General features: G+C 46.2%; 78 protein-coding genes, 15 tRNA genes and 3 rRNA genes (2 of these 96 only partly in view). 26 read left to right on the top strand and 70 right to left on the bottom strand.

What is annotated here, in order from left to right; genetic code table 11:
* Positions 1-419, top strand: the 3' end of a protein-coding gene (locus tag NYE35_RS04635) for a helix-turn-helix transcriptional regulator (RefSeq protein ID WP_036680759.1). Its footprint begins 469 nt before the window's first position; the window shows 419 of its 888 coding nt (coding positions 470-888); the start codon falls outside the window, past its left edge; its stop codon occupies positions 417-419.
* A gap of 233 nt (positions 420-652) precedes the next feature.
* Positions 653-1462, top strand: a complete 810-nt coding sequence (locus NYE35_RS04630; RefSeq protein ID WP_036680756.1) for a hypothetical protein — start codon at positions 653-655, stop codon at positions 1460-1462.
* A 98-nt stretch (positions 1463-1560) separates the two neighbouring features.
* Here the strand turns inward: NYE35_RS04630 and NYE35_RS04625 are convergent, their stop codons facing one another.
* The 6 genes from NYE35_RS04625 to NYE35_RS04600 all read right to left on the bottom strand — a co-directional run bounded on the left by NYE35_RS04625 (position 1561) and on the right by NYE35_RS04600 (position 9529).
* Positions 1561-3630, bottom strand: a complete 2070-nt coding sequence (locus NYE35_RS04625) for a class I SAM-dependent methyltransferase (RefSeq protein WP_036680755.1) — start codon at positions 3628-3630, stop codon at positions 1561-1563.
* Between the two features lie 129 nt (positions 3631-3759).
* The gene (locus NYE35_RS04620; RefSeq protein WP_036680750.1) at positions 3760-4635 is read right to left on the bottom strand and encodes a radical SAM/SPASM domain-containing protein; all 876 of its coding nucleotides are present in this window, start codon (positions 4633-4635) and stop codon (positions 3760-3762) included.
* Between the two features lie 22 nt (positions 4636-4657).
* Positions 4658-5644 carry a Gfo/Idh/MocA family protein gene (locus NYE35_RS04615; protein WP_036680747.1) on the bottom strand — a complete coding sequence of 329 codons (987 nt, stop codon included), beginning with the start codon at positions 5642-5644 and terminating at the stop codon, positions 4658-4660.
* A gap of 251 nt (positions 5645-5895) precedes the next feature.
* Positions 5896-6669 (bottom strand): SDR family NAD(P)-dependent oxidoreductase, encoded by a 774-nt coding sequence (locus NYE35_RS04610; RefSeq protein ID WP_036680744.1) that lies wholly within the window; start codon positions 6667-6669, stop codon positions 5896-5898.
* A gap of 77 nt (positions 6670-6746) precedes the next feature.
* Complete coding sequence (locus tag NYE35_RS04605; RefSeq protein WP_051491139.1) at positions 6747-7559, bottom strand: acetoacetate decarboxylase family protein; 813 nt, start codon at positions 7557-7559, stop codon at positions 6747-6749.
* Positions 7560-7588: 29 nt separating this feature from the next.
* The gene (locus NYE35_RS04600) at positions 7589-9529 is read right to left on the bottom strand and encodes an NAD(P)/FAD-dependent oxidoreductase (RefSeq protein ID WP_036680741.1); all 1941 of its coding nucleotides are present in this window, start codon (positions 9527-9529) and stop codon (positions 7589-7591) included.
* Positions 9530-9650: 121 nt separating this feature from the next.
* Between NYE35_RS04600 and NYE35_RS04595 the strand changes: the two genes are divergently transcribed.
* Entirely contained in the window at positions 9651-10925 is a 1275-nt protein-coding gene (locus NYE35_RS04595) for a PucR family transcriptional regulator (RefSeq protein WP_038568822.1), read from the top strand.
* An 87-nt stretch (positions 10926-11012) separates the two neighbouring features.
* Here the strand turns inward: NYE35_RS04595 and thrC are convergent, their stop codons facing one another.
* The 6 genes from thrC to NYE35_RS04565 all read right to left on the bottom strand — a co-directional run bounded on the left by thrC (position 11013) and on the right by NYE35_RS04565 (position 20606).
* Positions 11013-12404 carry a threonine synthase gene (gene thrC, locus NYE35_RS04590; protein ID WP_036680736.1) on the bottom strand — a complete coding sequence of 464 codons (1392 nt, stop codon included), beginning with the start codon at positions 12402-12404 and terminating at the stop codon, positions 11013-11015.
* Between the two features lie 248 nt (positions 12405-12652).
* Positions 12653-13156 carry a CYTH domain-containing protein gene (locus NYE35_RS04585; protein WP_036680734.1) on the bottom strand — a complete coding sequence of 168 codons (504 nt, stop codon included), beginning with the start codon at positions 13154-13156 and terminating at the stop codon, positions 12653-12655.
* Positions 13157-14342: 1186 nt separating this feature from the next.
* Entirely contained in the window at positions 14343-15302 is a 960-nt protein-coding gene (locus NYE35_RS04580; RefSeq protein ID WP_370511246.1) for an alpha/beta fold hydrolase, read from the bottom strand.
* Between the two features lie 221 nt (positions 15303-15523).
* A complete protein-coding gene (locus tag NYE35_RS04575) occupies positions 15524-15682 on the bottom strand; it encodes a hypothetical protein (RefSeq protein WP_178944348.1) in 159 nt (52 codons plus the stop codon).
* 192 nt (positions 15683-15874) lie between these two features.
* Entirely contained in the window at positions 15875-18028 is a 2154-nt protein-coding gene (locus NYE35_RS04570) for an alpha-galactosidase (protein ID WP_076274015.1), read from the bottom strand.
* A gap of 25 nt (positions 18029-18053) precedes the next feature.
* Positions 18054-20606 carry a beta-mannosidase gene (locus NYE35_RS04565; RefSeq protein ID WP_076274014.1) on the bottom strand — a complete coding sequence of 851 codons (2553 nt, stop codon included), beginning with the start codon at positions 20604-20606 and terminating at the stop codon, positions 18054-18056.
* A 311-nt stretch (positions 20607-20917) separates the two neighbouring features.
* Between NYE35_RS04565 and NYE35_RS04560 the strand changes: the two genes are divergently transcribed.
* From NYE35_RS04560 to NYE35_RS04535, 6 genes are all read left to right on the top strand, one after another.
* Positions 20918-22264: an ABC transporter substrate-binding protein gene (locus tag NYE35_RS04560; protein ID WP_038568815.1), complete on the top strand. Its 1347-nt coding sequence runs from the start codon at positions 20918-20920 to the stop codon at positions 22262-22264.
* Between the two features lie 107 nt (positions 22265-22371).
* Positions 22372-23265 (top strand): carbohydrate ABC transporter permease, encoded by an 894-nt coding sequence (locus tag NYE35_RS04555; RefSeq protein WP_036686923.1) that lies wholly within the window; start codon positions 22372-22374, stop codon positions 23263-23265.
* Positions 23266-23267: 2 nt separating this feature from the next.
* Positions 23268-24101, top strand: a complete 834-nt coding sequence (locus NYE35_RS04550) for a carbohydrate ABC transporter permease (RefSeq protein WP_051491485.1) — start codon at positions 23268-23270, stop codon at positions 24099-24101.
* Between the two features lie 31 nt (positions 24102-24132).
* Complete coding sequence (locus NYE35_RS04545; RefSeq protein ID WP_076214905.1) at positions 24133-25965, top strand: cache domain-containing sensor histidine kinase; 1833 nt, start codon at positions 24133-24135, stop codon at positions 25963-25965.
* A gap of 17 nt (positions 25966-25982) precedes the next feature.
* Positions 25983-27482, top strand: a complete 1500-nt coding sequence (locus tag NYE35_RS04540) for a response regulator transcription factor (RefSeq protein WP_341120260.1) — start codon at positions 25983-25985, stop codon at positions 27480-27482.
* A complete protein-coding gene (locus tag NYE35_RS04535; protein ID WP_076296121.1) occupies positions 27454-28233 on the top strand; it encodes a spermidine synthase in 780 nt (259 codons plus the stop codon). Before NYE35_RS04540 ends, NYE35_RS04535 begins: the two co-directional genes overlap by 29 nt.
* Positions 28234-28320: 87 nt before the next feature.
* Here NYE35_RS04535 and NYE35_RS04530 read toward each other — a convergent pair whose 3' ends face one another.
* The 5 genes from NYE35_RS04530 to NYE35_RS04510 form a co-directional block, all read right to left on the bottom strand.
* Positions 28321-29208, bottom strand: a complete 888-nt coding sequence (locus tag NYE35_RS04530; protein WP_076194375.1) for a sugar phosphate isomerase/epimerase family protein — start codon at positions 29206-29208, stop codon at positions 28321-28323.
* Between the two features lie 36 nt (positions 29209-29244).
* Positions 29245-30267 (bottom strand): LacI family DNA-binding transcriptional regulator, encoded by a 1023-nt coding sequence (locus tag NYE35_RS04525; protein ID WP_036686912.1) that lies wholly within the window; start codon positions 30265-30267, stop codon positions 29245-29247.
* A gap of 68 nt (positions 30268-30335) precedes the next feature.
* Positions 30336-31913, bottom strand: coding sequence for a DUF3502 domain-containing protein (locus NYE35_RS04520; RefSeq protein ID WP_076105428.1), 1578 nt, complete (start codon positions 31911-31913; stop codon positions 30336-30338).
* Positions 31914-31993: 80 nt separating this feature from the next.
* On the bottom strand, positions 31994-32890 hold the full coding sequence (locus NYE35_RS04515) for a carbohydrate ABC transporter permease (protein ID WP_036686906.1): 897 nt from the start codon (positions 32888-32890) through the stop codon (positions 31994-31996).
* 28 nt (positions 32891-32918) lie between these two features.
* A complete protein-coding gene (locus NYE35_RS04510; RefSeq protein ID WP_305953532.1) occupies positions 32919-33863 on the bottom strand; it encodes an ABC transporter permease in 945 nt (314 codons plus the stop codon).
* Positions 33864-34507: 644 nt separating this feature from the next.
* Here NYE35_RS04510 and bglX point away from each other — a divergent pair.
* From bglX to NYE35_RS04490, 4 genes are all read left to right on the top strand, one after another.
* Positions 34508-36667: a beta-glucosidase BglX gene (gene bglX / locus NYE35_RS04505; protein ID WP_341120255.1), complete on the top strand. Its 2160-nt coding sequence runs from the start codon at positions 34508-34510 to the stop codon at positions 36665-36667.
* Positions 36668-36783: 116 nt separating this feature from the next.
* A complete protein-coding gene (locus NYE35_RS04500; RefSeq protein ID WP_076296119.1) occupies positions 36784-37752 on the top strand; it encodes a metallophosphoesterase family protein in 969 nt (322 codons plus the stop codon).
* A 186-nt stretch (positions 37753-37938) separates the two neighbouring features.
* The gene (locus NYE35_RS04495) at positions 37939-38691 is read left to right on the top strand and encodes a 3'-5' exonuclease (protein WP_036686897.1); all 753 of its coding nucleotides are present in this window, start codon (positions 37939-37941) and stop codon (positions 38689-38691) included.
* Positions 38692-38867: 176 nt separating this feature from the next.
* Positions 38868-39620 carry a MerR family transcriptional regulator gene (locus tag NYE35_RS04490; protein ID WP_235219544.1) on the top strand — a complete coding sequence of 251 codons (753 nt, stop codon included), beginning with the start codon at positions 38868-38870 and terminating at the stop codon, positions 39618-39620.
* An 83-nt stretch (positions 39621-39703) separates the two neighbouring features.
* Here the strand turns inward: NYE35_RS04490 and aroD are convergent, their stop codons facing one another.
* On the bottom strand, positions 39704-40468 hold the full coding sequence (aroD, locus tag NYE35_RS04485; protein ID WP_076105432.1) for a type I 3-dehydroquinate dehydratase: 765 nt from the start codon (positions 40466-40468) through the stop codon (positions 39704-39706).
* Positions 40469-40529: 61 nt separating this feature from the next.
* Positions 40530-41459, bottom strand: coding sequence for a ribokinase (gene rbsK, locus NYE35_RS04480; RefSeq protein WP_218641970.1), 930 nt, complete (start codon positions 41457-41459; stop codon positions 40530-40532).
* Between the two features lie 255 nt (positions 41460-41714).
* Here rbsK and glgP point away from each other — a divergent pair, with 255 nt between their 5' ends.
* Together glgP and katA are read left to right on the top strand one after the other, a co-directional pair.
* Positions 41715-43331 carry an alpha-glucan family phosphorylase gene (gene glgP / locus NYE35_RS04475; protein WP_341120253.1) on the top strand — a complete coding sequence of 539 codons (1617 nt, stop codon included), beginning with the start codon at positions 41715-41717 and terminating at the stop codon, positions 43329-43331.
* Positions 43332-43593: 262 nt separating this feature from the next.
* Complete coding sequence (gene katA, locus NYE35_RS04470) at positions 43594-45051, top strand: catalase KatA (RefSeq protein ID WP_036686886.1); 1458 nt, start codon at positions 43594-43596, stop codon at positions 45049-45051.
* A 151-nt stretch (positions 45052-45202) separates the two neighbouring features.
* On the opposite strand, the gene NYE35_RS04465 is transcribed toward katA, so the two are convergent.
* Positions 45203-45397 (bottom strand): sporulation protein Cse60, encoded by a 195-nt coding sequence (locus NYE35_RS04465; protein WP_036686883.1) that lies wholly within the window; start codon positions 45395-45397, stop codon positions 45203-45205.
* A 396-nt stretch (positions 45398-45793) separates the two neighbouring features.
* Here NYE35_RS04465 and NYE35_RS04460 point away from each other — a divergent pair, with 396 nt between their 5' ends.
* Entirely contained in the window at positions 45794-46249 is a 456-nt protein-coding gene (locus NYE35_RS04460) for a GreA/GreB family elongation factor (RefSeq protein WP_036686880.1), read from the top strand.
* Between the two features lie 139 nt (positions 46250-46388).
* Here NYE35_RS04460 and NYE35_RS04455 read toward each other — a convergent pair.
* From NYE35_RS04455 to NYE35_RS04370, 18 genes are all read right to left on the bottom strand, one after another.
* A tRNA-Gly gene (locus NYE35_RS04455) sits at positions 46389-46459 on the bottom strand.
* Between the two features lie 12 nt (positions 46460-46471).
* Positions 46472-46545: transfer RNA gene (locus NYE35_RS04450), tRNA-Pro, on the bottom strand.
* A gap of 31 nt (positions 46546-46576) precedes the next feature.
* Positions 46577-46653 (bottom strand) — tRNA-Arg (locus NYE35_RS04445).
* 10 nt (positions 46654-46663) lie between these two features.
* Positions 46664-46738: transfer RNA gene (locus tag NYE35_RS04440), tRNA-Gly, on the bottom strand.
* 7 nt (positions 46739-46745) lie between these two features.
* Positions 46746-46830: transfer RNA gene (locus tag NYE35_RS04435), tRNA-Leu, on the bottom strand.
* Positions 46831-46845: 15 nt separating this feature from the next.
* Positions 46846-46921 (bottom strand) — tRNA-Lys (locus tag NYE35_RS04430).
* Positions 46922-46928: 7 nt separating this feature from the next.
* Positions 46929-47003, bottom strand: a tRNA-Gln gene (locus NYE35_RS04425).
* Between the two features lie 16 nt (positions 47004-47019).
* Positions 47020-47097, bottom strand: a tRNA-Asp gene (locus NYE35_RS04420).
* A gap of 25 nt (positions 47098-47122) precedes the next feature.
* Positions 47123-47199, bottom strand: a tRNA-Met gene (locus NYE35_RS04415).
* Positions 47200-47270: 71 nt separating this feature from the next.
* Positions 47271-47347, bottom strand: a tRNA-Met gene (locus tag NYE35_RS04410).
* Positions 47348-47362: 15 nt separating this feature from the next.
* Positions 47363-47438 (bottom strand) — tRNA-Val (locus tag NYE35_RS04405).
* A 6-nt stretch (positions 47439-47444) separates the two neighbouring features.
* Positions 47445-47516 (bottom strand) — tRNA-Glu (locus tag NYE35_RS04400).
* A 16-nt stretch (positions 47517-47532) separates the two neighbouring features.
* A tRNA-Ser gene (locus NYE35_RS04395) sits at positions 47533-47625 on the bottom strand.
* Positions 47626-47630: 5 nt separating this feature from the next.
* Positions 47631-47706 (bottom strand) — tRNA-Asn (locus NYE35_RS04390).
* Between the two features lie 3 nt (positions 47707-47709).
* A tRNA-Ile gene (locus NYE35_RS04385) sits at positions 47710-47786 on the bottom strand.
* Between the two features lie 57 nt (positions 47787-47843).
* Positions 47844-47960 (bottom strand): 5S ribosomal RNA (gene rrf / locus NYE35_RS04380).
* 74 nt (positions 47961-48034) lie between these two features.
* Positions 48035-50961 (bottom strand): 23S ribosomal RNA (locus tag NYE35_RS04375).
* A 258-nt stretch (positions 50962-51219) separates the two neighbouring features.
* Positions 51220-52777: ribosomal RNA gene (locus NYE35_RS04370) — 16S ribosomal RNA — on the bottom strand.
* The 16S, 23S and 5S rRNA genes sit together here with 15 tRNA genes alongside, the layout of an rRNA operon.
* A 472-nt stretch (positions 52778-53249) precedes the next feature.
* On the opposite strand from NYE35_RS04370, the gene NYE35_RS04365 reads away from it, so the two are divergent.
* Positions 53250-53537 (top strand): hypothetical protein, encoded by a 288-nt coding sequence (locus NYE35_RS04365; protein WP_036684938.1) that lies wholly within the window; start codon positions 53250-53252, stop codon positions 53535-53537.
* A gap of 44 nt (positions 53538-53581) precedes the next feature.
* Here the strand turns inward: NYE35_RS04365 and NYE35_RS04360 are convergent, their stop codons facing one another.
* The 12 genes from NYE35_RS04360 to NYE35_RS04305 all read right to left on the bottom strand — a co-directional run bounded on the left by NYE35_RS04360 (position 53582) and on the right by NYE35_RS04305 (position 83452).
* On the bottom strand, positions 53582-56329 hold the full coding sequence (locus NYE35_RS04360; protein ID WP_076105363.1) for an alpha-mannosidase: 2748 nt from the start codon (positions 56327-56329) through the stop codon (positions 53582-53584).
* A gap of 21 nt (positions 56330-56350) precedes the next feature.
* Entirely contained in the window at positions 56351-59512 is a 3162-nt protein-coding gene (locus NYE35_RS04355; protein ID WP_341120250.1) for an alpha-amylase family protein, read from the bottom strand.
* Positions 59509-60828 carry a glycoside hydrolase family 125 protein gene (locus tag NYE35_RS04350; RefSeq protein ID WP_076105361.1) on the bottom strand — a complete coding sequence of 440 codons (1320 nt, stop codon included), beginning with the start codon at positions 60826-60828 and terminating at the stop codon, positions 59509-59511. The genes NYE35_RS04355 and NYE35_RS04350 overlap by 4 nt, the downstream gene beginning before the upstream one ends.
* A gap of 36 nt (positions 60829-60864) precedes the next feature.
* Positions 60865-64023 (bottom strand): alpha-mannosidase, encoded by a 3159-nt coding sequence (locus tag NYE35_RS04345; protein ID WP_341120248.1) that lies wholly within the window; start codon positions 64021-64023, stop codon positions 60865-60867.
* A 4-nt stretch (positions 64024-64027) separates the two neighbouring features.
* Positions 64028-66322, bottom strand: coding sequence for a glycoside hydrolase family 3 N-terminal domain-containing protein (locus NYE35_RS04340; RefSeq protein WP_341120246.1), 2295 nt, complete (start codon positions 66320-66322; stop codon positions 64028-64030).
* The gene (locus NYE35_RS04335; RefSeq protein WP_036684927.1) at positions 66319-67242 is read right to left on the bottom strand and encodes a carbohydrate ABC transporter permease; all 924 of its coding nucleotides are present in this window, start codon (positions 67240-67242) and stop codon (positions 66319-66321) included. Before NYE35_RS04335 ends, NYE35_RS04340 begins: the two co-directional genes overlap by 4 nt.
* Positions 67243-67266: 24 nt before the next feature.
* Positions 67267-68172 carry an ABC transporter permease gene (locus NYE35_RS04330; protein ID WP_282579979.1) on the bottom strand — a complete coding sequence of 302 codons (906 nt, stop codon included), beginning with the start codon at positions 68170-68172 and terminating at the stop codon, positions 67267-67269.
* A gap of 124 nt (positions 68173-68296) precedes the next feature.
* Positions 68297-69799: an ABC transporter substrate-binding protein gene (locus NYE35_RS04325; RefSeq protein WP_036684926.1), complete on the bottom strand. Its 1503-nt coding sequence runs from the start codon at positions 69797-69799 to the stop codon at positions 68297-68299.
* 174 nt (positions 69800-69973) lie between these two features.
* The gene (locus NYE35_RS04320; protein ID WP_036684924.1) at positions 69974-71494 is read right to left on the bottom strand and encodes a response regulator transcription factor; all 1521 of its coding nucleotides are present in this window, start codon (positions 71492-71494) and stop codon (positions 69974-69976) included.
* Entirely contained in the window at positions 71487-73310 is a 1824-nt protein-coding gene (locus NYE35_RS04315; protein ID WP_076098670.1) for a cache domain-containing sensor histidine kinase, read from the bottom strand. The genes NYE35_RS04320 and NYE35_RS04315 overlap by 8 nt, the downstream gene beginning before the upstream one ends.
* Positions 73311-73490: 180 nt before the next feature.
* The gene (locus NYE35_RS04310) at positions 73491-78545 is read right to left on the bottom strand and encodes an endo-beta-N-acetylglucosaminidase (RefSeq protein ID WP_341120244.1); all 5055 of its coding nucleotides are present in this window, start codon (positions 78543-78545) and stop codon (positions 73491-73493) included.
* A gap of 560 nt (positions 78546-79105) precedes the next feature.
* Positions 79106-83452, bottom strand: coding sequence for an S-layer homology domain-containing protein (locus NYE35_RS04305; RefSeq protein WP_341120242.1), 4347 nt, complete (start codon positions 83450-83452; stop codon positions 79106-79108).
* A gap of 168 nt (positions 83453-83620) precedes the next feature.
* Here NYE35_RS04305 and NYE35_RS04300 point away from each other — a divergent pair, with 168 nt between their 5' ends.
* A complete protein-coding gene (locus NYE35_RS04300) occupies positions 83621-83746 on the top strand; it encodes a DUF4023 domain-containing protein (protein WP_051491363.1) in 126 nt (41 codons plus the stop codon).
* Between the two features lie 98 nt (positions 83747-83844).
* On the opposite strand, the gene NYE35_RS04295 is transcribed toward NYE35_RS04300, so the two are convergent.
* Positions 83845-84549, bottom strand: coding sequence for a hypothetical protein (locus tag NYE35_RS04295; protein ID WP_038568796.1), 705 nt, complete (start codon positions 84547-84549; stop codon positions 83845-83847).
* 186 nt (positions 84550-84735) lie between these two features.
* Positions 84736-85257, bottom strand: coding sequence for a GNAT family N-acetyltransferase (locus NYE35_RS04290; RefSeq protein WP_036684918.1), 522 nt, complete (start codon positions 85255-85257; stop codon positions 84736-84738).
* Positions 85258-85426: 169 nt separating this feature from the next.
* Between NYE35_RS04290 and mbcS the strand changes: the two genes are divergently transcribed.
* The gene (gene mbcS / locus NYE35_RS04285; protein ID WP_036684916.1) at positions 85427-87022 is read left to right on the top strand and encodes an acyl-CoA synthetase MbcS; all 1596 of its coding nucleotides are present in this window, start codon (positions 85427-85429) and stop codon (positions 87020-87022) included.
* 88 nt (positions 87023-87110) lie between these two features.
* Here the strand turns inward: mbcS and NYE35_RS04280 are convergent, their stop codons facing one another.
* Together NYE35_RS04280 and NYE35_RS04275 are read right to left on the bottom strand one after the other, a co-directional pair.
* Complete coding sequence (locus tag NYE35_RS04280) at positions 87111-87689, bottom strand: SMI1/KNR4 family protein (protein WP_076098672.1); 579 nt, start codon at positions 87687-87689, stop codon at positions 87111-87113.
* A gap of 11 nt (positions 87690-87700) precedes the next feature.
* Entirely contained in the window at positions 87701-88138 is a 438-nt protein-coding gene (locus NYE35_RS04275; protein WP_036684913.1) for a HEAT repeat domain-containing protein, read from the bottom strand.
* A 227-nt stretch (positions 88139-88365) separates the two neighbouring features.
* On the opposite strand from NYE35_RS04275, the gene NYE35_RS04270 reads away from it, so the two are divergent.
* From NYE35_RS04270 to NYE35_RS04260, 3 genes are read left to right on the top strand one after another with little or no spacing between them, the layout of a single operon-like run.
* The gene (locus NYE35_RS04270) at positions 88366-88866 is read left to right on the top strand and encodes a DUF4358 domain-containing protein (RefSeq protein ID WP_341120240.1); all 501 of its coding nucleotides are present in this window, start codon (positions 88366-88368) and stop codon (positions 88864-88866) included.
* A 6-nt stretch (positions 88867-88872) separates the two neighbouring features.
* Positions 88873-90258: an MBOAT family O-acyltransferase gene (locus NYE35_RS04265; protein ID WP_341120238.1), complete on the top strand. Its 1386-nt coding sequence runs from the start codon at positions 88873-88875 to the stop codon at positions 90256-90258.
* Between the two features lie 20 nt (positions 90259-90278).
* A complete protein-coding gene (locus NYE35_RS04260) occupies positions 90279-91418 on the top strand; it encodes a DHHW family protein (RefSeq protein ID WP_341120236.1) in 1140 nt (379 codons plus the stop codon).
* A 193-nt stretch (positions 91419-91611) separates the two neighbouring features.
* Here NYE35_RS04260 and NYE35_RS04255 read toward each other — a convergent pair whose 3' ends face one another.
* The 7 genes from NYE35_RS04255 to NYE35_RS04225 form a co-directional block, all read right to left on the bottom strand.
* Positions 91612-93021 (bottom strand): sensor histidine kinase, encoded by a 1410-nt coding sequence (locus NYE35_RS04255; protein ID WP_341120233.1) that lies wholly within the window; start codon positions 93019-93021, stop codon positions 91612-91614.
* Entirely contained in the window at positions 93005-93652 is a 648-nt protein-coding gene (locus NYE35_RS04250) for a response regulator transcription factor (RefSeq protein ID WP_036684906.1), read from the bottom strand. Before NYE35_RS04250 ends, NYE35_RS04255 begins: the two co-directional genes overlap by 17 nt.
* A gap of 84 nt (positions 93653-93736) precedes the next feature.
* Complete coding sequence (locus NYE35_RS04245; RefSeq protein ID WP_341120231.1) at positions 93737-95008, bottom strand: glycoside hydrolase family 5 protein; 1272 nt, start codon at positions 95006-95008, stop codon at positions 93737-93739.
* 136 nt (positions 95009-95144) lie between these two features.
* Positions 95145-96080 carry a catalase family peroxidase gene (locus tag NYE35_RS04240; RefSeq protein ID WP_341120229.1) on the bottom strand — a complete coding sequence of 312 codons (936 nt, stop codon included), beginning with the start codon at positions 96078-96080 and terminating at the stop codon, positions 95145-95147.
* Between the two features lie 64 nt (positions 96081-96144).
* Positions 96145-96639, bottom strand: a complete 495-nt coding sequence (locus tag NYE35_RS04235; protein WP_341120226.1) for a hypothetical protein — start codon at positions 96637-96639, stop codon at positions 96145-96147.
* On the bottom strand, positions 96633-98006 hold the full coding sequence (locus NYE35_RS04230; RefSeq protein ID WP_081386542.1) for a Dyp-type peroxidase: 1374 nt from the start codon (positions 98004-98006) through the stop codon (positions 96633-96635). Before NYE35_RS04230 ends, NYE35_RS04235 begins: the two co-directional genes overlap by 7 nt.
* A 240-nt stretch (positions 98007-98246) precedes the next feature.
* Positions 98247-98801: a hypothetical protein gene (locus NYE35_RS04225; RefSeq protein WP_038568787.1), complete on the bottom strand. Its 555-nt coding sequence runs from the start codon at positions 98799-98801 to the stop codon at positions 98247-98249.
* 184 nt (positions 98802-98985) lie between these two features.
* On the opposite strand from NYE35_RS04225, the gene NYE35_RS04220 reads away from it, so the two are divergent.
* Positions 98986-99429: a hypothetical protein gene (locus NYE35_RS04220; RefSeq protein WP_036684901.1), complete on the top strand. Its 444-nt coding sequence runs from the start codon at positions 98986-98988 to the stop codon at positions 99427-99429.
* 80 nt (positions 99430-99509) lie between these two features.
* Here NYE35_RS04220 and gshAB read toward each other — a convergent pair whose 3' ends face one another.
* From gshAB to NYE35_RS04205, 3 genes are all read right to left on the bottom strand, one after another.
* Positions 99510-101840 carry a bifunctional glutamate--cysteine ligase GshA/glutathione synthetase GshB gene (gene gshAB / locus NYE35_RS04215; RefSeq protein WP_341120225.1) on the bottom strand — a complete coding sequence of 777 codons (2331 nt, stop codon included), beginning with the start codon at positions 101838-101840 and terminating at the stop codon, positions 99510-99512.
* Between the two features lie 19 nt (positions 101841-101859).
* The gene (locus NYE35_RS04210; protein WP_254924635.1) at positions 101860-103212 is read right to left on the bottom strand and encodes an MATE family efflux transporter; all 1353 of its coding nucleotides are present in this window, start codon (positions 103210-103212) and stop codon (positions 101860-101862) included.
* Between the two features lie 69 nt (positions 103213-103281).
* Positions 103282-103635 (bottom strand): MerR family transcriptional regulator, encoded by a 354-nt coding sequence (locus tag NYE35_RS04205; protein ID WP_076272164.1) that lies wholly within the window; start codon positions 103633-103635, stop codon positions 103282-103284.
* Positions 103636-103717: 82 nt separating this feature from the next.
* Here NYE35_RS04205 and NYE35_RS04200 point away from each other — a divergent pair, with 82 nt between their 5' ends.
* From NYE35_RS04200 to NYE35_RS04190, 3 genes are all read left to right on the top strand, one after another.
* A complete protein-coding gene (locus NYE35_RS04200; protein WP_076272163.1) occupies positions 103718-104026 on the top strand; it encodes a hypothetical protein in 309 nt (102 codons plus the stop codon).
* Positions 104027-104286: 260 nt separating this feature from the next.
* Positions 104287-105198, top strand: coding sequence for an ArsR/SmtB family transcription factor (locus tag NYE35_RS04195; protein WP_076272162.1), 912 nt, complete (start codon positions 104287-104289; stop codon positions 105196-105198).
* 69 nt (positions 105199-105267) lie between these two features.
* Positions 105268-106542, top strand: a complete 1275-nt coding sequence (locus NYE35_RS04190; RefSeq protein ID WP_076272161.1) for an MFS transporter — start codon at positions 105268-105270, stop codon at positions 106540-106542.
* A gap of 183 nt (positions 106543-106725) precedes the next feature.
* On the opposite strand, the gene NYE35_RS04185 is transcribed toward NYE35_RS04190, so the two are convergent.
* The 6 genes from NYE35_RS04185 to NYE35_RS04160 form a co-directional block, all read right to left on the bottom strand.
* Positions 106726-107736: an Abi family protein gene (locus tag NYE35_RS04185; protein WP_076272160.1), complete on the bottom strand. Its 1011-nt coding sequence runs from the start codon at positions 107734-107736 to the stop codon at positions 106726-106728.
* 667 nt (positions 107737-108403) lie between these two features.
* Complete coding sequence (locus NYE35_RS04180) at positions 108404-109132, bottom strand: ECF transporter S component (RefSeq protein ID WP_076105347.1); 729 nt, start codon at positions 109130-109132, stop codon at positions 108404-108406.
* Positions 109114-110784 (bottom strand): ABC transporter ATP-binding protein, encoded by a 1671-nt coding sequence (locus tag NYE35_RS04175; protein WP_076272159.1) that lies wholly within the window; start codon positions 110782-110784, stop codon positions 109114-109116. The genes NYE35_RS04180 and NYE35_RS04175 overlap by 19 nt, the downstream gene beginning before the upstream one ends.
* Entirely contained in the window at positions 110757-111647 is an 891-nt protein-coding gene (locus NYE35_RS04170; RefSeq protein ID WP_076272158.1) for an energy-coupling factor transporter transmembrane component T, read from the bottom strand. Before NYE35_RS04170 ends, NYE35_RS04175 begins: the two co-directional genes overlap by 28 nt.
* Positions 111647-112636, bottom strand: coding sequence for a DUF4430 domain-containing protein (locus tag NYE35_RS04165; RefSeq protein ID WP_036684886.1), 990 nt, complete (start codon positions 112634-112636; stop codon positions 111647-111649). Before NYE35_RS04165 ends, NYE35_RS04170 begins: the two co-directional genes overlap by 1 nt.
* Before the next feature lie 71 nt (positions 112637-112707).
* Positions 112708-115343, bottom strand: partial view of an S-layer homology domain-containing protein gene (locus tag NYE35_RS04160; protein ID WP_341120222.1) — the final stretch only. It continues 2974 nt past the right edge of the window; 2636 of the gene's 5610 nt are visible here — the last part of the coding sequence; the start codon falls outside the window, past its right edge — the gene reads right to left on this strand; its stop codon occupies positions 112708-112710.

The raw sequence follows: 115343 nt of genomic DNA, 5'->3' as shown, positions 1-115343 counted from the left end.
CCCAATCGATGCGCAACTGGAAGCGCCAAGCCTCCTTTCAACAGTTTCTGCAATTCTTGGACCGCGATCTCGCCGAGGCATCAGATGCAACCGCCATTCATCTCGCCGAGAAGATTGAATTGTTCATTCGGCAAAATTATACTCGTGATATAACTAACTCCTTACTTCAAAAAGAACTTAACTATCATCCCAACTATCTCGCCAAAAACATGCTGAAAATATATGGTGTGACCCCTATGGCCTATCTCCTGTCCTATCGTCTAGAACAATCCAAACGGCTGTTAATTCAGACTTCCTGGTCCATCGCCCGCATTGCTGAAGAGGTTGGCTTCCATCATATTACTTACTACTCTTCCTGCTTCTCCAAAAAAGAAGGCATCTCTCCCTCTCATTTCCGACAAAAATTCACTGGAAAATAGACATGAAAAAGCCTGGAATCGAAAACAGCTTCCTCTTCCGGGCTTTGTTCAGATAGGCTAATCAAATCTTTAGACACGCTGCAAACGAATAACATTCCAGGATAATTAGGACAAAGAAGCCGTTAAGTATCCATCAACCAGCGCTGCGGCTAACAGCTCACCTTATTAAGTATTACTGCTGATTTGCCGATATATTATAGATAGATCTTATCGTCGTAGGAGGATAAAGAACCATGCACATAACGAATATGACCTCATCTATGGGAACGAGGTTTAATGTATCTGTTAGTCACCAAACTAACGATAAAACCATGAAATCAAACAGCAATACTAATGGTAATGGAGACAAATTATCAATAAGTAAATCTGCAAAGGCCGCTTTTCAAAATCAATCCAAAATGGACGGAATGGTTAACTCCCTGCTTAAACAAAAACAAAGTATCATCGACAGTAAGAACAGTCTGATTGAAAGAACTACCAAAAGTTCGCATAATCTCGAATCTATTCAAGATCAACTTAAGGAGTTCGACAAGCAGCTCCAAACGATTGACCAACAAATTGCAAAATACAGCTTCGAAGAGCAACAAAAGAACTTAGAAAATGCTCAAAAAGAAAATCAATCGGATGAACCTAAAACCGAGCAAGAGATACAAAACGAAAGATTAAATACGCTTGTTTCTGTAAGCCAAGATGTTAGCCAAATGGAGGTAGTTTCTTCTACCCACACTAAGATGCGTGGCGAGGCTAAAGTTCTGACCAAGGAAATAGAGCTGGATGAGGCTCGTTCTACTCATTCTGCAACAGCCAAACGGGAGCAGTTATCCAAAATCGAAACTAAACTATCGGAAATGAACGAAACGTTAGGCGATGCCATGAAAGACACGGGAGATAAAATTAAAGATCAGATCGATAAAGCAGGTTCAACAGAAATTAAACCTTCTGAAGAGAATACCAATGAGCGGACAGAACAATTAGCTACCTATCAAGAAATTCAACGTTTAGCCGAAGAATCTGATAAGTCGCAGCTAGAAATACTAATCTAACAAGGGCAAGATTCTCTATATAAAAAAGCAATCGGATCTCCTTCGCATCAGAGGGTCTGCCGATTGCTTTTTTAGATGCAGCTAATGTTATTCTTCGGCTATTCCTTCCGAATCACAATAAAGCAGGTGCTGTCCGGCAGCGCCACTTCCTGTCCGCTCTCATCCATGAACCTTACTCTATCACGCAAAGCTTCGGTATAACCTTCTTGCAGGTAATGCCGGAAGATCTCAAGCTTCGCCTGCTTTCCTAAAATCTGTTCAATAAATGAGGCAAACTCCGTAGGGGTGAAATAACCAAATTGTTCTTGGACTTCATGAATATAAGCCTCTTCCCCCCAGGTATACGTATATAAAAATTCCATGGCATCATTAACGGGCATGAGCACTTCTTGTTCCCCTAATCTTTGAAACTGAATCTGACGTCCAGCAAAATCCTTCGCATAACGCTCCAGCCACACCAGACCGTCCTCTTCAAGAAAGCGAACTCTCCGCAGCAATGATGCGGGTTCGGTCATGATCCCATCGCGGATAATGATAACCCCGCCAGCTGACAATACATCAAAGGCACTTCGCAGAGCTGCGGAGACAGTGTCATGATTGAACTTATTACCATTTAGCGGCACATAAGAATATAGCTCATGCAAAATCGAAGAGAAAATTACCGTGTCCACCGTTCCAGCCTCCACGAAATCTTTAAGGTTCAACGCATCTCCCTGCAGCACCTCCCACTGGCGACCTTCCCGCTGCTTGCGTTGCCGCAAGGCTTCTACTACATTGCTTGAGATATCAATGCCGATAGGGGTAACCTCGGGCATACGCTCTTCCAGCAAATCCAGCAGCACACCGCCGCCCGGGCCGATATCCAGCACTTTTTGACCAGTGACATGTTCCAGAATTACGGCTTTATAATCTGCTGTATTATTCATTTGGCTTAAGTAGGTATCTTCATTATGAAAACGGTCGAAAGCGTCCCTGCGCAGCTCGAATAGGTCGAACAACAGCAATACAGCACGTTCATACAAGGGTGATTTTTCAGCCTCCATACAGAATTCGATCAGCTTCTCAGCCGCTGCCGAGAATTGGAATTGAAAAAACACCGTGTCTGGCAGATGTTCCTTAGAATATTGCCGTAAGATTAGGTGAGGGTTCTCAGCAGGTAAAGTCCCTTGCTCGATATCCTTCCATGTAAGCTCCGCTAAATATTTTTCGATAATCCGCTTCTTATAGACATTGGTCTTCTTAACACCCTTGTAATCATAGTAAATGCTGTTCATGACATGCTCGAAGCTGATATGGCTTAAGGATTCATTCTGCGCCTTCTGGGCAGCAAGCACCATCACCTTCAGAAATTGCTCCAGCGAAAAGGTCTGTAGTGCAGATTCCACATACCAGAAGGTAATCTTACTTAATGACTCCAACCGTTCAGCATGGAAACCTTCCTGCGTCAGCTTAGCCCATTCCGTAGTGAAATCCTCTCCTCTAGAGATCGGACCCATCCGCATTCTGCGCAGTCGTTCCTTCATCGGCATAGGACTAGCAAGATTGCCTGAAGAAATCAGCTCAATAAGCTGCTTCACTTCATGCTGCACATTCTGCCATAACTCGGGAGACACAGCTCCGATGATGCAATGATTGAGCACGGTCAGCAGGCGTTCCAGTTCCTCCGTGGTCAGCAACTGATCTTCCACTATATCATGGAGTGGCTTATTGACTTCCGGCGGCACTTCTCCGCGAATTTGCTGTCCTATGAGTCCATGAGTCTCAATTAGCCGCTGAATCATCGTACCTTTCTCGGAGACAGCCCTCCCTAAATATCTCTCATATAACTGTGCGGAACCTAAATTATGTACAAAACAATTGATCCCTTCCTCCTGCCAAACCAGCCGCTCCTTTGCTGTACCTCCCTTAGCCGTTTCTGACCAAATTAACGTTTCTTCCACCAGCTCTTTTATCCAAATAGAACGGGGGAGTTGGTCCAGAATCTGCAAGCTACGTTCCACATAATCCAGTACGGGATTCCTGCGATCCAGCTCCTCCAGAGATTCCACGCGTTCCAAATTTACTATCTGCTCCTCCGCTTGGACAATAAGCTTCAGCCAAAGGTGATCCTCCAAATGATCTTGCACACCTTCACGGTATAAGGCGATGGCTTCCAGTGATTTCAGCATATGCTCCTCCTTCGCTCCAAAGTGGAGACTATAAAGACCTATTATTATATATATACAATCCCGTTAATTAAAAAACAGAACCAGGATTCATGAAATAGCCATGTCCCGGTTCTGTTTGCATTCCAATCATTAGGTTCCGAACCGCTGCCGATACCCACATTTGCGGCATAGCTCCTCCACAGCTTCTCTACGTGAGAAGCCATAGAATAAATTGTTCGCCCGCTCCCCCTCCACAATCTCTGAGAACGGAGTCTCATGGATGTTGCCTAGGTTAATTACTCCTTCACCATCCAGACAGCATGGCACAACAGTGCCATCCACAAGAATCGCCGCTTGGCTCCGCAGGGCATGACAGAACCCTTTTCCGTCATCTTCCGGCTCATTTAGCGCTGGCCAACGGAACTCATGATCCTGATTAAGGTAGACGCGCGGGGCAATCTTGACACCACTGCCAGGCACAACCTTTTCTTCGATCTTGAAATCCAAGTTGAAGGCTTCCTCCAGCAGGGCAAGGGTTTCACGGTTACGGTTTCTTTCCAGATTCGTCAGATTATCCTCCGTCAAATTCCACAAGCGGAAAGAAATAATGACCCCTTGCGCAGAGGCTTCCCGTACAAAAGAAATTATCTCTGAAAGATAACCTTCACGGTTCTCTGACCCTTCATGCCCATCAAAGCTGTGCAGAGAAAAGTTCATCTGACGCAGTGCGGGCTTACCAAGAATTTTAGGTCCGGCTTTATGAATTAACGTGCCATTAGTTGTAATATTAACCTTGAACCCTTTGGCATGAGCAGCATCCAGCAGTTCACCTATCTTGGGATGCAGCAACGGCTCCCCTTTGACGTGAAGATAAATATGATTGCTGTGTGGTTTAATTTCATCCAATATCGTATTAAACGTATCCAACTTCATGAAATTTTTCGTCCGGGCGGTTTGTGGACAAAAGCTGCAGGCGAGGTTGCAGACGCTTGTTATCTCAATATAAACCTTTTTAAAAGTCTTCAAGTCCTGCTCCCCATTCTATTTATTATAAATCTGAGGCATAGCGGAGACCGATCTGTGCTCTGGCTTCCTCCATAATCTCTGCTGCGGCCATGGAGTTCTCATGAGTATTAATTCTGCTCTCCCGTTCACCATTCTTAATCAAGTTGATGAATTCCTCAACCTCATAATACATAGGTTCAAACACTTGAGGCAACGTAAGCTCCTCAACTGTACCATCACGATAGTAAATCTTCACCTGATAAGGCTCATTGATCTTGTCGATCACCATCGTACCGTTCTCTCCATGAATCTCAGCTGGCAGATAGGAATCGGAAATTTTGGAGTGCATAACTACCGCATCCATATCGTCATATTTCATAATGAGGCTTCCTTCACCATCCACACCTGAGGAGAGCATGACACCCACTGCCTGTACTGATTGTGGCTTGCCAAAGAGCACTACCATTGGATACAAACAGTACACACCAAGATCCATTAACGAGCCATTGGAAAAAGCGGGATTAAACGCATTTAGCACAGTCCCCTGCCGATAAGCATCATATCTGGAGGAGTACTTACAGTAACTTGCAAAATAACGGCGAACTTGGCCGAGTTTATACAAATTATCCCGAATCACTCCAAAGTTCGGCATAAAGGTCGATTTCATCGCCTCTACCAGCAGCACATCATTTGTGCGCGCAGCTTCAATCATAGCTTTAAGCTCTATACTGTTGGATGCAGCCGGTTTCTCGCAGAGCACATGCTTGCCGTGATTTAAGCACATAATCGCTTGCTCTGCATGCATAGAATTTGGGCTGGCAATATATATAGCATCTACATCTTTGCTTTTCACCATATCTTCCAGATTCGTATAAATTGTAGCTCCCGCATATTTAGCAGCAAAGGCCTGACCTTTCTCCATTGTGCGAGAGTACACGGCTGTCAGGATAAACTCCTCATTCTCCAAGCCGGCTTGCACGAAGCGGTCTGTAATAAAGTTTGTTCCAATGACCCCGAAACGAATTGTCATGATGTTATCCCGTCCTTTTTAGTTATTACTAACTCTACATGCTATTTTCTCACTCATAGGTAGTCATGTCTACTTTTTAAGGCAAATTAACGACAATTTCTGATAAATTCAGCAATTCCCTTGTTACTGGCGGAGCATCTTTCATCGTACAATGCAAAAAAAGGCGTATCCCAGCCACCCTTTCATGGCTTTTGAGATACCCTTTTTTTGGAGTTACAACTATTGCCTGAACTTACGGACCCAGATGAACTCTATATAATCGTCCAGCCGCCATCTACAAACAAAGTCTGACCTGTAGTGTAGCTGGAAGCATCTGAAGCAAAGTAGAGTACAGCACCGTTTAATTCTCCCGGATTACCAGGGCGCCCCATCGGACACACTGCGTTGTACATTTTTAGCGCTTTTTCTGCAAATAACGTATTCTCAGTCATTTCAGTTTTGAACAAGCTTGGTCCAATCGCATTAACAGTAATCCCATGCTTAGCATAAGTTGCCGCCACCCCTCTTGTCAGATGGATCACTCCACCTTTAGCAGCATTGTAAGAATGCGTAGGAACCGAAGCAGAAGCTGTAAGGCCTAACATTGAGGCTGTATTGACGATTTTACCGTAATTCCGTTCCTTCATATGCCGGATCACATGTTTCGACATCAGGAAAACGCCCTTTAAATCAGTATCCAGTACCCGATCCCAAGCTTCTTCTTCCAGCGCTTCAATCGGAACCGCATCCACCACACCAGCATTGTTCAGCAGAATATCAATTTTTCCAAAGGCTTCCATAACCTTTTGAACAGCCACAATAATCTGGTCCTCTTTTCTTACATCACACTCAATAGGAATTATTCTGCGTTCAGGGTATTTAGCCCGGATATCCTCGGCAACTGCTACAAGCTTGTCATATCTTCTAGCCAAAATAGCAATGTCTGCTCCTTGCTCAGCAAGCATCTCTGCGAATTGTACCCCGATCCCACTGGATGCTCCTGCGATAATAGCTGTCTTACCCGTCAAATCAAAAAGGTTAGTCATTCTAATTCCTCCTAATGTTTGGTTAGCCAATCCTTCTTCGGTTTCATTTCGCACAAACTCACTTCAAACACATAGGCTTATACTGAGGAAGCAGGTTGCAAATTGTTTTCCCACCAGTCCCAGCGGAGATAGCAGTATGGAAGATACTCCATTGGATTCAGAGGCTCCAGAATTTTACCTTTTTCAAGCACATTTGTACTGACGGTGTAAACCGCGCCCAGCATATTCACAACTTCAAGCTCACTCCAAGGATCATGCGGGGAGTCTTGGAAGGTGATAGAGGCTTCTGCCGCTTTATAGACTTTAACCTCACTTACTAAACGCTGTGTGACCAAGGTTGGCATCAGATCGAAGCCGTTTCCGTCAATTGCATTGGCATATTTGATGTTATACAAAGGGATATCTTTGCCGTAATATTCCTCCAGAATCTTCTCGGCTCCATTGTCATTGAAGTGTCCATCCATAGTGGCTTTTACGTTGAAAAAGTCAATGCCATGCCGGCCAATTGCCCCATCAATGCCAGCTTCTGAGGTGTTCATACGCACATCGGCCATTTTCTTAGGCAGCCCACATACTTCCCGGCCCATAGCCATCCCGATATCGCTTGTAATAGGCATCGACAGGCAATAGTTGCCTAATTGTCCGTTATAGTCTGCTAGAACGAACAATCCAGCTTCACGATAAGGTGGACAAAAGTTCGTAGCTGGGTAATTGGCGATAAAAGCATTTACCAGCGGCCGGCTTGTTGGCTTCAGTGGCTTCGGCAACAAACGCTCGATAATCTCTGGTTTGGTCTCCCAATACACCGTCAGCATCTCAGCATCATAAAAGGTGGTTGGCTTGCCTCCGTATTTCTGCATATCTGCGAAACTTTTCACAAAACTCACCATGAATGAACCCTCCTTAGATTAGTAACCCTTTAGTTCAGCACAAATGCCGTTTCGAATCCAGATTGAATGGCCTGTCCGATTCGTCCTGGCTTGCCTGCATCGCCGATTACCTTCACATTGGGCAGTACCTGCTTCAGCTCATCAACGAATGAGCGATCGGGTGTAACACCAATGGATAATACAACAGCATCCGTCTTTTTCAGCGAAGTTTCCCCAGTGGACGTATTCTCAAGCACAATCGCGCCGTCCTGCACTTCTACCAGCTTGGTTGATGCTAAGAGCTCCACGCCGTTCTTTTTCAGCCTAGTCACAATGTCGATCAGATTTGGCAGATAGGCGTCTGGGCCAACCCGCGGCTGCATTTCCACCACCGTGACCTGATTTCCCATATCGGCTAAATATTCAGCCGTTTCCAGCCCTGTCATGCCGGAGCCGATGACCACAGCCTGCTTGTTCTTAATCACAACTGACCCACTAAGTACGTCAACAACCGTGCAGACCGCTGCCTTTTTCACTCCCGGAATAACAGGCACTATAGGCTGTGCCCCAGCGGCAACAAATACCGCATAAGGGTTCAGTTGCTTCAGTTGTTCCAGCGTAGGTTTCGTAGAGAGATGGACATCAACATCCAGGTCCTCTAACTGATGCTGCATATTATCAATAAACCAGTTCAGCTTCTCCTTCAATGGTGGCCGGCTTCCCAGCTCCACACTGCCGCCTAGCACATCTCTGGCTTCGAACAATACAGGTTTAAAATCTCTGAGCGCCAAAATCCGTGCTGCTTCCATACCTGCTGGACCCCCGCCGATCACAGCTACTACTTTGCCATCGCCATCTTTTGCTGGTTCTGCAAATTCAAGCTCCCGGCCCACTCTGGCATTGACAGCACACTTGATTACCTTGCACTCCATCACTTCCTGAATACAGTACAGGCAAGAGATACAGGTTCTGATCTCTGCTTCTTTGCCTGCTGCCGCTTTGTTACCCCACTCCGGATCGGCCAGTTGGGCTCTTCCAAGGGCTACAAAGTCCGTGTTTCCTTCCTGTAGCAGACTCTCAGCAAATTCAGGCTTACGGATCACATCACAAGCAATCACTGGAATTTGCACCGCTTGCTTAATGGCTGCGGAGAGATGTTTTTTCCAGCCTTGCGGGTAGGATATCGGCTCAATGATCGTATTGGATGATTCATAAGTGCCGGAGCTTACATTTATGCAATCCACTCCGATGCTTTCCAGATGTTTCGCAGTCTGGATAGCCTCATCCAGTGTAATCCCACCTGAGACAAATTCATCGCCGTCGATTCGCACCGATACTGGGAATCCTGCGCCACAGATCTTTTTGATGCCAAGCACAATTTCGTTCAGGAATGACATTCTACCTTCCAGTGAACCGCCATATTTATCAGTTCTCAGATTGGTAAGCGGGCTCAGAAACTGTCCTACGAGATAGCCGTGGGCACCATGGATCTCCACGCCATCAATACCTGCTGTTTTAGCTATATAAGCTCCGAACACAAATTTACGAACTAACTCTTCTACCTCTTCAGTAGACAGCTCCCGGGGCATTTCCCCAATCGCTGAGGACATCACTGCGCTAGGAGCAACAATTTGTTTGCCTCCAATAAGCCGTCCGTGATTTTGCCGGCCCGGATGCTGGAGCTGAAGGAATATTTTGCTGTCATGACGGTGCACAGCTCTTGCCAGTTTCTCCAGACGCGGCACAAACAGCAAGTCACTTGCATTCAGCTGGTTCGGTGTACCTACTCCGGTCTCATTATCCACACGCGTAATTTCCGTAATGATTAGACCACAGCCACCCGCGGCACGTTCCTCATAAAAAGCAATCATTTCGTCCGATGCTTCACCACTGGCCGCGGCCAGTGACGTTCCCATAGCCGGCAATACAATTCTATTCTTAAGTTCAAGGCGTCCAATTTTACCTGCTGCAAACAGTTTTTCATATTTCATCTGCTTAGCACCTCCACCTTTAGTTTAAGGCGTCCAATACTTTGTGAATATATTTACAAGCACCAAAAATCACTTCTTTATAGTGCATATTGCACTATTATTGAACTAGGGGGCGATATGAATGGATGTTTCCTTAAATGAGCAAATATCAGGTAAAATCGAAATGGAGCATTATACCGCATCTTTGTTTACTGCATACATTTCAGGTGCAGGCCTTTCAGCTATCGTACAGACAGCTGCCGAGCTACTGCAGAATCCCGTCATTGTATTTGATTGCAGCTTCAAAATTGTAGCTCACTCTGACCTTTCCGATATCGACGATTACATATGGAGTGATAATATCCGCAAAGGTTATTGCTCTTACGACTTCATTGCGGCTGTGAGTAAAATGAACAGTGTCCAGCGTGGGAAACAAAGCGATGAATCTTATGAAGTAACCTGCGAGGAAACGTCAAACTCTAAACTGATCTCCAAAATAAAAGTAGCCGGCAAACAAATCGGTAATGTATTGCTTCTTGGATGCAAAAATCCTTTTCGCGCCAGAGATAACGAGCTGCTGTCCATCACCGCTACCATACTTGCCGAAGAGATGGGCAAAAACAGCTACTATCGCAACGCCAAAAATATAAAAGTTGAAGATTTTATCTGCGCACTGCTAGAGGAACAGCTTCAGGACAACCGGATCATTCAGGACAGAATGCGGAGTGCAGGATTAAAGTTCGGAAATCAGCTGCTTGTGCTGCTGTTCGATCTTACCTGGTATGAGGGTTCAGGCCGTTATGATGATTATTTAAGAGAACGTTTGCAACAGCTTTTTCCGGGCAGTCCTTCCACCTATTATGATGGGCAGATTGTAATGATCCATGACGGAAATCTCTCCAAAGAGCTTGTAAATAAGCAACTGCAGGAATTTCTAACTCAAACCGGCATCTCGCTTGGCATCAGCAATATATTCACTAATCTTACGCAGTGTAGGAGACACTATCTTCACTCCCGAAACGCTATTCGGATCGGTTCCATTCTCAGCCCGCAGCAGCAGCTGACTTACTACTCAGATATCCAGCTCTATGAGATGCTCTCTGCTGATGTTGTGTTTAACGAGGATAATAACTACTACCATCCAGAGCTGCTCAAGCTTCAAGAATACGATGCTGTGCACCAGTCCAATCTGTATCATACCTTTTACGTTTATCTCAAAAATAACCGGAACATGCAGATTACATCAGACGAGCTGTACATTCACCGGAATACACTCAGATATAAGCTCGATCTTATTAGCAGACTGCTGGACACCGACTTTACCGATTCTGAAAAAATGCTGGCGTACTATGTCTCTTACAAGGTCGCTGCTTTTTGTGAAAAAGCTAGGGAGCAGACCCGTACGCCGCAACGTTAATGTTAGAAGCTACTATAAACGCACAAACAGCCCCCGTTCTTATCCCAAGAACGGGGGCTGTGCTGTGAAGTAGAACTGTATATGATATTACAATCCGTAAAAAGCTTGCAGCTGACGCACGATTTCATCCTTGTCATGATCCACTACGGTTTGATGTTGTGGCATCTCGAACAATGCTTTAATCTGTGCCGGGAATTCCTGCTTAATATCGATCAAAGTAATTGCCTCATCGAACTTAGCTGGATGTGCAGTCGCAAAGGTAACGCCAATCTCATCCGGGCCATTAAAGGCTTCGTAAGCCGCGATTCCACATGCTGTATGTGGATCAAGCAGGTAGCCATATTCTTTTTGATACTTAGCGATCGTATTCAAGCATTGATCATTCTTCACACCCAGCGCTGCAAAATCCTTCTGCACCTGCTGAAGCGCCTCGCCTTCAACCGTAATCTTGCCTTCGGTTTGTAGCTTGGACATATACGCGGATAACTTCTCAGAATCCTCGCCTACCAGATAATACAGATACCGTTCGAAATTACTTGCCACTTGGATATCCATCGAAGGGCTGTAAGTGCTTGTGAAATTACCTGGTTTGTATTCGCCAGTATTCACGAAACGCTCCAAAATATTATTTTCATTCGTAGCAATGATTAGCTTGTTAATAGGAAGCCCCATTTGCTTAGCCAAATAGCCCGAGAAAATATTACCGAAGTTACCGGAAGGCACGCTGATATTAATCTTTTTCTCGTTGCTGCCATCAACATGCAGATATGCATAGAAATAATAAACAGTCTGCGCCAGAATCCGTACAAAGTTAATGGAATTGATTGCACGCAGATGATACCGACCTTTAAAGTCCAGATCTGCGAACAGATCCTTAATCACCTTCTGGCAATCATCAAAGTTACCATGAACAGACAGATTCAGTACATTGCTGTCGTCCACCGTAGTCATCTGCAGCTCCTGCACTTTACTTACCTTGCCGTGTGGATGGAGAATACAGATCTTGATGCCTTCTTTGCCGCGTACACCTTGAATAGCCGCCGCTCCAGTGTCCCCAGAGGTTGCACCGAGGATGTGGATGATTTTGTTTTGTTTTTTGGAAATATATGAATACAGCTCACCCATAAACTGCAGCGCTACATCCTTGAAAGCAAAAGTAGGCCCATGGAACAATTCAAGTACATATAAAGAATCATTTACTTGGTGTATAGGCGTTACTTCAGGTGTGCGGAAATTGGCATAACTGGTGTTGACCATTTCCTGCAGATCCTCGTAAGGAATCTCATCATTGGTGTAATAGGCAACAATCTTCAGGAACAACTCCTGATAGCTAAGACTTCTCCACTCTTCCAACGTTGCTGCTGAAACCACTGGAATCTCGGATGGAACCATCAACCCACCGTCGTCCGCAAGTCCCATCAACACCGTATCAATAAAACCTTTAGGTTCCACATTACCTCTTGTGCTTATAAACTTCATGCTCATCCTCCTGAACCCCTCGTTAATATATGACAAGAATATATGATAAGAAGAAACAACGTTGTCGTCCTATAGAGATGACAACTGTTTCTCGCAGAAATATAAGGCTATTATAGTTGCACCACTTATAAGTTCTTATAATTAACTATAAGTTTCACCCTAAACGTTATCCTTAAGCTAGTTAGGGATGATAAAGCTATTTCTGCTTGTTTTCCCTATATACTACCACGTTTACGCGCTAAAGTCCGTTAATTCTTTGTCTTATTTTGCAGCTCTCTCCAGACTGTTTTGTTGCTGTATTGCCGTTCTGTACTAACATCCTTACCGAACCATTCCGGCTCTTTAAAGCTTTCCGCTTCCTCCAGAGATTCAAATTCAACCTCGAGTACGGACAATTTCAGCTGGGAATATACGTCGATCTCAACCGTTGTGCCATTCCACACCGCTGTAATTCGCTCTTTGACCAAAGCTACCGCATTTACCGCTTCGATCATCTGATTATATAAACCCTCTGAGATAAAATATTCGATCTCTTCGCGTTTGATCCCTTTGCCATCCTTAAACGTATGCGTGTAGGTTACCTCACCTGAGTCCAGATCCGTAATTTTACGCACACGAAGCTCTTGACCACCATCTATCGCCAGATATGTCTGATCGATATTATGACGGGTAACAATCTTCAATTCTCCCTTTTGAATCAGCTGCTCCGGAAATTCCGGCAGCAGAAACTTGCGTTCGATCTCCAAAGCCATGATGTTTCGCTCCTCTTCGTGTCATATATTTTATATTAATAATCATCATAGGGGTGTGACAAACCCAAGTCAATGTGGATTATAGAGAAATAGGACATGCTCTAGCTTAAAAAGGCTACCGTGGTGCTCATTGTGGGATTTATGGAGGTTGTGGAAGCTGGGGCTCACCATAGATTACTGGAAACTACGGATAATTAGCGAGTCAGCCGGCGATCATTGGGAAGCATCATTTGATTAGTTGGTCAGTGTGCCACTGGTCGTACTCACCTATTCGATTAGTTGGTCAGCGCGCACTGGTTGTACTCACCCATTCGATTAGTTGGTCACGCGCCACTGGTCGTACTCACCCATTCGATTAGTTGATCACGCGCTACTGGTCATACTCACCTATTTACTTACGGACCGTATAGCCACTATTTGCGAAAAAAACGCTTTTTGGGGAAGCTATCGGACTCAGGTGCAGCTATTTACTCCAAAACACCCCATGCGGTTGCGATAATTAGTCAATAGCGTCGCTGGAGTCCGAAAGTAACCTCAATTGCCTCTTTTTCAGCAAATAAGGACTCCTCAGTCCGATCCGAAGCAGGGTACCTAGGAACCTAGCAGCAACCAAGGGAACTCTCCATTAAATGTAATCGGCGCCTTCTCGTTCTTAACCCAGACCAAACCATAATGATTGGAGCATCGTTAACTGTTGGTGCCTCCTCATACTCCCTCATACTTTCTCATACTTGCTCATACTTGCTCATACTTTTTCATACTTTCTCATACTCTCTCATACCACCCCTACCCCCTATTTACTTACGGACCGCACAGACGCTATTTGCGAAAAAAACGCACATTTGAGATGGTATCGGACTCAGGTGCAGCTATTTACTCCAAAACACCCCATGCGGTTGCGATAATTAGCCAATAGCATCGCTGGGGTCCGAAAGTAGCCTCAATTACCTCTTTTCTAGCAAATAAGGACTCCTGAGTCCGATTCGAAGCAGGGTACCTAGGAACCTAGCAGCAACCAAGGAAATTCTCCATTATATGCAGTCAGCACCTTCTCATTCTTATCCCAGACCAAACCCTATTGATGGAGCATCGTTAACTGGTGGCACTCCCCCATATCTTACGGACTAATAAAAAACCGAACGAAAATCAGAGGAAATCCTGAAATCCGCTCGGCTCGACGGCAAACTTATTTTATTTCTTTCATAAATGCCTGAAAGTCTTCTACGATTTCTTTTGCTTTAGTGCGATATAAATAATGTCCCTCTTCAAACTTCACTATTTTTCCATGTACAGAGTCCTTGATTTGCTTTTCATGCTCTGGTATCCATCTATCCGTTGCTGGTTGATTCGCTTGTATAAAGAAAATAAGAGGAAGATTTTTAGGAAATGTTAAACTTTCAGCTGATTTAAAATTAGAATACATCATTCCAGCTTCATTTAATTGGGTGGGATTAAATATGTTTTTGCGATTGATCAATCTCATTTGTTCTTTTGTTTTATCATCAAATGGTAGTTCAGCAATTGGGTCAGCACTGAATTTCATTTGCAATCTGATTAGACCTGATTTTTTGAGCAGATTTATAGTTTTTAATTCCGAAGCTTCGATTTTCCTCTCGCTTATCGATGGAACACTACTATCAAGCCCGACAAATGCACTCACTTCATTTTCATACTCGTTAACATAATCTAGTCCATAAATGCCTGAAATGGAGTGGCCCATTAGAATATAACGGTCAATATTAAGAGCCTGTAAAGCCTCATGAATTTCACTTACAATATTCTCTGTGCTGCGCTCCTTTTTGGTCAGATCACTTAATCCATACCCAAAAGGCTCAATCATGACGACTTTGTAAAACGGTGACAGCTCATCTATTAATGATTTAAAATCAAGAGCTGGCGCTGTTGTGCCATAACCCGGAAGTAGAACGACTGTTTCTTCACCTTTTCCTTGAATATAAACATTCATATTTTTCCCATCAACAGGTACTAACTGACCATAGGGCTCTATTTTACTCTGTTCCGATTTGTTGCTGATCAGATTAACTGTATAAACAATGGCGAGAAAAAGCAGGATTGCGATAATTATTGCTCCTATTACTTTAAGTAGTATGTTTAGTATTTTACTTGTTCTCGTGCCCGCCTTCATTTTCATTACTTCTTTTATTTTCAATCGTATCTTCTCCTGTCATCACCTGTGTATTGGACTGCCATAACTAACTGCTAATCTAAGATTAACCAATAAAGATGTACTCTCTATGACCTTAATATGAACGGAATATGAACAGGTAAAAAAGCTACAGCGTCTTACGCAAGGTAGTTGCACAGGATGTCATAACATAAGGAATATATGTGTATAGGCGGAGACGGTCAAGGCTGCCTTGCCATCCGCAGCTTCAGCTGGTTCAAATTCGTCATTGCCAACAAAAAAAGCAAACCACGAGCTAGGCTCATGGCTTGCTGGTGGCTTGCTCGTGTTTGCTCATGGCTTGCTCGCAGCTTACTCATGGCTTGCTCGTGTTTGCTCATGGCTTGCTCGTAGCTTGCTCATGTCTTACTCGTAGCTTGCTCATGTCTTACTCGTAGCTTGCTCATGGCTTGCTGGTGGCTTGCTCGTAGCTTGCTCATGGCTTGCTCGTAGTTTGCTCATGGCTTGCTCGTAGCTTACTCATGGCTTGCTCGTGTTTGCTCGGGGTTTGCTTTCTGTTTATCTAATGAATTCTAATCCTGCACCTTCAATTTATAACATCCGCTAACAAAATCCTGCTGGATATCCGGCAGAGCCAGTCCAGCCTGCATTAGCCGATCACCACCGTAAACCTCACCACTCACCTCCAGAATATAATCCAGCTCCGGATTCAAACCATTCAGCTTCAGGCTACGGCGGGGCGGGTGTGGCACAGCCATTACCCGGAAGTAATAAACTAATGCCTCACGCTGATCATCGGACACGAACATCCAGGCTGTCTCATTGCCCTCAAACGGGCTTTGCAGACGGTACAGATTCCCCTGCTGCACAAGACTGCGGATTTGCTTATAGTTCGCAACCTGTTCCTTCACAAGTTCCTTCTCTTCGTCTGTAAACTTCGTAAGATCCAGCTCATAACCGAAATTACCGGACATAGCTACATCTCCACGGAAGGACAGCGGGGTGATCCGTCCTACCTGATGATTCGGCACGGCAGACACATGCGCGCCTATCGAACTAACCGGATACACCAGACTTGTTCCATACTGAATCTTCAGTCGTTCCACAGCATCGGTATCATCACTGGTCCAGGTCTGCGGCATGTAATGCAGCATGCCTGGGTCGAAGCGGCCACCACCACTACAGCAGCTCTCGAACAGGATATGTGGAAATTCTGAAGTTATTTGCTCCAATAGCTCATACAGACCAAGCACATAACGATGTGCGGTTTCCCCTTGGCGTTCAGAAGGTAACTCTGCAGAGCCAATCTCCGTTAAACAACGGTTCATATCCCATTTCACATAACTAATGGGCACGGTCGAGAAAATCCGGGACAGTGACTCATAAATGTACTGGCGCACATCCTCCCGAGTATAGTCCAGCACCAATTGCCAGCGAGCTTCGCTGCGGCGGCGTCCCGGCACATGCAGACACCAGTCGGGATGCTTACGATAGAGCTCGCTGTCCGGCGAGATCATCTCCGGCTCGAACCAAAGGCCGAACTGCAAGCCTAGATTGTTCACGCGCTGCGCCACATCAGACAGTCCGCCCGGAAGCTTGCGCAGATCCTCCACCCAGTCTCCGAGAGAGGAGTTGTCAGCGTCTCTTTTGCCAAACCAGCCATCGTCCAGCACGAATAGCTCTATCCCGAGCTTGGCTCCTTCCGCCGCAATCGACTCCAATTTATCCGCATCGAAGTTGAAATAGGTAGCTTCCCAATTGTTGACCAGAATGGGCCGTTCCTTATCTCTATATAATCCTCTGCATAAACGGGTCCGGTACAAACGATGATAGGTTCTCGACATTTCCCCGATCCCCTCAGAAGAATACACCATCACTACCTCAGGGGTCTGGAATTGTTCGCCCGGCTCCAGCAGCCAGGAGAAATCAAAAGAGTTCAGTCCCATCGTAAACCGGGTCATCCCGAAGGAATCGACCTCTGCCTCAGCTTCAAAGCCTCCACTATATACAAGACTGAAGCCGTAGGCCTCTCCATGATTTTCATCCGTTTCAGGTTTCACCAGCGCAGCAAATGGATTTAACTGGTGGCTGCTCATCCCTCTGCGGCTCCCAATGGTCGTACCACCTTGCACCAGACGTCTACGAGTCAGATTACTTTCCCTTGACCAAGCTCCTGCCAAATAGATCATATCCATATCGCCAGACGAGAAATCGACACTAGCACTCAGTGCACGCTGCAATTTCAGCTGCGTTTTCCCCGCATTGGTGAACTCCACAGAGCGGGTGATTACGTTAGTATGTTCAAAAACTGTATAGCGCAAAATAACATTCAGCTTGGTGTAATCATCTTTAAGTGTAAGCTCCAACGTCTGTGCTTCTTGCTCAGACTCAACATATACGGATGGTAGACCCGGCAGTGAAGGTTTACCCTCAACTACCCGATACCCGCTGTATTTCAGCTCTGTAATACGAGTGCCGTCTTCGAGCCGAACTTGATAAGCAGGTGTTCTGAAATCTCCCGTCCCGTATTGTGGGTATTCCTGCGGGAGCCGGTCGAGACCCGTATTTCCTCCCAGATTCAACAGCCCTTCCAAATTGCTGTCACTACGCAGCTTCTTGCCCCAATACGCATGTGCCGGATAATCATTTACAAGCTGAAGAATGTAACTCATCCCTGCACTCTGTAAATGGAATAATCCCTTATCTTCCTGAACTAAAATCCCCATGTGCCAGTCCTTCTCTCCTTAGGATTTACAGCAAATCTTCGCTCACAAAATCAACCATCGATTGAACCTTTAGCCCTTTAGGTGCGGCAGGAATCCAGTCTTTTCCATCGTTCCCGCGTTGTGAGAACTCTATCGTCTTGGTCTGACCTGGGAGAAGGTCAAAATAATTGTCAGAGAATATTCCTTCGTCTTCTGAAGTCAGGTATACGCCTCTAGCTAATACATCACTGGTCACGGTGAAGCTTAATCCGCCACTCTCTGGAGTTTCCAGCACGGTAATTACTGAGCGCTGTAACGCAATTTCTTTTTCCGGAATAAAATAATGCAGCTTGTGATCTATCACCCGGCCATCCGCCTGCAAGCAAATTCCAAGCAATACATCACCCACCCCTTGACCTTCTAGCAGGTCTGCCACAGGAGAAGAGAATACGATAGCAGCAGAATCAGCTCCCAGCTCAAAGGGATGTGTCCACTCTCGCAGCACCGAACCGTTAAACTGATACAAAGTAAGCACCAACTCAGCGCTCACTGCTGTTCTTAAATCAGATACGACATGAACGTCTACCTTCTCACGGTCTGTACCGTCGATAGACAACAAAACATCTTGGAAGCTTGAACGCACGGTATATTGCAGAGCTTTCCAGCGCCCGTTATAATCCATCCCCGCCCAAGAAGCCACCGGCCAGCAATCATTCATCTGCCAGTATAAAGTGCCCATACAATAAGGTTTATTTCTTCTGTGGCTTTCAATCGCGATTCGGATCGCTTCGGCCTGCAGGATTTGACTCATATATAAAAAGGCTTTGAAGTCCTTCGGCTGCGGCAGATACATATCCATATATTCTTTAATCAGCAGATTACCGCGACCATTCTTCTGATGTGCCAGCATCACCTCTGAGGTAAGCTCCATATCCTGCTCTTCTGCATAGCTCATTACGGTTTTCAGTTCCGGGAACGACTGGAAGCCGTATTCACTCATAAAGCGGCCAACCTTTGTATTATAGTTCTCAAATGGCTCGATCCCGTGCCACACACCCCAGTAATGCACATCCCCTTCGCCCACAATCCGCGTCGCATGCTGATTTATATCGCCAGTCAGCTCCCGCAGCGGCGAAGACGGCCAATAGTCCACACCTGGATGGAATGCGGCTACAGCCTCCGGCAGAATACGGTGGAAGATTTTAATATAATCGGCCCACATTGTCGCTCTTTGCTCAGCGCCGAGTTTTTCTTTCCAGCCCCAGCCCATATTTTCCTCGAACTGTGACCAGGCCGAATCAATCTCGTTATTGCCACACCATAAGGCGATGCAGGGATGATTGCGCAATCTTTTGACGTTGTATTCGGCTTCTTTTTTCACATTCTCAAGGAACGCCTGGTCCCCGGGATACATACTGCAAGCGAACATAAAGTCCTGCCAGACCAGCAGTCCGTATTCATCACAGAGCTGATAAAAAATATCTTCTTCATATATACCGCCGCCCCAAACGCGCAGCATGTTCATGTTCGATTCTACTGCTGTGGCAATTTCATGCCGATACCGTTCCTCGGTTACTTCTGTGGTGAAGCTGTCATTTGGAATATGATTGGCACCTTTGGCGAAGACGGAAACTCCATTCAGCGCAAAAGAAAACGAAGCTCCTTTGGCATCACGCTCCCGAATCAATTCAATACTGCGGAGTCCGTTTTTTACACTTTTGCTAACCTCTACTTCCGTTCCCTGCAGCAATTCCGCTTGGAAAGTATATAAATGAGGCTCTCCAAGGCCCCTGCACCACCAGAGCTTTGGCTCAGGTATAACAATATTCATCTCTAATTGCTGCTTGCCTTCCTCTAAAGTAACCGCTTGCATCCACTCCAAACCATCGGCACTTATTCGCAGCATTCCCCGCCAAGCAGCAGGAGCATCCACTTCTACCATTGCGGTCAGGCGAGCTTCTTCCTTAGCAATCACATTTTGACGGATATAGAGGTCAGTAATTTGAACGGTGTCACGTCCCACCAGAGATGCTGCACGCCAGATTCCACTGGTCAAAAAACGCGGGCCCCAATCCCAGCCGTAATGATAAGGTGCTTTGCGCGCAAAAATACTAATCCGTTGTTCATCTAATCCCCCAAGCTCGGATTGATCATTCGAGGCAGGCAGCGCATAACCCAGCTTCGCTAATTTCGGTAAATCTTCCTTAACCACAGAGCGGAACTTCACCCGTATATTATTTTCTCCAGTCTTCAGCTGCTCTTTGACATCCACTTTCCATGCCAGAAACATATTATCAGCAGCGAGCACATGTACATTATTCACGTACACATCTGCATAAGTATCCAGTCCCTCAAAAACTAACTCCGTACAAGCAAGCTCCTGCCACTCTTCCCCCAACTGCAGCGAGGTTTGATATTCCCAGTCCTTCTTATCGATCCACTGTAGATCATGTTCATTTGTTCCATAAAAGGGGTCTGAAATTTTTCCGTTCTTTAGTAAATCCGTATGAACTGTACCTGGCACAGTCGCCGGAAGCCATTCCTCATCACCACAGCCTCTAAAATCCCACTTCGCAAGATTCATATGCAAATGTTTCATAATACCTCCTAAAAGTTTTGTAAGCATAGACTTCTCTGAATGACTTCGCGCAAAACTCGCTTCGGAAGCATATGCCTAAGTTTGGTAAGCATAGACTTCTCAAAAATAGCATAAGACTCAAATTAATTCATTGAACCCTTTTGATATTCTTTGTATTTTGTTATCTTATTGTTAGGTACATGCTAATTATAAACGCAGAAACAAAACAAATAAAGACAATAAATAATAATACAATACATTTATTAACGGCTTCGATAAAGCTATAATGTTCATGTAAACGCTAACAATAAAAACGAAAAGGGGATTAAGCTATGAGAAATAAGTTATTTTCGTTATCCTTTGTTATGATTATGGTCTTATCTTCAACGCTTGCTGGCTGTGGTTCGAATAATGACAACACCACGAATAACGGTGCTGCCGCAACTGATAAGCCCGCAGCAACTAACACAGAGAATACCGGCGGTGACACGAATGCAACTGCAGAACCTGCAGCAGGAGCTGATATCAGCGGCAAAATCACCTTCCTAACTAACAGAACAGACATGATCGGTAAAGAATATGACGAATATGTAAAGCGCTTTAATGAAAAATACCCGAACATTAAAGTCGAGTTCGAAGCTTCCCAAACCGACTATAACCAACAGGCTAAAGTCAGAATGGCCAGCGGCGAGCTTCCAGATGTTATGTTTATTCCTTCCATCCCTAACTCTGACTTGCCGAAATACTTTGCTTCACTGGATGATCTCGGTTTGAATGACCAAATCACCTTTAAAGACTTCAAATCCTTTGATGGTAAGCTGTACGGAATTACTACAGGGAACTCTACTTCCGGAATTGTTTATAACAAAAAAGCATTCACCGATGCCGGCATCACCGAAACGCCTAAGACTTGGGATGAATTCCTGGCTGCCTGCGAGAAGCTGAAAGCAAAAGGTGTCATTCCACTGTCCTCCAACTTCAAAGACAAATGGCCACTTGGTACTTGGGCTTATGATACACCACGCCTAATTGAAGGCAATCCCGACTTTCCTAATGCTAAGCTGAACTCTGAAACACCATTCACTATGGACAACGGTTACGGTAAAGCCTTTAGCCTGCTTAGTGAGCTCAACGAAAAAGGTTATCTGGAAAAAGACATCAACTCCACCAACTGGGAACAATCGAAAAAGGACATCGCTTCCGGCAAGTTCGCCATGTATTATCTTGGCAACTGGGTTATTAACCAAGTCATCGGAGCAGGCGCTGCTTCAGACAATGTCGGCTTCTTCCCATTCCCTTATGACAATTCGGGTAAACCATCTGCTACCCTAAGCCCCGACTTCTTCTATGCCGTTGCCAAAAACAGCAAAAATTTAGAGGCAGCTAAAGCCTTCGTAAAATGGATGATTGAGGATTCGGGCTATGAGGATTTCGCTGGCTTTATCTCTCCATTAAAAGGCAAGGAATCCAATCTGACTCAGCTGAAAGAATTCCAAGCTACCGGAGTAGAACTGGTAGAAGGAACTGTTGACGATGCGAAGGTTACAGAGATCGGTAACAAGGCACAACTGGATCTTCCTGCTGTAGTACAGGAATTCGTGCTTGCCAAGGATCCACAAACTGTATTAGACAAGTGGAATAAAGCTTGGGCTAAAGCCAAGAAGGACCTCGGCTATTAATTTGAGCTTGTGATTAGAAGTACAGAACGGCGCAAAATGGATTATTGCCTTTACGGATAATCCATTTTGCCTTTCCATACCACGCTTTTATGAAAGAAGGGCTAGCGATGTTCGGAACACTTTCCTATAACAAACAGAAGACTATAATCATTGTATCCTTCCTCACGATTCCATTGTTGCTGCTTGCAACATTCACGTATTATCCGGCACTTAAACTGATCTATTACAGCTTTACAAATTGGGATGGCTATAGTCCCGAAAAACCTTGGGTTGGCCTAGATAACTACCGCGAGGTCTTCTCCAATCCTGATATCTTCAAGGTTTTCACACATAACTTTGCTTATTTTGCAATGGGAATTCTCCAGAATATCGTTGCTATTTATTTTGCGGTTGTGCTGAATAGTAGACTAAAAGGGAAAAATGCATTCCGCATCTTACTTTTCCTTCCCTATATCATGAACGGAGTCGCTGTAGCCTTTATGTTCGGTTATGTCTTTGACACTACTAACGGTTCATTGAATATGCTCCTAAATAGCATTGGCCTGACCGGCCTCGGACAGACCAGTTGGCTTGGAACAGAAGGACTAGTCAACTACTCCCTTGCATCCACAGGATTTTGGCGTTTCATGGGCTACAACATGGTCATTTATATCGCATCCTTGCAGGCCATTCCACGTGACATTTATGAAGCTTCTAAGATCGATGGTGCCGGCTCCTTTCAAACGCTGTGGAGAATCACTTTGCCCAATATGAAGGCTGTTATTCAGCTTAATTTATTTCTTACCGTTACAGGGGCACTGGAAGTATTCGATCTCCCCTTCGTGTTGACCAAAGGTGGTCCTGCAGGGGCCAGCCAAACTTATGTACAACGGGTTGTCGATACCGCATTTGCATTTAACAACTACGGCCTTGCATCTGCAATGAGTATAATCCTACTCTTCTTTGTCGTCATCGTACTGCTCATACAACAACTTGTTCTTAGCCGGGGAGGAGATAAGTAGCTATGACACACTCTAAGTTTCGTTTTACAGATATCATTAAATACTTTTCGCTAATTATCGGCGTATTCGTCGTGCTCTTCCCTCCATATGTGGTCATCGTTAACGCCTTCAAATCGACCGAAGAATTCAACAGCAGTAGCTCCACCGCGTTGCCAAAAAGCTTTTTAAACTTCGATAACTTCATTGCCGTGTTTCAGCGTGGAGGTCTACTCAATGGCTTTGGCAACGTATTAATTATTATAGCTATCACTTTAATTCTGAACATTTTGTTCGGGACTATGGTAGCATTTGTATTAGGACGCTTTTCTTTCAAATTGAAACCCATTGTTTTCGGTGCTTATTTAGTAGCCACTATCATTCCTAGTATCACGACACAAGTAGCGACTTTTGGTATCATCAAAAATATGGGTCTTTACAATACGCTTGGCGCCCCGATCGTGCTCTATATTGGAGCAGATGTAATTCAAATCATTTTATATCTGCAATTTATCCGTAATATTCCTGTGGATCTCGATGAAAGTGCGATGGTAGAAGGTGCCTCTCTGTTCAGAATCTATCGGTCGATTATTTTCCCTTTACTTACGCCAGCAACGGCTACTTTGATTATTTTAAAAACCATTAGTATCTATAATGACATGTACATCCCTTATCTCTATATGCCTAAACAAAGCCTTGGTGTAGTTACGACGATCCTGATGCGTTTTCAAGGGGTCAATTCGGGGGAATGGAATTTAATCTGTGCAGCTATTCTGCTTATTCTGCTGCCAACAGTAATTTTATATTTCTTCCTGCAGCGTTACATCTTTGAAGGCGTAACCAGCGGAGCGGTCAAATAAGGTAGCTTATTACAGGAAAGGAACAACGCAAATGCTATCATACATCCGGTTAACTTTACGCAAAATGTGGTTGTTCCTTGCCAATCTACCGATGGAGCGCAAGCTGATCGTTATCTTTGTCTTTCTGATCTCTCTGCCGATCACTTATGTAAGTTATCTATCATCCCGCTCCATGTTCAACTCGGTTCTTGTGAATGCGACTGACGGTGCGGGTCAAATGACATCGAATGCTTCAGATACCATTGACCGGTATATTGCCGACCTCAAGAGATATACAGCCCTGCCGCTGTATAATACCGATGTGCAAGTCTACCTGACACAGCAAAATACCGACTGGGAAAAAAATACGGGCATGGCGATGTTCCTTAGCTATTTGAATCACACTAAGGAAGAGATCATTGCCGTGTATTTGGTGGACCAGTACGGTTCGGTCTTTTATGATAAGGACGCCGGAATTAATGAGCTGTATCCAGAGGAACGATTAGCCAAATGGAGAGCCATGAGTGAAGATGCCGGAGCGGCGCCTGTCATTCAGGGCAGACATACAATCCGTACCAACTCGAATGTCCATAAAGAGGTCTTTAGTGTTCTGCGTACGATTAACTCTGTAAGTACTTTGCAGAATATAGGAATTCTCGTTTTCGATGTAGACATCAATCTGTTTAAGGGTATTATCGATCCCGTAAATGCAGTTACGCAAGGAAATACGTTCATTGTAGATAACAATGGAGAACTGATCTATGCCAGTGAAGATTCAGCGGTTCCGAATCTGGCTGCCGATACACAAACTCTGAATACAAAGCTGTTGCTGCAGCAAGTAAATCAGCAGCAGGATCATTTTCAAATAGACTTGAATGGCCAGTCTTATCTTGCAGTGTATACCGTCTCGAAACAGACCGGTTGGACCACCATGGTTACGATTCCTTTAACACGTATCCTGTCCCCTGTACAAAAGAATCGGAATACGCTTATCTTGACCACACTGATCATCATTGCCTTTGCGCTTTTTGTTGCGACTATAATTTCCCATGCCCTGACCAAACCCCTTAAATCCTTGGTCCGCCTAATGAAACGGGTGCAGCATGGTAATCTGGATGTCTGGCAGCATTCCAAATATAATGATGAGATTGGGATGCTGGGCAGTCATTTTAATCGGATGATCGTAAGGGTCAAAGATCTGTTACAAGAAGTATCCATCACGGAGAAACGGAAGCAGAAGGCTGATATGCGGGCACTTCAGAACCAGATCAATCCCCATTTTATTTATAACACGCTGGAATCCATCCGCATGCTTGCAGAGAGCAATGATGATCCACGTGTGGCGAAGCTAACCTATTTACTGGGACTTCAAATGCGTTACAGCATTGTCCGAAACGAAGAGGCTGTTACAATTAGACAAGAGCTGGATCATGTACGGAATTATTATCAGCTTCTGGAAATCCGATTCCCAGACAAATTCAGACTTAACATTGACGTGCCGGACGAACTCCTTCATCTTCCTGTTATTAAGCTTGTCTTTCAACCGATCGTAGAAAATGCAGTCTTTCACGGCTTGGATCAAAAAGTAGGACTGGGCACCTTGAGCATCACCGCATGGAGTGAGCATGGAGATGCCGTATTCTGTGTAGAAGATGATGGGATCGGTATGGATGAAGCTACTCTTCGTTCCTTAAACAATAGTCTGCAAACTGGAACGGACAATGAAAGGTTCGGGATTGGACTACGTAATGTAAATGAGAGAATCCGCCTGCATTACGGCAGCTCGTTTGGACTGCTTGTAGAGAGTGAGCTTGGAGTCGGCACTCGTGTTACCCTGCGCATTGAGGATATTAACGCTAAATATAGCGAAGATGAATTTATTTAGGAGAGGGGCTGCTCTGATTGCTGCGTATTGCGATTGTTGACGATGAGATCTTAATCCGCGAAGGACTGGCTCGAATGATCAGTAAAGAAAGCGCCGAATTTCTGGTCATCGGCACCTACTCCGACGGAAAACATCTATTAGATGAGTTAACCACACTTCAACTTGATGTTGTGATTACAGATATTCGTATGCCGCAAATCAATGGTTTGGAGCTGATTAAGCAGTTAAAAGCCACCCACCCGCAGATCTACTCTATTCTAATGAGTGGATTTGTTGAATTTAATTATGCCCGAGAAGCCATCCGCAGCTCAGCTGTAGACTATTTATTAAAACCAATCAATAAAGAGCAGCTGTTCGAGCTGCTATATCGGCTAGACAAAGAACGGCAGCTCGCGCGCGACAAGGAAGAACGCCACCGTTCCGGGCTTTTATTGACATTCTTACATATCGAAGAGCCCTCTTCCCCTCTACTATTATCCAGCCTTACCTTGCCCCAGACTTATTTCTCGGTCTTTGTCCTCAAAGGGAGCACCAGAGAAACCGTCTGCTCCTGTGCAGACAGTCTGCGGCAAGAGAAGGCGTTGAGCTTTGACAGCTTAGAGCTTCAAAAGGGACTATACGTCTGGATTGTATATTCTGCTGAGCCGCTGTCAGACAACGATTTAAAAGATATCGGTGACATTATGCGGATATCTGCGCACGGAAAGATCCTACATGTAGGTACCAGCGGTTGTTATAATGAGGTTTCCAAGCTTAGACAGGCATACCTAGATGCTAAACAAGCGTGCAACCTGGGCATATATAATCCGGAGCCTGTGCATTACGCGAATATTCAGGATATTCAACAGCCGGAGATAAACATCCTGGATCACTTTAATACAATTAGAGAACCGCTGATCCATAACCTGCAGATTCTGAATGTGACAGGCATCTTAGAATGGGTTCATGACCTGTTCTCAGTGTTGAAAGCGCAACAAGCCGGCCCTGACCAAATTCTCCGTGTCTGTCGATGGATTGAAGAAACCGCACAAAAGGAACTGCAAGAATTCAAGGCCCGCAATAAAAGTGCTCCCGACCTCAGGTTGGATGACAGAATCGCGTCCAGCTTAAGCTTTAGCAACATTGAGGAGATATTTACCGCCCACTTTACAAATATTCTGACCGAAATTAGAACCCATCGTCTGGAAATGTCCGGTACAGCCATAGAAACCATCAAACGCTGGATATCCGCTAACTATAATCAGCATGCAGATCTGAACACTTTGGCGAATATGGTTTTTTTGACCCCAAGCTATTTAAGCAAGCTGTTCAAGCAAGAGACTGGACTTACACTGACGGACTACATCACCGAAATTCGGCTGCGCAAAGCCAAACATCTGCTCAAGAATGCTCCGGACCTAAAGGTTCACGAGATTGGGGCAGAGGTTGGATATGGCGACCCTGCCTATTTCAACAAGCTTTTTAAACGTGTTGTCGGGGTTACACCCAATGAATATAAACGAATTTCTATTGTATAAGGAGATTGATCACTTGCATTCAGAGCTTCAAAGAAATAGCGAAAATCATGAAATAACCGTCTACGACACAACAGAACTATATGGTGAAAAAGGCTCCTTCCGCGTTATGCAGTTCTCGAATCATGCCACTCAAGGTGCGATGGATCTTAATGACCCGCAACGAATTCTCTTTGAATATCCGCGGGCCATCATTCACTTCATGGAGTTCAACCTCCCCTCTTTTGAGGATGTTTTTCTTATTGGGCATGGAATTGGAACAATTGCCGGGCATTTTCCGGAGAAAAGATTTAAAGTAGCCGAGCTAGACAACGAAGTAGTCGAATTAAGCCGCCGCTGCTTTGGATACAGTCAAGATAACGTAGTGATCGGTGACGGACGTCAGATCCTTGAAGGTGAAGACCCGCAGGTATATGATTACATCATTTTGGATGCCTTTACTGCCGCTGGTACACCAAGGCATTTGATCTCCCGCGAATTTTTCAGTATTACCCGTTCCAAGCTGAACACAAGCGGATATATTCTCATGAATCTAATGGGAAAAGGTGAAAATGACCCGCTTATCAACGCGATTTATACGACGCTAGCCGAAGAGTACGCCTATATCAAAGCCTTTTCCCTGCCTTCAGAAGGGGCCGCCGATATCCAAAATATCATTATGGTTGGCGGCAGCACCCCTATCCGCTTTCAAGCCCGCCATTTGGCTGGCTTCAAAGAAATACAGCTGGGACAAGGATATCTGATTCAGGATTAATTCAGGATTAACTATAAAAAATGACCTCATCCTCCACTTCACTGTGGATTTCGAGGTCATTTTTGGGTTGTTTTCATACGGCACCATTTAAACCGGATTAGGCACAAAGCTGCCACCACGGCAATATTTCAAGTAATTCAATGCATGCACCTGGCCGGTCATTTCCAGCTCATCACGATACACTGGATCATGCCAGCCTTCGATATCAATCGTACCTTTATAACCCGCTTGGCGCAGGATGGTGATTACATCTACCCAATTGGTATCCCCGAAGCCAGGGGTCCGGTCCCATACATAAGGTTTGGGGCCATGAATACCGTATTCCTTGACGATGTCCCAAGCGATGGTCGCATCCTTGCCATGCACATGGAATACTTTATCCATCCATTTGCGCAGCTGCGGAAGCGGATCAATCAATGCGATCATCTGGTGGCAAGGCTCCCATTCCAATCCCAGATTATCTGCCGGAACAGCATTGAACATCTTCTCCCAGGCCGAAGGATTGTGAGCGATGTTCCACTCTCCGCTCTGCCAGTTTCCGCCCATAGCGCAATTCTCAAAAGCAATCCGCAGGCCGCGATCTGCCGCTCTCTTCGCCAGTTCTCCGAACACCTCTGTAAACTTCGGGATGGACTCATCAATGGACAAACCTGGCAATCGGCCAGTGAAGCCGCCTATAATATCTGTGCCAAATAAATGTGCATGATCAATCAGCCGCTCCCAGCTGGCCAACGTGTCGGCATTGTCGCCGCTGCCTGCGAGCGGATTGCCATAGATGCCCACAGAAGAGATGACAAAATCATGTTCAGCAGCTAACTCCCTCAGTCGTGCAGCCGTTTCTATCAAATCGGTTTCGCCGGTGGTCTGCCAAAAGTTCAGATTAAATGATTCAAATCCATGCCCCACAATTTGTGGAATGACCTTAACGGCTTCTCCACCACGTACAATCGTACCTATTCTCAGTGTATCTTGCATTTCGGTTCCACTCCAATAAAGGTTTATAGTGTGATCTTAACGAGGTTTAATCATCTTGCAGGAACCACGCTTGAGCAATACCGCATCATAGACAATATGCTGATGGTTTGAACGTCCGGAAATGAGGTCGAACAGAACACCTACACTGGATAAGGCCATTTCCGTACCCGGCTGGCTGATTGTATCAAGAGAAGGATGATAATATTCAGCCATCTCGATCCCGTCAAAGCCAATGATCGAAATGTCATCAGGGATAGATAACCCCGCGGTAAGCACCGCTTTGGCAGCACCAATGGCAATCGTGTCGGAAGCGGCAAATATAGCTGTAATTCCCTTGTTCTTGTTGAGCAGTCTTCGCGCAGCATTAAATCCCGAGCTGGGACTGTATTCACAATCCTCAACCAACCCTGAATCATAGGGCAGACCCTGCTCTTCGAGTGCTTTTTTGTAGCCCAAATACCGCCGGTTGCCCGTGGTTTCATCCAATAATGGAGACTTGGCTAAAAAGCCGATATTCGTATGACCTAATGAGATCAAATAATTGGTAGCCTTATAGGCTTCCTTCGTTTCATTGATAATAACGCTGGAAAAAATAAGCGGGTTCACCTCCTGCGTTGAGGTGATCGTTGTCAGCACAAACGGAACCGTCAGCTGTTTGAACTTCTCTTCAGAATGATCATAGGTTCCACCCATGAAGATAATCCCGCACAGATTCTTCTCCTTCACCAGTTGAATTGCAGCATTGATTTCATCGGTCCCATCCTCTACTTGCTGGATAAGAAACGGGTAGCCCCGCAGATTGACCTGCCGTTCAATTTCTCTGATCATATTAGAGAAAAAAGGATTGGTAATCCCCTTGACCATTAGTGCAATGTTCTTAGATTGTGTAGTTTTCAAATTCCGCGCGTTGGAATTGGGAATATAATTGTATTCCTTAACCACACTCATCACTTTCTCACGTGTAGACTTGCTCACCGGTCCCTTGTTATTGATTACCCTGGAGACCGTCGAGATGCCCACACCGGAAATCCGCGCGATATCCTTGATATTTACATCCACTTTACTCCCCCATTTATGGGTAAAGGAGCTATATCGAATTATAGCTCCCTTACACCCCTTAACTTTCTTTAGTTGACAGGAACAAACGCAGCCAATTGCTTCTCTACTTCGGCAATGACCTTGTCAACTCCTGCTTTTTTCAGCTGATCGCGGTACTCTGCAACTGCTGCTTTTGGATCTTTGCTTGTTTTACCAAGCATCAATTGAATACCGAGCTGTGAATTCACGTTGGAAATCGAAGCAATTTCAGTTGTAACATTGGTTGGATCAAAGCTGAAGCCATTGTAAGGATCATCGATAGCCACTTTATCCCATTCTGCGAATAAGGAGTTACGGATTGGGTTTTCTGTATCCGTAGGAACTACGAATTTGTCATTACGAAGTGACCAAGCAGCGAAACCTCCGCCGTCCGTTTTATCGTTGAAGCCTGCAGGCTGCTTTTTAACACCATTTTCCATAACATATTGTTTGCCTTCAATACCGTTTTGGATGAGGTTGTAGTAGCTTTCATCGGTCATGAACTTCTCGATCACCATCAGAGCGCGCTCTGGATTAGCTGAGTTCGTGCTGATTACAGTCGAGTTGTCAACGCCCATCTTACGTTTGATCTTCTTATTAGCTTCCGCAAAAGTAAAGAAGTAAGGATCAGATTCCGGTTGTGCCTTCAAATCCGCACCGTATTGGCCGATCCAGTCCTGAGCATGAGTCAAATAACCTGCGGAGTTAGCTGCTCTGAAGTTATCCTTACTGCCTAGGGTTGCAGACAGCACATCTTTACTCCAGTAACCCTTATCCGCCCATTCACGCATCTTCACAGCCCAATCTTCAAATTCCTGAGTGAAGGCTGGATGGAAGACGGTCTTGTAGTCCTCTGGACTTTTAGTCACAAGATTCAGCTCATTCAAAGATATACCAGGAGCGTTAAGCCACATCCCTGTAGTATCTACGAGCATTCTGAACATATTGGCTGCATCTTCTGCCTTGCCGTTAATTGGCGGGAAGGACTCATTAGCAACCACATTATCCATGTATTTAACCATATCATCAATGGAAGTGATTTTGTCCATTCCGTATTTCTTCAGCAAGTCAGAACGATAGGCATAACCGGCAGGTGTGTATTCGCTATAAAGACTTGGTACACCATAAATTTTGCCTTTGTATTTTGTATTTTCCCACACACTTTCCGGGATTTCCGCTTTCAGCTTAGGAGCAACTTTATCCAGCATATCTGTAAGGTCCACTAGAGCGCCTTCACTAGCCAATGTGAAATAAGACACAGGAGCTCCGGGAGATGCATGCGACATATCAAATTCTTCGCCTGAAGCAAAAAGCAGCGGGTACTTAGTAGCGATATCCGGCCAGTCAATATACTTCACTTCAATCGTAGCGTTTAGATCAGCTTTGAGCTTCTTGTTAATCTCAGCGAGGATTTCTTTATTTTTAACTCCTTCGCTGCCCCACAGGTAGTACACCAGCTTAGCTTCCTTGGAAGTATCCACTCCGCCTGCATTGGCTGAAGCCTCTGGAGCTTTCGTGGCTGCCGGATCATTACTCGGCTCATTGTTGTTCTTGGATGTGCAGGCTGTCAGTGCTCCAGTAAGCATGAGGACAGCAATTAAAGAAGACGCGATCTTTTTACCTTTCATTTAGGTAAGCCTCCCTTTTCTCTTCTATTTATGAAACTTTCATTTATAATAAACGCTCTTCGAAAAGAAGATTGCGTCCATTAACCCTTTACAGCCCCGATGGTGAGGCCTGTTACGAAATAACGCTGTACAAATGGATACAGGAGAATAATCGGTCCAGTGGCCAGCACAGCTGTAGCCATCTTGATGGATTGCGTCGGAAGATCAGCAGTATTGATAACCGCTCCCGAGTTGATTAGCGCTCCTAGGTTCGTCTGATTGACCATTCGCTGCAAAAAGTATTGGAGCGGATATTTCGTCGGACTGTCAATATACAACATCCCGTTATACCACTCATTCCAGAAGCCTAGTGCTGAGAAAAGCCCGATGGTAGCCAATGATGGAACCGCCAGCGGAATAAATATCCGCCAATAGATGCGAAAGTCGCCAGCACCGTCAATGGTAGCGGATTCATATAAGGAATCCGGAATCGCCTTCATGAAATTACGCATCAGGAAGATGGACCATGCGCCAACTACACCTGGCAGAATCATAGCGAATAAGCTGTCCTTCATATGCAGGTGCTTCACCATCAGGATGTATGTCGGAATCAAGCCGCCACTGAATAGTGTTGTAAAGTAAATCAAGAAGGAAAAGAAGTTGCGATACTTGAAATCCTTACGGTTGAGCACGAATCCGGCCATCGACATCATAAACAGTCCGAGTACCGTACCCACTACGGTAATGAAGATAGTTACCTGATAAGCATTCACCAGCTGAGTAGAGTTGTTGAATAGCATCTCGTAAGCTTTAAAGGAAAATGCCTTCGGCAGCAGCTTATAACCTTCACGAACAATTTCCTGCTCGTTCATGAACGATGAGGAGATCATCAACGCGAAGGGGAATAAACAGAATAGCGCAAAGATTGCGATACAGATATAACTGACTGCTTTTATGAGAATGCTTCCGGAATCCTGTTTGATGGTCGTATTTTCCATATTTATCACCCCTGTTTCGTGTCTAGTCTTAGAACAAAGCGCTGTCCGGTTCTACCTTACGTACAATAAAGTTAACCACAAGCACCAGAATCAGGCCGAATAAGGATTGGTAGAAGCCCACTGCGGCACCCATAGAGAAGTTGAATTGTCCCACCAGTGAACGGAAGACATAGGTATCGATGATATCTGTCTGCGGATACAGTACGGAGTTCGTACCGATCAGATTATAGAAAAGGTCAAAGGATCCCTTGAGAATTCCACCCATACCGAACAGTAGAAGCAGAATAAAGGTTGGCTTCAGAATCGGCAAGGTCATATAACGGATTCGCTGCCAGGTAGTCGCTCCATCCATATAAGCAGCCTCGTACAGATCATGATTAATTCCTGTGATCGTTGCCAGATAAACAATCATTCCATATCCGGTACCCGCCCAGATCTTGAAAGCCACAATAATATATTTCCAGATGCCCGGATCGGAATAGAACTCGTAACGGTCTAGCCCCATTCCAGTTAACATCGTATTGATAAACCCGGAATTGAAATTGAATATATTGTAGGCAAACACACCGACGATAACCATGGAGATGAAATTCGGTAACAGGATAACGGATTGTGATATTTTTTTGAACCACTTGCCTGAGATCTCAGACAACATAATGGCAAATACTATTTGAATGATATTACCTAGAGCTAGAAAGACGATATTATAGAGCAGCGTATTCTTGGTAATATTCCATAGATCCCCATTTTGAACCAGAAACTCAAAGTTCTTAAGGCCGATAAAGTTACTTCCAAAAATCCCCTTATTGAGCTTGTAATCTACAAATGCGACGTAAGCTCCAGGCATTACAGCATAGTGAAAGATAACGAAATATACGATTACAGGCAGCAACATTAGAAAAAGAACTTTGTTCTTAATGACTTCCCGAACAATGTTTCCACCCACAAGCTTCAGTCTCGCCAAAGTGCCCACCTCCAATTTGAAAGATGCATTCAGTCACATGCATAAATTACCTTCCTTTCTTGTCCAGCAGCCAGAATAAAAACAGTTTGCCCAACCTTCATAAAAAAGTGTATCGAGCGTTGTAGAAACGTTTCCAGTGTTTCTGTAAAACTCTCTGTGTGAGAAGCATACTCCCAAAATGTATGCGCTGTCAATTCATTTTATTTTTGAATTACAAGTACTAAAGTTACATTTTTCACGTAAAAAAATATAAATTAGCTGTTTTTCCAAAGGCGATTGACTTTTTTTGGTGTTCAGACTAATATCGAGGTGTATCGTTTGTGGAAACGTTTTTATACTTTTCTTTCATAGACATGTCAGTCTCCATATGTAACATCTTAATGATGCAATCCTCTTCTGATTTAATTCATGCCTCATCCCTGTATCCGAAGAGAAAAATGCTATGATTTTCACAACAATTGAACCTGATTATAGCTCAGGCCCATTCCGCATCTCGGAGCTGCGTGCCAGGAGAGTTAACGGTTCACTCCCATCCTTATCGCCTATATAACGTAAGCTTTGCAAATAAAAATCATGCTTACGCTGCCCGGCGGGGAACTACACATCTATTTAACAAACTAACTTTCGATGCGCTCACGAGGAAGGAGTTAACCATGACTAAAACGTTTATCCAAGATCTTGTGAACGATATGACCCTGGACGAAAAGCTGGCCCAATTAACCCAGCTAGGTCCTCACTATTGGGGTTTGGACGATACCGTGGATTTAACCGGACCATTTAAGGAACTGAACATTAAGCCGCAGGTAATGAAGAACATCGGAAGTGTTCTGAACGGTATTGGAGCCAGGAATGTTATCGAGCAGCAAACCCGACATTTGCAAACCAGCAGACAAAAGATTCCTCTGCTCTTCATGGCGGATGTCATTCACGGCTACCGGACCATCCTCCCGATTCCGCTGGCCATGGGCAGCAGCTTTGACCTTGAAGCCTGTGAAAGGTTTGCCGAAATCGCCGCCAAGGAAAGTGCGGCTGCCGGTATTCACGTTACCTTCTCGCCCATGACGGATCTCGTACGCGACCCGCGCTGGGGACGCGTCATGGAGACATCTGGTGAGGATCCCTATCTGAATGCCCGTGTCACCGAAAGTATGGTGCGGGGTTATCAGGGCAAAGACCTAAAAGAAAAAGGACGCATCGCTGCCTGTGTGAAGCATTTCGCTGGTTACGGTGCTCCCGAAGGCGGACGGGAATACAACACAGTGGATATGTCTTCCGGCGTATTGCGTGAGTTCTACCTGCCAGCCTATAAGGCTGCCGTAGATGCTGGAGTGGCCATGGTTATGGCCGCATTTAATACCATTGACCGTATCCCGGCAAGTGGTAATTCCGAGCTTCTTCGCGGGATTTTACGGGAAGAATGGGGCTTCAACGGCGTTACCATCGCCGATTTCAATTCCGTTAATGAGCTGATTCCCCATGGCGCCGCGATAGATGGCCGTGAGGCAGCGGAGAAAAGTCTGGCTGCTGGGCTGGATATTGAGATGATGTCCACTCACTATCTAAACCACGGCGCTGCTCTGGTCGAGGAAGGCAAGCTTGACATCGCCTTGATCGATGAAGCCGTCATCCGGGTGCTGGAGCTCAAGGATGCGCTCGGCCTGTTCGATAATCCATTCAAGGATGCAGATCCGCTGGTGGATGAGGCTCCGAAACCTAGCGCGGAGCATCTGCAGGCCGCACGGGAGCTTGGAGCTAGCTCAGTTGTGCTGCTCAAAAACGACAATGAAGCTCTGCCCCTTAAACGTGGCATGAAGATTGGTCTGGCTGGTCCTTTCGCCACCTCCATTCATGTACTGGGCGGTTGGGCTGGGACAGAAAAAGATCCGGCTGTATCACTCTACACCGGCATTTTGCAAAAAACATCTGCCGAAGATATACTTACGGCCATGACTGGTGAGCTGGGAAGCATGCTTGAGGGTGTTTTTGATGTGGAGGATGAAATCGAGGACGCCTACCAGCAGCTGAAGGATTGTGATGTAATTCTCGCCGCTGTCGGTGAGAATCAGCAGGATACCGGGGAAGGCGGAAGTAAAGCCAATCTCCGCCTATCGGCCAATCAGGAGAAGCTGATCTGGCGTCTGAAGGATACCGGCAAAAAGATCGTCACCATTGTATTCAGCGGCAGACCACTGGAGCTGAAACCCGTTCTTGATGCCAGCGACGCTCTGCTGCAGGCTTGGTTTCTGGGTACAGAGTCAGGAAATTCGCTGGCCGATGTGCTGTTCGGAGATTATAATCCTTCCGGACGTTTATCGATGAGCTTCCCCTACTCGGTTGGGCAAATTCCTGTTTATTACAATGCTTATCAAACGGGACGTCCTTATGATCCTATGTATCCTAATGTGCGTTACGTGACCCGTTATCTGGACTGCCCGAATGACCCGTTGTTCTGTTTTGGTTATGGCCTGAGCTATTCCAAGTTTACTTACAACAGCTTCAATGTTGAAGCTGCGGATCGGGTGGTTGCCTCCATTGAAGTAGAGAATACTTCGGACATCGCCGGCAAGGAAACCGTTCAGCTCTATATCCACGACGTCAGCGCAAGTGTCGTGCGCCCGGTCAAGGAACTGAAAGGTTTCCAGCAGATTGCACTCGCACCGCATGAGAAACAGGTGGTTTCCTTCGAAATCACCAGAGAAATGTTAATGTTCTACGGGAAAGATGATCAGTTGGTCTTCGAGCCTGGGGAATATGATATTATGATCGGTAGAAACTCTGGAGATCATTGCACTCAGCGGATCTGGATCGGCTGACCTGCGTATAGCTATGCTTCTAACGACGTCAGCCCTCAACGCCCTCTTGGCGCAATGAGTGGTTGGCGCCTCCACAGCTTGCTATTCAATATTCGATAGTGAGGGAGATACTTCTAATGAGACACAGTTTATCATTTCAGCAAAATGGCACTTTTAAAATCGTACAATTTACCGATCTGCACTGGATGGATGGAAGAGCTGAGGATCAGCTTACCGAAGCACTGATGGAACGCATTCTGGATGCGGAACAACCTGATCTTGTGGTTTTCACGGGAGATCTTATTTACACTGGTCCTGTATCACCGGGAAACAAGGCATGCGAGCACCCCGCACAAGCATTTCGTGAGGCTGTCGCTGCCGTGGAGAGATCCGGCATCCCTTGGACCTTTGTATTTGGCAACCATGACACAGAAACTCTGATTTCAAAGAGTGAACTGATGCAAATTGCCCTGGAACATCCCCACTGCCTGACCGAAGCCGGTCCAGAAGAGCTGGAAGGCTCGGGCAATTACACTCTTGAAATTAAAGATCAGGAAGACCACGCGGCCGCTATTTTGTATTTTCTGGATTCTGGCGGCTATTCCGAGTATGAGGATATCCCGGGCTACAATTGGGTTGGGCGGAATCAGATCAACTGGCTGACGGCTGAATCTGCGCGGCTGAATCCGAAGACTGCTGAGAACAGGCTGCCTGCCTTGGCTTTCTTCCATATTCCAATTCCCGAATATCGGGATGTCTGGTCTACACAAGTCTGTCATGGGCATAAGTTTGAGCGTGTATGCTCACCTGAGGTGAACTCGGGCTTATTCTCGGCTTTGTTGGAAATGGGTGATGTGCTTGGCACCTTCTGCGGACATGACCATATCAATGATTTTAGCGGCAACCTGTATGGCATACGTCTTTCTTATGGCCGTGCTACCGGCTACAATACTTATGGAAAAGAAGGCTTTATGCGGGGAGCACGCGTCATAGAACTGGTCAAAGGCAACCAAGACTTCAATACCTGGCTTCGTCTTGATGACGGATCTGTTATTAATGAACAGCCGATTCATATGCCTGAACCTGCTGCCGATTCAGGACATTAATCTTTTATAGGATTAAATTTAAATACTGATTAAATGAACCAGTGCGCAGATGTTGTGCTGGTTCATTTTTTTGTGCAAATATTAGCTTGTCTCCATATTCCCCATTACATCACTTTTTTTGTTAAAATAGAGAAGTCGACGTATTAAGCACTACAGCGTCAGTCATGGAAACGGAGGCAAGTACCTGTGGATTATATTATTCTGGACATCGAATTCAACGGCCGTAAGTTTGCCAGCGAGCACCCTATGGAGGTCATTGAGATTGGAGCCGTCCGGTTAGACTCTTCACTGCAGTATAAGGATGAATTTTCTTCCTTGATCAAACCTATATATTTCTCCACCCTGAATTCCTTTATTAAGAAAAAAACCGGTATCCCTCAAGAGGAAATCGACATTGCCGCCCGCTTCCCCAAAGTCATCACTGCTTTTAGAGAGTGGCTTGATCTAAGTACAGATGGAGTTCTGCTGCTTACCTGGGGTGGCGAAGATATGAAGCGAATCATTCAGGATGTGCGCATGCACAAGATGGACGAATCCTACTGGATGTCCGCTACGTATTTCGATTTGCTCAAAGGAGTTCTACGTGCGCGTGGTCTTAGCAATGATGTCAGCGTGGAAAGCGCGATGGCATTGTTTGAGCTTGAGCCTACTGGATCTGCACACCGGGCGCTGGATGATGCACGGATGACGTCAGAGATCTTCCGCGCCGTGTTTAAGGATCTGGATTTTGAACGTTCACAGCATTACGTAGATACCTTCTCCAATGCCAAAGAACGCAAAACAGTTAAGGTAGCCATTAAGGCAATGACCTCACAAAAAATTGTACCTACCTGGGACCTTGTCGTTGAACACTACTTCTCAGACAAAGCAACCCTTGCGGACCCTCGCAAGCTGGAGGAATTGCACAATTATTTCACAGCACAAATGGGCCATAAATAAATTCAGGCAGCAGCAAAGCTCAACATTATAGACTTATTCATAGCAGCGGCAGACTTCCCCATGATCATTCAGAGGGTAGCTGCCGCTGTTTTGGATATGCTAAAAAAACCATTTGACCTTCACGTTACGTAAAGGTGTACATTTGAATTGTAGGAGGTGATACTACGGAATACACAGTGCAGAAGCTCGCAGAGTTAGCTGGAATCAGCACACGGACCCTGCGCTACTACGATGAGTTTGGCATTCTTAAGCCGGCGAGAATCAACTCTTCAGGGTATCGTATCTATGGCCGTACCGAAGTAGATCTACTACAGCAAATTTTGTTTTATCGGGAGCTTGGCTTAAGTCTGGAACGTATCAAGGCTATTATGACAGAGCCCTCATTCGACGGAGCCAAAGCGCTGCGGGAGCATCATGACAAGCTACTGGAAAAAAGACAGCAATTAGATCTATTAATCGCTAACGTCGAAAAGACGCTGGCTCAAAAAGAAGGGAGAATTACCATGAGTGATACTGAAAAATTCGAAGGCTTTAAGCAAAAGCTGGTAGATGATAACGAAAAGAAATATGGCCAAGAAATAAGGGAGAAATACGGAGATGACACCATTAATCAATCCAACCAAAAGCTTAAAGGGATGACAGAAGAACAATATGCAGCTATACAACAGCTTGAGGAAGAGATGTTCGAAACGCTCTTGCAAGCGATGGAGCATGGAGATCCTGCCAGTATATTGGCGCAAAAAAGTGCTGACCTACACCGTGAGTGGCTCTCCTTCTACTGGAATTCCTATTCCAAAGAAGCTCATGCTGGTGTTGCACAATTGTATGTTGATGATGAACGTTTTACCGAATACTATGACAAGCGCCACCCTGGACTCGCTGCGTTTCTAAGAGATGCCGTACATGTATATACGGGAAAAAATGCGTAAGCGCACGAACAATACTTTAAAATAGAAAAAGGCATCCGGATAATCCGGACGCCTTTTTTTGCGGCAATATCAATCAGCAGAAATCACAGACTGCGGTGCAACAGCGACAATGTATTTCGAAGCTCAACCACAGCTACCTGTCCAGGTGCAGAAGGTTTATGTGCAGCTCCGAAGGTAAGCGCTGAACCGAAAATTTCACCAGCTAAACGGCTGATCACCCCGGCTCCCGCCATAGACATCGTTATAATCGGACGGTCTGCATATTTTTCCTTCATGATGTGTGTAGCTTCCAGCAAAGTTAGCACATCGCCTGCATCTTGGGGCATAACTGCAATTTTGGGCAAATCCCCGCCAAGCTCCTGCGCCTTGCATAACCGCGAGATGATCTCCTCTTTAGGAGGTGTTCCATGAAAATCATGATTTGAAATAATGACAGATACATTATGAGTATGAGCAGCTTCGACCAATAGCTTTACATCCTGCTCATCATTAAATAATTCAACATCTATTATATCTACTAGACCGCTCTCGGCAGCAGCTTTATTCAGTGCTGTGTAATATTCCGTGCTGACTTGCTTCTCTCCGCCTTCTTTTGCACTCCGAAAAGTGAAAATCAGCGGTAAATCTGGAATCACAGAACAGATTTCGCTTAGTGCGTTCTTAACAGCTGCAACGTCTTCCACTTCAGCAAAAAAATCCGTCCGCCACTCCACCAAATCAGGTTGCAGTACTTTCAGCGCTTCCGCTTCCTGCTTCAGCTCAGACAAGGTCGCTCCAATTAGCGGAACACATATCTTAGGGATTCCTTCGCCGATGATCACATTTTTAACGGTTACTGTTCTGCTCATTATTTAAGCTCCTTATCCTATCTTATCTAGTATAGATCTTGAGTATCCTGTACTGTCTATTCTACAGCGAATTACGTTTTAGAAACTGCTCTACCTCGGACAACTGCGGCAATGAAGGGATCGCCCCTTCTTTCCCTACAGCCAATGCACCTACAGCATTAGCGAAGCTCACAGCTTCCTCCAAAGTCTTTCCTAAGACCAGCTGCTGGGCTAATGCGCCATTAAATGAGTCACCGGCAGCAACTGTATCTACCGCCTTTACCGGGAAGCCTGGAACAGCCTTGGCACCTTCAGCATTCACAATCAGGGCACCTTTTGAACCCAAGGTTACGATAACGTTCTGTACTCCTTTTTGCAGCAAAATACGGGCTGCCTGCTCAGCAGTCTCTGCGCTATCCACAGTCATTCCGGACAAAATCCCGGCTTCTGTCTCATTAGGTGTCAGGTAAGATACCTGAGCCAGCATCTCATCCTTTAGCACTCTAGCTGGTGCAGGATTAAGGATGACCGGAATCCTCTTACGATGGGCAATCGCAATCGCCTGCTCACTCATCGCCAGATCCATTTCAAGCTGCAGCACAATGATCTTAGCCTGGCTAATCACAGCCTCCAATGCCTGAATATCCTCTACCGTAAGCTCAATATTCGCTCCAGGTACCACGATAATCCGATTTTCTCCATCTTCTTCAATAACGATCGAAGCGACTCCTGTTGCCTGATGTTCACTTACAGAAATATGCTCTATATGAATGCCTTCATTCCTGATAATCTCCAGCATTTCGCTACCAAAGGTATCTTTTCCAACTCTTCCGATCATACTAACCTCTGCACCCAGACGTGCTGCGGCAACGGCCTGATTTGCCCCTTTTCCGCCAGGAGATAGAGCAAAGGCTTGTCCAATTAGGGTTTCTCCAGCATCCGGTGACCGGTTTGTACGTACTACCATGTCCATATTCAAGCTTCCAATCACAACTATATCCAACTTAGACACCACCATTAATTATTTCTTCAATCTCTTTATCTTAGGGGCTTCTGTCCACTTTATCAATCAATTCCGCTCAATTGGATTCAAAATGGTGGTTTTCACCAAATTGACGTTATGCTTTTATTCATCGAGTGTGCTAGAATAGTGGTGCAATCGCTTCCACAATGATTGCTGCACTATTTTGAGCAAACGTTTGCACCTGAGATAATGCCCGCAGCTTCACTGCAATTCAATCTAATCCGTGATTAGGAGGCTTATCAAGTGAACGAACAAAAATTACCGTCAGTCGCTTATTTTAGTATGGAGTACGGGCTGCATTCCGATTTCAAAATGTATGCCGGAGGTCTGGGCATTCTTGCCGGAGACTACATTAAGGGTGCAAAAGATATCAACGCCCCTATCATCCCTATTGGGCTGAAGTGGAAACAAGGTTACACGGACCAAAAGATTGATGCAAACGGCAATCCGTACGACTCCTATCACAATTATGTTTATGAGTTTCTTGAAGATACAGGGGTTAAGGTAACTGTTAAAGTCCGAAAAACCGATGTGGTATGCAAAGTATGGAAAACTGATTATTTTGGCAACAGCACATTGTATTTACTGGATACAGATATACCCGAGAATAATGATGCCTGGATCACAGGCCAATTGTATGGTTGGTTCGGCGAAGAACGGATCGCACAAGAGATCGTGCTTGGGATTGGTGGAGTCAAGGCTATGCGTGCGCTGCAAATCCCTATTGATGTCTATCACTTCAATGAGGGTCATGCGGCTCTAGCGGCTATCGAGCTAATCCGTGAAAAAATGTCCGGAGGCCATACCTTCGAAGAAGCTTGGAAAGCGACTCGCGAAGAAGTAGTATTCACTACCCACACACCAATCAAAGAAGGCAACGAAACCCATCCTCTCGACCGACTTGAGTATATGAGTGCGTTCAACGGCTTAACCCGTGACCAGATGGAGCGGATCGGCGGCGAGCCATTTAATATGACGGTTGCAGGTCTAAGGCTGTCACGTATCTCCAACGCAGTTGCCCAGCTACACGCCGATACGGCTAATAAAATGTGGAAGGAAGTAGCCGGAAGATCAGAAATTATAGGCATTACTAATGCCATCCATACTCCTACCTGGGTAGATGAAAGAATGACGCAAGCCTACGAACAAGATGGCGACTTATGGGCAGTGCATAAAGAAATCAAGGGAGAACTGATCCAGTTCATCAAAGAACGTTCCGGCATTAGCTTAAATGCTGACAATCTACTCATTGGCTTCTCACGCAGAGCAGCTCCATATAAACGAAGCGACCTGATCTTCTCGCAGCCAGAAATTATCGAACCTTATCTGGAGTCTGGAAAGATACAAATTGTATTCTCCGGCAAAGCGCACCCACTCGATGATAACGGTAAAAAAATCGTCAGCAACCTAGTAGCGATGATGAAAAAGTATCCAAAGAGTGTGGTGTTCCTCGAGAATTACGATATGACGATTGGCGCCCAGCTGACGCGCGGTGCCGATATTTGGCTCAACAATCCACGTAGACCATTGGAAGCCAGCGGCACCTCCGGGATGAAAGCAGCTATGAACGGTGTATTGAACTGTTCTATTCTGGATGGCTGGTGGCCGGAAGCCTGCATCGATGGTGAGAATGGCTGGCAGATTGGAGACGGCTTCGAAACTACAGACTTTGAGGTGCTGGATAAGCATGATAGTGATGCACTGTACGACACCTTATTGAAACGTGTGCTCCCAACCTTTTACGAGAATCGTAAACAATGGGTGCAAATGATGAAAAAGAGTATCGATACCACCCGTACGGAGTTTGCCACCAAAAGAATGCTAGATGAATATTACAACAGAATGTACATTAAAGCCTAAGTACAAGAACCGAATATCTTCTATATCAAAAAATGCAGCGCACCCCTCCAGTGATGGTAGGGATGCGCTGTTTCTTTTTTAATTCTGCTAAGCAATTAATCACTTTGTCTATCATATATATCTGAATGTGCCAACGATGTAATGACGATTCCCACATATTGTAATGTGCCAATTATTTAAAAAGTGTTGCAATTTCTTTAAAAAACATTAATATAGAACTTATACTAAATCTAAAATCAAATCTCATGAGGTGATTCTATTAATGAGCTCCAATAATAATAATCTTACAACCAGCTGGGGTGCTCCAGTAGGCGACAATCAGAATTCAATGACAGCCGGTGACCGCGGTCCCACTTTGCTGCAAGATGTCCATCTGCTTGAGAAATTAGCCCACTTTAACAGAGAACGTGTTCCTGAACGTGTCGTTCATGCTAAAGGTGCTGGCGCTCACGGGTATTTTGAAGTTACAAAAGATCTGACCCAATACACAAAAGCTAACTTTTTGTCTGAAGTAGGCAAACGTACACCGTTGTTCATTCGTTTTTCTACTGTAGCTGGTGAATTAGGTTCTGCTGATACCGTACGCGACCCTCGTGGTTTTGCCGTGAAGTTCTATACTGAAGAAGGAAACTATGATCTCGTAGGTAACAATACGCCTGTATTCTTCGTTCGTGATGCGATTAAATTCCCGGACTTTATTCATACACAGAAACGTGATCCACAGACACATCTGAAGAACCCGAATGCTGTATGGGACTTCTGGTCTTTATCGCCTGAATCTCTGCATCAGGTAACGATTTTGATGTCGGATCGCGGAATTCCAGCTACGCTGAGACATATGCATGGGTTTGGTAGCCATACCTTCAAGTGGGTAAATGCCGAGGGTAATACAGTCTGGGTGAAATACCATTTCAAAACAGAACAAGGCATTAAGAATCTAGATGCAGACCTTGCTTCCAAAATCGCTGGGGAAAACCCGGATTATCATACAGAAGACTTGTTCAATGCTATTGATAAAGGAGATTTCCCTGCTTGGAAGCTCTACGTGCAAATTATGCCGATCGAGGATGCGAAGACTTACCGTTTTGATCCATTTGATGTAACAAAGGTCTGGTCACAAAAAGATTATCCGTTAATCGAGGTTGGCCGTATGGTATTGGATCGCAATCCGGAGAACTACTTCGCTGAAGTAGAACAAGTCACATTCTCTCCCGGCTCTTTCGTTCCTGGTATTGAAGCTTCGCCGGATAAATTGCTACAAGGCCGTCTGTTCGCGTATGGTGATGCACACCGCCACCGGGTTGGCCCTAACCACAACAGCCTGCCTATCAACCGTCCAAAAGTAGAAGTGAAGAACTATCAACGTGATGGTGGCATGGCCTTGGGCAACAATGGCGGTTCCGGAGCCTATTACGAGCCTAACAGCTTAGGGGGACCAAAAGAATCACCGCAGCATAAAACATCGCCGTTCGAAGTCTCCGGATATGCGGATAGTGTCGCCTACAATAGTGACGATCACTATACACAACCAGGTGACTTGTACCGTCTAATGTCTGAAGAAGAACGTACCCGTCTAGTTCAAAACATCGTTGGCGCTATGACTCCTGTTGAAAGTAACGATATCAAACGTCGCCAGATTGAACATTTCTTTAAGGCTGATCCAGACTTGGGACAGCGTATCGCATCCGGTTTGGGTCTATCCGTACCAGACGGAATGTAAGACTGTAAATGCACTTATAAACTAAAGAGGACCTTTGCCCGTAGATGGGAAAGGTCCTCTTTTTACTAATTAGCTGAAAACATAATAAATGATGACAATCACAACGCACAGCGTAGAGACAATGGATAGACATGAAAAAAACGTGTTCCAGTTATTGCCTTTCATTTGTCTTATACACGACCAGTATAGTGGTTCTTTGGTGCTCTGCCCCATCACGTGATGATTTAACTACCGAACCGTAACAGATATTCACAATCTGTTCCTCCCGTAGTCCTGCCAGGAACTCATTAGCTTTATTCTCTGCATAAGAATTATCAGCATCTACAAACTCTTTAACTTGAATCATCCTGATCTCCTCCTTTAATAAATTAAGTAGTTATTTTATAGTTCTGGAATCTATATGTGAACTCAACGAAATGTACATGGCGTATCACTCCCCAGGTAACAATTAATGTAAAAATATCTTCAAAATACAGTATAGGCATTTCGCAGTTTTCTACGAAATGCCTATGCATCAGCCTATCATAGCACCCAAGTATGTAATAGTCAAAGGTTTTCATTACAATATTTAGAAGGTTTTAATTCCCCTTTTAAAATGGATTGGATTTACAAATAGAAGCTGGTATACTGATCAGAAGGTCTCCATTGGGGGACCTCTATTTGTATAGGAGGGATTTTAAGATGGCAACACACCATAACAAGTTTACAAGGAATGTGCTACTTAGAGGGGGTGAAATCTACTATGAACCATAGTCTTATCTATGAAGGCTCACGGACACAGCTGCTTCAGCAGCTTATTTATTTTGATGAGGAAAAAATCGCATTTCTAAATCAATACTTTCCGGTACGAAGCAAGGATAGAAGCAATGCTGAAACGCTGTTGTCCCGTTATTGCTCCGAGCTGGAACAATTACTAACTGAGTTTAATGGTGAAGATTTAAATTCTCAGGTCTTTATCGGAAGCCAGTTGCAGCTTCGTTACTTGGACGATAATACTACAGATATCTATACCATCGTATTTCCTAACCAAGCAGAACCTAACGATAACAAGATTTCTATGTTGTCACCTATAGGCATGCAGTTGCTGCTGGCTGAGCTCGGCAGTACTTGTCAGCTAGCGATTCCTTCAGGTCAACTAGAGGTGAAGATCGAAAGTATTAAGTTCGTGAATAATGGTGAGGTAGGCGTTCTTATATAAGGACGATCCCTTATAAACCCACTACAGCAGCGTCCCTTTCCTATATTAAGGAGGGGGGCGTTTCTATTATTTAAGTCTCCGTAAGATATGTCCAATCAAAAAAACACCCGCCTAATACCGGCAGGTGTTTCTCATTATAAGCGGGTGATGGGAATCGAACCCACGCTATCAGCTTGGAAGGCTGAAGTTCTACCATTGAACTACACCCGCAAAGGTATAAAATCGGGATGACACGATTTGAACATGCGACCCCCTGGTCCCAAACCAGGTGCTCTACCAAGCTGAGCTACATCCCGTTAACAATACTATAACTGCTTAGTAATAAAATGGCGCGCCCTGAGAGATTCGAACTCCCGGCCTTTTGATTCGTAGTCAAACGCTCTATCCAGCTGAGCTAAGGGCGCAAAATCTATATGGAGCGGACGACGGGAATCGAACCCGCGACCCTCGCCTTGGCAAGGCGATGCTCTACCGCTGAGCCACGTCCGCAAAAACATGGTGCGCGTGAAGGGACTCGAACCCCCACGTCGTGAAACGCCAGATCCTAAGTCTGGTGCGTCTGCCAATTCCGCCACACGCGCACACTTTAAAGAAAATGGTGAGCCATGAAGGACTCGAACCTTCGACACCCTGATTAAAAGTCAGGTGCTCTACCAACTGAGCTAATGGCTCTCATAAATGGCTGGGGATATAGGATTTGAACCTATGCATGACGGAGTCAAAGTCCGTTGCCTTACCGCTTGGCTAATCCCCAATAATAATTAACTAAATGGCGGAACCGACGGGATTCGAACCCGCGATCTCCTGCGTGACAGGCAGGCATGTTAGGCCAACTACACCACGGTTCCATAGACATAATGCATAAGTGTAAATTGGTTGCGGGGGCAGGATTTGAACCTGCGGCCTTCGGGTTATGAGCCCGACGAGCTACCGGGCTGCTCCACCCCGCGTCATTAATAAGTATATACTATTCATTTTCACCATACCAGCTTATCCCTAAACATAATGTATAAGAGTAAATTGGTTGCGGGGGCAGGACTTGAACCTGCGACCTTCGGGTTATGAGCCCGACGAGCTACCGGGCTGCTCCACCCCGCGTCAGTGAAAATAATATGGTGGAGGCTGAGGGGATCGAACCCCCGACCCTCTGCTTGTAAGGCAGATGCTCTCCCAGCTGAGCTAAGCCTCCATGATATGACCCGTATGGGATTCGAACCCATGTTACCTCCGTGAAAGGGAGGTGTCTTAACCCCTTGACCAACGGGCCATGCTAATAATTTTTATGGCGGAGAGAGAGGGATTCGAACCCTCGAGACGCTTGTGGCGCCTACACGATTTCCAATCGTGCTCCTTCGGCCAAACTCGGACACCTCTCCATAAATGGCTCCCCGAACAGGACTCGAACCTGTGACAACTCGATTAACAGTCGAGTGCTCTACCAACTGAGCTATCAGGGAATATGGTGGGCCTTAGTGGACTCGAACCACCGACCTCACCCTTATCAGGGGTGCGCTCTAACCAGCTGAGCTAAAGGCCCTTCTAAGACATATTAATATTAAGGGCAAAAAAAATACCACGGGTAATGTGGTTGTCCGCTTGGCGGCGTCCTACTCTCCCAGGACCCTTCGGTCCAAGTACCATCGGCGCTGGAGGGCTTAACGGTCGTGTTCGGGATGGGTACGTGTGGAACCCCTCCGCTATCGCCACCAAACGGGCATTTACAGCGTAAATGCTCAGGCTTAATCGCCTGAAAACTGAATCCGAAACGAATCTGCATTCTAAATATTGGATAAGCCCTCGACCGATTAGTATTGGTCAGCTCCATGCATTGCTGCACTTCCACCTCCAACCTATCTACCTCGTCGTCTTCAAGGGGTCTTACTAATTGGGAAATCTCATCTTGAGGGGGGCTTCACGCTTAGATGCTTTCAGCGCTTATCCCGTCCGTACGTAGCTACCCAGCCATGCTCCTGGCGGAACAACTGGTGCACCAGCGGTACGTCCATCCCGGTCCTCTCGTACTAAGGACAGCTCCTCTCAAATTTCCTGCGCCCACGACAGATAGGGACCGAACTGTCTCACGACGTTCTGAACCCAGCTCGCGTACCGCTTTAATGGGCGAACAGCCCAACCCTTGGGACCTACTTCAGCCCCAGGATGCGATGAGCCGACATCGAGGTGCCAAACCTCCCCGTCGATGTGGACTCTTGGGGGAGATAAGCCTGTTATCCCCAGGGTAGCTTTTATCCGTTGAGCGATGGCCCTTCCATGCGGTACCACCGGATCACTAAGTCCGACTTTCGTCCCTGCTCGACTTGTAGGTCTCGCAGTCAAGCTCCCTTATGCCTTTGCACTCTGCGAATGATTTCCAACCATTCTGAGGGAACCTTGGAACGCCTCCGTTACTCTTTAGGAGGCGACCGCCCCAGTCAAACTGCCCGCCTGACACGGTCCCCGTACCCGGTAAGGGTACTAGGTTAGAACCTAGATACGATCAGGGTGGTATCCCAACGGCGCCTCCACCGAAGCTTGCGCTCCGATTTCTACGGCTCCCACCTATCCTGTACAGATCGTACCCAAATTCAATATCAAGCTGCAGTAAAGCTCCATGGGGTCTTTCCGTCTTGTCGCGGGTAACCTGCATCTTCACAGGTATTAAAATTTCACCGGATCTCTCGTTGAGACAGCGCCCAAGTCGTTACGCCATTCGTGCGGGTCAGAATTTACCTGACAAGGAATTTCGCTACCTTAGGACCGTTATAGTTACGGCCGCCGTTTACTGGGGCTTCGGTTCATAGCTTCGGGTTACCCCTAACCACTCCCCTTAACCTTCCAGCACCGGGCAGGCGTCAGCCCGTATACTTCGCCTTGCGGCTTCGCACAGACCTGTGTTTTTGCTAAACAGTCGCTTGGGCCTTTTCACTGCGGCCCCCTCGTGCTATTCACACTACCGGGGCACCCCTTCTCCCGAAGTTACGGGGTCATTTTGCCGAGTTCCTTAACGAGAGTTCTTCCGCGCGCCTTAGAATTCTCTTCTCGCCTACCTGTGTCGGTTTGCGGTACGGGCACCTTCTCCTGGCTAGAGGCTTTTCTTGGCAGTGTGAGATCATGACCTTCGCTACTATAATTTTCGCTCCCCATCACAGCCCAGCCTTAACGATGTGCGGATTTGCCTACACATCAGCCTCACTGCTTAGACGGACATCCATCAGTCCGCGTCACTACCCTCCTGCGTCACCCCATCGCTCATAGCGGATTACGGTGGTACAGTAATTTCAAACTGTTGTCCTTCGACTACGCCTTTCGGCCTCGCCTTAGGTCCCGACTTACCCTGAGCGGACGAGCCTTCCTCAGGAAACCTTGGGCTTTCGGCGGATCAGATTCTCACTGATCTTTTCGTTACTCATACCGGCATTCTCACTTGTGTAGTGTCCAGCGCTCTTTTCAGTACACCTTCAACCCCTACACAACGCTCCCCTACCCCAGATACATACGTATCTAGCCATAGCTTCGGTGGTGTGTTTAGCCCCGTTACATTTTCGGCGCAGAGTCACTCGACCAGTGAGCTATTACGCACTCTTTCAATGGTGGCTGCTTCTAAGCCAACATCCTGGTTGTCTGTGCAACTCCACATCCTTTCCCACTTAACACACACTTGGGGACCTTAGCTGATGGTCTGGGCTGTTTCCCTTTTGACAATGGATCTTAGCACTCACTGTCTGACTCCCGGCAATAAGTATATGGCATTCGGAGTTTGACTGAGCTTGGTAATCCTTGCGGACCCCGCACCCAATCAGTGCTCTACCTCCACTACTCTTATACCGAGGCTAGCCCTAAAGCTATTTCGGGGAGAACCAGCTATCTCCGAGTTCGATTGGAATTTCTCCGCTACCCCCACCTCATCCCCGCACTTTTCAACGTACGTGGGTTCGGGCCTCCAGTGCGTGTTACCGCACCTTCACCCTGGACAGGGGTAGATCACACGGTTTCGGGTCTACGTCCACATACTAAATCGCCCTATTCAGACTCGCTTTCGCTGCGGCTCCACCTTCTCGGCTTAACCTTGCATGTTAAACGTAACTCGCCGGTTCATTCTACAAAAGGCACGCCATCACCCATAGATCGGGCTCTGACTTTTTGTAAGCACACGGTTTCAGGTTCTATTTCACTCCCCTTCCGGGGTGCTTTTCACCTTTCCCTCACGGTACTGTTTCACTATCGGTCGCCAGGTAGTATTTAGCCTTAGCAGATGGTCCTGCTGGATTCATACGGGGTTTCACGTGCCCCGCACTACTCGGGATCCGTCTCGGAGAGAACACAGTTTAGGTTACAGGGCTTTTACCTCTATCGCGGGCCTTTCCAGACCTCTTCACCTACCATATTCCTTTGTAACTCCATGTGAGACGTCCCACAACCCCAAGAGGCAAGCCCCTTGGTTTAGGCTGTTCCGCGTTCGCTCGCCGCTACTGACGGAATCACTATTGTTTTCTCTTCCTCAGGGTACTTAGATGTTTCAGTTCCCCTGGTCTGCCTCTACATTTCCTATGTATTCAGAAATGAGTAACTGCGAATTACCACAGCTGGGTTTCCCCATTCGGACACCCCCGGATCAAAGCTTGCTTACAGCTCCCCGAGGCAGTTTCGTTGTTCGCCACGTCCTTCGTCGGCTCCTGGCGCCTAGGCATCCTCCGTGTGCTCTTATTAGCTTAACCTTGATTTTTCCGTAGGAAAATATCGAACGATATCTTCTTTGAAAAATCTCACTAATAACATTTACTTGTTTGCACAAGTTGCTAAAAGATGTTCTAAAACGCAAATTCGTTTCGGTATCCAGTTTTCAAGGATCAAGTCTTACTTGAGAGCTTAAACTCTCAAAACTGAGCAACGAGTGAGTAACAGGCCTAAACCTGAGTTTTGGAAGCTGAGCTTCCGATTTGAATGTCCTCATTGCAGAGAACGATTCTCCATAGAAAGGAGGTGATCCAGCCGCACCTTCCGATACGGCTACCTTGTTACGACTTCACCCCAATCATCTACCCCACCTTCGGCGGCTGGCTCCCTTGCGGGTTACCCCACCGACTTCGGGTGTTGTAAACTCTCGTGGTGTGACGGGCGGTGTGTACAAGACCCGGGAACGTATTCACCGCGGCATGCTGATCCGCGATTACTAGCAATTCCGACTTCATGCAGGCGAGTTGCAGCCTGCAATCCGAACTGAGACCGGCTTTGATGGGATTGGCTCCACCTCGCGGCTTCGCTTCCCGTTGTACCGGCCATTGTAGTACGTGTGTAGCCCAGGTCATAAGGGGCATGATGATTTGACGTCATCCCCACCTTCCTCCGGTTTGTCACCGGCAGTCACTCTAGAGTGCCCAGCATTACCTGCTGGCAACTAAAGTTAAGGGTTGCGCTCGTTGCGGGACTTAACCCAACATCTCACGACACGAGCTGACGACAACCATGCACCACCTGTCTCCTCTGTCCCGAAGGCCGCTGCTATCTCTAGCAGATTCAGAGGGATGTCAAGACCTGGTAAGGTTCTTCGCGTTGCTTCGAATTAAACCACATACTCCACTGCTTGTGCGGGTCCCCGTCAATTCCTTTGAGTTTCAGTCTTGCGACCGTACTCCCCAGGCGGAGTGCTTACTGTGTTAACTTCGGCACCAAGGGTATCGAAACCCCTAACACCTAGCACTCATCGTTTACGGCGTGGACTACCAGGGTATCTAATCCTGTTTGCTCCCCACGCTTTCGCGCCTCAGCGTCAGTTACAGCCCAGAAAGTCGCCTTCGCCACTGGTGTTCCTCCACATATCTACGCATTTCACCGCTACACGTGGAATTCCACTTTCCTCTTCTGTACTCAAGCCACCCAGTTTCCAGTGCGACCTCAGGTTGAGCCCAAGGTTTAAACACCAGACTTAAATAGCCGCCTGCGCGCGCTTTACGCCCAATAATTCCGGACAACGCTTGCCCCCTACGTATTACCGCGGCTGCTGGCACGTAGTTAGCCGGGGCTTTCTTCTCAGGTACCGTCACTCCGATAGCAGTTACTCTACCGGACGTTCTTCCCTGGCAACAGAGCTTTACGATCCGAAAACCTTCATCACTCACGCGGCGTTGCTCCGTCAGGCTTTCGCCCATTGCGGAAGATTCCCTACTGCTGCCTCCCGTAGGAGTCTGGGCCGTGTCTCAGTCCCAGTGTGGCCGTTCACCCTCTCAGGTCGGCTACGCATCGTCGCCTTGGTGGGCCGTTACCCCACCAACTAGCTAATGCGCCGCAGGCCCATCCCTCAGTGACAGATTGCTCCGTCTTTCATTCTTCTCTCAGGAGAAAAAAGAAATTATCCGGTATTAGCTACCGTTTCCGGTAGTTATCCCAGTCTGAAGGGCAGGTTGCCTACGTGTTACTCACCCGTCCGCCGCTAAGTTATTTTGAAAGCAAGCTTTCAAAATAACTCCGCTCGACTTGCATGTATTAGGCACGCCGCCAGCGTTCGTCCTGAGCCAGGATCAAACTCTCCAATTAGTATTGAAAAGAGCGATATGCTCATTTTGAAACATCTGACGAGAAAATTAATTCTCTAATTTTGGATTTCACTTACGTGATTTCCTACTCACTCGTTGTTCAGTTTTCAAAGATCAAGTTCTCGTTGGCGCTGTTTAATGTCTCAGCAGCAACTCTTATACTATATCATGTTCGGCTATTTAATGTCAAGCTCTTTTTTAACTTCTTTTTCGAGCTCGGCATGTGTATTTCTTGGCCGGACTTAGAATATATCATGTATAGAGATTCATTGCAAGCTTTATTTTAAAAAAACTAAACACATACTTTTCCGCAATTGTATCGCAACCGCATTCCCCTTTTCCGCGTCTATCTATTCAACATCAAAGTCCCCTTCATACATAGGTATCAACTCCATTATTTTTGGCAAAGAGGTGATTCATATAAAGACCTTGCATGATCTCTAGCTTCCCTCTAAAAGGAGGTTGGAGAATCAATGAGCAGAAGTGTGAAAAAGCAACCCGTGTGCAGCGACCAACAGAAACACGGTTCCTCATGGGCTAAAAAACAAGCCAATAAAGCCGTCCGCCGCTCCCCTGGCGACATCCCTAAAGGGAAATGGTATCAGAAACTGTATAACAGCTGGAACATTTGCGACTACAGCTTTTACCAAACTAAACAGCAGGCGATTCATGAATGGGAGACAAACAACTGGATCCAGATGAGATTCCCCTCCCGCCAAGAGGCCATTCAAGATTGGCACAAGTCTTATAGAAGAAAGTAAATCAAAAGATGCCCCGGCAGGGAAGCGCCGGGGCATCTTTTTACCTAGAAGCTTAATTTCGCACCTACAGTTACAATCTCAGATGGACCTATCTCTAAGTGGTGAACCGAAGACGTTGCTCCTTGTAAAGCAGGGTTAAGCTGCTCTAAGATATTGCTTTTAAATAAATACTCTTGAGGACTGTTCACTTTCAGTTGCAGTTGTGTCTGCTGAGCGGACATATTGTACCAACGCAAAAACAAGTCGCCTGAAGTTCCGTTCATTTTCATGGATGAGAAGGCCATGTTGTCTCCTTCCCAAACCAATGGGGTATATCCAGAGTTCAACTTCCCGCTATGCAGACCGGTCTGACATACCGTCCAAGGGATCTGGAATTGATAGGCCTCTGTAAATGCCCGCTGTTCACTTCCCTCACCAGAATGAGGAATCAGCTCCAGTTGTGCTGTATATTCACCCAGGCACTGAGCTTCCGGAGTTGGGAACCAACCCCAATCCCCCAATTCCCCTACGCTGCGTAGCAGGGTGACGGCAATAGTATTGCGTCCATCCCGCAGAACCTCATATTCGTTCAATCCCTGGTTGGCTACCGTAAGTCCTACATCGCCATTGCTGACATCTACAAAGGATTGCTGATGTTGAGTATTGCTCGGATTTGCCCATTCCGGTGCCGGATTATTGTCCCGCATAGCCACTTCGAACATAGAATCCACACGATGCACATCGGTAGACAAATCGGTCGGGAACAGCATTCGCACCCGGTGATCCTTGGCTTTGTTATTAATTGTGGATTCAATATGCACGCCTTTGCCTTCCCGCTCCAGCGATACGACGGTACGAAGCTTCAAAACCACCGTATTTACGCTCCGCTGCGCTTTACGCTCAGGATAATACACAAGTGCACGCTGTTCCGCCTCCAAGGTGTCATCCGCCGAAGCCGGAATCTCCCAATCTATTTGGATCTCAATGGCCGCACGGAAGGGAGAGTCTTCAATCACCTTAATGACTGCAGGCTGGCCTTTGGTCGTCAGCGCTTGTTCACCTTCTGGCTGCTTGTACATGTATTCATTGCCTACGTCTCCGGTATTCTCGTAAATCCCCAACTCACGATAAGTGGTACCGCTGCGCTTATCCAATAATGTAAATGAACCATCCTCAGCAACAACTACCTTGAGAGATGCATTCTCCAAGCTGTGCTCTCCTTCTATTAAAGAGCTTCCCTGAGCGGATTCCGCAGCTGATTGTACCCAAGCGTAAGTACAAAGCCCAAGTGCAGGCACATTGCGGGCTTCAAAAGTAAGTCTCACCTTGCGGCACATATACGGCTGGCGGAATTGGTCATCAGGCAGATCATAACCAAAGTTTAAACCCAGGTCTTCCACTGTAGACGCTAATTCCTCCCCTGTGTGATCGACGAGAATCCGGCCGGACAAATCAACAGCCAGCATTCTGCGGGCGGTCTCATCCAACGGATAACCCTCGCGCAGATATAACCGTTCAGCATCCAGCTCTATAGTCACCGTTCCCGTACGCTTCCACCCCGTGGTATTCATCACTATAAAAGGAACTGCATCTTCCCCGTAGGCAGAAAAGCCCGAAGTATCCACTTGATCTGCGATAAACTTAACGCTGTCATCTATGATGCTCTCAGCAACATGCCGACTTTTATCAAAACGCGTTACCATCTCACGATGCACTTCATCCACACTACAACCACAGATACTGTCATGCGGATGGTTCTGCATCAGCGTCTTCCAGGCATAGGTGAATAGATGATGTGGGTAGTCCTGTCCGGACAGGCGGGCGATGGAGGCCAGCGGCTCGGCTACTTTTTCCAAAAGAGTCTGGCCCAGCTGGTTCATCTGCTTCAAATAAACCCGGGCTGAGGCTGTGTTCACCAAGGTGCCCCATCCGTCTGTACGCTGGCTGCGCAGTTCCCCGGTAACGGTGGAGAGCTCCCGCTGACCCGAAGATAATTGCTGATCCAAGTCTTGCAGATAGTCCGGGAAATTCGAATGCACGAACTTCACTTCAGGGTATAGCTTTTCGGCGGTGCGGATAGCTTCCGGCAAATCCAATTGCAGAGGCTGGTGGTCGCACCCGTTCATGAACAATAACTCCCCCGTTGAAGCAAACTTCTCTGCATCCGCAAGCTTACGGTCCCAGAATTCCCGGGCCGCACCTTCCTCTACAGGAACTTCATTGCCGTTAGAATACCAGTTGGCAAATAGGATACCGAGAATTTTGGATCCATCCGGTCCTTCCCAGATCAGCTCGGAGAAAGAGGACTCATAACCCGCATCCGATACAGTGTTGTTAAATCCCGTAGGCTTCACCCCGCGTCCAAAAAAAGCATTCGTAATCCCTGACTGCAACATCAGCTGCGGAGTCTGTCCGACCAATCCAAAGGTATCGGGAAAATAACCGATTTTGGAAGGCTCGCCGTATTTCTCGGCATCCTGATGGCCGATCTGCATATTCCGCACATTTGCCTCACCGCTCGTCAGGAACGCATCCTGCAAAATGTACCAAGGTCCAATCAAGATTCGCCCATCCCGGATATACTGCTCCAGCTTCTCTTTGTTCTCTGGCCGAACCTGAAGATAATCCTCCAGAATAATGGTTTGCCCATCGAGGTAGAAACTGCGGAAGGCGGAATCTCCGTCCAGCTTGGCAAGCAGTGCATCCACCAGCTGAACCAGACGGACGTGGTGTTTCTCATAGGGCAAATACCATTCACGGTCCCAGTGAGTATGGGACACGATATGGGCTGTTTTGGTTGTTGTGTGGGTCATCTGTGTGTACACCTCAGTTCTTCAGCATTTATTAAGCGTAATGTTAACCTCTTCAGGTCTATAGACAGCTACCAGCTTGCCCGTTGAATCAGCTGCAAACAACACCGAACGTTCCTTCTCCAGTAAAAATGAGTAATGAGCTCCAGTTGCAGGATCTTTTACTTCAAGTTCGGCATCCCAGGCGTATTCAGATACGAAGATATACAATGAACCTTCTGCAAAAGCAAGCTTTCGCCCGTACACACCTGGCAGGTCTCCACCGCTGATCCATTCCAGCTCGGTTTCGATACCTGCGGCTTGTGCAGCATATTGGTAGAGCGCGGCGATTGGCTCGTCGCGGTCATTCAGTTCTAAAGGTAGCGGGCACCAGATCAGGCGACCTGTGCCAATCTGGCGTTCGATGAGGTGATCACCTACACCTCCTGAGCTAGACGAATCAACATCTGCATTTGCTGGCGTTTCTTTGACTAGCTCCGCGATTCGCTTCTGTCCGTAGGACACGGCAAACTTGCGTCCGTTCAATAGAAGCTGCTCCTCACGGCGCATGTTGCCAAGTTTACGGGCTCCTACTATTGCGTCCATACGATCCGAAGGTTGCCAATACGCATCAACCCCCAATGTTCCAGTAATGAGTAGAACGGCACCTGTACGCTCCACTATGTCCAGCAATTGCTGAAGGGCGTCATTATCCAGATTGTGCACACTCGGCAGGAGAATCAACTTAGCCGGCTCTGCCTCCAGCGGAGCCAGATCGTATTCCGATACGGCGCGGAAAGGCAAATGAAGCTGATAAGATAAGATCCGTGTCAGGCGGGTAGTCGCATCATAGGCGAGCTTCCGGTTAGAGAAGTCATTAGAGTAAGGGAAAACCACGGCAATCTCTTCCAGCTTCCGCCCGTCAAATAATCCCCCGGCTTCGCCGATGAACCGCCCAAAATCATAAGACACATCCGCTTCCGGCTTCTCAGTCCCATCGGCCCGCAGCGCACCGATCTGTGATTCATTGGCATTATCCATATAAAAGTTCGTGTTCCAGATCCATTGCACAGCCCCGGCACCTCCAGAAGCAAACGCATAGGCATATTTGCGCTCCAGCATGGCCCGCAATTCTTCCTCACTGCGTTTAGCCCGTCCGTCTGGCGTCTCTACGTACATGATGCCGGTCTCCTGAATGAGGTTCGGTTTGTGATGGGTTTTGGCAAAAATCCCATCCCAGAGCAGATTGTCATTCAACCACCAGCTGTGAACAGTGGTGTAATCGACATCGCGCTCATAAAAGAACGGCGATGGCCGTTGGGCACCCAAAGCCTCATCCTGCCCTACGGTCACTAAATGATCTGGGCTGAGTTCCTTAATAGTGCCGCTAAGCTCCCTTGCCCATACGTTGTGCATGTCCATGGAGAACAGGCAGTAGTCGAGCCAACGTGTGCCGCGCTTCCCGGAATGAATATCCTGCACACTGAAGTTAATCTCTTCTTGCTCAGGAGGTTGTGCAGCCGCAAAATTCGGCAATTCCAGCGGCGTCATATTCCAGCGCTCTTGCAGCGAAGTTATATCACCATGGCGTTCCTCCAGCCAAGCAGAGAAAGCAGCGCGTTCATATTTATCTCGCGCCGAGCTCGGTCCGTCCGAGAAAATCCGCGGCGGATCAAACATTGACGGTTCATTGATCAGATCCCAATCGACATGGGTTGTCGTGCGATGCCGGGCGACGATGGAGCGGATGAACCGTTTTTGCGCTTCTACACTGCGCGGATCGAGATAAGGATTCGCCCCTTCCCAAGTCTCCGGCGTAAAGGAGAAGAACGTAAAGGTAACTTGCAGCCCATGCCGCTTCGCAGTCAGTAGAAAAGCATCAATAGCCCGCAGCACTTCTTCCGAGGCATGGCCGTCTACCTGCATAATATTGCGGTAGGCTGTCCAGATGCCGGTACGAATCCAGTTGATGCCTGCCTTCCGCATCTGTGCCATATCCCGATCCCAGACATCAGCATTTGGCAGGAATAGAAACTTCCGCGCTACGTCAGAGGTCATATAAGTCATGCCGACAACAGGTAAAGGCTGACCGTCTTTGATAAAATAATCTCTTCCAGCCTTAATCGCTTCCCCCTGCGATAACAGGCCCACGTCATGTCCCCAGAAGCCTTGACGCAACATCCGCACTTCGCCTTCTTCAGATACAGCATGGCAAGTGAGATGGTACAGGCCAGGTTGAATTTCTACAGCAAGCGGTACACGTAGGAAGTTCAGCTCGCGACTGACCTCAAGCTTGCACTCGTGAGTAAAACATGGGATAGACTCCCCGTCTTTGCTCAGAGTGATGTTCAGGGTCCACTGCGCTGATGTCGGTGATGATTGGCTGCGGCTTAGCCGCTGGCCCTGCATAAACAGCAGCGGCCGCTCGCCTTCTTCATAAGAAGCATAGTTAGGCTTCAGCCACAGCTCTGTTACACCCCGAGCGGCAAAGGTTGCCCAGCGGGTTAATGCTTCCGTTCCGCCTTGATTCCAGAAATCAGGCGTAAGCGGTTGGCCGATGAAGATCCAGCGGCCACCGGCAAAAGGCCCGCCGATATGCTCCCACAGCACAGCTGGAGCTGAAACTTCCCGCCCGGCGGCGGTAATGCCCTTAAGCAGCGGATAAATCCGCGTGTCCATAGGTCCACTGGAACCCATCTGCTCCGGCAGGTCACTGCTTTTAGTGACATGCGGCACCAGGTTCCAGGTATCCGTCAGAGCCAGCTGCTGCTCATCACCTACGAAGAGCGGAATGTCTCTAAGCGCAACATGCTGCTGTATGCGATCTGTGCTGCTCACACGCAGCGCTTCATGGATATGCAGCTGGCGGTGATAGGCAGTCTGCTCAGCTTCGATCCGCCACTCTTCAGCGACTAGGCGGACTGGATGCTTAAACGGGGCACCCCCAATGCTGATCAAGCTGCCGCCTCTGCTCAAATAAGCGACGATGGAAGGCCAAGCCTCCTTCGGGAAGTATGGAGCATGGAAGCTAACGAAGCAGTCCCCGGCCTTGGCGCTGTCCAGCGTTTCGGCCAGCTGTTCTGCATGAACAGGAGAGTCAGTATGATGTAATCCTATGGACTGTGCCTGTTCTGTGGTCAGTCCGCCCGCTGCGGTATACCCGGGAAAAGACGGGTCCGCGAACAGGATGATACGGCCCCCGCTCACAGAATACCTTCCTTCATCGCCCGATAGACAAGCTGCGAAAATAAGCTGTTAGACCATGCAAACCAGCTGCGGGTAAATACACTAGGATCATCTACATGGAAACCTTCATGCATATATCCGGTTCCGGCATCCGTACTTTCCAGCATCGCAATCAGTTCCAGCTTCTCTTCGGCAGTCTGAGCCGTAATGCCCTGCATGGACAACGCCATGTGCCAGATATAGTTCTCCGGAGTGTGCGGACTGCCGATCCCTTTGGCAGCTGTGCCTTCGTAATAGAACGGATTTTCTTTGCTCAATGCGAAACTTCTGGTGTTCTGGTAGATGGGATCATCCGCCGAAGCGTAACCCAGATACGGAATGGAGATCAGTCCGGGCGTTCCCGCATCATCCATCAGGCAGTAATTGCCGAAGCCATCGGTCTCATAAGCATAAATCGGACCAAACTCCGGATGGCGATAAATGCCGTAGAGTTTGATGCCATGATCCACTTCAAATTCCAGTTCTTTAAGTTCAGCCAGGAAGTCTAGGTCGCGGAAGACCCACTCCGCGAATTCCTGCATCTGGCGCAGCGCGACAACAGCGAACATATTGCCAGGAATGTTGTAGTGGAAATCACAGGCATCATCGCTGGACCGGAAGCCCGACCAGATCATTCCGGTATAGTTCACCGGCATGCCGAGACCGCTATTGCGCAGAGAATCTTCCGGAATGCCGTTATTGCGGCTGAACCGGTACGGAGACTGCTCGAAATGCCGCTGCTCTCTTTTGAACAAATCGAAGATCTGGCGCATGGCCGACTTGAACCCCGCGTCGAAGAAATCAGTCAGACCCGTCTCTTTCCAATAGGTATAAGCGAGGCGTACGACAAAACATAACGAATCAATCTCAAATTTACGCTCCCACACCCATGGCGACATCTCGGTCACATCCGTAGTGTTCCAGTGCCAGTCATTGGCCAACTCATTAAATGCATTGGCGTAAGGATCGATATGAATATACTGAATATGGCGTTTGATAAGACCTCCGATAATGCGCTGGAGATCGGGATCGTTTTTGGCCAGAGGCACGTATTGAATTACCTGCTCCACTGAATCACGCAGCCAGGAGGCCGGAATATCGCCGGTAATCACAAAGGTGGTTCCGTCATCCAGCAGTTTAGTCGTCGTCTCCAGCGTATTCGGAAAACAGTTCTTGAACAGTTGCAACAGCTTCGGGCGATGTGCCAGCTTCTCCTCTGCTTCGGCAAGCACTTCTTGTACAGCCTGCGGCAGCGGTAGCTGGGGCATTGCTATTTTGGGTAATCGGAATTGTTCCAAGTGAGTTATGCTCCTTTGCATCTGTGATGTGATTATTTAACTTCTGATGTAGATTGTTTTGATCTCGTAAGGGGCAAAGTGAAGTTCCAGTTCACCGCCAGCCGTGTGTTCGATCAGTTCCAGCTGCTCTTCCAGAGCATTGGACAGGTAGACGCTCTGAACCGGCTGCTGCCATTTGAGCTGAACCCGCTCGCGGCCTCCCGAGGATTCGTAGAAACGCAGAACAGTCCCCTGCCCATCCTCGGATGGCTTGATCGTATCCAGCACCACATGCTCACCGGAGAATCCGATAAATGAGCCCGTTGGCGGCAGCTGCCCCTGTGTTGATGAAGCGGCAAAAGTATACAGCTCATGATTTAGCTCTGCTGCACGGCGAACAGTATGAGCCTCCTGCCAATCCCCACGGTGCGGATATAGCGAATAGGTGAAGTCATGCTCGCCGAGATCCGCAGTAGCATCCGGCCATTTCGGCGCGCGCAGGAGCGACAAACGAATGGTGCTGCCTTGGATGTCATAGCCGTATTTGCAATCATTCAGCAGACTGACACCATATCCACGTTCGGATACATCGGCAAAACGGTGCCCGCAAACCTCATACTGCGCCTGCTCCCAGCTGGTGTTGCGGTGGGTCGGACGTTCCAGCGCACCAAAAGGTATCTCGTAAGTCGCTTTATCCGCCACAACATCAATTGGAAACCCTACCTTAAGCAGCTTATGGGCTTCGTTCCAGCTTACATGCGTCTGGAAATCAATCCGGGGATTATGGTGATGTAGAATCATATCCTGAGTAATCTCGGATTGGCCCAGCTTCCAGCGGAAGCGCAAAATATCCTGCAACGCACCAGTGCGGATCACTGCCTTTTCTATAAGTTCAGCCTCCCCGGCGGGTTGGGCTTCATAACGGTTGTCAATGTCCCAGGCATCCCAAAGCGTGGGACGGTCGTGGAAAAAGTGGAAGCGATTCGCCGGCTCACCGGATTTTACGATCTCCCGGTTTCCTTTTTTATCAAAAAGGCTGGTGATTTCTCCCCGCTCGTTAAAGGTAATACGATAATAGTCCGTCTCCCAACGGTCGCCGAAGGGAACAGCTCCTACAGCTGTTTGATTATGTTCAGCAGCGGCAGATTCTGCATGACTTTCATCGGATGTGTTCTGAGACAGATCACGAATCCAGATCGTTTTGTAGCCAAAGGCTGGAATCTCCGGAACGAGAACCGAGACACCAGAAACTGCTGCCTCCTCCGTCAGGACATCTGCTTCCAGCAGTACGTTATCCTCGCCATACACCGCAAAGTTTCCGCAGTCGGCTCCTTCTTCGCTGAGAGCAAGTTCGACTACGGCATCACGCGTCCAACCCAAACTATTAAAAACAATGTAAGGTGTGCCCTCGCCTGATGTGTTAATGTTCCCCACCAATGCCGCAAGCCCCGGCTGAAGGGCAACACGGCCAAGCTCAAACACCTCTGCGTATTCCTTCTCTGAGATCTCGTAAGCTTCGGTAATCGCCGAGCCCGGAATAATATCATGGAACTGGTTCAACAAAATCAGCTTCCAGCCCTGATGCAACTGCCCGGCAACTACGGCACGTTGCTCTGTGTCCAGCTGCGGCGAAGCTAGTGTCTGCCACAGCTCCGCTTCACGGTACAACACTTCCGCCTTGCGGTTGTTCCGCTTGTTGCGGCCGTGCGTAGTGTAGGTGCCGCGGTGCAGCTCCAGATACAGATCGCCCCGCCACTGCGGCAGCTGCGGCTGACTGTGCGTAATGCCCGCGAAAAAATCCGCGGCATTACTGTATTTGCTTTCCGGCTGGCCGACCATTAGCTCGGCACGCTGGATATATTCCAGCATCTCGCGCGTGACCCCGCCGCCGCCGTCACCATGCCCATAGAGCAGCATCTGCTCGTTATGTTTATCTTTTTCGCGGAAGGACTGATAGTGTTCATGCACATCTTTGGGCAGCGTATTCTCATTAACCCCGTGATTCAGATAAGACAACATTGGTGTGCCGTCAATGCCGACCCAATGGAACAGATCGTAAGGGAAGACATTAGTGTCATTCCAGCCCAGCTTGGTGGTCATAAAATATTTGATTCCACCATGCTGCAGAATCTGCGGCAGAGAGGCGCAGTAGCCGAAGGTATCCGGCAGCCACTCAATCTGCGAGGTGCGCCCGAACTCTTCCAGATAAAAGCGTTGGCCATACAGCATTTGCCGCATCAGCGATTCTCCGCTCGGAATGTTCAGATCCGGTTCGATCCACATCCCACCGACCAGTTCCCAGCGTCCTTCACGGATGCGCGTCTTGACCTTCTCATAGAGTACCGGGTCATTGTCTTTCAAATATTCGAACAGCAGCGGCTGGCTCTGCGCATATTGATAGTCAGGATATTCGTCCATCAGGGCATTCACCGTCGAGAACGTCCGGCTAGTCTTGCGCACGGTCTCGCGCGCAGGCCACAGCCAAGCAATATCGATATGGGACTGGCCCACCATGTGGATTGTTCCTTCGGCATGACCGCCGATCTCCCCGACTCTGCCCCGCAGCTTCTGCTCGATTCGCGTAATCTCACCACCATCGCGGATCTCCTGCGTGGTAAGGCCAACGAATTCATCCATCGCCACATACAAAGCTTCCAGCATCCGGTTACGGCGCTGGTCCTGCTCAGGCAGCAGAATTGCCGAATCGCGAATCACTACTGCCGTGTACATTAGACTCTGCACAGGTCTGTTCACCAGCACCAGCTGGCTGTGGATCAGCCGAATCGGCGGCTGGATCACCGCCTGTTGATTTAATGGGTCCACCGGCTCGGGGACCGGATCGAAGAGTTCGATTTCCAGTTCCAACGGACGGCCAGAAGGATCACCTGTCAGGGTCACAAAGGTATGATTGCGGTCGAGTCCTTGCCGCGATTCACCGTTCACCCGCAGCAGCCCTTCCCCACCTGAAGCAAAAATCAGTCCGATGTGGCCCGGCAGCCAGTTAGCCGGAATCTCCAAAGTACGGCGGAAGAAATAGGTCGTTCCTTGCACACTCGGGAAGAGATCATAATTGCTGGCGTCCTTGTAAGGCTGCAGCTTGTCATACTGTCCCGGCAATTGATACACCGAGGACATAATCTCCCAATCGCGCAATTCCTCCATTTCTAACCATTGCTGCTCGGAGAGCTCGCGGATGAAGCGTTTAATGCGTTCCATGTCTTTACCCCCTCACCGTCAAATCGGTGCTCAGTGTATCATTCACATGCTTACCCACCAGCACTTTAAACGCTCCTGGCTCTACAACAGGTCTTAAATCCGGTCCGATATATTGCAATTGCTCCGGTCCTACCGTGAACAACACGGTTTGCTTCTCACCCGGAGCCAACTTGATTTTGTCAAAAGCCTTCAATTCCCTGGCGGGACGCGTGACCTTACTGGCGACATCGGAAATGTACAGTTGCACCACCTCTGCGCCCTCACGGTCTCCTGTATTCTGAACGTCCACGGAAACTGTAGCCGTCTCCCCAGCCGTAATTACTTCTGGTTCTACCTTCAAGCCGGAGTACGTAAATTCGGTGTAGCTAAGCCCGAAGCCGAACGGATACTGAGGCTGGGAATCGGCCTCCAGATATCTTTTGCCACGGGAACGTTTGCCGTTGTAATAGACCGGGAGCTGGCCCACATGCTTCGGCACAGATACAGTCAACTTCCCGGAAGGGTTCACATCGCCGAACAGGATATCCGCAACAGCGTGTCCGCCTTCTTGGCCTGGATACCAGGCTTCCAGAATGGCATGTGCATGCTCGTCAATCCAAGGCTCGCTCACCGGACGGCCGTTAATATAAACGACGATCACAGGTTTGCCGAGTTGATGAACCTGCTGGATCAGTTCCAGCTGCACTCCCGACAGGGTCAACGACACCCGGTCAATGCCTTCGCCGCAGTCCATATCATTCCAGGCATTCTCCGTCACCTTGGACGCGCCTGTCTTGAGATCGATACTGCCTTCCAAGAAATCGCGTGCACTGGAGCCGCCGACGACCATAACAACGGTATCGGCCTGCTCTGCACAAGCGAGCGCGGCTTCAAAACCTTCGCGCGAATCGCCTTTGATCCGGCATCCCGGTGCATAGAGCACCCGCTCCGGCTCTGCAGCCAGCTTGCTGCGGATGCCGCTGAGCACGGTCGCTACCTTAGCCGGAGGCTGTGGCGAGGTGTAATCGCCGAGCTGGTTGTACCCGGCATCGGCGTTAGGGCCAATGACGGCGATCGTGCCGGCCGTCTTGGATAATGGCAGCACACCTGCTTCATTTTTCAGCAGGATGATGCTCTCGCCCGCCACTTGCCGGGCCAGCTCTTGATGCGCCTTACTGCCGATGACGCGTTCAGCCGCATCAGGATCAGCATATGGCTGCTCGAACAGGCCCAGCCTGAATTTGAGCGTCAGCACACGGCGGACCGCACGATCCAGCAGTTCCGGGTCCAGCTTGCCATCACGGACGGCAGCCACCAGGTATTTGCCGTACATTTCCCCGGACATCTCCATGTCGATGCCGGCTTCCATTGACTGCACTGCTGCATCCATGCCATCTTCAGCTACATCATGGCCAGAGGCCAGCATCTCTATAGCTCCGCAATCGGTAATGATTAGACCCTCAAACCCCCATGCTTCGCGGAGTATATCCTCTAGTAGTTCTGTATTTGTCGTGCAAGGCACGCCGTCTATTTCGTTATAAGCAGGCATAATGGAGACTGCACCCGCTTCGACCGCTTTTTTGAAGGGCAGCAGATCCACTTCCAGCAGTTCACGCCAGCCCATGTGCACAGGCCCGGCATTCCGGCCGCCTTCTGAGCTGCCGTATCCCACAAAATGCTTCAGCGTAGCCCCCACGCTGCCGCCGCTCTGCAAGGATTCCCCCTGCAGACCTTCAACGGCCGCAACCGCCATCTCGCTGATCAGGTAAGCGTCCTCGCCGAAGCACTCCTCGGTGCGGCCCCAGCGGGGATCACGCACCACATCCAGCACGGGCGAGTACGTAACCGCGCCGCCCTGACTGCGTGTCTCCAGCGCTACGGCGCGGCAGACCTCACGATACAGCTCCACATTCCAGGAGCTGCCGAGCGACAGGGGCACCGGGAATACGGTGGCCCCGATCGCCATGTGACCATGCGAGCATTCCTCGCCGATCAATACCGGAATGCCCAGCCGCGAATGCTCCAGCACATACCGCTGGAGCGTATTCACCGCTTCCGCACCTTCACGCGGAGACAGACCAGTGGCCAGCGTCACACCGGTCCACGGGTCAGCGCGTAACATCCCGTAAAGCGAGCCCACGCCGCCCCCCGCAACCTTCTCCTTGAAGCTTTCTGTCAAGGTCATCTTACCGTCTCTATGTTCATAGGCCTGCCAGCCAAAAGGCTGAATCAGCTGGCCGGCCTTCTCTTCCAAAGTCATCAGTCCGAGCAGATGCTCCGCCCGTTCTTCAGCAGGTAAATTCGGGTTTGTATAACTCATTCTTTAACAGCCCCTACAGTAAGACCTTGAATGAAATAACGCTGGAAGAACGGATAAGCAAAAATAATCGGCCCTGTCGCCAGCACCACCATCGCCATCCGCGATGTATCCTGCGGCATGGAGCGAAGAGCTTCCAGACTGAGCGAACTGTTCTGGGAGTTCTGCAAAATAAACTGCATACTGGTCTCGATCCGCATCAGCATCGATTGCAGCGGGACTAAATTCGGGTTGTCGATGTACAGCAGCGCATTGAACCAGTCATTCCAATAGCCGAGGGTGCTGAACAAGGCAATCGTAGCCAGACCGGGCAGTGATAAAGGCAACACCAATTTCAGGAAGATACGGAACTCGCCCGCCCCGTCGATTTTGCCGGATTCGATTATGGCATCAGGCACACTCGTGCTGTAGAAGGTGCGCAGAATCATAATGTAAAAAGCATTCACCGCCAGCGGCAAAATCAGCGCCCAGATCGTATCCTTCAGGCTTAGAAACTGCGTAACGATAATATAAGTCGGCACAAGTCCACCGTTGAACAGCATGGTAAAAAACGCGAAGAAAGAGAAGAAATTGCGGTAACGGAAGCTTTTCCGGGAAATGGCATACGCATAAAATGCGATAAACAAAAGGCTGATGATCGTCCCGATCACCGTAACAAAAATCGTCACACCATAGGAACGCAGCAGCATATCTCCGGATTCAAACACATAGCGGTATGCGCCGAGACTCCATTTTGCCGGAATCAGCTTATAGCCATCCCGCGCCAGTGCCACCTCATCGGTGAAGGAGATGATCACGACGAACAGAAACGGAAACACGCACAGAAACGCAAAGATGCCGGCTATCAGATTAAAAGTGATATTCCAGGGCGTTGAGAGATGGTGGAAATCACGTTCTTTTTTAGTCTTAGTAATGGAAGACATATGGCCCACTCCTTTCATGAGGTTCTAGAACAAAGCGCTATCCTTGTTGTATTTGCGGACAATATAGTTGGAGGTCATCACTAGCGTAAAGCCGACAACCGATTGATACAGACCTGCGGCAGTGCTCATACCAATCTCACCTGTTGTTTTGAGCCCTTGATAGACATAGGTATCAATAACATTCGTGACACTGTAGAGCGTACCGGAATTACGAGGCACCTGGTAAAAGAGACCGAAGTCGGCGTAGAAGATTTTACCGATGGCCAGCAGGGTCATGATCGTAATAATTGGACTCAGCAACGGCAGTGTAATATTGCGAATCTGTTGGAACTTACTAGCTCCGTCGATCATCGCCGCTTCATACAGCGACTTGTCGATCCCCATAATAGCTGCGAGATAAACTACGCTGTTGTAACCAACCGCTTTCCACAGATAGACTAAGATCAGGATGAACGGCCAATAGGCTTTTTCCGAATACCACTGAATTGACTCTGCGCCAAAAAAGCCCATGATCTGGTTCAGCATCCCACGTTCGGAGCTCAGGAAACTAAATGCAAAATAGCCGACCACGACCCATGACAGGAAGTAGGGCAGGAACATGCCGGTCTGATACACTTTGGCCAGCTTCTTGTTCACAATCTCGGACAGCACAATCGCCATCAGAACCGACAAGATCAAGCCAAGCAGGATAAACGCTCCATTGTAGAGCAAGGTGTTGCGGGTAATGATGTACGCGTCATTGGTGGTAAACAAAAACTTGAAGTTGTCTAGCCCCACCCATTTGCTGTTGATAATACTCGCCCAGAAGCCGTCGCGGCTAAAGCGGTATTCCTTGAAAGCAATAATCGTTCCTATCATCGGCAGGTAAGAGAAAAAGAGAAACCAAAGCGCACCTGGTAAAACCATGAGCAGCATAATCTTGTTATTCATAATATTTTTTATAAATCCGCTGATTGTCTTCACACTTAGATCCCTCCTGTATGTCCTTATATTTCAAAAAAAAGACCGGGTCAGAGGCCACGCCCCTGCCCCGATCTTCTCTTACGTTGATGTTTTACTTGTTGTTGGACGCTTTCCAGGCATCAATTTGCGATTGCGCTTCAGCGATAATTTTGTCCAAACCAGCTGCCTTGAATTTCTCAATAGCTTTCGGTAGATACTCGTCAGGATCAACGGTTCCAGTCATCAGTGGTGACCAGTATTCTTCTTTTACGTTCTGAACCGCAGCGATTTCAGTGGTCACCTTAGAAGTGTCGAAGTTAAAACCAAGCAGCGGTGCATTTACACCGGATTCATTAAACTTTTTGAACTCTTCCCATTTGTTCTCAGGGTCACCCTCGTTCAAATAGTTGATCATGATATTGCCCAGCGAGAAGGTTGGCATGTCATAGTTCTTGGATTCATCCAGGTTCTTCATGGAATTCTCACCAGTCTTCTCGTAGTGCACGCCTTCGATTCCGGAGTCAATCATGTTGCGCAGCACCGGATCGGTGTTGAGCAGGTTCAGGAACTCCATCGCTTTCTCCGGATATGCGGAGTTAGCCGAGATGGCTTGCATCGAACCCATAACGGACCAGTTGTAGATGTAAGGTTTGCCAGCTGGCGTGGAAACTACAGGATAGCCGTAGCTTGCCGACCACAGATTGTCCGCCATCGGCTGGGTAGCCGCGCGATCCATGAACCAGTTCGAAGATTTATATAGATCATCCACCGAAGTTGTAGTTGCTACTTCCGGCGAGATATAACCTGCCTTGTAATATTTGCGAACGGTTTCAAGAGTGCTTTTGAGTTCTGGGGATTCCAGAATGTTCACGATCTTGTAATCCTTCGTGTCCATATAAACAGCCATTGGCATCTTTTCAATGATGTAGTCGAACGGCAGCACTGGCATGAAATCCTTCACCATAGCGTAAGGCGTGATGCCCGGTTCATTCTCTTTGATCGTCTTCAGCAGTGGTTCAATGCTTTCCATTGTGTTCACCCCGGAAATGTCGAGGTTATATTTGTCGAGCAGCTCTTTATTGAAGCGCCAAACTTCTTGCGCCGGAAGCTCTTTGTTGGCAGGAACGGCATAATTATGTCCATCTACCTTGGAACCTTCCAGGAACGCCGGATCAATCGTGTCTACGATGCCTTTTCCATATTCATTAAGCAGGCTGTCCAATTCCATAAAAGCGCCTTTGCGGGCATTTTGCACATAATCGAACGCCCAAGAGCACGTAAAGAGAATGTCCATGGGTTCACCAGCGGCTACTTTGACCTGCATTTTTTGTGTATAATCACCAAAATCAATCATATTCATCTTCAGGGTGACATTTATCTTCTCTTTAGTGTACTTATTGACTTCTTCCACGACACGGTCCAGATCCTTCTGCGGTCCGCCGATCGTGTACCAGATCAGTTCGACTGGTTTCTCGGATGATGCACCGTCGCCTCCCGCTCCTGAACTGTTAGTTGCCGCGTTGTTTGAATCGCCGCCACATGCGCTGAGCGCAAGCGAGAATGCCATAAGTGATGTCAGTAACAGGGAAAACCTTTTTCTTTTGTTGTTGCCCATTCCTGTATAACCTCCCCTTTGTTTACCTCAAGATCGCTGGCCTAATCCGGAATTAAACCAGCAGCTTTCTCCTTCAAGGACTATCTTTACTGTAATTTATGAAAGCATTTTCAAACAGAAGATAAACTAAATAAATCATGTAGAAAATAAAGAAAAGCTTGCAGCGGGGGTCCGCTAGACAAGCCCTTTGTACTCCGTAGGAGATATCCCGACATGCTTCTTAAATTGTTTGTAAAAATATCCAGTCTCCCAATAACCTACTTTGAGAGCGATTTCATGAACTTTAAGTGAGGTATTCCGCAACAGCTCCTTCGCCTTCTCAATCCGGTATTTATTGATATATTCGGTGAATGACTCATTCACCTCTTTATGGAACAGCTGTCCCAAATACACCGGGTGAATATGGTATTGGGCACCGAGGGTCTTCAGTGACACATCTTCATTGTAGGACTCATGGATATAATTCAGCACCTGCTGCACGACTGGACTCTTTACGTCCCGAACTAAGGCGTCTACCGTAATGGTAGCGGCTTCCTGAATAATCTGAGTTAGTTCATTTATGGAAACTGTGGAGCGAATGAGGCCAAAACCGTCTGCGAAAAGCTCCGGTTCTTCCACATGACGGATCTCCTGCAGCTGCATCTTGAAGCGGATCAACCATTCCATGGCAATGCCTTGCAGCAGCACAGGTGTAATCCCCTCCATTTGCCGCAGCTGCTCAAAATGATCCTGGATCCGCACCAGCAGCGCTTCCTTATCCTTCGCCATAATCAGCTTGAGATCATCTTCCCAATTCAGCGGCATACCTTGGACAGCAACCTCATGCCTGTCCTGAACTTCCTCATAATGCAGCAGATTCCGCTCTGGAAACAGCATGAAATATTCCTGAGTCATCTTTGCATGGGCATAACTCTGAGCCGCAGCCTCCTCCATCTCCTCCACCGTTCCTACGGAGAGACGCATTGGCGGACCGCCAGTTAGGGATAACAGCAGCTGCGCATGAAGCCTCTCCACCGCTTCTTTGCCCTGCTGATACTCACTAAGCAGATGCAGCAGCACGGTATCTCCATCCATATCCCGGAATGCAATCAAAGACGGGTTACCGCCTACAACCTCTTCCACCGCTTGGAATAGCTCGGCAGCGTCCTGTTCAGGGCGAAGCAGAGCTACCTGCACCAGCGGCTTATCTAGTCTAAGTCCCAGAAAATCAGTCCGTTCGCTGAATTCCTTCGGCCCAATCTGGCACCGCAGCCAACGGTACATCACATTATCGCGCAGAATGGAAATACTATGCGCATTGAATTGACTCTCTTGGCGGGAGACACCCAGCTTCTCGGCGGCAGTTACTAATGTTGCCCGGAACTCTTGCAAATTAATAGGCTTGAGCAGATAATTTTCAATGCCGAGCGCCATTCCCTCCTTAAGATATCCAAATTCATCATAACCACTGAGGATAACAACTTTGATCTCCGGTTGAATCTCCCGCACAGCCCGGATCAGATCCAGTCCGTTCATCAGCGGCATGGAAATATCCGTAATCAGAATATCCGCTGGGACAAACCGCAACGACTCCAGCGCTTCCTGGCCGTTCTCGGCGTGGCCGACAATCTCCATCCCCAGTGCTGCCCAATCCACAATGTCATATAATCCTTCGATAATAAAAGGCTCGTCGTCCACAATGAATATTTTATACATGGTTTGGATCATCCTCTCCCAGATCGGGAAAATACACAGTCACGGTTGTGCCGGTACCCGCTTCGCTTTGTAATTCAATGCCATACTCACTGCCATAAAGCAGCTTCAAACGTTCATGAATACTGCGCAGGCCGAATGATTCCGATTGTTCATCTGGCTGCAAAAGACCTTCTTTGAGCTGGACCAATCTGTCCGGGGCAATCCCCCGCCCATTGTCTGTAACTACCGCACGCAAATATTTGCCATCCTTGGCCACAGCCACACTGATGTGATTATCATTCTTGTCCACGCGCATCCCATGCAGAATGTAGTTTTCAATGATGGGCTGCAGCGACATTTTGAGTACAACTCTTCCGGTAAGCTCTTTCCCGCATTCCATTGTATAAGAGAATTTATCCTTATAACGGATGCGGAACAGCTCCAGATATAAACGGCAGGCCTCTAGTTCATCCTTCATCGTATGCTTGGGTTTCTGGTGAACATAGCTTTTGAACAACACCGACAAGCTGTAGATCATCTCCCCGACATCTGAAGCTCCTTGAGAGATGGCCCTCATCCGGATCACCTCTAAGGTATTGTAGAGAAAATGTGGGTTTACCCTGGCTTCAAGCGCGGCAATTTCGGTATGTTTTTGCTTGATTTCAGCCTTGAACACACGGTCTATATGAAGATTCAGCTCATCCAGCATGTCGTTGAAGCTCTTGGAGATCTGCCCCAGCTCGTCTTCTCTGACATCGGTAATCCGGGCATCCAGGTCACCGTTTTTCACTTTGCGGGTGAACTTGATAATTTTATGAGTCCGTCTGGCAAAATTATTGATAAATAAAGTGGGCGTAATAATCGCAAACAACAGGCAGATCAAGCAGATAATGAAGATCATGTTCCGCAATCCCCTATAGGTGGCGGCTAATTCCTGCTTAGGCACAGCACTCAACACAGTAAATCCGCCTTGGGTATGAGTCTGCTTAGTAATGATCATCCCGCCAACTTCTTCACCATCTGTATAGGCGGAATTCATCTGCTCGGGATAAGGATAGCGCTTTCCATAATAAGTGCCCGAGGTATCAAATAACACATCCCCATCCGCTGCCAGCACCAGAATCTTTCCCTTGAAGTCATCCTTATAATTGCCCATACTCCCCCAGACCTCGCTGGCATCAAAATAGACTAGAAGCTGACCAATGTTGCGCAGTGATATCTTGTTATTGACCGGGGTACGAACCGTAAACATCGGCCCCTCCGGAGATGAGATCGCCTGACTGACCCAAGTGTTTGGAGCGGTGACACTGCCTTCCTCCTCCAGATACAGCGCATCCGGTACAAAAGAATGGGCTGCATTAGTGGAAATAATCTGAAATTTGCCTTGGTCGTTATAGACATACAACTGCTGCTCAGCTGCACTGTAGAGCATTAAACTGCGGATATCAGAATCATCTTCAACTTGATTGCGAAAAAACTGCACGGTATCCGTCGTAGCATTACTTTCGTTGAAATACCGATCCAGCCGGTACCTCACGTAATCTTCATACGGGTGCTCCAGCAAATACGACGTATTAGCAGTCAGCTCCGTGTCCCGGTACACGTCCCGCATCATAGACTGTACAGAGTCATATTTCTGCTCAATATAGCTGTTGATGCTCTCCACGGTACGTTTCTGAATCTCCATCTGCCGCTGCACTACGGCCTGAGACATGAGCAAGAACATCAGGTAAGAGAAGGTGATAATGGTGACCACGGCAATGACTGAGAAGAGCAGGATGATTTTCATAAACAGATTATTCTTCAGATACTTTCTGTACAATTTCCCCGGAAACATCAGCAACCTCCTACAGCAGGGGGGGAAGCCTAAGCTTCGCTGCTTGTCATTATGAATAAAGTATAGCATGAGGTGCTTCCTGCCTGTGGCTGGTAAAAGCTTGCATTCCTCCGCTAAGCAAAGACAGTCTGCCCATGGAGCAAAGGGCTCCTTGGGCAGACCGGGGTGGGACTATATAATCTACCGGATGTAATTCAAGATGAACTGCGCAGCCTCGGCACGGGTCGCCAAGCCACCGGGTACAAAATTCCCGTCCGTGCGGCCATTCACCAGACCCAGTGATGACGCAGCATTCACGCTGTCTGCCGCCCAGGCTGCTACCTCACCGGAATCGGTGAATGTTGCCGGGGCTGAAGACTGAAGCGCTCCATGCTCCAGTACATAGGCACGCATTAGCATAGTCACAATCTCCTGGCGGCTGATGTTCGCACTCGGATCGAAGTGTTCAGCAGTGCGTCCGCCTACAATACCTGCCCGGACCAGACGCGCCAGGTCTTGCTCATACCATACACCAGATGGCACATCACTAAATTTCAATTCCGCCTGAGCTTGCAGTCCCAGCACGCCAGCCAGCAGCTTCACAAATTCCGCTCTTGTAATACTGCGGGCGGGCTCAAATCCATTTTCGGAAGTGCCTTGTATCAGATGTTTAGCCGCCAGCTGGCGGATAGTGTCCGCAGCCCAATGGGTAGACGGAACGTCAGCGTAGGATTTATTGTACTCCAGCACAGCCAGCCTGCCTGTTCCGCTAAACTCTCCTAGCAGGAAGCCATTCGCGTATACTCCGCCGAGATAGGTAAGCGAACCCCCTTCAGCAATAGCATATAAACCAAGCAAATTAGTATTATAATCCGTATTTGCTGCACTCCATTGTATGGTTACTGGTTTGCTGAAGCTTGGAAGACGGTTAGATGTACCATTCCCCGCGATGATGCTCAGATCAAACGTCATCCCCGTACCCCGCAAGACCACCCCACGCTCTGCTTTCAGTGTGCTCATGTTCAAAGTTTCCGGGCTGAGCTTCACCTGAATCTTGCTGCCTGAAGCTTGAGCTTCATTAAGCAGAGCCTTCAATTGCACCAGCAATTCCGGCGCAATACCAAGTGTGGTTCCCGAGGCGGCCAATTCAAGTTGACGGATCCCTAGCAATTCACCTGCATTCACAGGCAGCTCGATAGCTGTAACGCCTGCCGGCACATTTACCGTCACTTTGCCGTTCTCAGTAGATGTACTGAGTACACTTGCTGGAACAGTCAATGTTGCACTAGTCGGACTTGGAAGCGGCGTTGCTGTCGCTGCTGAAGTCGTTCCGCCAGTTCCTGTACCTGTCCCTGGAGCCGATGTCGGCTGCGGTGTAGATACAGGAGTATTGTGGACCTCGAAATCAATAATCCCGCTCTTTTGAACAGCCGTATAAGGGCGGCCATTCAGTATTTTGGTGTTGGTGACTACGGCCGTGTATTCGCCGCTGTCTGTTTCTTTTGCAGAAGCAATTGTATAGTTACGCTCCACAGCGCCTTCAATGGCCTGCCCGTCTTTCAACCATTGGTAGCTTAACTCGCCATAAACTGCAGAAGCCACTACTGCAAAAGACACCTTATCACCTACAGCTGCCGGATTCTTATCTACTCTATAAGCGGTGATAATTGGCGCATCGGGTGCCGGATGTACTGTCACCGTAAGTTCATTACCGGTTCTTGTTGAAGGCTCCGTTCCCTCTTTTCCAGTCAGAACCACACGGAACTGCGTACCGCTGTCTGCTTCAGAAGCAGTAAATGCGTATACCGCCAAAGTCACGCTCTCCGCCACAGTCCATTCCTCTGCGGTTGCTGCCTTCGTCTCCCAGTGAATCGATTCCACATCCCCGCGGATCTGTACGAACAGCTTCACCTCTTCACCGGTAATGACATCAAGTGCAGATGGAAGATCGGTTATGAAATCAGGCGCTTCCCATGGTGCTTCAGCCGGAGTTACGTTAAGTGTGTACTCTGCTTCACTGCTGTCACCAGATTCATTGGTGACGATGACCTTGTACTTATTGCCATTCATCCCGGTAGTCAAAGCAGGGATATTATAGAAGGCGGACATTCCCAACGCATCTCCATAACCGCTGCCCGTGTCCGCATACCAGGCATAAGTCAGCTGCCCTGCGCCAGTGGCAACTGCCATTAGTGTCGCGGACGTATTTTCACGAAAGGAGCCTTCCCCTACGATCTGCACCTTTGGAGCTTGCAAGGCCCACTTCGCCTGCAAGTTCAGCTCACCGGTTATCAGATCTTCGGCAAAATTCCATCTTCGCGCACCTTCTCCTTCTCCAACATACCAGCCTTCCAGGTCATAACCCTCTCTGTCAATGCCCGTAGGCTCCAAGAGCAAAGTGCCATATACAGCCTCGGCCACAGTATTTGCTGGCTCACCCCCATTAGCATCAAAGAGAACGGGATAGCTGCCTTTCAGATAGACCGGTTTGGAGCGGTTGCCTGCATAATCCTCCATCACCACATGCACTACTTTTGCCGTCGAGGTGAAGCTTAAGCTCGCCTTAGTTGTCCGTCCACGGATAATCATCGGCTTATTGCCAGAGCTATACGTTGTGGCAAAAGATTTCGCATTCCCATCCTCATACACATACATATACCGCCAGTCTCTGGTATTCGGCATCGGCAGATTCAGCTTGCCGTCCGTCCAGGACCATTCTTCCGCGTAAGGTTCCGCGACCGTGTCGATGAACCGGCCGCTGACCGAGACTGGATTGGTGTTGCCTGCGGTAACGGTGACAATGTAATCATCGCCGTTTACCGGCATCCCCGTGAACAGCGCAGTGCTTGCACCTGCCGGGACAACCACTTGCTGTGACACCGGTTCGGATGTCGTAATCCAATTCAAGGACTGCACTCGAACGGTAATGTCACCGGAAGCTTGGGCGGAGTTCGTCCAGTTCACATTCAACTCTCCGTCCGCACTTGAATCCACCTTCACTCCGGAAACCGCCGCATCCAGATCAAAAGCCAGCGTTGCCGCTTCACCCTCCACTCCATCCGCACCCACTGCAACCACTTTAAGGGTTCCGGATTTCACTGGGAGATGCTTCAGATAGAACACCTCATCGTATTTGCCGCCCATAAATACATCATTCACGTACACATTATATTGCTTGATCTTAGTGTAATCGGGATCTAGCTTCCACTTCACAACCATTTCACCTGTATCTGTAAAAGCTTCCGCAACTGCTAATTCCGCAGGAGCTGCGGGCTTTACGGCAGACCCGTCATAAACGCGCAGCTGTCCGACGTTCATCTGGTAGGTGGACGCTGTTCCTTGCCCGGGATCGAAGACCAGTCCAAGGGCTGCAATATTATGACCCGCGTATGCACTCAGGTCCAGCTCCTTTGTCACCCAACCTTCCGAGTGTTGACCACTGTTTGGAATAGCGACCTCTACTACGGTATTCGGATCATCAGCCAGGATGAGTCCTACCGCCATCGCCGAAGCATCCGTGGCAGATGGCTTATTGAAGCTGATCGACAGCTTGGAGTTGCCGTTGACCTCCAGCTCTGTTTTGTACAGACGCAAGAAGTTCTTCGCATTCAGATTGCCGTTCACCACCAGTGAACTGCCACCGTTATACGCACCGATCTGCTCATAGTTGTACCGGTTTGTGCCCGCAAGGTTGTACTCCGGTCCATAATCAAAATCTACAGTAAGCTTATTGCCAGCAGTATCCTGCCACCACTGCCAAGTCACTGGGATATCCTGCAGGCTCATATTAGACCACTCATCCGGGTTCGATACTTCACCGTTCACGGAATAGGACAAGCCCTGTCCAGTGTTAAAATTGGTGTAAAAGTTCTTGTCCTTAATTACCGAACGCTCCGCAATGACGGAGGAGATTCCCGGCCAGTAACGGTTGTCGGCATAAACATCGGAAACGGTATTGGTTGCAGATTTGACCGTATTCTTAGGGTCCACGTTCGGGCCTGACCACCATAGCTGCTCACGCAGTTTTGTCATCCATTGGTAGTCATTTTCGGATCTGTGCGAGACCGGGTAAGACAGGTTCATGTCCTCATCCAGACCGGCATGAACAAAGTCCGCACCGAGTGTAGCCAAGCTGAGCCGTGGCAAGCCATTGCTGTCCAGCTTGTTCATCAACGCTGTTCCGTTAACGGACTTGAACCGGTCGCGGCCTGCTTCCAGCCCTGCAAAACCAACTTCAAACAAGTTGTAGCTTGTTCCCAGACTGGTATTCAGATTGCTTAAGTAATTAGCCGCGTTGGTAATCTGTGTATTGCCAGCCCCGTAGTCGAAGAAAAACGAATTGGAGACGGGTTCCTTGGTGCTTTTATCCACTAAAAAGGAGATATTGGTATCATTAATCGTCCGGGCGAACGTATTAGCACCGGTATTGGTGTTCAGCGAGTCATACCACTGTACATATAGGCCGCCCTCTTGCAGCACCTTCATAAAACCGATGTAATCGGGGATATCCTGGGTCGCGACATTCGGATTCATCTCTTCCTGATTTACAAAATAACCGTCAAACCCGAAATATCCGGCCATCTCGATCAGTTTATCCGCCACCGGAAAATTACCATTCTCGTCTTTAACTATCATTTGTTTGTACGTCTGCTGTCCACGGTCATTATTGGAAAAAAAGATTCCCGCCAATGACAGCACGCCGTTCTTATGCGCTGCATCGGTGTAGGTAGGGTTCGGGATATTCAGCATGCCGAATTCGAACCATTTTTGCTGCCAGTCCTTCTGGGCCAATTCATCATAATATTCCGGCGGGGTGTACGCAGTTGCTGTACCGTGCCAATAGGAGTAGTAATCGATATATTGCCAAAAGTTAAAATGATACTGCGCAAACTTGTTCGTATACGGCGCGTTCTCAATAAAAGCATTCCCGTAGTCGCCAGCAACGTTGATCATCTGTGTGTCTGCGCTAAGCGCTGGGTTAGCTTGGGTTGCAGCAAATGGGGCATTCCGCTTCTGCAGCGGCACCCGCGATCTCAACAGCTCTGCATCCGGATCAGTTGCCGGACTCCAGTTCGCAATATGGCTGCTCGTATATCCATGTACATTAGGCTGATTGGCACCCGGCGCACTGTCTCCTGTAAAAGGCCACGTATCGCCGGCGTAAGCCGTTAGGGGAAGTCCTGAAACTAGCAAAGCTGCCGCCAGAACAGCTGATGTCAGCTTACGACGCGCCTTTTTACCGGTGTGAAGGTTCATTTTCCACTCTCCTCGTCCTGTAGTTGTTTCGGTTACTCTCATCCATGAAGCGTAATGTGTGCTGTCTATGTCGCCGAACAGCAAGTAGATTACTTCTGTTATCCCGTCCCTCTGCCGCTCCTACCCTCTTCTGCCTGTACATTCTGTATCCAACCACATATGTGCAAGCGCATTCATATTTGTCGGCACCCCCCCTGTCTTACTTTGATTAGTCCACCCTAATCTAACCCAGATCTTTCCTTACAAATAGCCGCAAAATTAAAGATATGCTGGATAAATTAAAGATTATCGCGCCAGCAGGGATCGATATCCTGGCAATGAGTGGGTTGTTAAACATATGTTGGTTGAAAATATAAAGAGGATAAAGGAGCGTGGCCTCTTTTGCCTCTTATCTCCGCCACTCCGCCGTATTCGCTCAAATCAGAGGCACTTTTGCTTCTCTTTCACGCCGCACCACCGTATCGCCGCCTCCCTCAGACTACCCAGCAACGAAAAAAAGATTGCCTCTCCGTCATCAACGATGACCTTGAGGCAATCTTTTTTCAAACCATCCGATTTAGTTACTTTCCTTGCTTCTCCAGCAAGTTCAGAATAATTGTTACTGCTTCGGCCCGGGAGGCTACTTGGTTAGGTGCGAAACGATTTTGTCCTATGCCATTCACAATGCCCGCTTCTACTGCTGCCGCAATATATGGCACTGCCCATGCGGGTACATCCTTAGCATCATTGAAGGTTAAGGTCGCTTTTGGATCTACTGTAATACCCAGAGCCCTAACAACCATAACTGCCAATTCAGTGCGAGTAAGCTCCTGCGTAGGACGGAAGGTACCATCGTCATAGCCGCTGATAATTTGCAAAGCTACTGCCTGAGCTACAAAGGACTTAGCCCATGCCGGAATCTTCGCTGAATCTTTAAAGCTTGAAGTGCTACCACTGTCCGGCAATTGCAGGGCACGAGCCAGCATAGTGATAAATTCAACCCGATTTACTTTCTGATTAGGACGGAAAGTATTATCCGGATAACCGCTAACGAAGCCTCCTGCTACTGCCTTCTCAATAGCCGCTGCTGCCCAATGGCTGCCAGTATCCGTCAATGATGGTTTGACTACTGGCGTTGCAGATGGTGTAGGCACCGTTGTTGGTGCTGGTGTAGCTGTTGGTGCTACTGTTGGCGTTGGTGTTGCTGTCGGTTTTGTTGTTGCCACTGGACCTGTTGATGATCCTGTTGTTGGTGCTGCTGTTGGTGCTGTCGTTGGTGCTGTTGTCGGTTCCGTCGTGGGCGCTGTTGTCGGTTCCGTTGTCGGCGTTGTTGTAGGTTCTGGTGTTGGTTTTACTTCAGGATCTGCTTCCTTAATAATACCGAACTCTTCCAGAACGTATGGTTTAGCATCATTAATATTCTGATCGATCTCATAAGATACAGCTGTTAATTTGCCAGCATCTACAGTAATACCTACAAAGGTCTGAACTTGACCGCGTTTTGGACGCGTAGCATCACTTGGGTCCGGTCCGTATTTAGCTGCTGTATTCTCATTTGCTACTTCGAAGAGATTATAATACGCATCTCCCAATTCTGGTTTCATGTTCTTGTAGTAAACCTTCGCTCCCGCTGTAGCTGGGATCAGATAAATCGTTCCATCTGGATTTACTGTGTACTCTACAGTTTGACCATTGAAGCTTTCCTTGATCTTCACTGTGTCTGCCGCAGTTCCATCAGCTTTAATTGGCTTGGTTCGGGCATAAATATGGTCGTGTCCTTGAAGAACCAAGTCAATGCCCAGTTCAGCCATCATTGGAGCAACCTTCGCTCTTTCTCCATTTGTACCCATAATGTCTTTGTCAGTAGCATGGTTAGAGGTTGTGTATGGACCTTTATGCATAGCTACGATAATCCACTTCGCACCAGCAGCCTTCGCTGCTTTTACGTCAGCCTTCATCCAATCCAACTGCGCTTGGCTGAAGTTAGCAAATTCATCTGAATTCTCATTTGTATTTAGGACTACAAAGTGAGCATTGCTGTAGTCATAGGAATAATATGCTCCAGTTTCTGTTGCAGAGCCCGGTGCTTCCTTAATATTGTAGTGCTCATAGAAGGCATTTGCCTTATCCTCATGATTCCCCGCAACAGGCACGATGGTCGTGTTAAGCAGGGTATCCTGCGAATGACCAAGCAACCAATTCCATTGTGATTCATTAGTTCCGGTATCTACGATATCTCCGTTAATCGCCACAAACTCAGCATTCGGGAACGTCGTAAGTGCTTTTGCCATCGTTTCACCGGAAAGAATCGCTTCATCTTCGGTCTTAGCCTGTGTATCAGCCAAATCGATGAAAGTAAATGCTCCTGTCTTAGCGGCAGTTTCAAAAGTTCCCACTGCACTCCACAGGCCTAGTGCTTTATCACCTACACGGAAGTAGTATTTTGTATCAGCTTTCAGGCCAGAAGCTTCCGCTTTATGAACTAATTCATCTTTTGAATTTCTGGAAACCGCCGAACGTCCTGTAAACTCAGCAGCCTTAGCAAAGTCTGGAGTAACGCCCGTATTTTCTACAACCTGCAGATCGTTTCCAGTAGACTTCAACGCTGTGTACCAAGTGAAGCCTTTTGCACTCACTGGGTCGCCATTAAAGGTAACTGTAACCTTTTTAATCGAATCCGTTGAAGCGATAGCAGCTTCTGAATTTGTTCTTTCACTTACAGCTTTGATAACAAATTGATAGGTTTGGTTTGAATTAGTATTTTCTACAGTGTAAGTATAAGAAGTTTTACCTTCTTCATTAGGAACACTGGCCGTCCAATTTGCGGATACCAGTTCATTTTGCTCATAAATACGATATCCAGACACTGGTGCACCGGAAGCAGGCGCATCCCAAGTCAACGTTATTTTACCACCATCTGCTGCAGTAGCCTTTGCATTTTGCACAGGTTTAACTGCTACTTCCGATTTATGAATGCTGTAGTTATCATACAAGTCTGTAGAACCACCAGTTGTTGTGGTGTAGGCTTCGTAAGATAGCTCATCATTCGTTACCGTCATCCCCGTGAACATTTCCTTGCCAGGCTGTCCGTATTTAGCTGCAAACGGGAATGTTCCTGAAGCTACGTTGTATTTTTTATTGCCCGCTGCATTTGTAATCAGGTATAAAGTACCCTTAGGATCAGTTACTACTCCGTTTGAGTCCGGAACAATATCCGTCAATGGTTTGTTGTTGTACATCTGATAGCTTCTAGCAAAGGTGTGGTCATGCCCGCCAATTACCATGTCGATACCAAGCTCATCAAACACCTTCGTTAATTGCGCTCTGTAAAAGAGTACATCTGTATCATTGGTGTGATTGGCAACGGAATAAGGAGATTTATGCAGAAGCACAACCTTCCATTTCTGATTGCTTTTTGCCGCTTCGCTCCGAAGCCACTCCACTTGTTTATTGTAAATTTCGTTATTCTCAAGATTCGAGCTTGCACCATAATATTCTGTATTAATTACCATAAAGTGCGCTGAACCGTAGTCAAAAGAATATACAGAACCATCAGGTTTCGCACCTGTATTCGATACATTCGGCAAGTTAAAATGAGAGCTATAATTGCTATAATTTTTGCTTTCATGGTTGCCTACCAAAGGCACCAACGGAATATTCGCTAAAATATCCTTAGGCTTATTGAAAAACCATCCCCATTGCTCCTCAATATCACCGTTATCCACCAAATCACCAGAATTCAGAATAAACTCACTTTCCGGGAATTTAGTCAATCCTTCTTGAAGGGTATGATTCCAGATATCAAAATCTTCTTCAGTTGTCCCTTGGGAATCCGTTGTATATAGGAATTTAAAAGCTTGGTTGCTGGAACGTTCTGTCTTAAAAGTTCCTACGTCGCTCCAATTATCAGCTTGTCCATCTCCAGCACGGTAAGCATATTCCGTGCCCGGCTGCAGATGATCCGCTATTACCTTATGGCTGGTTAGCACAAGTGGTTTTTTAGCTGATTTATCCGCTTTTGTCATATACACACTAGTTGTAACGGATGTTCCTTCATACAATTGAGCTCCTGCCGCTGGAAACTGGCCATTCTCCAATTTAGAAGCTTCTACCACTTCCAGTTTGGTGCCAGTCACACTTTCAGGTGCATACCAGTTAAATCCCATACTAGTCTGCGGGTTGCCATTAAAAGTAATTGCGATAGAATCTGGCTTCCCAACTCCAGGTTCTACTGTCTCCACTACAGGATAAGCAATCAGGCTCATATCCCAATAAAGGTCAGAGCTAGTGTCGCCTGTCTGGTGAACTTCAGCTGAAAGCTCATTACTTCCATCCTTCAGATTGGCTTTTACGATTTCCGTTAGGTCAACCTTTGTATACTCATTTGGATCACTGCCATTAGTTGTACTAAGTGTCTGATAGTCGATTTCACCAGCTGGCATAGCCTCGCGGTAGATTTCTGCACCGTTCAGATACAGCACAACTCCGTCATCAAATGCAAAATTACCCAATACTTTATCCGATTTTGTAATTTCTTCCTTATTCACAGTTACATTTGTCCGGAAATAGGAAGTACGATATTTCTTCTTTTTATCCGAGCCGTAGCTTATATTTGTATTCAGAGCACCAAATTGCTTGCTGCTGACTCCGGCCCCAGAATCTTTATAACCAAGCGGCGCTTGGCCTGATGCCCATGTAGAATCATCGTAAACAGACCGCCATACCGAACCTTGATCCGTTCCGTTATCTAGATATTTCCATGTAGAATTGCCCGCCAGTAGTGTAATTGGCTCTAGCGTTTGTAATTGCAGTAATCCAGCATCCTCATTGCTGTCTTCTGCAAAAGCTGGCATTCCTGTAAATGTAAGTCCCAGTACCATAACGAAGGCTAGTGTCATGGATACTGCTTGTTTTAATAACCTGTTCATAATCAGTCTCCCTTACTGTTATTATGAAATGCTTGCATCCATTCATAGTAACTACTAAATATTTTCACAATGTACGGATTGATCCACTAGTTTGTAAAAACGGCTTGTGTATTTAATCAGGCAAAAGTGGTTACAGTAACGGCAAGGTTATGATCAAGGAGGACAAACATGGACGATACTCAAGCTTTTGTAGACAAAGTACACGACACCCAGAAGAAAGCAGAAAAGAACAAACAGAATCACGGTAAAGGAACACCAAGCCAAAAGCTGCCTAATAAACAGCACAGTAAATAGAACACGCGGACACGAAAACAAAAAAAGCAGCAAGCCCTCCCGGATCGGAGTGACTTGCTGCTTTACTTTTTGTAAATTGAGCTTTGCTTTTAAAGGAGTTATTTACTCCATTTCACCACATTCACTGCTACCTTCTCTAATTGCGCCTTGCTCAAAGCCTTGTCTGGAGAACTAATCGTCACAAAACGATCATCCAGTTTATAGGTCAAAAACAATGAATCGCTGGTAGGGCTGTACCACTTAGCTTCTGTACCATTGGAGAGCTTTACGGTATCGCCTTTGTAATCATAGGAGTAGTCACGTGGAGAAACGTTCACCCTCATATGGTTGAACAAAAAGTACACTCCATCTTCAGAGCTAGCTGCCTTTTGATAAGCGTCTCCACTCACCATTTGTGCTGGTGCATAAACCGTTTTAAACCCATCGAAATTTGCAAAAGCTTTAGAAATTTGTTCTTTTTGAGCGTTGCTGTACTGTACTGGTGTTAATGTATCTTTATCCGGCACCACAGTTCCAGTACCCAGAATGACCTGATTCGCTGCCGCATCAAAAGTCACTGGCACCTTCAACACATCAGCCAAGGCACGTACAGGAAGATAGGTTGTATTGTTATAAGTAATCGGAGCTAATGTGTTACCTTTATTATCAACAGGCGTATAAGCTGCACCATTCACTTTAAATCCAATGCTGTGATTAAGATATGCGGTGATTTTTTGCAGCTTAGTTCCCGCGTACACACCAGCTGAACCTGTGATTGCCATCCCAAATACCATCGTTGCTATAATGAACTTTTTACTTTTCATATGTTATGCCTCCTTAGAAGATCAATCTCGGTTTTTACTTTAGCTCAAGTTTTAAAAGAATATGTCTCTAAGTTGTATTTAACTTGTACCCAATTTGTAAAGAAACTATTCATCTGGAGCTCTGGTTTGTATAAAAAAAACAGCAACCCGCTTATCCCATAAGGATTTAACGGATTGCTGAGAGCTTTAACCTTGATACGGAGTTGTAACCTTATACACTTCTGAATATAAAATTTCTCTATAAAGTTGGAATTCTTCTTCATCAACAGGGTTAGGGTAAGTCATAATTAAGAGTGGTAAGTCTTCATTTCCTTCACGCAAAGGAGGCTGCACATAATCGTAAGGATTCAAATGAAAGCCCAGCCGCTCATAAAAGCCAATTCTCCGCTGCTCCATTTCACCCAGTGGCCGCTCAACTTCCAAAAGGACAGGCTTGTTAGATAGACTGATGTATTCAGTCATCAGCTTTTTACCAATTCCTCCGCCTCTAATGCTTGGGTCGACTGCTATATGTTCTACAAAACGAAAGCCGGGAAACTCCCAGCAGGCCATAAAAGCAACAATTTTACCCTCAGAGTTCATCTCGGTAATGAGACGATAATCTGGAACGTCCAATAACTCCTGTTGTCCCTCAAAGGTTCTGATCTCAGAAGTAGGAAATGAGGCTTCCATAATAGCGAATATTTCATCAAAAGTTGTGTGATTCATAACATAAGTTCTCACTTTCTGGATTTGTGGTCTATTATAAGTATACCTTACACATATTATCTTAACCCGAAATTCATTAAGAACTCAAGGTACTAGTACCTGGTACTAGGATAACGTGATATACTAAATAGAACAGTTATACACATCTTGTTTGATATAGGAGAGGTTCATATTGGATAATCAGCAATGGATCGCACCTGAGTTCTACAATCTCACTTCGGAAATGGAAAGCCATGCTCCTGAGAAGATTGCGCTTAAGTGGTTAAATGAGCAAGGAGATTATGAGGAAATTACTTACGGTGAATTACGCAAACAAGCTAACCGGCTGGCCGGAGGACTTGCGAAGCTTGGGCTGCAACAAGGGGATCGTGTTCTTGTTATGGTTCCACGCCGCATCATCGCTTATGTCATCTATTTAGCTTGTCTGAAACAAGGACTTGCCATCATTCCATCCTCAGAAATGCTGCGTGCCAAAGATTTATCCTACCGCCTGCGCCATTCTGAAGCCAGAGCGGTTATTGCTTGGTCCGAAGTAACCGGGGAAGTTAATAAAATCTCAGAGGATCTTCCTGCTCTCGATTACCGTCTTTCCGTATCTGGCAGCTCAGACGAACTCGGTGAAGGCTGGCTAGATCTAGAAAGTCTGATGGTCGGACAACCAGATACCTTCACAGCAGTCGCAAGCCGCCGGGATGATATGGCTATTCTCGCCTACACCTCAGGTACTACCGGCAACCCTAAAGCGGTCGTTCATAGTCATGGCTGGGGTTATGCTCACTTGCGGATCACCTCACCTCAATGGCTGGATATTCAAGGATCTGACACCGTCTGGGCAACAGCAGCTCCCGGCTGGCAAAAGTGGATCTGGAGTCCCTTCTTAACCGTTCTTGGCAACGGAGCTACAGGTTTTGTATATAGTGGATCCTTTCATCCCAAAAAATATTTGCAGCTATTGCAGGATCACAAAATTCAAGTATTATGCTGCACCCCAACGGAATATCGTCTAATGGCTAAAACAGAAGACTTAGGTCGTTACGACTTGTCTACCCTGCGTTGTGCAGTATCTGCGGGAGAGCCATTAAATCAAGAGGTCATTAACACCTTTCAGCGTGAATTCGATATCACAATCCGTGATGGGTACGGCCAGACGGAAAGCACCCTAATTATCGGAACACTCAAAGATACTCCAATACGCATTGGTTCTATGGGTAAATCAATCGCACCCGGCTTAGTCGAGGTTGTGGACGAAGACGGCAAGCCACTACCTGCTGGAGTGGTTGGTGATATTGCCGTACATTTGAGTATGCCAGCCCTGTTCCACACTTATTACAAAGATCCCGGTAGAAAAGAAAGCTCCACACACGGCGAATTCTTCATAACCGGCGACCGGGCAAAAAAAGATGAAGATGGTTATTTCTGGTTCGAGGGCCGTGGGGATGACATTATCATTAGCTCAGGTTACACTATCGGTCCTTTCGAGGTAGAAGAAGCATTGATGAAGCATGCCTCCGTTAAGGAATGTGCGGTCGTAGCCAGTCCAGACGAGATCCGTGGGCACATTGTTAAAGCATTTATCGTGCTCAAGGATGAGATTGTTGGTTCACCAGAGCTTGTAAAAGAGCTGCAATCCCATGTTAAAGAATGGACAGCCCCTTATAAATATCCGCGCAAAATCGAGTTTATTCAGGATCTTCCGAAGACGACCTCCGGTAAAATACGGCGAGTAGAGCTTCGTGAGCAAGAGAACCAAGCTGCGCAGGAATAAACATAGCTATAAAGATTACCTTATTAAAAAACAAAGAGCAGCTGGTCCATAAATGGACTGCTGCTCTTATTTATTTGGCATCAGGTCGTTACTCGGACCAATATTTCGCATCCGGGTTCAGCGCCGCGCCAACTTCGCCTTCTAATACTAAATCGCAATCGAGGTAGCCCTCTTCATCCAGGAAATAAACCTCCTGCTTGTAGAACTCGCATAAGGTCTCCAAGAATTTATCGGGCGAATCATACATCACGATTAAATCGCCGAAATCATGGAGCAGGTCACATACCTGTTCCACACCATCGGCAGACTTATAATAACAAATGAAATCACTGCCATAGTTCGTTAAGATAGGCAAGATAACTCCATCAGGATGTTGACCTTTTTCCTCCAATATCCCAGCTAATACCTTCATCTCCTCTTCATATTCATCCATATGAATCAGGCGGTACCCTGGAATAAATTCGATAAGGCTTGGTTCCTCTTCCTCACTGCTTGTCCCTGAGACAGTGCTATAAATAGCTTTCAGCAGTTCAGGAGTCTCCGGCAAAACTGCCGTAATCTTTGCTTCGTTACCGCCCTTGCCCAAGCTGGCAATATAATCAGGGCGTAATTCTGCGGACAGCTTAAGGTATTCTTGAAATTGTTCTGTCAATTTATTGGTGTGCATATTGTCATCCTTTACTTATTCGCAGAAGTCCACATCTTCATCAGCCACGTATCGAAGTCAGCGCCTTTTTCACCTTCATAAGCGTCGTACACGTCAACTCTCATCTTCTTCAGCTTCTCTTTGAAGTCCTCGTAAGAATGATCTCTTGGCAGGCTCTTTTTAATTCTCAGCAGGATCTTGGATACGCCTTTAACTAGTTCAGGCTTGTTCTTCGATGGCACCTTAACGTCTTCACCAAAAGCCTTCAGCTTAAGGTAAGCAGCTTCTTGAACTGTATATACAGGATCGCTCTCCATTAAACGCGTCAGGATATCGATAATTTGTTTGTGGTTGGTCTGTCCCAGCTCTTCAACTGCTTCTAGACGTGCTCTCCAATCCGCAGAGCGGTTGGCAGCTTTCTTTAATTCCTCATAATTCTCCGGTAGTTCATTGTTCAGTTCTTCGATCATTCCGTTCAATCCCCTTCTATTAAAAACTATCTATCTTACAGTAACAGTATAACCAACCATTGCGCAAGCTAAGAGAGGAAGATCTTTGCATGAATTAATGTGAATATCATATTTCCGCAAAAATATGGGTAAAGTATCCGAAGTAAGTATCCAGCGCAACATTCTATCGACTATATACGTTAGTAACTAGAGAAATTCAGACAATACATCAAGGAGAGTGACCTAAGTTGAAAAAGCATACCTTCATGCTAGCGTTAACCATTGTACTAAGTGTGGTGCTTGGCGCCTGTTCCAGCAACAACAGTAACAATGGAGCTGCCATTGTAACGAATCTAACTGCAAAAGAAATGGTCGATCAAATGCTGAGCAAAGTAGAGCAGCCATCATTAATGGAGCTTGATGCGGCTACAGTCGAACAGCTATATCATCTCAACCCAGAATTGCTTGAAGATTATAGCATTAGAATGCCTATGATGAATGTGAAAACTAACGAAATTGCCGTTCTGAAAGTTAAAGATGTAAAAGATATGACCACTGTTGAGGATGCCATCAAAGCGCGTGCAACAGATGTTCAAAAACAATTCGAAACCTATCTGCCTGATCAATACGAAAATGCTAAAAACTATAAACTTATTAAAAAGGGTAACTATTTCCTGTTCGTTATTGCTGATCCTGCGGATCAAGATAAACTCGTAGCAGACTTCGATACTTACTTCACAGAAAAATAAATAACCATGGTATTCAGCAGCCTACTTTTCCTATTCCTATTCCTGCCGGCTGTCCTAGCGCTCTACTATGTTTCGCCCTGGCGAATCAAAAACCTCATATTGTTTTTAAGCAGCCTGGTTTTTTATGCTTGGGGCGAACCTGTCTACATTGTAATCATGTTGCTGTCCACCATTACAGATTACAGCTTTGGTCTACTGCTCAGCAGACCAAAGCTGACTGCGGTGCAGCGCAAGTGGATTGTGGTTAGTTCCGTCATTATTAATCTAGGCTTATTGTCGTATTTTAAATACGCAGATTTTCTCATCCAAAATATAAATGGACTCCTCGGTACACATATTCCTTTAACGGATTTACCTTTACCTATTGGGATTTCATTTTATACTTTTCAATCCATGTCCTATATTATTGACGTCTATAGAGGAACTTCGAAAGCACAACGCAATTGGATTGATTTCGGTACATTCGTAGCGCTGTTTCCACAGTTAGTAGCAGGTCCGATTGTTCAATATAACACCATTGCCGGGCAACTACGTGAACGTTCGGTCGATATCCCCATGTTCGCAGAAGGTGTACGGAGATTCATAATCGGATTAGCCAAAAAAGTACTGCTCGCCAACAACATCGGTCTGCTCTGGCACACCATATCCAGCTCCAACCTAGATTCCCTGCCTGCTTTAACCGCTTGGCTTGGGATTATTGCGTTTGCTTTTCAGATCTATTTTGACTTCAGCGGGTATTCGGATATGGCTATTGGTCTCGGTCTCATGTTCGGCTTCCGCTTTAACGAGAACTTCAACAAACCTTATATCTCTCAGAGTATTACTGACTTCTGGCGGAGATGGCATATTTCCCTTAGCAGTTGGTTTCGTGACTATGTCTACATCCCGCTTGGAGGCAACCGCCGGGGGTTAGGCGTTCAAGTGCGCAACATCCTCATCGTATGGCTGCTCACGGGTATCTGGCACGGGGCAAGCTGGAATTTTCTGCTCTGGGGATTATACTTCGGGGTCATTCTTATCTTTGAAAAATGGTGGGGATTAAAGCTATTAAGCCACCTCCCCCGTTGGACAAGACATTTATATGCTGTAGTACTTATACTCATGGGATGGGTCTTATTCGCTTTTGAAGAACTTCCTCTGGTCATTGGCTACTTACAAGCGATGCTTGGCTTTAATGGACAGCCGTTATGGAATAATACCACTTTATACTTCACTTACACGAACGCGATTCTACTCGTGGTGTTAACCTTTGCCTCTACACCTGTGAAGCTCTCCAAGCGGATGGATTCTAGATCGGTTCCTGCTCTTGTTTGGTATGGCGTGTTATTTTTCCTATCTGTAGCCTACTTAGTAGATGCAACCTTTAATCCATTTTTATATTTCCGATTCTAACCATTAGGGGGTGATTGTTTATGAAGCTGAAGACGGATCGAATCCTGGTTGGGGGATTTGCTGCAACGTTATTTCTGGTCGCTATCCTTTTTTTCTTACTGCCTGTTCAGCGTTTCTCTGAGCTTGAGAACCGGTATTTGCAAAAGGCACCCCATCTGACATGGGACAATTTATTATCCCACACCTATGCGGAAGAGGCCGAAAGCTTTGTAACCGATCATTTTCCATTTCGGGCCAAATGGGTATGGGTGAAATCGGCGGTGGAACAGATGAGGCTGCAGCAAGAGAATAACGGAATCTATAAGGGAAAAGACGGCTATCTTTTCGAAAAATTTGCAGCACCTGATTACACTAAAGTTCAGCAATATGCAGCAGCTGTGAAACGCTTTGCCGATAACAATCCTGATGCAAACACCACTTTCTTACTCGCACCAACATCGGTTGGCTTGTACAAGGAACGTCTACCCTGGTTAGCTCCTGTGTACTCGCAAGCTGAGGTGAATCAAACAATAGCTAAGGATGTAGGAGATAGCCTTACTTTTATAAATGGATTTGATGTTCTTAGCCCACATGCCGCAGAACCCATTTACTATCGAACCGACCATCACTGGACAACCTACGGTGCCTACTTAGCTTATGCAGCCTATGCTCAAAGCATGGGCTGGCAGCCTCTGTCCCGGAGCGAATACCAGATTCAGACTGTGAGTAATTCATTTCTCGGGAGCTATCATACCCGGGGGCAATTTATCGGGGTCACACCTGACTCCATTCAAATGTACAAACCTAATCATGAGGTATCCACCCAAATGTACATTGAAGATACCGGTGAGACTTTAACAAGTATGTATGACCCAAGTTATCTGGCGAAAAAAGATAAGTACTCTTATTTCTTAGGGGGCGTACATGCGCTCATGAATATCACCAGCCAGCTTGATCCAACAACAGTCAAACAGGAAAAGCTGCTTGTCATCAAAGACTCCTATGCACATAGCGTTATTCCTTTCCTGACTCAGCATGTGCCTGAAATCCATGTGATCGACATCCGTTATTATAATGGAAACATCAGTGACTATATGGCTCAAAATGACATCAAGGATGTCTTGCTGCTTTTTAATACAGCTACTTTTATTGATAATGCGGCGCTTTTGAAGCTTAATTAATGATATTGCGATGGATGCGGTGAAAAGACCTTTAATATGGTGATGGGCGTAACTGCGGGAATGTTGGACTTTCGGTCGCTGTTGTCTCCAGATGTTTTTGATTTTACCGCTATCAGCGGATAACATCCGGAGACAGCTTATGCTTCCGATGCGAGCTTTCCTTCGGAAAGCTTTCAGGCGAACGCTAACGCTCCTACAGTTCCAAAATTCCCTCCTTAACTTCAAACCAAATACTAAAACTAATATATGAGTCCTCTAATCTGGACTCGTATTTCAGATCATTTTTGCCAAGAATCTCCGCGACGATGGACAGGCCAAGTCCAGTACCGGAGATTTCTTTATTTCGAGACTCTTCAATTACATAGAATGGGTCCCAGATATACGCTAAATGCTCCGTTTTTAGGCGAGTGGTTTTATTGGAGATCGTAAATTTTAATGTACGCGTAGTGTCACTCCGTAGTTTTATTTCAAAAAAATCCTCTTCACCATACTTAATGGCATTACTAATTAAGTTGTTGAATACTATCTCGATTTGGCTGATATCTTCTTCAACGATAGAGGATTCAAGCGAATGAAAGTCGCTCATTAAGGTTATGTTTTTATTTTTTAACGTAATATTATATTGTGAGATCACTTTTAGCAGAAGCTCTTTAAGATCAAAAGGCTCTTTATGCACTTCTGACTTCTGGATCTTGGACAATTTAATTAAATAATCCACCATATCCGACGTATACTTCACTTGCTCCAAAATGATATCCGTATACGTGCCATCATCCAGACCGTCCTGAATGCCAATCGTATATGCTTGGATTAAGGATAATGGTGTTTTCACTTCATGCGAAATGCTTGAGATAAGGGTATTTAAACTTTGATTTTTCTCCTCCAATTTGGCATGGGTGCTCTTTAGACGCTGACTCATCTGGCTAATGCTTTTCGAGAGCTCTTCGATCTCATCCCCCGTTTGAATCGTCACTTGTTTAAAATCGAGATTGGATATATCCTTTGCGACATCCTGCAATTGTTCTAACGGTGTAATGATCTTTTTTGAAAAGTAAGCCACTAACAACAAACTGATAATAATCCCCAGTAGAATGGAGTAAAAGCTGAATTGATTTACGAGGGTCAGGGCATCTGTATTGTGCACAACCACAGTTCCGATGAGGATTAGACTGTTATCCTGCTCATATATTTTCGTTAACAGACTCGATTTCAATTTACCCTGATTAAATAAAAGATTAACCGTGTTGCCTTGTTTTACTTTTTGTAATACCTCATCTGTGATCCAAAATTTATTAAGTGCCACCTTATCTTTAAACAACGCAAATTGAATATTTTCGTTAATTTCTGCTGTACTTCCACTGTTTTCAACCCTAACAATCGTTACGTTATTATTGTTCTCGATCCTGCTTTCATTTTCCATGAGTTGATCCAAACGGAGATCCTTTACTTCGTCATAAATGGTGTTGATCTTGGTTTTCATTTTGTATAGGTAATAATCTGCTGAGAAATAGTTGTGCAAGAAATAAGACGTACCAAAAACAATCAGCAAAATAATGCTCACCATGATCAATAACTTCGTACTTATTTTATGAATTTTTATCATGAAAGCTGTACCCCATTCCCCTATGCGTGATCACGTGGTCAGCCCCAATCTTATCGCGCAGCCTCTTAATATGCGTATCTACCGTTCTTTCTTCACCCAGATAATCCATTCCCCAAACCGCAGACAATAAGGCATCTCTGGATAAAATACGTCCTTTATGCTCGTACAGGAAGGTTAGCAATTCAAATTCTTTTTTATATAACGCCAGTTCGGCCCCATTCTTGTACACTTTCTTCCGCTCAAAATCGATTTCTAAATCCCTAATCGCAGCCACTTTTTCAGTGCCTAGCATTTTTTTAATTCTAAGCATCAAAATCCGTGGGTCGAATGGTTTTCTTATATATTCATCTGCCCCTATATCCAAGGCACTGAATTCATCATCATGGGAAGACCTTGCGGTCAGCATTACAACTTTAGCCAAACTGACCTTCTTGATTTCATTACAGACCTCAAGACCGCTTCGCTTAGGCATCATCCAATCCAGCACCACAAGATCGATCCTATTCGAAAAAAAGAGCTCAAGCGCCTCCTCACCATCCGCAGCTGTCCAAACGTTATAGCCTTCTTTTTCAAAATAAGTCTTCAATATAGTGGTCATATGTTTCTCATCATCCGCAATTAAAATATTCAAAGTAGATTCTCCTTCCTATAGTTATCAGAAGAAAAAGGCGAAATCCTTTACAGGTTTCACCTTTTCATATATTTTCATGCTACGTTATTGCAACTTCTCTAGCCCTTTCGTCAGTACGTTCCATATCGGGTTATCGACTGTCTTTCGATCAGGCTGTTCACCCTTCTCTATCGCTTCCCAATACTCCCAGGTTGGAGGCTCAATGCCAAGTTCATAATCCATGCCATCCCAAGTATCCTCCCGGAACGCATAAAACGCCCAGTGCCAGCCGTAATCATCAAAAATCGAGATTAAATCAGCCAAGTATTGATCTGCACCTTTTACAAGCCGGTTCGTGCCAAATTCTTCAGCGACAATACGATTAGCAGGGATGTTATTCTTTTCTGCCCACTGTGCGATAGGTTCTAGAAAATCCTTTAAAGCTTTCTTATTAAATGCTTTTTCCGTCTTCTCCTCACCCACTTTAACCGTTCCAGGATATTCATAGGTTAAGCCTTTTTTCTTATTTTGGCTGGTGAGTTCGTAGGGTTCATACATATGAAAAGCATATAATACATTCGCATCATCGATGGGTTTCAAATATTTAAAGGCCCATGGTGTAGCATACAGACCAGAATTGACGATAATAGGGGTTTCCGTATCTACGGTTCGAATCGCTGTCACAATAGTCTCATATAAAAGATTCAAATCCGCCGGAGTATTCTCCACTGAGCTATACCATTCGTTGTAATCCTCTGTCCAGAAATCATTAAATCCAGTAGCTTGTTCAGGATGTGGCTCATTAATAAGATTATAGCCGACCACCGCAGGATGATCTTTTAATCTTTCCGCAAGATCCTTCCAAAACGTTGCCGCTTGTTCATGATAACTGAAATCCTTCCAGATTCGATCATCATTTGTATAATCATTAAACTGCCGCCACCGATCTCCGGGCAAACTAAGGACTGTCAGCACTACTTTTGAACCCCGCACCTCAGCTGCATCCAAGTCTGCCTTTAACGCTGTGAAATCGTCCTCAACAAGCCCCTCGTATTTATCTGCATTCCCTATTAAAAAGTCTTTATCTGGATCAGCATCCGGTTGATCGTTAAACAGGAAATCACTATCTTTTGCCCATTTATCTGGCGCAAGTCGAATGAACTCTATATTATTTTCTTTCGCCGCATCATAATTTTCGGGTATAGATTTGGAATTCATGAAATTTGTTCCTTTACGCTGTTGATCCCAGAAAGCGATCTTCTCATTGACCTCTTTCTTTACCTCCTTCTCCGGTTCAAGATTTGCTTGTGGTGTTGCTGCACTGCATCCTACAACTGCCAACAAAATCAATACGATAAACCCTTTAAACTTCTTCATTCTCTCACCTCGTAACCTATCGTAGCCAATCTCTGTTACAAGAGTGTCACAAGGCATACCTAAAAAGACTGCCCTAAGGATGTCGGCAGACATTTTAGGACAGCCCGATCATATTAATAGAATATAAAATAAATGCTTACTGATTAGTACTTCGACGGGAATGTGACTCCGCATAGGCATCATGACGGAAGTTCAGAATAGGATCTTCTGAGCATTCAATGCCGGCAGGTACAACCGTCGGATCAAAGACGTACTCTTGAGCCTTCTCGTCTGCCACGCCGGTGATCGACAAATGGCCGACGACAATCCGTTCCCGGTCTTCGGGCCAAGCAGACGTCGGGTCATCCGTAGGATCTCCCTCCTGTCCGAGAATTACTGTCAATTGAAACGTCACAGGACCTTTGGACAGTCTCTCGATTAGTTCATCCTCCAAATAATCGGGAGATCGATTCTCCACCTCTTCCTTGACCAGAAAGTGCAGACCCGCTTCCGGTTCCCACTCATATTTAATAGCCCGCCGCTCGCCAGCAGCATTGATGAAGTAATAGGCATGAATGGAATGATAACGATTGGTTGCAAAACTGAGTGGCGGTTGCAGCATTTTCACGGCTTGAAGCCCAGCCCGGCTTTCCGAATACTTCTCCATGACCGCTTTGAATTTGTCTGCAATGGTCGCTCCCTCAAACGAATTTTCTTTAATTGTACGTAAGATATTAATAAAGGATTGCGGTGTTTTGGCAAAAAAGATCGGTAATGTAATTGTCACCAAACTTGTCACGCCCCCATCAGGCAATACAAACTGAACCGCCATTCCTTTTGCAGGCGAAAAAACATCAGGGATGGACGGATTAGTCGAGCTATTGGAGAAGCGTACGAGAGCTTGCACCTCATGATTTTGCAAATGTGCCGCTGTTGTCAAAGGACCCGCTTGGCCGTTAGGGGTGAACACCGCCTGGTAGACAACACCTTTGGCGTGCGCGCGTCGATAACCCGGATATTTGCCTGCTACCTCCTCAATGGAGTTTACCGCTTCTTCTGCGAGTTCAGACGACACTGATTTATTATTGTTCATTTTCGTTCACCTCTTTGTAATTTATCAGGAAGGAAAAGGGGACAAGGCCCCCTTTTCTAGTTTTTTAGCTTTGTGATGCGTCAAGTAGGTCGTTCCAGGCCTTCGTAATTCGCTGTCCGCGCCAAATATCTCTGACCGTGGCATCGGGATAAGCACTGTACCAGCCAGATGCAGTGATCTGATGGTTGGCGATGAAATCTTTCGCTTCCGAAGATTCAATTCCCGGAAAATCCTTCACTTCATTAAACATGTTATTCAACAACTCTGGAATTTCAGTTCCAAAATCATCAATATAACTATCCCAGTCGCCATCATAAGCCGTCGCGAACAACAGCCGCGTGTCGTTATCAAAGATTACGAAGCGCATGTCGTGAACGGTCGCGATCTTCGCCATCGTTTCGGCTTGTCTCGATGCGCTTTTTTTCAGCTTCTCACGGAGACGATCCGCCCCACCATCTTTAAGCGGCGCAATGATGGTAAGCTCAGATATTTCACCTTCCCGCAGGCCGGCACGTCCAGCGCTTGTAATCGGATTAGTCTGATTTTGTCCTTCTAACATGTTAATTCCTCCTTAGATATATGTTGATCCAACTCTGCCATCCACCGTAATGCAGTCATGCTGGGAACAAAGAAATACTCCCCGCCTTTGGTGATTGAAAAACTTGGAATTTCTTTCATCCGGTGGCGAATAGGTTTGTCCGGAATGGTAAACATCCCTTCCCCCTCATTCTTACCGGTAATAGGGTCTTTCTCGGTTGACATACCCGCGAAATTGCCTCCATTTAACCAATCGGTCTTGATAAACTCGAATTGGCGGGACAATGAGCTGCATATACCTGCAAAAATAAGGCCTCTATCCTGACCATCATCCTCCATTACACCTTTTGGCAGTATAGGGCCATACATCGTTGACCGCCGGAGCAACCGGTGGATGTTCACATTAACAACCGAACCCTGCAAGCTGTCACGGGGAAATGCACGACGGATATGCGAGCTTACCGGACATTTCAACCCTTTATGATCATCCCCGTACGTAAATGCGTTCCGTCGGCTGACATCTTCGCCCAGTGCCGGGTCATCTGCTTCAGGAGCCAGACTTAAAGGGGCTCCGCTCGGCCATCTTCCTACCATTTTAGCGGCCAAAAGTTCTTCCTCTTCCCGATTATCCGCATGCTCCCGCAAATAACGACGGAAAGCCGCGACCCTCATATGCAATTTGCGGAAACTGAGGTAACTTCCATTGTGGCCAAGTTCTGCCGGCTGTGGTCCCTGTGTTATGGTGCCAGATTCATTTAAATGCCCGAACAGGAATTCACCGGCTTTAATCTCCGCTTCCTGCCCCACCGCGTTGAGTACATGGTTTCCTTCGATTCTCGGATTGCTGATTCCATCCATGAAGCCCAGATGAGTACGTCCGTCAGGATTCATTCCGACATCCAGCTGGTAAACGACGGATACACCATTCAGTTCACAGTGGATTCGACGGGCTGCTTCTTCTGCTTGAAGCAGCGCTTCTTTGGTGGGCGCGAACAGAGCAAGCGCCACATCGACTTTGTCAGTACCCAGCGGGTCTTCCCAGTGCTCCGGGCTGCTTTCGTTTACATCCCCTAGCTTAGCTGCCCGGGCAGCCATACCCTCCCGGAACTCCAGGTCGAAGCTGTTGAGCGACTCCTGAGGAATCCCCAGCTTCTGGAGTCCTTGATAAGTAAAACCAACGTTGACCCAAGCACCTTCGTGAGGATTACTCCACTGTCCGGCCGACGTCACTTCGTCGAGAAGCCGCTTCAGCATCACTTTCCCGTCCTGTTGATGATCGATGGACAGCAATATATAGGTCCCAACGTAAGGGGTAGGGCGTTCTTGTAAGACGATTCCTTGAATGTCATCATAATTCAGTTCTTCCGTTTCTGTACCTATGACGTTCACTCCTCCCTCGTCTTAAAGTTGTCTTCATAATATTAAAAACGGGTATTCTCTCATCCATCTCTCGATCTAATTAAACTTAGCTCTAAATGGTTAATCAGGTTAACAGTCCTCCCCATCTAGACAATAACGGTGCATTGTCTAAAAAATAGACACATCGTTAGATTTGTCTAAAATCGAGACAAAAAAAGAGATATTCCAAAACCGGACCGGCTTTAGAACATCTCTTATCTTCGACTAACCTCACAAATCATATTCATAGTTATCAAACTTGCCATCTGATGCAAAGACATATTCGCAGATGTTCTCCCCCCATCTAGCTATAACACTAAAGACGCGACCCGAAGTGGGAATATCACTGGTGGATGCTGGAGGGTTCACAAATTCATATTTCCCTTCCACGAGTGTTACAGGAACTTCTACAATTGGAAGCTGCGATTCATCAAAGCTCTCAGTTAGATAGGCCATGTTTATTGTGACTTCACTCGGTGCGTAATCTCCAAAGTCGACCTGCATTTTCTCCCCTGGTTTCAAGCGACGCAGACCCGTTAGAAGCGTAGGTTCACTATGCCAAGCCGTATAGTAAAAGGAGGCCCGATCATAGTCCGCTCCATTCCAGCTCGTCTTTAGAATGACATAGTTCTCTATAGCATCTGTACTATTCTCATGTGTAATGATAAGGGGCGACGGTTCAGCAGGACTTTTGAAAGAGCTCTCGGATTTACTCATTATTCCTCCGCGTTCCCCAAGCACCACCGCACCAATGATAACCACTGCCAACAGCATTAATGAAATCAATAATATCCTTTTAGACTTATTCCTATGTTTGATAATAGCTCCCGCCTTTCCTTAAACTTCTAACCCTTCTTTCATTTAACACTTGATCATCAAGCCATGCAAGTAGGTAGCTGATGAATTACATAGCAAATCCAAGAGTTAACTCTCCTTCTATCATATTCTATTTCTAGGAGGTGAATATAATATGACCATTCAGTTTGTAGATTTAAGACTATCCAACCAAGCTGCTTCGGATGCTACACCAGCAGTTATTCCACTAGCAGCGACCCCCCTTGTTTTTGGGGATATTGGTATTCAGACCGCAGGCGTGTCGGCTGAGAATCAAGGCAATGTCCGCGTACTTTTGACCGGATTTCTAAAAGTAGAAAACAATCCTCTTTTCAATACCAATACCGTTAATGTTCGCAGAAACGGAACGATCATTTTCACCACGACATTTGGGGTTGCGATCAGCAGAGAAAATGAAGCTTTCGGTTTTACAGCAGTAGATATCCCACCACCAGCGGCTGTCGCAACAGGTCAAATTCAGTATACAGCGGAGATCTTCACCAATGCAGCCGCAACAGATCCCTTTAATAATGTCCAAGCTAGAAACTTTAGTGGTGTTGCAGCTGCGGGTAACTCCTAACATGAACATGTAGTGGGTGAGGGAGCGAATTGCCCCTTTAAAAACAGAAGCTCAACCAAAGGTACTGATTGAGCTTCTGTTTATTCCCCAAATAATAGATCCAGAATCCGTTCATCCGCCTTTCGGTTCTTCCCTTTATAAGGATAACAATGAATATGAATCGCTGGATTAAAGTTAATCTCAATAACGCTATAGTTGGTAGCATTGGCTTCTTCCTTGATGTCATCAATCATCATATCCACTCCACAAAAAGTGGCGCCCGCAGCTTTAGCCGCTTGAATCGCCAGAGCCTTATAACTATCTGGGATCTCATCCGTAAAATCCAGGCTGTCACCACCCGTGCTAATATTAGAGTTCTCCCGAAGATAGATGACTTCGTTTAATGGAGGAATATCACTCCAAGCCTGAGCGTGGTTGTTCAAGAACATCGCTTCTGCTTCACCGATCTGAATTTTCTCAAGTGGTGTCTTGTACCCGCGGCCTCTTAACGGATCCTTATTCTTCTCGTGCACCAGTTGTTCAATCGTATGTACACCATCTCCAATCACATTCGCAGGAACACGGTGCAATACTCCGACTACTTCATCACCCATGACAAGAAAACGATATTCTTTTCCCGTCATGAACTCCTCTAGTAGCACAGTTCGATCAAATTCGAAGGCGATTTCGAAAGCTTTTTGATAATCTTCTTTAGAGAAGTCGTCTGTAAAAATAGTAATGCCGAGTCCAAAATTGGTTGATTTGGGCTTAATCACAATAGCCTTGTTACGGTAAGTGCCATGCGCATTCATTGCCTCTTCCAGATTTCGAAAAGCTTCTCCTGCGGGAACCCGAATGCCTTGTTGTTTAAGAACTTCTTTCGTAACGATCTTATTTTCCATGATTAATACCGTACTGTAAGAATCAAGGGAGGTCTTCGTTGCTTGCTTAACATATTCTTTATGATCACCTTGCGTAAGCACTACAAAGTTCTCTTGCCGATCGATCAATTGAAACTTAATGCCACGTTTAACCGCTGCCTTCAAAAGAAGCTGTGTAGATAGCTCCAGATCCTCATATCCCACAAAACGGTAACCATTCGCAAGACTTTCCTTAGCATATTGTTTAGCTTTATTCAGATGGTATTGTACAAAAGAGGATTGTTGAACTTCCGACTTCACAATAGCTGCAAAACTCCGGTCTGGCTCTACAATTTTATTCTTAGCTCCATGCAATACGTTCAAAAACACTTCATTTTCCGGGTTCAACAGTTGGATCATATCCTGCATCTCATGAATACAAGTTAATGCCTGCTGCTCCATTGTTGTACATGAATCCCCGTAATCATGCAAACAACCCTTTATCCCTTCCATGATTAGTTGATCATGATTAAGATTCGCCATCTTCTGATCCTCTACTCCGAACGGTTCGTCCTCCTTCAGCAGCATATACAAGATAAATAGATGAATGAAAATCATCGTTTCTTTGCCGATTCCTATTTTGTAGAGCGGATTCAGATCAATAAACCGAAGCTCCAAATAAGCTATCCCATCTTGCATCAGTTCCTCTAAAGGATGTTTGCCTCTTGCTGTCTTCACTCTAACCGGACTATAAAACTCTTTTACACTTAATAATTCTTCCGATTCGATCAAAGCTTGTAAATCATGAACATAATCCTTTAACGAAGCAAAAGATACATAAAGAGGTTTTTCATTTCGATACCCACATTCGCTATTTCGCAGTGAATTCATATTCTGATAATAAAAGCTTTTGTCGTCATCTGATTCCCCGCGAGCTACACATTGTTCCATATAAGTCTTATCAAAAACAGGGCTGGCGCCTGTTAAATAGATAAGAAGCCAACGGTACCGCAATAGGTTGCGGGCTATTTTTAAGTAGGTAGCGTCTTTGAATTCTTTAAAGCTCACCTGCGGATCTGCTATGTCATGAAGCTGTCTCAGAAATTGTTCATCAAAAGAGAAATTGTAATGGATTCCGCTCAGCAATTGTCTTTTGCGACCGTATTTGTCTGCTAGCTGATGTCTGTATTCATCCTCAATCGGATTACCCATCTTGGCAATGGGGATGTCCTGATCATTCGGTAACCTCGGAGGATTACTACTTGGCCACAGATATTCTTCCTTGAGCTCAAGCGACACAATATCCTGCAACGCCTCCAGAAAGTTATAAGTTTCATCAATAGAATCAAAAGAAGGGGTGACCATTTCAATTTGACTCTCTGAGAAGTCGGTTTGAATATACGGGTTCTCCATTTTGTTGCCAAAAGCTTTAGGATGTGGTGTCAGCGCAAGTCTTCCCTCTGGATCCACTCTGACATTTTCTTTTTCCAGTCCAAATTCGCCGTGAAAAAGCTCCTTATTCAAATGGTTATCCCTCAGAAGCTGTATGAGTTTACGATTTAATAAAGCCATTTCAACGATCATCCTTTGCTTAGTAGTTTACCTGCTGTTTGTTCATTTTGAATAAAGATCTTCTAAACCAGAACACAAGAATAACTCCTTTAAACACACTGCTTAGAGCAATCGACATCCACACCCCACTCAAGCCAAAAGGTCCGGATAAGATCAAGGCTAGTGGAATTCGCAGTGCTGTAAATGTAATACTAAAGATCGGCGGGATATGGGTTTGGCCAATACCGTTAAAAGCACCTACTGTCATCAACTCCATACACATGAATAATTGTGAGTAACCAATGATGCGCATATAATTAGTTCCTAATTCCAGGCTTGTCTGATCTGATAAAAATAAGGAAAATAGCTGCTGCGGGAACGCAATAAATATAAGCGATATGATCACGCCAAAGATGGAGGTTAAGATCAAAGCCTTACGATAGCCCTGCCCAATACGGTCCAATCGGCGTGCTCCATAATTTTGACCAAAAAAGGCAGCAATAGCTCCCTGTAGTCCTCCAATAGTCATATAAGAAATAGATTCAATTTGAATCCCTACTTTTTGCACCGCAATCGCATCCGCCCCAAAACGTACAATGATCTTAGCAATGACGATCGATATGAGCGTAAAGGTGACCCGTTGGATTGTGATCGGAAGTCCCATACGGATTACTTCTTTCATTTGACGACTGTCCCATGCTGATGTGTTCGAAATGATTTCTGACTTTCTTGTCTTTATGATAAAAAGAGCCGTAACTAAGATGTTCGCTGTCAATGTTGCCGTGGCTGCCCCCGCTACTCCCCAACCTTCAAAACTGCCCCAGCCAAAAATTAAAAATGGATCAAGAACAATATTAACCATAAGACCAATGGAGAAGATCTGAAACGGTTGTTTACTATTTCCCATCGAGTTTAAGAGTGTGGCAAACAAAGTATTTACGATGGAAAATACCGTCCCGAAGATCGAAATCATTAAAAATTGCCGTGCCATCCGTTCAACTTCATCACTTCCAAGATCAAAAAAACCAATCAACCGATTGTTGGTCAACAGAACTAAACTCATATAGAGAAGTCCTAATAAAATAGACATCATAAACCCGTTTTTCATATAAGATTTAGCCTTCTCTATCTGGCCAGATCCCATACAAAACGCAACCTTAATCCCTGTACCGATCGTAATCATAGTCGACAATGCAATCGCTAGATTAATGAAAAAACTCGCCGTGCCAATCGCGGCAACAGGACCACTTCCTAATCTTCCAACCCAAATCATATCGACGAGGCCATAAGTTGTGGAGATGAAATTCGTCGCAATAATGGGAAGCGTTAATTTCATTAAGGTAGGCATAATAGGACCCTGAGTCAAATCATTCATGCCCTGCAATTCCTTCAAATCTAATAACACCTTCTTCATCTGATTTTCAGATTTATTATATAACCAAACACTTATATAATCAATTGATTATATTTCAGCAATCTGTTGGACCAGCCTTTCAAGCATCTGTATCCGATTACGGAGTTCCAATTCTTCTTGTCTCAATCCGTCCAGCAGAAGATTCAGAGATTCACCTACTTCCTTAATCAACTTTGCATGGCCACACCCATAACTCCTTTTCAATTTAAAAATAGACTGGATATCCCTTAGCTTCACTCCATAACTTTTCAACTCTTGAATGGCAAAATAATCTGCCAGATGCTGCTCTGTATATATCCGTTTACCATCTGGTCCCTTGGACATAATCAAGTCCAGATCCTCATAATGTCTGATGGTGTCTTTCGTAGTTCCTGTTAGGGCTATAAATTCACCGATTCGCAAAAGTACAACCTCCTCCATACAAATATAAATTGACACGGGGTTAACCCCGTAACGTTTAATTTTATTAATGGGGGTGCATCAAATGATAGGTTCAAGCCTTATAATCTTATATGGAATGGTTAGTGTGCTTGGGGCAGTGGGGATTCTAATTAAGGGCTCCGCTAAATCTACTGTGGGTTATATTTATTTGTTTTTGCTATCTCATATTACGTTAGTCGTCATCACCCTTTATGCCTTATGTAAACCGCTTAACTTCATTTGGTTTATTATCGGTTTTCTCACCTGTCTTATCTCCCGCTGGCTCAACGGTAAGTTTGTCTTCGGTTGGAATAACTGGCTTCATTACTTTATTGTTGCGCTGATCTTTACTGTGGGCTACTTCTTAACCTAGTCTCTTCATTATGAGCCTGAAGACAGAAAGTGGAACTCCTAAAAAGTATATAAATTGTGTAGACATCAAAAGACAGTTCCTAATGCACAAAATGTGCCTACCGGAACTGTCTTTTTTTCGTAATTAAAATTTCTTTTGTTTTTCAGTCGAATGGCTATTGAAAACGAATTTTAGTTCGTTTACAATAAAACCAATAATAAGTTCTATAATTATAGAACAAATAATTGTTTCAGTAACTTACTCAAAGAATGGAGAAGCTCATGGAATATAAAGTAGAAGTCGATTTTGCCCCCATGTATGAATGTGTGAACAGTATGACTGCTTTTCTAAGCAAGCAGAACCATACTGCTATGGATTCCGGTAAGCTCTGGGTACGTGAAGTCCAAGCAAGATTTGCCCCGATGTTGCTTCGTAAAATGCAAGAGGTCGTTAAGAAACTTGATGATTTCAGTTTGGCTCCCTATATTTGGTGCTGTCCAGTAGAACGTTCGGTTAGCAGCTTTCTGGATTGGTTTGATGGGTTAACTTCGGGTGAACTGTATGAAATATCTGGACGTTTCGGCCAATCGGTCCCCTCTAATCTTTCCGAGCTAAGAGACACTGCCTCTGACATCCTGCGCGAATGGAACGCGGGTTACTTCAATGGAATCGACCCTAATATCCTCAAAGGGCTAGAACAGGAAGCAGAGTCAAGACGAATGACACTGAACGGGAACAATGATATGGAAGTCTTTGAAGCAGCAACCGACGGAATGCGCCTCTATCCAACCGAACGTCTGAAGCAGGTCATTATCATTCCGCAATATCATGCCCGCCCACTGGTCACCACCTCTATGTTTGATGAATTCGTGTTCACTAGCTACTCTTGTGATGTTCTCCCTCCGGAAGCTGGCCGGCCTGCTCCAGCACTGCTTCGACTTACCCGGGCACTCTCGGATGAGACGCGGCTGTATATCCTTCGTTTGCTTACAGGCAAGCAGTTGAATTTCACGGAAATCGTGCGGGAAGTCGGACTTTCTAAAAGTACAATCCACTACCATCTGATCGCGTTGCGCGCAGCAGGGCTGGTCATTGTCCATACCAACGTTAAAAGCACATCGTACAGCCTGCGATTGGAAGCCTTAAATGGGCTACCGCAGCAGATTGGGTCGTATCTAGAGAGTCAAGCATAAACGCCTTAAGCGTCCATATAAGGACGGTAAGCGTATATGCGAGAAATATAAGAAAGGAGTGAACAGGCTATGATAAAACGCAGCTATTATGGTTTACTCTCAACCATAACTTTAAGTGCTTTTGGGGATGCTTTTGGCTTGTTGGCTATGGAATGGCTCGTCTATGAATTGACGGGTTCCAAGCTAGCGATGGGAGCACTCGCGCTCAGCTCCGGCATACCTGAGCTGCTGCTGCGCTTGCTGGGCTCGCCGCTGTCCGACCGACTCCACCGGGTACGCTTTATGGCCTGCTTGGCAGCCATTCGCCTGTTAGCTATAGCACTGCCGCTAGGCATGGGTCTGGCTGGCCAACTGCAGCTGTGGCATCTGTTTGTCGCCGCTGGTCTCAGCGGGGCCTGTGCCGCTCTGTTCATGCCAACAGCCATGGCTGTTATTCCCGGCGTTGCCGATAGCCGGAAGCTGGTGCGGGCTTTTGCTATCATCGATGGCAGCAAAAGTGCAGCAGTCTTGCTGGGCCCCGCCCTGGCTGGGGCTTTGACCGCTGCCAGTGGAGCGCTGCCAGCCCTTAGCATCAACATGTTATGTTACGTTGCGGCCATCACTACCTTGCTGTGCCTGCAGAAGCTACCCAAGCCCTCTCCAGCTCCAGGCCGTTTCTCCATTACCGTCTATGTTCGCGAAATAGCTGAGGGTTTTACCTTCTATAAACAATTCCCCGCTATGCTTACGATAATGATGATGGCCTCTATTAGTAATCTAAGCTCCATTGCCGTCTGGACCATGATGGTTCCTTTTGTACGCGAAGTGCTCCACCGTGATGCGGCGACGATGGGCACACTTAGTACAGTTTTCGCACTTGGAACCTTAGTCGGACTAAGCATCATTTCCATGATAGGGGAAATTAAAAAGAGGCGGTTTGTCATGCTCGGCAGTCTGGGGACCATCGGTTTAGTAACAACATTATGGGGGTTATTTCCTAGTTTTTCTTTTGCTCTCGCCGCCGTATTCGCCACCGGAACGATAGCTCCCTTCTTCGGTTCCTTAAGCTCTTCACTCCATGGACGTCTGGTTCCGGGTAATCTGCAAGGAAGAGTCAACTCCATCCGTTTTTTAATCGGTGGCGGCTTGCAGCCTTTTGGTGCTTTTGCCGGCGCCGCGATTGCTGAACTCTATGGCGTGCCTGCGCTTTTTGTCATCGCCGGATTGCTTCCACTGCTCTGTGCCAGCGCTGCCTTGCTGCTCCCCGGACTCAAAACACTGGACGGCGACCTCTCCACACTTGAAGCCACTCATCGGCGCCCCGTGGTGGAAGGTTCATCGCAAAGTGTTGTAACTGAGCGATAGATGGTAATAGGCTTAAAAAATTCATTTTAATTATTTATGATGAAATGAATAAAAAAAAGAGATGCTTATAAGCATCTCTTTTTTTGACTAAACAGTTAACCTTTGTCTCGGATAACTCGCCGTCACGCACGATTATTTTATGTATAAATAATAACATATATTCTAAAATTAATAAAGAAAAAATCATTTCATTCCTAGTTTAAACCAATCTGAATGCTTTCCCCGCCCCATTCTTTCGAACATCTTTACCATTAAGCTTTTTTCACGTTTTGAATTACAACGTCTAAAATAAAAATCTTTAAATAGCTTTTCTATATCTTTTAGACTTTCAAACTGGGAAAGTACTAATAAAGTGTCATATAGTCTTATTTCATAATAAGTTGAAATTCCTGCAGTATTAATTTTAGTTCTTAAACCTAAATCATTTATCAAACCCGAATCAATCCTTAAACGATTCGATGTCCGAAATCTATTAACTAATTGAAAATGTGCACAAGTATTTCTTAATTCAATAAAAATTCGTACTGAGTTGATAAACTTTTGTTTATCAATGTACTTCATCCCCATATCTTCAATAACCTTTTCAAAAATATCTCTTTCAAATCCTAATAATAAACTAAAGAGAGAACCAAACTCAAGGACTTTAATAGTCACCCAGAACGGATCATAAGTAGATATATAAGGATATTTAGCTCTGCAATGCTCAATGAAATTACTATACGTAGCCCCATTGAAATAAATATTTGTCTGAAATATTTTATGTCCTGTAATATTCTTAGCTAAATCTTTAGGTAAACTCAAATGATTTGAACGTGGATTGGTATACTTATTGATATCAATGTAACATGCAGAATCAGAAGCATTTAAATAATGTTTTTCACAAAACCGATATGCCATGGAAGATTTCAAACGAATTTCAAATTTATCTAAAATTTTCAAAATCTCTAAATTCAATTTTTTATCAAAATCATACAACAATAAAAAGTCTTCAAAAAAAAGACCATTGTATTCTTTATTAGTAGCTTTTGAATCAGTTAATAACAATGTTTCAAATCCATTTATTAAGTCAAAATAATTCTTTTCTAATAAGTGTCGTTTAGCTTTTTCTTCATCCCTAATAATTAATTTTCTTTCTTTTAATAAATCAATTTGTTGGTCTAAAGATTTGAATGTTTTGGTAACATGTGTGCTCAAATAAATCTCCCCATTATTTTTAATCTATTTATTTAAAGGTTCTATAATTTTCTAAATGAGCGAGATACCTAGTTTACTTCCATTTTTCGTAAGCAAATGTAAAAAACCACTCTGAATTATACATTAAATAAAAAAATAGGGATATGAACTTCTAGGACGTTTGGCATAATGAATGAGATACTCCACAGAATCGACAAAAACAGGCGATACCGGAACATCGCCTGTTTTTATAAGTTTTCACCTAGGAGCATCGCTACTAGGTATATTCTCTTTTCAGTGGCTTGTCACAGTGGCTTGATTCGTAGCCACTAGTTCCCCTCATCCTTCCGCTAAAAACCGAAGTGGGAGGCGTTAAGCCTTGTGTTTGTGTATTTGTGTGTTTGTGTATTTGTGTGTTTGTGTATTTGTGTGTTTGTGTTTGTGTGTTGGTGTTTTGGAATTCGCGCTGATAGCAGCGGAGAGAACGGACTGATTGTGGAAAAGCGGAGCGTTCGCCCGAAAGCTTTCCGAAGGAAAGCTCACTTCGTAAGCATATGCTGTGTCCGGATTTTACCGTTGAGGTTAAAAATTCAAAAAAATCTGGACACAACAGCGATTGGAACAATAGTCCGTTCTCGGAGCGTCCGCCAGCGTAAAGCATAAAGCATCCAACACCCACCAGCAAACCCTAAGGCTCAATCAACCCATATTTCGTTTTTATCCGATCCAACTTCTCAATCATAGGATTAGCAATAAAAAACAAAAATACCACCGTCGAGATCGCATGCACCATATCAAACCAAAAACCTGAAATATAAGTGGTCATTAAAGCCGGCCAGGAGAACTCTGAAGTGAACATCATCAACGAGCCTATATTGATAATGCCTCCGTATACGAAAAACGTCGCTAAGCCTCCGAATATACATAGCGAAAGCTTATTCTTTTTAAGCAGACCCTTCTTGAAGAAAATGCCCGCCAGGAAGCCAATGATGCCAAAACAAAACATTTGCCAAGGCGTCCAAGGTCCCTGCCCAAAGAAGAAATTCGAGACAAAGCCTGCAACAGCGCCAACCAAAAATCCTGCCTCCGCTCCCAAGCTTACCCCTGCGATGATGACAATAGCAACCACTGGCTTAAACTGCGGCAACATAAAAAAGGCTGCGCGTCCCGCCACGGCAATGGCTGCTAACACCGCTATAACGATCAGTTCCCTCGCCTGCGGCTTCCGGTTCTCGAACACCATCGCAAAAGGAACCATCGTATAGATAACAATTAATAGACTGATAAAATAATACTTCCGATCATTTAGCACAAAGATGCCTAATAAAATCGTAGCTGGAATGACTATGAGGATTAGTAGTGCCGCTAATAAAGTTCGACGACTCAAACGACGATCCGTTATCTGCTTCTTTGACATAAATCAATCACACCCTCTATCGTTACTCCCTCATTCCATACATGACGCGCCATACGGTTGGCAGCAGTTGTATAGAAGCTGTTTCCCGCAAAAAACTTCTGCGCTTCATTCGTAGTGATAATGCTTCCATCAAAAAACATGGCGCAGACCTCAGCGTATTTGGCACAAAATTCAACGTCATGCGAGACCATTACAATAGTAACGCCTTCGGCATTGAGCTTTTGCAGGAATACGGCTAGCTTCTCTTTGAAGGGCCCATCCAGTCCTTTGGTCGGTTCATCCAACAGCAGAATCTTTGGTTCTAACAAAAGGACCTTCGCCAACGCTGCACGCTGTTGTTCTCCCCCGCTGAGATCATACGGATGCATGGAGAGGAGATGTTCCAGTTCTGCGAACTTAACCACAGCTTCAACTCTGGCGTTTTTTTCTTCCTTCGTCAAAGAGAGCTGGGATAACATTTCATATAAATCTAGCTCGACTGTTTTTTTCACAAATAAGGTTTGCGGATTTTGCGGGAGGAAGCCCAGATTGTTAGTAAACAACGCTTTGGCATTCATCTTCGCAGGGTTGCTCCCGCCGATAAGAACTTTCCCTCTATAAGGCTGAAGGATCCCGCTCATCAGCGACAGCGTCGATGTCTTCCCTGTTCCATTCCCGCCAACAATACAATAAAATTGCCCTTGCTTCACTTCAAACGACAAATCTTTAATGACATCCGGCCCATTTTTATCATATTTAAACCATACGTCCTTAAACTTTATGACTACAGGGCCGGCCTCTTTCGTGCTAGGCTGAGTTTCTGCCATCGTTGCAGGAGTCTTACCCTTTAGAAAAGCATCCAACCATTGGCGTCCTTCCTTTACAGTAACAGGCCACACTAAGTCATGATCTACTCCTGCAACAATCTGCATCGGTGAGGGCATGGACAGAAACATCGGATGGTTCAGCTTACATAAAACCTCGCCCACCTTTTGCGGGGGATCATCAGCTATCACAGCTCCCTCATTCAGCACAATCAACCGATCTGTAAGCGGAAGAACATCCTCTAGACGATGCTCGGTCATGATCACGGTTGTTCCCAGCTCACGATTTATTTTTTTGACCGTCTCCAGAAAATCGGAAGCCGCAATAGGATCTAGCTGGGAGGTAGGCTCATCGAGGATTAGAACCGAGGGATGCATAGCCATTATGGATGCTAAGTTAAGCAGCTGCTTCTGGCCGCCTGATAGCTCGGTCACACTTTTATGAAACCAGGTCTGGATCCCAAAAAAACTAGCCATTTCCGCCACACGCAGGCGAATCGTAGAATTATCGTACCCTAAGCTCTCAAGCCCAAAAGCAAGCTCATGCCATACTTTATCTGTCACAATTTGATTGTCCGGACTTTGGAGTACATAACCAATTTCCGCTGCCTGTGTGCGTTGATCGATCTCCTCTACAGGTTGACCCTTATAATAAATTGCCCCTTGGCGATTGCCATGTGGGGTTAGGATTGTTTTCAGTTGTCTAAGCAGAGTGCTTTTGCCACAGCCTGACTTTCCACAAATGGTAATGAAGTCTCCACTTTCAATCGTTAGATTAATATTCGAAAGAGCCGCTTGCTCTTGTTCAGGAAAAGTAAAGCTTAGTTCTTCGATTCGATAGATTTCCATTTCATTGCCTCCACCATATTGATGAGCACTGGGATCATACATAACGCAAAATAAGCGATATATATAAGAATACTAAAAGGTGTAATTGTGCTCGCTTTAATCGATGGATAGAATCTCATGGTGTTCTCACCCATCACTGCCCCTACGGCTACCAGCGCAATTAAGCCTGTCATGATCAAGAGAACTACTTTGTCTCGGGCATCTAACCGAAAGATAGAAAAGCTTGTACGGCCCGGCAATCCATACCCTCTCGATCTCATGGAATCCGCTGTCTCAATCGCATTTTCCAAAGCCCAGGTGGTCATAATGGAGAGAATCGTAATCCCATTCCGCGCACGCGCGAGGAGATTTCCCTGTGAGACATCCCGGCCTATACATTTTTGAGCATTAGAAATCACCTTGATTTGCGCTAAATATCTAGGAACAAAACGAAGCACCATCGAAAAAATCAACGACAGTGCCGGCAGTATTTTTCCGAATATATAAATAAACTTATCCGAGGTCATCACGACGTTATAACAGAAGAACCAAATAATTACCGTCACAAACATACACGCCGCTGCCACGCCATAAAGAATCGATTCCTTCGTAATGGGGTTCCCGTTGTTTAAATAGAACAAGATCGTTACCCCTTGATGATTAAAAACAGGATTCATCACTGCCATAAATAGCAGAAAAGGAATCATGTAAAGCAGATTAAATCGGATGCCCTTTTTTCCTTTTAACATAATTGAGTAGGCTACAGCACTACTAAGGGCGATCACCTGAAATATAGGATGCATAAACACCATGCTAAACAGCAATACAACAACAAAATATAGAAAATTCACAAACGGATGAAAGGTAGAAAAGCTATCCTTCATTATTTCTGAGCTCCTCCTGTGGCTACATACCCACCTACATCTCGACCTAGATCACAAGTGTATACCCAATCAATGACATCGCCATCTTTGAGAACATAACGGCTACTGCCGTAGTTAGGGAACCAGCCATTTACTTTGTACATCCATCCACTGAGCTCTCCAGCATCGAATTCATACAGATTATTTATGCCTTCAATATAATTACTGTTATAGATCGGCGTCATGCTAAATTCCATATGGATTTTATTCTTCTTCATTTCTCTTAGTAAAACATCAAACACAGACTCACCTTCATAAAAGGTTACCTTCTGCGCTTTATAAATGATACCATCTGCCGGCAATACTTCAAGCTTATCCTCATTAAAAATATCCATGTTATCTAAAATTGTTGCCGCTGAGACGGACAAGGTAGCCGTTAATTGCTTCTTCTTATCTACTGTTGCATCTTGCCATTCCACTGGTTTAGGTTTCCCGCTCGGCACTGGATCGGTAAGAAATTTATCCCTTTTCGGTTCCTGCTTGGTTTCTGTTGTCGCTACTTTTGAATCAGGTTTTGTTACGGGTTTTGCCGTCGCTTTCGTTTCCGGCACGGGCGTTTTAGCCGCTTTCGGCGTTGCGGTAGGTTGCTTCGTTGCAGCAGGTTTTGTTGTTACGACCGGTGTTACAACTTCTGTTGGTGCTGCAGTTCCTGTTGGTGTTACAGCTTCCGTTGGTGTTGCCGATTCATTTGGTTTTAGGGTTTCAATGGGCTTAGCTGTTTCACTTGGCGTAGCTGACGGTGTTATCTCTGTTGTCTCAGTAGCGATTGCCTCAGTGGGTTCAACATCATCATTTGTTGCGGAAGCAGTGTTCTCAGGCTCTATAACCTGTGTCTCAACGCTACTATTAGCGACCTTGTTTGGGCTCTTCTGGTAATCCCCGCCCCAAAAGAAGGCGATAGCCAATACACCTATGATTAGTATCGCGGTTAACCATTTCTTCTTGTTCATTTCTCTAGTCCCACCTTAAATAATAAGCAAGGGTATACACGCTACCCTTGCTTATCTCTCTAAATAAAATTCTATTTGACGTCTGTCATATCATAAAGACGTGTCTGGCCATTAACGAGCCGATCATAGGAAACCAGTGCATACATCGCCTGATCAGTAGCCATAAGATCTACTTCTCCTGGTTGCGCGCCTCCATTGCCTACTCCACCCTGCTTCACGTGATAAAAGCCACCTTCAGGTGCAGCAAAACTAAGCAATGCGTCTACTGCGGAATGTCCATTTTTAATAAATCTGGAATCCTTATGCGGGTCAATACCAAGGCCAGTTAAAGCTACAATCACCTGAGCGATGCTTTCGGAATTTGTAGATTCCCAGCTTGCAAAACCACCGTCTGCTGTCTGTGTTTTGGATAACCAAGCAATCCCCCGGTCCACAGCAGCTGTTACTTTGGCGTTGGTTTTGTAATAAGGCGTTAAGCCTTGAATGACCATCCCCGTGATATCTGGATCAGCCGCTGTAGCATTACTGCCTAGTGCCCATCCACCGCCGCTGATCTCTCTGCCCAAAATATAATCAATGAGCATCTCTCTAGTCGTCTGCGTCTTTACATCCTTAACCACTGGAATGTCGTAATGATTACTGTCCAGTGCAATGAGAGCAAACACAGGTCCATTAATACCTTGCTTAATTACAGTATCAAAATCCGCGAGCGGTTCCAGTAGGTTATAACCCGCCACTTTATCAATATTTTTGTTGATTGAAGTTAATGCCAAAATAACTCTATCATATTCCGTATATTTTACGCTATGCAGCTTCCCTGATTTTTCTTTAAGAGTCGCTTCTACATTTGCATAGTACTTAGTGTAATAACTATCTGGAACCTTCACACCAGAACGTGCCAGTCCGAAGACTGTCCAATCCCCGCCAACCGAGGAGATGACCGGGTTTGTTACTGTTTTTTGCAAAAAGGCAGCTGTGTTCTGAATATAAGAACTAACTGCTGAATTCTGAATAGTTGGACTAACCACTTTGTTCCCACTCTTATAATCATGGGTTCTAGTAGCTACAACAGCCGCCATTTCTCTGGTTACTAGCTCTTTAGGCTTAAATTGATTATCATCACCTAACATCAAACCAGTCGCAACAACGGTCTCTACATCTGCTTTGGCCCATGCCGATACTGTGTTGATATCTTTAATCGCTGTTCCAGGCTTCATCGCCGGGATGGCCAATGCTCTGACGATAATTGCGGCCATCTGCTCACGAGTAATCTTGTCATTTGGCTTAAATTCATTATTAAAGCCTGTGATTAGACCTGCCTTATGCGCAGCATTCACATATGGATAGAACCAATCGCCTAGAGCGACATCCTTATAGGTAATGCCTTTATCACTCTTAATATCAAGTTCTAATGCAGAAACGAGAATCTTAGTGAACTCCGCTCTTGTGATATAAGCCTTCGGATTCACCTGACCATTGTTACCTTGGATATATCCTTTTACTGTAGCTGTTTCAATCGCTGAATAGGCCCAGGAAGAAATCTTATCAGCATCTGTATACAGTTGTTTAATATCATTCGTATTCTGGGTAGGATCCTTAGGAGTCACTGTTGGAGATGGACTCACATTTGGATCACCACTGCCTTCCGGATTAGCTCCCCCACCAGGAGCCGGAGTAGCACCAGGCTTAGGCGTTGGGGTTGGGCTCATCGTTGGTATCGGTGCATTTAGATCCACACCCAAATTCGTAGTATAACGCCACTGAATTCTGTCCCCGGCACTTAGGTCATATGAAGATGCACCATAATTAGGATATTTCCCATTCACATTATACATCCATCCACTGCCGCTGCCATGGTCAAATTCCCCATCACCAGCTATGGATTCAACATATACACTTCCAAAGTCACTGTTCCAGGAATCTCTATAGTCGATACCGCGGCTATCCAGCACTCTTTTTAGTACAGACCACACTGTGTCACCAGATTGTAGCTCTACCTGTACAGATGGAACAACATATCCCTTATTAATCGTAAGCTTATCCACGGACAGGATTACATATGGTTTCGATGGAGTGGTTCCGCCACCATTGTTGCCGCCATTTCCTTCACCATTTCCGCTACCATTACCTTCGCCATTACCGTTACCACCGTCGCCGCCAGGTGTTTGTACTGCACTGGAAGCATAAGCAATGTAGTCAGTGAAGTGATTGGTTTTTACAATTAAATCATTTCCACTATCATAGGCATACTCAGACTTACCGCTTGCAAAACCTAAGTCATCACTTGCAAATTTTTGAATGGCATGAGGAGTGCCATTTTGAATATAAGCTGCATCTTTTCCTTTAAGGTCCTTAAAGGTTAACGTAATAAATTGACTGAATTCTACTCTTGCACTACCACCCATGGAAAATGTTTGAAGAATATTATCAAGCTTCTTGTCCCCGGGAATAATCTGATTCACACTATCTTTTAGTGCAGATTCTCCACCGGTTAAAGCTGAAATCAGTTCAATTGCAGAGGCATCCCCACTTGTAACTTTTGCACCCTTAGGAATGACTACAGATACGTTACCTTTTATGGCCTCTATCTGAGGAAGGTCGCTGTTACTTGGTAAATTGACACTAACCTTCGATTGATTTCCCTCCGGAATAGCTACTGTGATTTCTTTGTTGCTATCTCCAGTGCTGATCGGAACGATATAATCAT

This window comes from Paenibacillus sp. FSL L8-0494 (assembly GCF_038003695.1).
In the GTDB taxonomy this organism is placed as follows: domain Bacteria; phylum Bacillota; class Bacilli; order Paenibacillales; family Paenibacillaceae; genus Paenibacillus_AQ; species Paenibacillus_AQ odorifer.
Note: the sequence above shows the minus strand (reverse complement) of the source record. Positions and strands in the feature narration are given on the sequence as shown.

Bases quoted from the DNA above. Each gene is read 5' to 3' on its own strand.
- NYE35_RS04630 (WP_036680756.1), top strand. From the start codon at position 653: ATGCACATAACGAATATGACCTCATCTATGGGAACGAGGTTTAATGTA.
- NYE35_RS04625 (WP_036680755.1), bottom strand. From the start codon at position 3,630: ATGCTGAAATCACTGGAAGCCATCGCCTTATACCGTGAAGGTGTGCAA.
- NYE35_RS04615 (WP_036680747.1), bottom strand. From the start codon at position 5,644: ATGACAATTCGTTTCGGGGTCATTGGAACAAACTTTATTACAGACCGC.
- NYE35_RS04610 (WP_036680744.1), bottom strand. From the start codon at position 6,669: ATGACTAACCTTTTTGATTTGACGGGTAAGACAGCTATTATCGCAGGA.
- NYE35_RS04605 (WP_051491139.1), bottom strand. From the start codon at position 7,559: ATGGTGAGTTTTGTGAAAAGTTTCGCAGATATGCAGAAATACGGAGGC.
- NYE35_RS04600 (WP_036680741.1), bottom strand. From the start codon at position 9,529: ATGAAATATGAAAAACTGTTTGCAGCAGGTAAAATTGGACGCCTTGAA.
- NYE35_RS04595 (WP_038568822.1), top strand. From the start codon at position 9,651: ATGGATGTTTCCTTAAATGAGCAAATATCAGGTAAAATCGAAATGGAG.
- thrC (WP_036680736.1), bottom strand. From the start codon at position 12,404: ATGAAGTTTATAAGCACAAGAGGTAATGTGGAACCTAAAGGTTTTATT.
- NYE35_RS04585 (WP_036680734.1), bottom strand. From the start codon at position 13,156: ATGGCTTTGGAGATCGAACGCAAGTTTCTGCTGCCGGAATTTCCGGAG.
- NYE35_RS04580 (WP_370511246.1), bottom strand. From the start codon at position 15,302: ATGAAGGCGGGCACGAGAACAAGTAAAATACTAAACATACTACTTAAA.
- NYE35_RS04575 (WP_178944348.1), bottom strand. From the start codon at position 15,682: ATGAGCAAACACGAGCAAGCCATGAGTAAGCTGCGAGCAAGCCATGAG.
- NYE35_RS04570 (WP_076274015.1), bottom strand. From the start codon at position 18,028: ATGGGGATTTTAGTTCAGGAAGATAAGGGATTATTCCATTTACAGAGT.
- NYE35_RS04565 (WP_076274014.1), bottom strand. From the start codon at position 20,606: ATGAAACATTTGCATATGAATCTTGCGAAGTGGGATTTTAGAGGCTGT.
- NYE35_RS04560 (WP_038568815.1), top strand. From the start codon at position 20,918: ATGAGAAATAAGTTATTTTCGTTATCCTTTGTTATGATTATGGTCTTA.
- NYE35_RS04555 (WP_036686923.1), top strand. From the start codon at position 22,372: ATGTTCGGAACACTTTCCTATAACAAACAGAAGACTATAATCATTGTA.
- NYE35_RS04550 (WP_051491485.1), top strand. From the start codon at position 23,268: ATGACACACTCTAAGTTTCGTTTTACAGATATCATTAAATACTTTTCG.
- NYE35_RS04545 (WP_076214905.1), top strand. From the start codon at position 24,133: ATGCTATCATACATCCGGTTAACTTTACGCAAAATGTGGTTGTTCCTT.
- NYE35_RS04535 (WP_076296121.1), top strand. From the start codon at position 27,454: ATGAATATAAACGAATTTCTATTGTATAAGGAGATTGATCACTTGCAT.
- NYE35_RS04530 (WP_076194375.1), bottom strand. From the start codon at position 29,208: ATGCAAGATACACTGAGAATAGGTACGATTGTACGTGGTGGAGAAGCC.
- NYE35_RS04520 (WP_076105428.1), bottom strand. From the start codon at position 31,913: ATGAAAGGTAAAAAGATCGCGTCTTCTTTAATTGCTGTCCTCATGCTT.
- NYE35_RS04515 (WP_036686906.1), bottom strand. From the start codon at position 32,890: ATGGAAAATACGACCATCAAACAGGATTCCGGAAGCATTCTCATAAAA.
- bglX (WP_341120255.1), top strand. From the start codon at position 34,508: ATGACTAAAACGTTTATCCAAGATCTTGTGAACGATATGACCCTGGAC.
- NYE35_RS04500 (WP_076296119.1), top strand. From the start codon at position 36,784: ATGAGACACAGTTTATCATTTCAGCAAAATGGCACTTTTAAAATCGTA.
- aroD (WP_076105432.1), bottom strand. From the start codon at position 40,468: ATGAGCAGAACAGTAACCGTTAAAAATGTGATCATCGGCGAAGGAATC.
- katA (WP_036686886.1), top strand. From the start codon at position 43,594: ATGAGCTCCAATAATAATAATCTTACAACCAGCTGGGGTGCTCCAGTA.
- NYE35_RS04465 (WP_036686883.1), bottom strand. From the start codon at position 45,397: ATGATTCAAGTTAAAGAGTTTGTAGATGCTGATAATTCTTATGCAGAG.
- NYE35_RS04460 (WP_036686880.1), top strand. From the start codon at position 45,794: ATGAACCATAGTCTTATCTATGAAGGCTCACGGACACAGCTGCTTCAG.
- NYE35_RS04365 (WP_036684938.1), top strand. From the start codon at position 53,250: ATGAGCAGAAGTGTGAAAAAGCAACCCGTGTGCAGCGACCAACAGAAA.
- NYE35_RS04360 (WP_076105363.1), bottom strand. From the start codon at position 56,329: ATGACCCACACAACAACCAAAACAGCCCATATCGTGTCCCATACTCAC.
- NYE35_RS04345 (WP_341120248.1), bottom strand. From the start codon at position 64,023: ATGGAACGCATTAAACGCTTCATCCGCGAGCTCTCCGAGCAGCAATGG.
- NYE35_RS04340 (WP_341120246.1), bottom strand. From the start codon at position 66,322: ATGAGTTATACAAACCCGAATTTACCTGCTGAAGAACGGGCGGAGCAT.
- NYE35_RS04335 (WP_036684927.1), bottom strand. From the start codon at position 67,242: ATGTCTTCCATTACTAAGACTAAAAAAGAACGTGATTTCCACCATCTC.
- NYE35_RS04330 (WP_282579979.1), bottom strand. From the start codon at position 68,172: ATGAATAACAAGATTATGCTGCTCATGGTTTTACCAGGTGCGCTTTGG.
- NYE35_RS04325 (WP_036684926.1), bottom strand. From the start codon at position 69,799: ATGGGCAACAACAAAAGAAAAAGGTTTTCCCTGTTACTGACATCACTT.
- NYE35_RS04320 (WP_036684924.1), bottom strand. From the start codon at position 71,494: ATGTATAAAATATTCATTGTGGACGACGAGCCTTTTATTATCGAAGGA.
- NYE35_RS04315 (WP_076098670.1), bottom strand. From the start codon at position 73,310: ATGTTTCCGGGGAAATTGTACAGAAAGTATCTGAAGAATAATCTGTTT.
- NYE35_RS04310 (WP_341120244.1), bottom strand. From the start codon at position 78,545: ATGAACCTTCACACCGGTAAAAAGGCGCGTCGTAAGCTGACATCAGCT.
- NYE35_RS04305 (WP_341120242.1), bottom strand. From the start codon at position 83,452: ATGAACAGGTTATTAAAACAAGCAGTATCCATGACACTAGCCTTCGTT.
- NYE35_RS04300 (WP_051491363.1), top strand. From the start codon at position 83,621: ATGGACGATACTCAAGCTTTTGTAGACAAAGTACACGACACCCAGAAG.
- NYE35_RS04295 (WP_038568796.1), bottom strand. From the start codon at position 84,549: ATGAAAAGTAAAAAGTTCATTATAGCAACGATGGTATTTGGGATGGCA.
- NYE35_RS04290 (WP_036684918.1), bottom strand. From the start codon at position 85,257: ATGAATCACACAACTTTTGATGAAATATTCGCTATTATGGAAGCCTCA.
- NYE35_RS04280 (WP_076098672.1), bottom strand. From the start codon at position 87,689: ATGCACACCAATAAATTGACAGAACAATTTCAAGAATACCTTAAGCTG.
- NYE35_RS04275 (WP_036684913.1), bottom strand. From the start codon at position 88,138: ATGATCGAAGAACTGAACAATGAACTACCGGAGAATTATGAGGAATTA.
- NYE35_RS04265 (WP_341120238.1), top strand. From the start codon at position 88,873: ATGGTATTCAGCAGCCTACTTTTCCTATTCCTATTCCTGCCGGCTGTC.
- NYE35_RS04260 (WP_341120236.1), top strand. From the start codon at position 90,279: ATGAAGCTGAAGACGGATCGAATCCTGGTTGGGGGATTTGCTGCAACG.
- NYE35_RS04255 (WP_341120233.1), bottom strand. From the start codon at position 93,021: ATGATAAAAATTCATAAAATAAGTACGAAGTTATTGATCATGGTGAGC.
- NYE35_RS04245 (WP_341120231.1), bottom strand. From the start codon at position 95,008: ATGAAGAAGTTTAAAGGGTTTATCGTATTGATTTTGTTGGCAGTTGTA.
- NYE35_RS04240 (WP_341120229.1), bottom strand. From the start codon at position 96,080: ATGAACAATAATAAATCAGTGTCGTCTGAACTCGCAGAAGAAGCGGTA.
- NYE35_RS04235 (WP_341120226.1), bottom strand. From the start codon at position 96,639: ATGTTAGAAGGACAAAATCAGACTAATCCGATTACAAGCGCTGGACGT.
- NYE35_RS04220 (WP_036684901.1), top strand. From the start codon at position 98,986: ATGACCATTCAGTTTGTAGATTTAAGACTATCCAACCAAGCTGCTTCG.
- gshAB (WP_341120225.1), bottom strand. From the start codon at position 101,840: ATGGCTTTATTAAATCGTAAACTCATACAGCTTCTGAGGGATAACCAT.
- NYE35_RS04200 (WP_076272163.1), top strand. From the start codon at position 103,718: ATGATAGGTTCAAGCCTTATAATCTTATATGGAATGGTTAGTGTGCTT.
- NYE35_RS04195 (WP_076272162.1), top strand. From the start codon at position 104,287: ATGGAATATAAAGTAGAAGTCGATTTTGCCCCCATGTATGAATGTGTG.
- NYE35_RS04190 (WP_076272161.1), top strand. From the start codon at position 105,268: ATGATAAAACGCAGCTATTATGGTTTACTCTCAACCATAACTTTAAGT.
- NYE35_RS04180 (WP_076105347.1), bottom strand. From the start codon at position 109,132: ATGTCAAAGAAGCAGATAACGGATCGTCGTTTGAGTCGTCGAACTTTA.
- NYE35_RS04175 (WP_076272159.1), bottom strand. From the start codon at position 110,784: ATGGAAATCTATCGAATCGAAGAACTAAGCTTTACTTTTCCTGAACAA.
- NYE35_RS04170 (WP_076272158.1), bottom strand. From the start codon at position 111,647: ATGAAGGATAGCTTTTCTACCTTTCATCCGTTTGTGAATTTTCTATAT.
- NYE35_RS04165 (WP_036684886.1), bottom strand. From the start codon at position 112,636: ATGAACAAGAAGAAATGGTTAACCGCGATACTAATCATAGGTGTATTG.